Origin of the sequence: Catenulispora sp. GAS73 (assembly GCF_041262085.1) — a bacterium.
Classification (GTDB): domain Bacteria; phylum Actinomycetota; class Actinomycetes; order Streptomycetales; family Catenulisporaceae; genus Catenulispora.
Genome location: NZ_JBGCCM010000023.1, coordinates 57,320 through 172,662, shown reverse-complemented (window position 1 = coordinate 172,662; position 115,343 = coordinate 57,320). Strand labels below are relative to the sequence as shown.

At 70.6% G+C, this 115,343-nt stretch carries 96 protein-coding genes and 1 riboswitch (2 of these 97 running past the window's edge); of the genes, 53 read left to right on the top strand and 43 right to left on the bottom strand.

Annotated elements, in window-relative coordinates:
* Positions 1-973, top strand: partial view of a hypothetical protein gene (locus ABH935_RS31460; RefSeq protein WP_370381570.1) — the 3' portion only. The gene continues 380 nt to the left of window position 1, outside the view; only the last 973 of its 1,353 coding nucleotides appear in the window; its start codon lies beyond the left edge, outside the window; the stop codon is at positions 971-973.
* Positions 974-1,012: 39 nt separating this feature from the next.
* Here ABH935_RS31460 and ABH935_RS31455 read toward each other — a convergent pair whose 3' ends face one another.
* Entirely contained in the window at positions 1,013-4,039 is a 3,027-nt protein-coding gene (locus ABH935_RS31455) for a cell wall-binding repeat-containing protein (RefSeq protein ID WP_370381569.1), read from the bottom strand.
* Positions 4,040-4,230: 191 nt separating this feature from the next.
* Positions 4,231-4,536, bottom strand: coding sequence for a hypothetical protein (locus tag ABH935_RS31450; protein ID WP_370381568.1), 306 nt, complete (start codon positions 4,534-4,536; stop codon positions 4,231-4,233).
* A gap of 160 nt (positions 4,537-4,696) precedes the next feature.
* On the opposite strand from ABH935_RS31450, the gene ABH935_RS31445 reads away from it, so the two are divergent.
* The 4 genes from ABH935_RS31445 to ABH935_RS31430 all read left to right on the top strand — a co-directional run bounded on the left by ABH935_RS31445 (position 4,697) and on the right by ABH935_RS31430 (position 10,952).
* Positions 4,697-6,055, top strand: coding sequence for a DUF3533 domain-containing protein (locus tag ABH935_RS31445; RefSeq protein WP_370381567.1), 1,359 nt, complete (start codon positions 4,697-4,699; stop codon positions 6,053-6,055).
* 76 nt (positions 6,056-6,131) lie between these two features.
* A complete protein-coding gene (locus tag ABH935_RS31440; protein ID WP_370381566.1) occupies positions 6,132-8,021 on the top strand; it encodes an ABC transporter ATP-binding protein in 1,890 nt (629 codons plus the stop codon).
* Positions 8,018-9,928 carry an ABC transporter ATP-binding protein gene (locus ABH935_RS31435; RefSeq protein WP_370381565.1) on the top strand — a complete coding sequence of 637 codons (1,911 nt, stop codon included), beginning with the start codon at positions 8,018-8,020 and terminating at the stop codon, positions 9,926-9,928. The genes ABH935_RS31440 and ABH935_RS31435 overlap by 4 nt, the downstream gene beginning before the upstream one ends.
* A 136-nt stretch (positions 9,929-10,064) precedes the next feature.
* On the top strand, positions 10,065-10,952 hold the full coding sequence (locus ABH935_RS31430) for a hypothetical protein (RefSeq protein WP_370381564.1): 888 nt from the start codon (positions 10,065-10,067) through the stop codon (positions 10,950-10,952).
* 749 nt (positions 10,953-11,701) lie between these two features.
* On the opposite strand, the gene ABH935_RS31425 is transcribed toward ABH935_RS31430, so the two are convergent.
* Positions 11,702-12,697 (bottom strand): NADP-dependent oxidoreductase, encoded by a 996-nt coding sequence (locus tag ABH935_RS31425; protein WP_370381563.1) that lies wholly within the window; start codon positions 12,695-12,697, stop codon positions 11,702-11,704.
* A 206-nt stretch (positions 12,698-12,903) separates the two neighbouring features.
* On the opposite strand from ABH935_RS31425, the gene ABH935_RS31420 reads away from it, so the two are divergent.
* On the top strand, positions 12,904-13,449 hold the full coding sequence (locus ABH935_RS31420) for a TetR/AcrR family transcriptional regulator (RefSeq protein WP_370381596.1): 546 nt from the start codon (positions 12,904-12,906) through the stop codon (positions 13,447-13,449).
* A gap of 76 nt (positions 13,450-13,525) precedes the next feature.
* Here ABH935_RS31420 and ABH935_RS31415 read toward each other — a convergent pair whose 3' ends face one another.
* From ABH935_RS31415 to ABH935_RS31400, 4 genes are all read right to left on the bottom strand, one after another.
* Entirely contained in the window at positions 13,526-14,236 is a 711-nt protein-coding gene (locus ABH935_RS31415) for a maleylpyruvate isomerase family mycothiol-dependent enzyme (RefSeq protein ID WP_370381562.1), read from the bottom strand.
* Positions 14,233-15,030, bottom strand: coding sequence for a thymidylate synthase (locus tag ABH935_RS31410; protein WP_370381561.1), 798 nt, complete (start codon positions 15,028-15,030; stop codon positions 14,233-14,235). Before ABH935_RS31410 ends, ABH935_RS31415 begins: the two co-directional genes overlap by 4 nt.
* A gap of 57 nt (positions 15,031-15,087) precedes the next feature.
* A complete protein-coding gene (locus ABH935_RS31405; protein WP_370381560.1) occupies positions 15,088-15,942 on the bottom strand; it encodes an MIP/aquaporin family protein in 855 nt (284 codons plus the stop codon).
* A gap of 215 nt (positions 15,943-16,157) precedes the next feature.
* Positions 16,158-17,039, bottom strand: a complete 882-nt coding sequence (locus ABH935_RS31400) for a trans-aconitate 2-methyltransferase (protein ID WP_370381559.1) — start codon at positions 17,037-17,039, stop codon at positions 16,158-16,160.
* A 47-nt stretch (positions 17,040-17,086) separates the two neighbouring features.
* Between ABH935_RS31400 and ABH935_RS31395 the strand changes: the two genes are divergently transcribed.
* A complete protein-coding gene (locus ABH935_RS31395; RefSeq protein ID WP_370381558.1) occupies positions 17,087-17,671 on the top strand; it encodes a helix-turn-helix domain-containing protein in 585 nt (194 codons plus the stop codon).
* Positions 17,672-17,930: 259 nt separating this feature from the next.
* On the opposite strand, the gene ABH935_RS31390 is transcribed toward ABH935_RS31395, so the two are convergent.
* Positions 17,931-18,569 (bottom strand): GPP34 family phosphoprotein, encoded by a 639-nt coding sequence (locus ABH935_RS31390; RefSeq protein ID WP_370381557.1) that lies wholly within the window; start codon positions 18,567-18,569, stop codon positions 17,931-17,933.
* Positions 18,570-19,352: 783 nt separating this feature from the next.
* On the opposite strand from ABH935_RS31390, the gene ABH935_RS31385 reads away from it, so the two are divergent.
* From ABH935_RS31385 to ABH935_RS31295, 19 genes are all read left to right on the top strand, one after another.
* Positions 19,353-21,203, top strand: coding sequence for a phage tail sheath family protein (locus tag ABH935_RS31385; protein ID WP_370381556.1), 1,851 nt, complete (start codon positions 19,353-19,355; stop codon positions 21,201-21,203).
* A 10-nt stretch (positions 21,204-21,213) separates the two neighbouring features.
* Complete coding sequence (locus tag ABH935_RS31380) at positions 21,214-21,738, top strand: phage tail protein (RefSeq protein ID WP_370353123.1); 525 nt, start codon at positions 21,214-21,216, stop codon at positions 21,736-21,738.
* Positions 21,739-21,770: 32 nt separating this feature from the next.
* Complete coding sequence (locus ABH935_RS31375; protein ID WP_370381555.1) at positions 21,771-22,544, top strand: hypothetical protein; 774 nt, start codon at positions 21,771-21,773, stop codon at positions 22,542-22,544.
* Positions 22,537-23,292, top strand: a complete 756-nt coding sequence (locus ABH935_RS31370; RefSeq protein WP_370381554.1) for a hypothetical protein — start codon at positions 22,537-22,539, stop codon at positions 23,290-23,292. The genes ABH935_RS31375 and ABH935_RS31370 overlap by 8 nt, the downstream gene beginning before the upstream one ends.
* The gene (locus tag ABH935_RS31365; protein ID WP_370381553.1) at positions 23,289-24,635 is read left to right on the top strand and encodes a Pvc16 family protein; all 1,347 of its coding nucleotides are present in this window, start codon (positions 23,289-23,291) and stop codon (positions 24,633-24,635) included. Before ABH935_RS31370 ends, ABH935_RS31365 begins: the two co-directional genes overlap by 4 nt.
* 1 nt (position 24,636) lies before the next feature.
* Entirely contained in the window at positions 24,637-26,595 is a 1,959-nt protein-coding gene (locus ABH935_RS31360) for an ATP-binding protein (protein ID WP_370381552.1), read from the top strand.
* The gene (locus ABH935_RS31355; RefSeq protein WP_370381551.1) at positions 26,586-26,987 is read left to right on the top strand and encodes a hypothetical protein; all 402 of its coding nucleotides are present in this window, start codon (positions 26,586-26,588) and stop codon (positions 26,985-26,987) included. Before ABH935_RS31360 ends, ABH935_RS31355 begins: the two co-directional genes overlap by 10 nt.
* Positions 26,984-33,073, top strand: a complete 6,090-nt coding sequence (locus ABH935_RS31350) for a DUF4157 domain-containing protein (protein ID WP_370381550.1) — start codon at positions 26,984-26,986, stop codon at positions 33,071-33,073. The genes ABH935_RS31355 and ABH935_RS31350 overlap by 4 nt, the downstream gene beginning before the upstream one ends.
* 60 nt (positions 33,074-33,133) lie before the next feature.
* Positions 33,134-33,688: a hypothetical protein gene (locus tag ABH935_RS31345; RefSeq protein WP_370381549.1), complete on the top strand. Its 555-nt coding sequence runs from the start codon at positions 33,134-33,136 to the stop codon at positions 33,686-33,688.
* Positions 33,685-34,335 (top strand): hypothetical protein, encoded by a 651-nt coding sequence (locus ABH935_RS31340; protein ID WP_370381548.1) that lies wholly within the window; start codon positions 33,685-33,687, stop codon positions 34,333-34,335. The genes ABH935_RS31345 and ABH935_RS31340 overlap by 4 nt, the downstream gene beginning before the upstream one ends.
* Entirely contained in the window at positions 34,332-34,715 is a 384-nt protein-coding gene (locus ABH935_RS31335) for a LysM peptidoglycan-binding domain-containing protein (RefSeq protein WP_370381547.1), read from the top strand. Before ABH935_RS31340 ends, ABH935_RS31335 begins: the two co-directional genes overlap by 4 nt.
* Positions 34,708-35,838 (top strand): hypothetical protein, encoded by a 1,131-nt coding sequence (locus ABH935_RS31330; RefSeq protein ID WP_370381546.1) that lies wholly within the window; start codon positions 34,708-34,710, stop codon positions 35,836-35,838. The genes ABH935_RS31335 and ABH935_RS31330 overlap by 8 nt, the downstream gene beginning before the upstream one ends.
* A 20-nt stretch (positions 35,839-35,858) precedes the next feature.
* Positions 35,859-36,371, top strand: a complete 513-nt coding sequence (locus ABH935_RS31325; RefSeq protein ID WP_370381545.1) for a phage baseplate assembly protein V — start codon at positions 35,859-35,861, stop codon at positions 36,369-36,371.
* Between the two features lie 46 nt (positions 36,372-36,417).
* On the top strand, positions 36,418-36,753 hold the full coding sequence (locus ABH935_RS31320) for a hypothetical protein (RefSeq protein WP_370381544.1): 336 nt from the start codon (positions 36,418-36,420) through the stop codon (positions 36,751-36,753).
* Between the two features lie 65 nt (positions 36,754-36,818).
* Complete coding sequence (locus ABH935_RS31315; RefSeq protein ID WP_370381595.1) at positions 36,819-37,241, top strand: GPW/gp25 family protein; 423 nt, start codon at positions 36,819-36,821, stop codon at positions 37,239-37,241.
* Positions 37,238-40,471 carry a putative baseplate assembly protein gene (locus tag ABH935_RS31310; RefSeq protein WP_370381543.1) on the top strand — a complete coding sequence of 1,078 codons (3,234 nt, stop codon included), beginning with the start codon at positions 37,238-37,240 and terminating at the stop codon, positions 40,469-40,471. The genes ABH935_RS31315 and ABH935_RS31310 overlap by 4 nt, the downstream gene beginning before the upstream one ends.
* Before the next feature lie 13 nt (positions 40,472-40,484).
* Positions 40,485-44,579, top strand: coding sequence for a putative baseplate assembly protein (locus ABH935_RS31305; protein ID WP_370381542.1), 4,095 nt, complete (start codon positions 40,485-40,487; stop codon positions 44,577-44,579).
* Positions 44,576-46,852 (top strand): hypothetical protein, encoded by a 2,277-nt coding sequence (locus tag ABH935_RS31300; protein ID WP_370381541.1) that lies wholly within the window; start codon positions 44,576-44,578, stop codon positions 46,850-46,852. The genes ABH935_RS31305 and ABH935_RS31300 overlap by 4 nt, the downstream gene beginning before the upstream one ends.
* Positions 46,853-46,871: 19 nt before the next feature.
* Positions 46,872-48,335, top strand: a complete 1,464-nt coding sequence (locus ABH935_RS31295; RefSeq protein WP_370381540.1) for a DUF6519 domain-containing protein — start codon at positions 46,872-46,874, stop codon at positions 48,333-48,335.
* A gap of 17 nt (positions 48,336-48,352) precedes the next feature.
* Here the strand turns inward: ABH935_RS31295 and mgtA are convergent, their stop codons facing one another.
* Both mgtA and ABH935_RS31285 read right to left on the bottom strand, forming a co-directional pair.
* Positions 48,353-51,394, bottom strand: coding sequence for a magnesium-translocating P-type ATPase (mgtA, locus tag ABH935_RS31290; protein WP_370381539.1), 3,042 nt, complete (start codon positions 51,392-51,394; stop codon positions 48,353-48,355).
* A 42-nt stretch (positions 51,395-51,436) separates the two neighbouring features.
* Positions 51,437-51,823: an ArsR/SmtB family transcription factor gene (locus ABH935_RS31285; protein ID WP_370381538.1), complete on the bottom strand. Its 387-nt coding sequence runs from the start codon at positions 51,821-51,823 to the stop codon at positions 51,437-51,439.
* Positions 51,824-52,062: 239 nt separating this feature from the next.
* Here ABH935_RS31285 and ABH935_RS31280 point away from each other — a divergent pair, with 239 nt between their 5' ends.
* The gene (locus ABH935_RS31280) at positions 52,063-52,263 is read left to right on the top strand and encodes a hypothetical protein (protein ID WP_370381537.1); all 201 of its coding nucleotides are present in this window, start codon (positions 52,063-52,065) and stop codon (positions 52,261-52,263) included.
* 314 nt (positions 52,264-52,577) lie between these two features.
* Positions 52,578-53,195, top strand: a complete 618-nt coding sequence (locus ABH935_RS31275) for an RraA family protein (RefSeq protein WP_370381536.1) — start codon at positions 52,578-52,580, stop codon at positions 53,193-53,195.
* A 96-nt stretch (positions 53,196-53,291) separates the two neighbouring features.
* Here the strand turns inward: ABH935_RS31275 and ABH935_RS31270 are convergent, their stop codons facing one another.
* The 3 genes from ABH935_RS31270 to ABH935_RS31260 all read right to left on the bottom strand — a co-directional run bounded on the left by ABH935_RS31270 (position 53,292) and on the right by ABH935_RS31260 (position 56,842).
* The gene (locus ABH935_RS31270; protein ID WP_370381535.1) at positions 53,292-54,035 is read right to left on the bottom strand and encodes an MgtC/SapB family protein; all 744 of its coding nucleotides are present in this window, start codon (positions 54,033-54,035) and stop codon (positions 53,292-53,294) included.
* A 28-nt stretch (positions 54,036-54,063) separates the two neighbouring features.
* Positions 54,064-55,710 (bottom strand): NRAMP family divalent metal transporter, encoded by a 1,647-nt coding sequence (locus tag ABH935_RS31265; protein ID WP_370381534.1) that lies wholly within the window; start codon positions 55,708-55,710, stop codon positions 54,064-54,066.
* Positions 55,711-56,009: 299 nt separating this feature from the next.
* Positions 56,010-56,186, bottom strand: a riboswitch (M-box (ykoK) riboswitch).
* Between the two features lie 182 nt (positions 56,187-56,368).
* Positions 56,369-56,842, bottom strand: a complete 474-nt coding sequence (locus tag ABH935_RS31260; RefSeq protein ID WP_370381533.1) for a hypothetical protein — start codon at positions 56,840-56,842, stop codon at positions 56,369-56,371.
* Between the two features lie 90 nt (positions 56,843-56,932).
* Here ABH935_RS31260 and ABH935_RS31255 point away from each other — a divergent pair, with 90 nt between their 5' ends.
* Both ABH935_RS31255 and ligD (ABH935_RS31250) read left to right on the top strand, forming a co-directional pair.
* The gene (locus ABH935_RS31255; protein WP_370381532.1) at positions 56,933-58,048 is read left to right on the top strand and encodes an ATP-dependent DNA ligase; all 1,116 of its coding nucleotides are present in this window, start codon (positions 56,933-56,935) and stop codon (positions 58,046-58,048) included.
* Positions 58,045-59,073 (top strand): non-homologous end-joining DNA ligase, encoded by a 1,029-nt coding sequence (gene ligD / locus ABH935_RS31250; RefSeq protein ID WP_370381531.1) that lies wholly within the window; start codon positions 58,045-58,047, stop codon positions 59,071-59,073. Before ABH935_RS31255 ends, ligD (ABH935_RS31250) begins: the two co-directional genes overlap by 4 nt.
* Here the strand turns inward: ligD (ABH935_RS31250) and ABH935_RS31245 are convergent.
* Entirely contained in the window at positions 59,068-60,198 is a 1,131-nt protein-coding gene (locus ABH935_RS31245; RefSeq protein WP_370381530.1) for a DNA polymerase IV, read from the bottom strand. The genes ligD (ABH935_RS31250) and ABH935_RS31245 overlap by 6 nt on opposite strands.
* Before the next feature lie 72 nt (positions 60,199-60,270).
* Positions 60,271-60,684, bottom strand: a complete 414-nt coding sequence (locus ABH935_RS31240; RefSeq protein WP_370381529.1) for a winged helix-turn-helix transcriptional regulator — start codon at positions 60,682-60,684, stop codon at positions 60,271-60,273.
* Between the two features lie 203 nt (positions 60,685-60,887).
* On the opposite strand from ABH935_RS31240, the gene ABH935_RS31235 reads away from it, so the two are divergent.
* The 3 genes from ABH935_RS31235 (at position 60,888) to ABH935_RS31225 (ending at position 65,276) form a co-directional block, all read left to right on the top strand.
* A complete protein-coding gene (locus tag ABH935_RS31235) occupies positions 60,888-61,760 on the top strand; it encodes an NAD(P)H-binding protein (protein WP_370381528.1) in 873 nt (290 codons plus the stop codon).
* Between the two features lie 288 nt (positions 61,761-62,048).
* The gene (locus ABH935_RS31230; RefSeq protein WP_370381527.1) at positions 62,049-63,350 is read left to right on the top strand and encodes a radical SAM protein; all 1,302 of its coding nucleotides are present in this window, start codon (positions 62,049-62,051) and stop codon (positions 63,348-63,350) included.
* Between the two features lie 207 nt (positions 63,351-63,557).
* Positions 63,558-65,276, top strand: coding sequence for a penicillin-binding transpeptidase domain-containing protein (locus ABH935_RS31225; protein WP_370381526.1), 1,719 nt, complete (start codon positions 63,558-63,560; stop codon positions 65,274-65,276).
* A gap of 33 nt (positions 65,277-65,309) precedes the next feature.
* Here ABH935_RS31225 and ABH935_RS31220 read toward each other — a convergent pair whose 3' ends face one another.
* Genes ABH935_RS31220 through ABH935_RS31210 form a run of 3 tightly spaced genes read right to left on the bottom strand, consistent with a single transcriptional unit; the run spans position 65,310 to position 67,028 of the window.
* Positions 65,310-66,161: a hypothetical protein gene (locus ABH935_RS31220; protein ID WP_370381525.1), complete on the bottom strand. Its 852-nt coding sequence runs from the start codon at positions 66,159-66,161 to the stop codon at positions 65,310-65,312.
* A gap of 43 nt (positions 66,162-66,204) precedes the next feature.
* A complete protein-coding gene (locus ABH935_RS31215; RefSeq protein WP_370381524.1) occupies positions 66,205-66,597 on the bottom strand; it encodes a hypothetical protein in 393 nt (130 codons plus the stop codon).
* A complete protein-coding gene (locus tag ABH935_RS31210; RefSeq protein WP_370381523.1) occupies positions 66,594-67,028 on the bottom strand; it encodes a MarR family winged helix-turn-helix transcriptional regulator in 435 nt (144 codons plus the stop codon). Before ABH935_RS31210 ends, ABH935_RS31215 begins: the two co-directional genes overlap by 4 nt.
* Before the next feature lie 102 nt (positions 67,029-67,130).
* Here ABH935_RS31210 and ABH935_RS31205 point away from each other — a divergent pair, with 102 nt between their 5' ends.
* The 5 genes from ABH935_RS31205 to ABH935_RS31185 all read left to right on the top strand — a co-directional run bounded on the left by ABH935_RS31205 (position 67,131) and on the right by ABH935_RS31185 (position 72,132).
* Positions 67,131-67,538: a GntR family transcriptional regulator gene (locus tag ABH935_RS31205; RefSeq protein ID WP_370381522.1), complete on the top strand. Its 408-nt coding sequence runs from the start codon at positions 67,131-67,133 to the stop codon at positions 67,536-67,538.
* Positions 67,535-68,386 (top strand): ABC transporter ATP-binding protein, encoded by an 852-nt coding sequence (locus ABH935_RS31200; RefSeq protein WP_370381521.1) that lies wholly within the window; start codon positions 67,535-67,537, stop codon positions 68,384-68,386. The genes ABH935_RS31205 and ABH935_RS31200 overlap by 4 nt, the downstream gene beginning before the upstream one ends.
* Positions 68,383-69,393, top strand: coding sequence for a hypothetical protein (locus ABH935_RS31195; protein ID WP_370381520.1), 1,011 nt, complete (start codon positions 68,383-68,385; stop codon positions 69,391-69,393). Before ABH935_RS31200 ends, ABH935_RS31195 begins: the two co-directional genes overlap by 4 nt.
* Before the next feature lie 30 nt (positions 69,394-69,423).
* Positions 69,424-70,212: an alpha/beta fold hydrolase gene (locus tag ABH935_RS31190; protein WP_370381519.1), complete on the top strand. Its 789-nt coding sequence runs from the start codon at positions 69,424-69,426 to the stop codon at positions 70,210-70,212.
* Positions 70,213-70,755: 543 nt separating this feature from the next.
* Positions 70,756-72,132, top strand: coding sequence for a hypothetical protein (locus ABH935_RS31185; RefSeq protein WP_370381518.1), 1,377 nt, complete (start codon positions 70,756-70,758; stop codon positions 72,130-72,132).
* Positions 72,133-72,827: 695 nt separating this feature from the next.
* Here the strand turns inward: ABH935_RS31185 and ABH935_RS31180 are convergent.
* Genes ABH935_RS31180 through ABH935_RS31170 form a run of 3 tightly spaced genes read right to left on the bottom strand, consistent with a single transcriptional unit; the run spans position 72,828 to position 77,367 of the window.
* Positions 72,828-73,820: an acetylxylan esterase gene (locus tag ABH935_RS31180; RefSeq protein WP_370381517.1), complete on the bottom strand. Its 993-nt coding sequence runs from the start codon at positions 73,818-73,820 to the stop codon at positions 72,828-72,830.
* An 8-nt stretch (positions 73,821-73,828) separates the two neighbouring features.
* Complete coding sequence (locus ABH935_RS31175; protein WP_370381516.1) at positions 73,829-76,078, bottom strand: histidine kinase; 2,250 nt, start codon at positions 76,076-76,078, stop codon at positions 73,829-73,831.
* On the bottom strand, positions 76,075-77,367 hold the full coding sequence (locus tag ABH935_RS31170) for a hypothetical protein (protein WP_370381515.1): 1,293 nt from the start codon (positions 77,365-77,367) through the stop codon (positions 76,075-76,077). The genes ABH935_RS31175 and ABH935_RS31170 overlap by 4 nt, the downstream gene beginning before the upstream one ends.
* Positions 77,368-77,417: 50 nt before the next feature.
* On the opposite strand from ABH935_RS31170, the gene ABH935_RS31165 reads away from it, so the two are divergent.
* Positions 77,418-78,089: a response regulator gene (locus tag ABH935_RS31165; RefSeq protein ID WP_370355980.1), complete on the top strand. Its 672-nt coding sequence runs from the start codon at positions 77,418-77,420 to the stop codon at positions 78,087-78,089.
* A gap of 104 nt (positions 78,090-78,193) precedes the next feature.
* Here ABH935_RS31165 and ABH935_RS31160 read toward each other — a convergent pair whose 3' ends face one another.
* The 5 genes from ABH935_RS31160 to ABH935_RS31140 form a co-directional block, all read right to left on the bottom strand.
* Positions 78,194-80,125: a CHRD domain-containing protein gene (locus tag ABH935_RS31160; protein WP_370381514.1), complete on the bottom strand. Its 1,932-nt coding sequence runs from the start codon at positions 80,123-80,125 to the stop codon at positions 78,194-78,196.
* A 176-nt stretch (positions 80,126-80,301) separates the two neighbouring features.
* Entirely contained in the window at positions 80,302-80,736 is a 435-nt protein-coding gene (locus ABH935_RS31155) for an RpiB/LacA/LacB family sugar-phosphate isomerase (protein WP_370381513.1), read from the bottom strand.
* A gap of 117 nt (positions 80,737-80,853) precedes the next feature.
* Entirely contained in the window at positions 80,854-81,501 is a 648-nt protein-coding gene (locus tag ABH935_RS31150; protein ID WP_370381512.1) for a hemerythrin domain-containing protein, read from the bottom strand.
* A 153-nt stretch (positions 81,502-81,654) separates the two neighbouring features.
* Positions 81,655-81,729 (bottom strand): 50S ribosomal protein bL37, encoded by a 75-nt coding sequence (locus tag ABH935_RS31145; protein WP_370343036.1) that lies wholly within the window; start codon positions 81,727-81,729, stop codon positions 81,655-81,657.
* A 147-nt stretch (positions 81,730-81,876) separates the two neighbouring features.
* Positions 81,877-82,053 (bottom strand): hypothetical protein, encoded by a 177-nt coding sequence (locus ABH935_RS31140; RefSeq protein WP_370381511.1) that lies wholly within the window; start codon positions 82,051-82,053, stop codon positions 81,877-81,879.
* A gap of 92 nt (positions 82,054-82,145) precedes the next feature.
* Between ABH935_RS31140 and ABH935_RS31135 the strand changes: the two genes are divergently transcribed.
* Both ABH935_RS31135 and ABH935_RS31130 read left to right on the top strand, forming a co-directional pair.
* Complete coding sequence (locus ABH935_RS31135; RefSeq protein ID WP_370381510.1) at positions 82,146-82,778, top strand: MerR family transcriptional regulator; 633 nt, start codon at positions 82,146-82,148, stop codon at positions 82,776-82,778.
* Between the two features lie 9 nt (positions 82,779-82,787).
* Positions 82,788-83,357: a GNAT family N-acetyltransferase gene (locus ABH935_RS31130; protein ID WP_370381509.1), complete on the top strand. Its 570-nt coding sequence runs from the start codon at positions 82,788-82,790 to the stop codon at positions 83,355-83,357.
* Positions 83,358-83,383: 26 nt separating this feature from the next.
* Here the strand turns inward: ABH935_RS31130 and ABH935_RS31125 are convergent, their stop codons facing one another.
* Positions 83,384-83,956 (bottom strand): TetR/AcrR family transcriptional regulator, encoded by a 573-nt coding sequence (locus ABH935_RS31125; RefSeq protein WP_370381508.1) that lies wholly within the window; start codon positions 83,954-83,956, stop codon positions 83,384-83,386.
* Between the two features lie 161 nt (positions 83,957-84,117).
* On the opposite strand from ABH935_RS31125, the gene ABH935_RS31120 reads away from it, so the two are divergent.
* From ABH935_RS31120 to ABH935_RS31100, 5 genes are all read left to right on the top strand, one after another.
* On the top strand, positions 84,118-84,639 hold the full coding sequence (locus ABH935_RS31120; RefSeq protein WP_370381507.1) for a cyclopropane-fatty-acyl-phospholipid synthase family protein: 522 nt from the start codon (positions 84,118-84,120) through the stop codon (positions 84,637-84,639).
* A 2-nt stretch (positions 84,640-84,641) separates the two neighbouring features.
* Positions 84,642-84,935 carry a DUF2218 domain-containing protein gene (locus tag ABH935_RS31115; RefSeq protein WP_370381506.1) on the top strand — a complete coding sequence of 98 codons (294 nt, stop codon included), beginning with the start codon at positions 84,642-84,644 and terminating at the stop codon, positions 84,933-84,935.
* Between the two features lie 54 nt (positions 84,936-84,989).
* Entirely contained in the window at positions 84,990-87,194 is a 2,205-nt protein-coding gene (locus tag ABH935_RS31110; protein ID WP_370381505.1) for a penicillin acylase family protein, read from the top strand.
* 389 nt (positions 87,195-87,583) lie between these two features.
* Positions 87,584-89,119, top strand: a complete 1,536-nt coding sequence (locus ABH935_RS31105; protein WP_370381504.1) for a condensation domain-containing protein — start codon at positions 87,584-87,586, stop codon at positions 89,117-89,119.
* Positions 89,120-89,205: 86 nt separating this feature from the next.
* Positions 89,206-90,996 carry an alpha/beta hydrolase-fold protein gene (locus tag ABH935_RS31100; protein ID WP_370381503.1) on the top strand — a complete coding sequence of 597 codons (1,791 nt, stop codon included), beginning with the start codon at positions 89,206-89,208 and terminating at the stop codon, positions 90,994-90,996.
* A gap of 93 nt (positions 90,997-91,089) precedes the next feature.
* On the opposite strand, the gene ABH935_RS31095 is transcribed toward ABH935_RS31100, so the two are convergent.
* From ABH935_RS31095 to ABH935_RS31075, 5 genes are all read right to left on the bottom strand, one after another.
* On the bottom strand, positions 91,090-91,563 hold the full coding sequence (locus ABH935_RS31095) for a hypothetical protein (protein WP_370381502.1): 474 nt from the start codon (positions 91,561-91,563) through the stop codon (positions 91,090-91,092).
* Between the two features lie 117 nt (positions 91,564-91,680).
* Entirely contained in the window at positions 91,681-93,909 is a 2,229-nt protein-coding gene (locus ABH935_RS31090; protein WP_370381501.1) for an alpha-amylase family glycosyl hydrolase, read from the bottom strand.
* Positions 93,910-93,937: 28 nt separating this feature from the next.
* Positions 93,938-94,783 (bottom strand): sugar ABC transporter permease, encoded by an 846-nt coding sequence (locus ABH935_RS31085; RefSeq protein ID WP_370381500.1) that lies wholly within the window; start codon positions 94,781-94,783, stop codon positions 93,938-93,940.
* On the bottom strand, positions 94,780-96,336 hold the full coding sequence (locus ABH935_RS31080) for an ABC transporter permease subunit (RefSeq protein ID WP_370381499.1): 1,557 nt from the start codon (positions 96,334-96,336) through the stop codon (positions 94,780-94,782). The genes ABH935_RS31085 and ABH935_RS31080 overlap by 4 nt, the downstream gene beginning before the upstream one ends.
* Positions 96,337-96,456: 120 nt before the next feature.
* The gene (locus tag ABH935_RS31075; protein WP_370381498.1) at positions 96,457-97,587 is read right to left on the bottom strand and encodes an extracellular solute-binding protein; all 1,131 of its coding nucleotides are present in this window, start codon (positions 97,585-97,587) and stop codon (positions 96,457-96,459) included.
* A 7-nt stretch (positions 97,588-97,594) separates the two neighbouring features.
* On the opposite strand from ABH935_RS31075, the gene ABH935_RS31070 reads away from it, so the two are divergent.
* Entirely contained in the window at positions 97,595-97,834 is a 240-nt protein-coding gene (locus tag ABH935_RS31070) for a hypothetical protein (RefSeq protein WP_228563867.1), read from the top strand.
* 178 nt (positions 97,835-98,012) lie between these two features.
* On the opposite strand, the gene ABH935_RS31065 is transcribed toward ABH935_RS31070, so the two are convergent.
* Positions 98,013-99,029 (bottom strand): LacI family DNA-binding transcriptional regulator, encoded by a 1,017-nt coding sequence (locus ABH935_RS31065; RefSeq protein ID WP_370381497.1) that lies wholly within the window; start codon positions 99,027-99,029, stop codon positions 98,013-98,015.
* 250 nt (positions 99,030-99,279) lie between these two features.
* On the opposite strand from ABH935_RS31065, the gene ABH935_RS31060 reads away from it, so the two are divergent.
* The 4 genes from ABH935_RS31060 (at position 99,280) to ABH935_RS31045 (ending at position 103,749) form a co-directional block, all read left to right on the top strand.
* Positions 99,280-100,944 (top strand): glycoside hydrolase family 13 protein, encoded by a 1,665-nt coding sequence (locus ABH935_RS31060; protein ID WP_370381496.1) that lies wholly within the window; start codon positions 99,280-99,282, stop codon positions 100,942-100,944.
* Between the two features lie 34 nt (positions 100,945-100,978).
* Entirely contained in the window at positions 100,979-102,628 is a 1,650-nt protein-coding gene (locus tag ABH935_RS31055) for a glycoside hydrolase family 13 protein (RefSeq protein WP_370381495.1), read from the top strand.
* Positions 102,629-102,814: 186 nt separating this feature from the next.
* Positions 102,815-103,000, top strand: a complete 186-nt coding sequence (locus tag ABH935_RS31050) for a hypothetical protein (RefSeq protein WP_370381494.1) — start codon at positions 102,815-102,817, stop codon at positions 102,998-103,000.
* Positions 103,001-103,557: 557 nt separating this feature from the next.
* The gene (locus tag ABH935_RS31045) at positions 103,558-103,749 is read left to right on the top strand and encodes a hypothetical protein (protein WP_370381493.1); all 192 of its coding nucleotides are present in this window, start codon (positions 103,558-103,560) and stop codon (positions 103,747-103,749) included.
* 6 nt (positions 103,750-103,755) lie between these two features.
* On the opposite strand, the gene ABH935_RS31040 is transcribed toward ABH935_RS31045, so the two are convergent.
* The 5 genes from ABH935_RS31040 to ABH935_RS31020 all read right to left on the bottom strand — a co-directional run bounded on the left by ABH935_RS31040 (position 103,756) and on the right by ABH935_RS31020 (position 108,315).
* A complete protein-coding gene (locus ABH935_RS31040) occupies positions 103,756-104,940 on the bottom strand; it encodes a hypothetical protein (RefSeq protein ID WP_370381492.1) in 1,185 nt (394 codons plus the stop codon).
* A 202-nt stretch (positions 104,941-105,142) separates the two neighbouring features.
* The gene (locus ABH935_RS31035; RefSeq protein ID WP_370381491.1) at positions 105,143-106,024 is read right to left on the bottom strand and encodes a helix-turn-helix transcriptional regulator; all 882 of its coding nucleotides are present in this window, start codon (positions 106,022-106,024) and stop codon (positions 105,143-105,145) included.
* Between the two features lie 217 nt (positions 106,025-106,241).
* A complete protein-coding gene (locus ABH935_RS31030; RefSeq protein ID WP_370381490.1) occupies positions 106,242-107,093 on the bottom strand; it encodes a M55 family metallopeptidase in 852 nt (283 codons plus the stop codon).
* A gap of 23 nt (positions 107,094-107,116) precedes the next feature.
* Complete coding sequence (locus ABH935_RS31025) at positions 107,117-107,311, bottom strand: 4-oxalocrotonate tautomerase family protein (RefSeq protein WP_194916187.1); 195 nt, start codon at positions 107,309-107,311, stop codon at positions 107,117-107,119.
* A gap of 98 nt (positions 107,312-107,409) precedes the next feature.
* Positions 107,410-108,315 (bottom strand): LysR family transcriptional regulator, encoded by a 906-nt coding sequence (locus ABH935_RS31020; protein ID WP_370381489.1) that lies wholly within the window; start codon positions 108,313-108,315, stop codon positions 107,410-107,412.
* A 125-nt stretch (positions 108,316-108,440) separates the two neighbouring features.
* Between ABH935_RS31020 and ABH935_RS31015 the strand changes: the two genes are divergently transcribed.
* The gene (locus tag ABH935_RS31015) at positions 108,441-109,241 is read left to right on the top strand and encodes an alpha/beta fold hydrolase (RefSeq protein ID WP_370381488.1); all 801 of its coding nucleotides are present in this window, start codon (positions 108,441-108,443) and stop codon (positions 109,239-109,241) included.
* Between the two features lie 44 nt (positions 109,242-109,285).
* Here the strand turns inward: ABH935_RS31015 and ABH935_RS31010 are convergent, their stop codons facing one another.
* From ABH935_RS31010 to ligD (ABH935_RS30990), 5 genes are all read right to left on the bottom strand, one after another.
* The gene (locus ABH935_RS31010) at positions 109,286-111,466 is read right to left on the bottom strand and encodes a caspase domain-containing protein (protein WP_370381487.1); all 2,181 of its coding nucleotides are present in this window, start codon (positions 111,464-111,466) and stop codon (positions 109,286-109,288) included.
* Entirely contained in the window at positions 111,463-111,810 is a 348-nt protein-coding gene (locus ABH935_RS31005; RefSeq protein ID WP_370381486.1) for a hypothetical protein, read from the bottom strand. Before ABH935_RS31005 ends, ABH935_RS31010 begins: the two co-directional genes overlap by 4 nt.
* A gap of 68 nt (positions 111,811-111,878) precedes the next feature.
* Positions 111,879-112,721: a metallophosphoesterase gene (locus ABH935_RS31000; protein ID WP_370381485.1), complete on the bottom strand. Its 843-nt coding sequence runs from the start codon at positions 112,719-112,721 to the stop codon at positions 111,879-111,881.
* A 55-nt stretch (positions 112,722-112,776) separates the two neighbouring features.
* Positions 112,777-113,907, bottom strand: coding sequence for an ATP-dependent DNA ligase (locus ABH935_RS30995; RefSeq protein WP_370381484.1), 1,131 nt, complete (start codon positions 113,905-113,907; stop codon positions 112,777-112,779).
* A gap of 1 nt (position 113,908) precedes the next feature.
* Complete coding sequence (gene ligD / locus ABH935_RS30990) at positions 113,909-114,946, bottom strand: non-homologous end-joining DNA ligase (protein ID WP_370381483.1); 1,038 nt, start codon at positions 114,944-114,946, stop codon at positions 113,909-113,911.
* Positions 114,947-115,150: 204 nt separating this feature from the next.
* Here ligD (ABH935_RS30990) and ABH935_RS30985 point away from each other — a divergent pair, with 204 nt between their 5' ends.
* Positions 115,151-115,343, top strand: the start of a protein-coding gene (locus ABH935_RS30985; RefSeq protein WP_370381482.1) for an alpha/beta fold hydrolase. Its footprint extends 653 nt past the window's final position; 193 of the gene's 846 nt are visible here — the first part of the coding sequence; the start codon lies at positions 115,151-115,153; the stop codon falls past the right edge of the window.

Genomic DNA, 115,343 nt, shown 5'->3' with positions numbered 1-115,343 from the left:
CGCCGTCATGGCGACCGGCATCGTGTCCGTCGGGCTGCGGCAGGTCGGCGCGGGTGTCCTGTCCGACGTCGCGCTGGCGCTGGCCGGGGTGCTGTGGCTCGCGCTGGCGGAGGACTTCGGGCGGCGGCTTCTGTGGCAGCGGCAGCGCTGGGCGTCCGAGTCGCGCACTCCGGCGGCGCTGACCGGGGTCGCGGCGACGACCGTGCTGGGCGTGCGCATCAGCCTGGCCGGGTGGCAGCCGGTGGCGGTCGCGCTGCTGATCCTCGCGACGCTCCTGTGGCCGCTGCTGTTGTGGGCGGTGCTGCGCCACCTGACGCCGCACATGCCCGGCGCCGTGTTCCTGATCTGCGTCGCGACGCAGGGGATGGCGACGCTGAGTGCCACTCTGGCCGCCGCGCTTCCGGCGCGCTGGCTGTTCTGGCCCGCGCTGGTCCTGTTCGTCATCGGGCTGGGGCTGTACCTCTACGCGCTCGGCCACTTCGATGGCTCCGCCGTCCGCGACGATGCGGGCGACCACTGGGTCGCCGGCGGGGCGCTGGCCATCTCGGCGTTGGCGTGCGCGAAGCTCACCGAGGCCAAGAGCTGGACCGGCTCGCTACACAGCACGCTGCAGGTGACCGCGCTCGTGCTGATCGCGCTGGCCTGGCTCTGGTACGTCGTACTCGCCGCGGCCGAGGTCCGCTGGCCGCGCCTCCGCTACGACGTACGCCGCTGGGCCACGATCTTCCCGATGGGCATGACCGGTGCGGCGACGTCGGAAGTGGCGAAAGCCACCGGCTGGAGCCACCTCACCGGCGTGGGACACACGTTGGTGTGGATCGCCGCCGCGGCATGGCTTCTCGTCTTCATCGGTCTGGTCAGAGACGTTGCCGGCCAGATGCGCCGTGCCGAACCTGCCGAACCTGCGGAACCTGCCGATCCCGGCAAGCCGAGGAAAGCCTCAGGGGCCGCCCGAATAACGGACGACCCCTGAGCCCACGCACTCACGCACTCAAATCAGGACACGACAGCCCTAAGGCGCCACGCGCCCCCCAACAGCCTGAGCAACCTGCCCCTCAACCACGTCCGAGACAGCGACCGGCCCGCCGAACAGCTCGACCGCCCCGCCGGCCAGCGCCTGGCTGAACCCGTGCAGCGCGGTGGCGGTCCCGTCCGGCAGCTTCACCGGGTCGGTGAGCAGCAGCGGGCTGTGCGCCGCGGCCAGCATCGCGGCGCCGGTCAGGGCGTCGGCGAACTGCGTGCCGGTGGCGACGCCCACGGTCTTCGGGGCCGAGAACGTGCCGGCCACCAGCGCGGCCGTGGCGTAGCGGTCCCAGCCGACGAACTGCGCCGAGGCGTCGCGGTTCGGCAGGTGCGCGGCCGCGGCGACGGCCTGGCCGCCGACCGCCGCCACCGAGTGCGCGCCGGCCACGAAGCCGGCGACGGCCGGGGACAGCGTGCGGTCGTCGGTCAGCAGGATCGCCGCCGGGGTGGCGGCGCCGCCGTAGGTGGCCGAGAACGGGCCGGCCGTCAGGGCGTCGGCGAAGTCGTGGCCGGTGGCCAGGACCACCTTGCCGGACGCGGCGCCGACCTGGTTCGCGATCTGCAGCGAGGTCGCGTACCGGTCGGCGCCGCCGAGCCGGGTGATCTGCCCGGCCGGCAGGCCCAGCGCCGAGACGACCTGGTCCGACACCGCGTTCTGGCCGCCCAGGACGTACACCTTGCCGCCGGGCGCCAGGACCCGGTGGATCTCGGCGACCACGGCCGGGTCGGCCGCGTGCGACGGCGTCAGCAGCAGCGGGCCGCCCTTCTCGGTGGCCAGCGGGACGCCGGACAGCGCGTCGGGGAAGGTCTCGCCGGTGGCCAGGACCACGGCCTTGGCCGAACCCGCCGTCGGGAACGAGGACTGCGACACGGTGATCGCGGTGCCGTAGCGGTCCGAGCCCCAGACCCGCTTCACGACCGGGACGCCCGGCGCCGGGTTGGTGGGCGGCGTCGGCGGCGTGGGCGGAGTCGGCGGCGTCGGCGGCTGCAGCGGCGTGACGGTCGCGATCTTCGACAGGTAGTCGTCGGCCGGGGAACCCAGGCCGGTCGCGTCGTCGTAGCCGGCGGCGGCGGACAGCGAGGTGTCCTGGCCTGCGTGGAACATCGTGCCGCGCGTCGGGTTGGCGGCCGAGGTGTAGATGCCCTCCAGCACCGACGGCTGGCCCGCCGGGGACCCGGTCACGTCGTGGAACGCCGAGGTGCCGTTCAGCGCGTACAGCGCCGGGTTGGCGAAGCCCAGGGCGTGCCCCGCGGCCTGCTTGGCGTCGGCCTGCAACGCCGAGAACTCCGGAGCGGCCACCGAGGTGCCGCCGTAGCCGCCCTCGCTGTACATCTTCGTGGTGCCGTCGGTCATGCCGACCAGCACCGAGCTGGCCAGCGAGCCGTTCATCGCCACGTCCGGCAGGGTCCGCATCGGCTGCGTCGTGCCGTGGCCGCTGGTCGCCAGCGCGGAGGGCACGACGCCGGCCTGGTAGAACGGCTGCGGGATGTCCTCGGACGTACCGCCGCCGCCCCCGAAGTAGAACGAGAACGGCACGGTCTGGTTCGGCCCCGGGCCCGCCGCCCACGCGGCGTCACCCTGCGTGGCCACGGCCGTGTGGTCGCCCATGGTGGCCTCCCACGCGTACTTCCCCGCGGAGTCGGTGGCCAGCGTGGTACCGCCGACCGCGGTGACCCAGGCGTCGCTGGTCGGCCACTCGGTCTGCTTGCGCGCCGAGTTCGAGACGCAGTTCACGCCGCCGCCGGTGAAGTTCGCCGGGTCGTCGTCGCCGCAGTCGCCGGTGGAGAAGTCGAAGCCGATGCCCTCGGCCGCGCCCTTCTGGAATATCCGGTCGTAGGCGGCTATCAGCGACGGGTCCAGGTCCTGGCCGTCGGTGGTGTGCATGATCTCGCCCCAGGAGTTGGAGACCACGTCCGCCAGGTGGTTGTCGACGATCTTCTCCTCGGCGGCCATCAGGTCCGCGTCGGTGCAGGAGTTCGCGCCGACGTAGACGATGTTGGCGTCGGGGGCCAGACCGTGCGTCATCTCGACGTCCAGCGCCTCCTCGCCGGCCACGCCCGCGGTCCCGCCGCAGGCCTGCTGGTTCGTCCACTGCGACGGGTCGACCACTTCGGTGTACTGGCCCTGGGCGAAGGGCTTGTCACCGTGCGCGGTCGCGAACTTGTCCGCGTCCCCCTCCATGGTCGTGGAGCCGTACCAGTCGACGACCGCGATGGTCGCGCCCTTGCCGGTCATGCCGGACTTGGTCACGCCGTAGGCGTCGCGCAGCTGCTGCGGCGTGTACGAGCACGGCAGCAGCGCCGTCGGGCCGGGGTTCACACCGGCCGGCCACGCGCTGCTGGTGGTCGCGCCCCAGTAGGGCGAGCAGGTCTGGTTCGCGGCGTTGCTCGCGTTGACCTTCGCGGAGTCCGCGTGCACCCGCACCGAGGCCTGCGACAGGCCCGAGACGCCGTTGACGTAGTCGGCGACGTCGGCCGGGATGACCGCGGCGGAGGAGGCCGCGTACTTCACCGAGCCGTCAGTGCCCTGGTAGTCCTTGATCTGCGTGCCGAACGCACGCTGCACGGCGGCGGCGTCACCGACCGCGTCGATCCAGTCGCTCTGCACCCCCGAGACCTTCAGCCCCGCGCCGGTCAGCCACTTCTGCACCGCGGCGACCTGCGCCGGCGTCGCCCCGAAGCGGGCCTGCACCTGCGCCGGGGTCAGGTAGTGCTGGAAGGACGGGCTGTTCGGGTCGGACGCGGCGCGCGCCGCGGCCGCCAGCCCCGCCGGGTCCTGTCCGGTCAGGTACACCCGGGTGCTGATCTGCTGTGCGGCCGGCAGGGCCCCCCGGTCCTTGTCGGCCGTCGCCCACGTCGGGTGCGCGTCCGTCAGGATCTTGTTGGTGGTGCTGTGGTGCTGCGTGTCGGCCTGAGCGGGCGAGGCGGACGCGGACGCGGCGACAAGCGCGATGGCGACGGGGAAGACCCCCGCCATCACGGCCTGCGCACGCCGCCGCTGAGCGGCGTTCGGCATTGATGGATTCCCTTTCCCCTGTGGTGACATCCGCCCTGCGTGGAGTGCTGCCATAGCAGCCACTTCATGAAATATTCAGGAACGGCGACTGATGTCTATCCACTGGGAACCCGCAGGACAAGATACGGTCCGAGACCGTGACCGGTTCGTGTCCTGCAGACTCCGGAATCACGCGTGAGCTGTGGGGTTTCTCACTCCCCGAGGAAGCCGTATGAGCCCACCAAAGTCGCGGCGCCGCGCCGTGTCGGGGCGATGATGCGGTCCCCGGCGTTCTGCTGGAAAGCCTGGAAGGCGGCCAGCGGGCGCAGCAGATCGGCGTCATCGTCGTCGTACGCGACGAAGTGGACGAAGCTTACGCCGTCCTCCATACGGAACGTCGCGTAATGCAGGCCTTCGGGCTTCTCGGCTTTGAGTTGCGCGAAGACGGCCTCGACGAGGCGCTGGTTCTCATCGGCCTGGTCCGGCTTGACTTCGTACTGGATGATATGGGTGCTCATATCCGTTCTGTCTCCTCTGGGAGTTTCAGAGCCCTCGCAGCGCACGTTCTGCGCCCGATACCAATACAGACACTCGCGCCGGGGAAAACTGGTCGCGGGCCGGCGAGGTCTTCGCCTGCGAGCGTGTCGCACACCGTCCCACCTGCGACGCCGTACTACGGTGACCACCGTGACCTCGCCGACAGCGCAGCCCGAGCAGCCTGAGCAACCCGAGCAGCCCAAGCAATCAGTACAGCCCGAGCCGCCGCAGCACCGTGCCACCGCGCGCATGCTGCTCCGCCGCCCCAAGCTGTGGCTGATCCCGGCCGTCCTCGCGGCGCTGGTGGCGCTCCTGCTCTCGCTCCTCTATATGGGCGGCATCCTCGACCCGAACGGCAACCTGCACCGCCTCCCGATCGCGCTGGTCGACGCGGACACCGGCGCCCCGCTGCCGGGCCAGCAGCAGAACCTCGGCGCGCAGGTGGCGCAGGCGGTGCTCGCCGGGTCGCCGAAGGGGCAGTTCGACTGGAAGCAGGTCGGGCCGGCCGAAGCGCAGGACATGCTGGCCTCGGGCAAGGTCTACGGCGCGCTGGAGATCCCCGCCGACTTCACGGCCTCGATCGGCGCGCTTGTCACCGGCGGCGCGACCGTCCGCCCGACGATCACCGTGCTCACCAACCCGGGCCTGGGCAGCCTGGGCTCCTCGCTGGCCTCCCAGGTCACCCAGAACGCGGCCCACCAGTCCTCGCTGAGCATCGGCAAGCAGCTCACCGCCGCCCCCGCGGCCTCCGGCCAGGACGGCACCGCCCGGCTGCTGCTGGCCGACCCGGTCTCGGTCACCGTCCAGGTCGGCCACGCCATCGGCCGGCACAGCGGCCTGGGCCTGAGCGCCTTCTACTACGCGCTGCTGCTGGTCCTGGCCGGCTTCATCAGCGGCAACCTGATCCACTCCGGCGTGGACACCGCGCTGGGCTACGCCGACAGCGAGATGGGTCCCTGGCACACCCGGCGTCCGACCGTCCCGATCACCCGGACCCAGACCCTGGTGCTGAAGATGGTGATGACCGCCGGCATCTCGCTGCTCACCACCAGCATGGTGATGCTGGCCTGCATCGCCGTCCTCGGCATGGACGCGAGCCACATCCCGCTGCTGTGGATCTTCTCCTACTGCGCCTGCCTGGCGATCGGCCTGGGCGTGCAGGCCATCAACGCGGCCTTCGGCGGCATCGGCCAGCTGGTCTCCATGTTCGTCTTCATCGCCCTGGCCCTGCCCTCCTCCGGGGCGACCGTCCCGCTCCAGGCGGCGCCGACCATCTACCGCTTCCTCGGCGCGTTCGAGCCGATGCGCCAGCTCGCCGGGGGCGTCCGCGCCATCCTGTACTTCGACGCCCGGGGCGACGCCGGCCTGATGCGCGCCTGGCTGATGATCGCCGTGGGCGTCGCCGGAGCCCTGGTCTTCGGCTTCGCGATGACGCAGTACTACGACCGCAAGGGCCTGCGGCGACTGACTCCGCAGCCGATGCCGCCGCCGGCGGACTAGCTGACGACCGACCCTCCCGTTCGCCGTCGGAAAACATGGTTGCCCCGCCGCGGGCCGCTCCGTCACGGTGGACCCCGTGCCGAAGCCACCGTCACCGATCCGGCGAGTCACGTCCCGCTTGTCGCATCCCCTGTCCACGCTGAAATCCTCGCGGCGGGTCCGGGCCGTGCGCCTGCTGACCTCCGTCAGCCCGGCGCTGACCTGGACCGTCGCCGCGTTCGTCGTCGCCGAAGCGGTGCTGCCGAACCTCACACTGATCGCGATGGGCCGCGCCACCGGCCGCATCCCGGCCGCCGCCCGCGGCGGCCTGAGCTCCGGCGCGGGCCACTCGCTGCTGATCGCGCTGGCCGTCGCAGGGGCCTGCTACGGCTTGTCGCTGCTGCGCGGCCCGGCGCAGGACGCGCTGTCCTCGGTCGTGCGGGCCCGCATGGTCGTCGCGCTCCAGCGGCGGCTGGTGACTGCGGTCAGCGCCCCGGCGGGCATCGCGCACCTGGAGGACGCCGACACCCTGGACCGGCTGGCCAACGCGCAGGGACAGCTGATGAACGCCGCCCCGGCCGACGCCCCGATGACCATCGCCTCGCAGCTCGGCGGCTGGCTGTCCGGCACGATGGCCTGCGTCGTGCTGTCCACCTTCCGCTGGTGGCTGGGCCTGGCGATGTTCGCGGCGTGGATCGCGGTCCGCCACCCGCTGGGCACGCTGATCCGCACCCGGGTCGGCAGCTTCCGGGCCGCCGGGGTGCCGCTGCGGCGCGCCTGGTACCTGTTCGCGCTGGCGACCCGGCCGGGCGCGGCGAAGGAGGCGCGGGTCTTCGGCCTCGGCGGCTGGCTCGCCGCCGAGCACCGCACCCACTACGTCAGTGGCCTGACTCCCACCTGGGAGGAGATCCGACGCCAGGGCCGGCGCGTGGCGACCGTCTCGATCGGGGTCTTCGCGGTCTTCGCCCTCGGCGCCGGAACGCTCGGCTGGGCCGCGTACCACCGCGAGATCGGCCTGGGGACGCTGGCGGTGATGCTGACGATGCTGCCGTCCTCGATGTCGGTCGGCACGGTCTCGATGACCGACTTCCAACTGGAGATGATGCTCACCGCACTGCCCGACCTCGACGCCCTCACCGAGTCGCTGGTGCCGACCGCCGACCCGGCCGACAGCGACGCCGGGTCGGTCGACCCGACGGGCATGCCGGCCCGGGACGTGGTCTTCGAAAACGTCGGCTTCCGCTACCCCGGCGGTGAATCAGAGGTCTACAGCGACCTGAATCTGACGCTGCACGCCGGGGAATCGACCGCGTTGGTGGGTATCAACGGCGCCGGCAAGACCACGCTGGTCACCCTGCTGGCCCGGCTGCGCGACCCGGGGCACGGCCGGATCCTGGTGGACGGCGTACCGCTGAACAATCTGAGAGTCCGCGACTGGCAGAAGCAGATCGCCGTGGTCTACCAGGACTACACGCGCTACCCCCTCACCGCTGAAGCCAACATCACGCTGAACCTTCTAGGGGGTCCGGTCGACGAAGCGGCCTTCGCGCAGGCCGTCGAGCGCGCCGGTGCGACAGACCTGATCGAGGGCCTGTCGAACGGCCGGCACACGATCCTGTCTCCGCAGTACGAAGGCGGGACCGACTTGTCCGGCGGCCAATGGCAGCGCATCGCCTTGGCGCGCGCGCTGTACGCGATCTCGCGCGGCGCGACGGTCCTGATCCTGGACGAGCCGACGGCGCAGCTCGACGTGCGCGCCGAAGCAGCGTTCTACGACCGGTTCCTGGAGATCACGCACGGCGTGACCAGCATCGTGATCTCGCACCGGTTCTCCACGGTCCGCCGCGCCGACCGCATCGCGGTGCTGGACGGCGGCCGGATCACCGAGCTCGGCAGCCACACCGAACTCCTGGCCCGCGCGGGTACCTACGCGGACCTGTTCACCAAGCAAGCGGCGGCATTCACCGGGGGACGGAAGAGGGCATGAGCGGTACGGCACCAGACAGGGGCAACGGCGCGGCCCCGGACGCGGCTCCCACCACAACTCCCGCCCCCACCGACGAAAAGCCGCCCCGCAGCTTCGAACCAGCCCGCCGCCGCCAGCGCCGCCGCCTGTTCGGCGTCCTGGTCGGCTCCGGCTTCCGCGCCGCCCCGGGCATGATGACCGCCGCGACGCTTATGAGCCTGCTGGGCACCGCGGCCTCGGTCAGCTACCCCGTCGGCTACCGCATCCTCGTCGACGCCGCGCTGCGCCACGACGGCGCGCGCGTCGTGGTCGGCGTGGTGGTCGTGGCGGTCCTGTTCGGCACCGGCTGGCTGCTGCAGAACCTCGCAGTCGCGCAGGGCTCGCCGCTGACCGACGTCGTGAACGTCTACCACGCCGAGCGCCTCGCCGGGATGGTCAACGACATCCCGGGCCTGGAGCACTTCGAGGACCCCGAAGTCCTGCGCGAGGTGGAGCAGCTGCGGGACGGACGCCGCGGCCTGGCCGCCGCGCCGCGCCAGATCACCGGCATGGTCTCCAACGCCATCCGGATCGGCACCATCGCCGTCCTGCTGGCCACGGTCTACCTGCCGGTCCTGCTGGTCCCGATCGCCGCCGTGGCCCCGGCGCTGGCCAGCCGCCGAGCCTCGAAGATCGCCAAGAAGAGCGAGACCGACCTGGCCGACGACCGCCGGCTGCTCGGCGACCTGTTCGTGATCACCACCTCCGCGGACACCGCGAAGGAGCTGCGCACCTACGGCATCACTGACGACCTGGCGACCCGCCACCACCAGCTCGGCGACGCGGTGCGCAAGTCCGCGGTCGGCGCCGCGCTGCGCGGTGCGGCGTGGGAGGCCGCGGGCTGGCTGTTCTACGCGGCGTTCTTCATCGCGGCGATCGTCGTGCTGGTCCTGCGCGCCACCCACGGCCAGGTCTCGCCGGGGCAGATCGTCATGGTCGTCAGCCTACTGCGAAGGGTGCAGAGCCAGCTGTCCACGGCCTCCGACACCGCCGGCAGCCTGGCGAACTCCATCCGCAACGCCAAGCGCATGCTCTGGCTCCAGGACTACGCCAAAACCCAGATCCCGACCGGCACGCTGGAGGCGCCGCGAACCCTGGCCGAGGGCATCCGCCTGGACCACACCGCCTTCGCCTACCCGAACTCCGACAAGCAGGTCCTGCACGACGTCCTGCTGGACCTGCCGGCCGGCTCCACGGTCGCACTGGTCGGCGAGAACGGCGCCGGCAAGACCACCCTGGTCAAGCTGCTGACCGGCATGTACGCACCGAGCGAAGGCCGGGTCCTGATCGACGGCACCGACCTGGCCGACCTGGACCTGGCCTCCTGGCGCGGCCGCCTCACCGCGACCTTCCAGGACTTCGTCCGCTACCAGACACCGGCCCGCCAAGCCGTCGGCGTCGGCGACCTGCCCCGCATCGACGACGACGCCGCACTGGCCTCAGCCGTGGAACGCGCAGAGGCCACCACAGTCCTGACGCAACTGCCCGACGGCCTCGACACCCAACTCGGCCGCTACTTCCCCGGCGGCCGCGAACTGTCCGGCGGCCAGTGGCAGCGCGTGGCCCTGGCCCGCGGCCAGATGCGCGAGCAGCCGGTACTGACCGTACTGGACGAACCCACGGCAGCCCTGGACGCGATCACCGAGGCGGCAGTGTTCGACCGGCACGTCCGCATCGCCGCCGAACGCCGCGAGCAGGGAGCGATCACCCTGTTCGTGTCGCACCGGTTCTCCACGGTGCGCGCGGCGGACCTGATCGTGGTCCTCGACGGCGGCCGAGTCGTGGAGACAGGCAGCCACGAGGAGCTCATGGCCGCCGACGGACACTACGCGCAGCTGTATACGTTGCAGGCGCGCGCCTACCTGGATGATGCCGATTCGGGCAAGTAGCAGAACCTTGCTTACCCGCCCCAGCGATCGCAGTACACTTCCACGCGGTCACGGCCATGTCTGCCGTTTCGAGGTTCGGGGGGTCCGAAACATGAGCGGGGGCACCAGATTGATACGCGGGGCGGGATCAGCGGCGGTGGTCTTCGTGACCGCGCTGGCAACGGGATGCACGAGCTCGGCCGGCAGCAAGCCGCATACCCCGGCCGAATCTCAGGACGGCGGGAAAGCAAACGCCGCGACAGCCCTGGCCGCAGCTCCCGGAGCCCTGAAGGCGGCGAAGACCATGACGCTCGACGAAACCGGAGCATCCAACGGCCAGACAACCCACCTCACCGCCGAGTTCGACTACAGCGGAACCTTCAAAGGCCAGATGATCATGACGGTGACCGGCGGCACACCAACCGATCCCACCCAAGAACTTCCCTCCAAGATCGGCGCACTCGCAAACGCCGGCCAATGCTACGAACCGGTCGACGGAGGCGTGGCGACCACCGTCGGCGCCGCATTGCTGAAGGCGCTAGGCAAGCACTGGGTCCAGGTCCCGGGGATGGACACTTCTCTGGCCGCAATGAGCATGCGGACCTACCTCATGGCCGGCACGGCGGCCCGCTCCGACGACTACCTGCACAACGCGCTGGCCGCACTGCTGTCGTCAGGGGTGCTGATCCCCGACCCGGCCGCCCAGACCGGCGGAACGTTCCACTACACCGGGACACTGGACGACCCGGCGCTTAAAACCGCGAAGTTCACCGACGCACAACGCCAAGGCATGACGGACGACATGAACACCCGCAACGTCATGACCGAAAAGCTCGACGTCTGGCTCGCACCGAACGGGTTGCCAACCGAGCTCAAGTTCAGCGAAACGAGCAGCAACAGCACATACGGCGACCCACCCCTCAGCGGCGACGCACACTTCACCTGGGGCCAACCGGTGACGGTGCCCATGCCGGCAGCTTCGGACGTGACCAGCGAGTCCGAAGTCAGCAAGGCCCTCATGACGCTCGGTGGGCAGCCGAGCTAGGCCGCAGCGGGACCGGATGAAGATCCCGGTGGGGCTGCGGGTGGTGACCGGTCAGCGGCGGCCGGCCCCGTGGTGAGGGGGTCCGAAGGACCATGGGGGGTGTTGGTTCTGGGTCCCTCGCCGCGTCGGCGGGCTCTGCCAACCTGGCCGGGCCGGTGGTGTCAAGCCGGACGAAACAGCACCACAGCAACAGTGATCCGGCTTTACACCACCGGACCGGGCTGGTTCCGTTTACGGCGACGACGCGGCGAGGGACCCAGAACCTCGGCGACCACAAGCAGCGACCGCCGCCGACCAGCGCGACGCAGGCAACAGCGGATAGGAAGCCGAGCGGTCGCGGACCGGCGCCGAAGCGCCGGACGCGCGGGTCGCCCCCTCGCTGTAGAGCGCCCGCCGGAGGCCTCAAGGCGCCCACCACGCACGACGATTGCCGCCTACGACATGCGCAGTGACTCGGACCGGCGCGTGGTCTTGCACGCGCAAACCGCCACCCGCCAGCGCACTGCCGCAGAAGCCTGAACCGCCGCGCGGTCGTGCCAGCGAAAACCGGCGGCCGCCAGCGCGACCTGCGCGACACAACCGAACTGCGTCCCCCAGCGAGGCCATAAAACCTGCGCGAAGCCGTAAATATCGCCTGTAAAACCACAGAACTCCGCACACCCGGCAGCGCTCAAGCACCCAGCAGGAGCACCGAAGAAGCACACGAGACGGCCTAGACGACCTAGAACGCCCTAATCACCCCAAGACCCCTAAACAACCACAACCCGCTTCCCCAACGTATGCCGCCGCAAAAAGTCAACGCACGCCTGCGGACCCTCGTCAAGGCCATAGCGCCGCGCGACCGTGGCGCGCAGCTCGCCGCGCACTCCAGCCTCGGCGACATCGCGCATGGAGGCGAGCTCGCCGTCCATGTCAAGAATGAAGCGAAGCTCGATGTCATCGCGGCCGAGCAGATCCAGAGTAGTGACCGGGAACGTGATCGTCAGAAGTCTGCCCCCAGGGCGCAGGGCTTCCGCCACGGCGGACAGGCGATCACCCGGCAGCGCCACGTTAATCGCCACATCGACATCAGCCGGATACTCAGAGTCCTGGTACCCAATGACCTCGTCAGCGCCAAGTCCCCGCACCACCTCCGCCTCGCCATCCCCGTCAGACGCCGTAGCGATCACGTACGCCCCGGCGCCAGCAAGCAGCGGGAGCAGCGCGGTCCCCACCCCACCGGTCGCCCCGATCAGCAGAACCCGCTCCCCCGGCCGCACGTCCCCAGCCCGCGCCGTCGCCAACGCCGCCTGTCCAGCAGTAGCAAGCGCCGCAGCCTCCGGCGCAGCGAGGCCCGCCGGGCGGTGCGCAATGAGCGGCGTGTCCGCTTCGACGACCGCGTACTCCGCCATCGCGCCAGTGCCGAGCGAGGGCCGCGTGCCGGCCATGGCGCGCAGCACTCGGGGAACGGCCGTGCCGAACACCTCGTCGCCGACGGCGTAGGCCCTCACGCCCTCACCGATCTCGGCGACGGTTCCGGCGAAGTCGACGCCGGGGATATAAGGGAACTGAGCCTCCACCACGTCACGAAACTCCCCGCCGGGCAACTTCACGTCCGCCGGGTTGACAGAGGCGGCGGCGATCCGCACCCGCATCTGCCCGGGCCCGGGTCGCGGTACGGGGACTTCAGCGACCGTGTACTGCTCGGGCGGGCCGTAGCCGGTGGCGACGACGGCTTTCATCACCTTCGAATCCTGCTTGTCCACTACCCCTCCAGAAACGGACCGGGCGGTCAGTTTCCGCCCGCGAAGAGGCTAGCGATAAGCGGACCGGCCGGTCAACTTGTTAGGCTGCGGCAGTGAGCACCCCTCCGACCACGCCCGAAGCCTCCCGCCCTGCCCGCCCCCTCCGCGCCGAAGCCTCCCGCCCCTCCCGCCCCCTCCGCGCCGACGCCGCCCGCAACCGTGCACTCCTGCTCACCGCCGCCGCCGACGAGTTCGCCGAGCACGGCCTGGACGCCTCGGTCGCGGACATCGCACGCCGCGCCGGCGTCGGCAAGGGCACGGTCTTCCGCCACTTCCCGACCAAGGACGACCTGATCGCCGCGATCGTGCTCGACCGCGTCGAAGACCTGCGCACCGTCGGCGAACGCCTCCTGACGGCCGACGATCCCGGCGCGGCACTGCTGGAGTTCCTCATCGCCGCCGGCCACCAGCGCCAACAACGCGATCTGTCGTTCCTGATGGCCGCCGGAGAACTGAAACCCGAAGTGAAACAAGCCCAAGCCGCACTGTTCCAAGCCATCGAGGACTTGGTCGCCCGAGCCCGCACCGCCGGCGCAGTCCGCACCGACGTCACCGGCACCGACGTCTTCCTCCTGATGTGCGCCCCGAACTACGTCAGCGGCTACGTCCCCGACGCCCCACCGGACCTGTGGCGCCGCTACCTCGCGATCATCTTCGACGGGCTGCGACCCGAAGGCGCGCACACCCTGCCGCAACCCGCCCCCACGCTCTGAACCGCCCGCTCAATCCCAGCTCATCCCGAGCTCAATCCCGAGCTCAATCCCAGCTCAATCCCAGCCCATCCCGAGCTCAGCCCCATCCAGGCAACGGCGCCAACGGCCAAGCCGGCGGCTCCGGCAGCTCTCCGCCACTCAGCCCCGCGGCATCGCACCGACCGCTGAGCCATCCCAACACCAGGTGGCCCGCGCCAGTCACCACCGGACCCTCGCCGGCCACCTCCCACGACTCCCCGAGATCCACGGCCTCCACGCGACCGATCGGGAACCCACGCACAGCCAGCGTGCCGAGCGTGTCGTCGAGCGCCCAGGCGACGTAAGCCGGCGGCCAGTCCTCAACGCGGTAGCCGACGGCAAGATCGACGTGGTGAGTCTCCAGTTCCCGCACACACCGCCTCAGCGTGTACCAGACCGGATGCTTCCAGCCCGCCAGCGCGGTGACGAGCGTGTCCCAGCGGTCCCGCGGCATCGATTCAGCAGCGTCGAGCAACCGGTCCAAACCGCCGGCGAGTTCCCCAGCGAGCTCGCCGATCGGACGCGCCGCAAGCCCCTCCAACTCGCGCACCATCGCAGCACGGTCCGCGCGAGGTCCGGGCTCAACCCCGTCGCGAGCCAGTTTGGTCATCCACAGATACGCATCAGCACTCTGCATCAGGTGCCCGACGACGTGAGCCCGGGTCCACCCCGGCAGCGCGGACGGCTCGCGGCCCTCCGCGTCGCCGATCCCGCTGAGCGAGGCGGCTATTCGCACGCCCGAGTCGCGGATCTCCTCGATCAGCTTCACACCGCCACCGGCGCCTTGATCGCCGGATGCGGGTCGTATCCGAGCACTGCGATGTCCGCGTATACGTAGTCGAACAACGAGTCCACCGGCTTCAACTCCAGCGTCGGGAACGCCCGCGCCTCACGCGTGAGCTGCAACCGCGCCTGCTCGACGTGGTTGTCGTAGACGTGCACGTCGCCGCCGGTCCAGACGAGGTCGCCGACAGCCAGGCCGGTCTGCGCCGCGATCATGTGGGTCAGCAGCGCATAGGAGGCGATGTTGAACGGCACGCCCAGGAACATGTCCGCGCTGCGCTGGTAGAGCTGGCAGGACAGTTCGCCGTCGGCGACGTAGAACTGGAAGAAGGCGTGGCACGGCGGCAGGGCCATGTTCGCCAGCTCCGCGACATTCCAGGCGGAGACGATGATGCGGCGCGAGTCAGGGTTCGTACGCAGCTGGTTCAGGACCTCGGTGATCTGGTCGATGTGACGGCCGTCCGGCGTCGGCCAGGAGCGCCACTGCACGCCGTAGACCGGGCCGAGGTCGCCGTCGGGGGCGGCCCACTCGTCCCAGATCGTGACGCCGTGCTCCTGCAGCCAGCGGACGTTGCCCTCGCCGCGCAGGAACCACAGCAGTTGGTAGGCGACGGACTTGAAGTGGACCTTCTTCGTCGTGATGAGCGGGAAGCCGTCGTGGAGGCGGTACCGGAGCTGGTGTCCGAACAGCGATCGCGTGCCGACACCGGTGCGGTCGGACTTGACCGCACCGGTGGTCAGCACGTGCTGGAGCAGGTCTTCGTACTGGGTGTCGGGCATGCGTGCACGGTACCGCCTACGGCGTCGCGGGAGCGTCCACGACGCGGCGGGACCCGATCACGGCGCCGCCGGGGCGCCGACCGGTTCGGGCTCCGCGCGGCCGGGCCTGGCAGCCGGCATTTCCGGCTCGCCGTGCACCAGCCAGTGGATCGCCACCGCGGCGATCGCCCCGACCAGCGGTGCGACGATGAACAGCCAGCTCTGCGACAGCGCGTTGTTGTCCGCGAACAGCGCCGGGCCCAGCGCTCGGGCCGGGTTCACCGACGTACCGGTCAGCGGGATGCCGACCAGGTGGATCGCGGTCAGCGCGGCGCCGATCGCGATGCCGGCCACCGGCTTGTCCCCGGGGCCGCGGGTGGTGCCCAGGACCACCAGGACCAGCACCGCGGTGAGGATGATCTCGACCAGGAACGCGCCGGACGCGGAGATGAACAGGTCGGAGTTCTTGCCCCAGCCCGGCGAGCCGAACGACTTGCGGGAGAACGGGCCGCCGCCGAGCGGTTCGCGCACGGCGCTGGCGATCCAGTGCAGCAGCACCGCGCCGATGATGCCGCCGGCGAACTGCGCCACCCAGTACAGGACGCCGGCGATCGGGGACATCCGCCGCGCCAGCACCACGCCGAGGGTGACGGCCGGGTTCACGTGGCACCCGGACACCGTCCCGATCATGTAGACCAGCGCCAGCAGCGTGAAGCCGAACGCCAAAGCGATGCCGATGTCCCCGACGAACTTGCCAGCGAAGATAGCCGTCCCGACCGCCAGCACGACCAGCAGCATGGTGCCGACGAACTCCGCCATCAGCGCCCGCCAGCCGCCCTCGACCTGGTCGAGCACTGATGCGCCGGCTCTGGGTGTATTAGGAGCGTTGGGCGCATCAGCGGCGTGGGGTGCGTGCACCGGTTCCGAGCTCATAAGGCCTCCTCAAGATCAGCCCAGGACCCCACGGTAGGCGCCGCTCCCGGCCGGTGCCCCGGTACGGCAGGGCCGTCCGGGTGGTCGGCGCGGGCCGAAACCCGGCCGGGGCTTGGCGACGCGCCGCTGGTGGGAGGTCCCCCGAAGGTCCCCCGAACGGAAGCCCTGAGCGACAGAGGCCTTGTACTCACAGAGCGCAGGGCGTTTCCGAGGGCTCAGGCCCGGCGCGCCGCCCACGCCGTGCGCGCGCCGCGCACCACCAGATCGCCGCGCCGCAGCAGGAACTCCTCGCCGTCGGGATCGAGCAGGCGGTCCAAATTGGCACGGTCTTCGGCGGACAGCTGGTCGGCCAGGCGTTCGCGCAAGCGGCTGGTGATGCGCTGCGCCAGGCGGTTGGCGGCCGGCGGGGCGGGATGGATGGCGAGGTCGAAGACGCGCTTCTCGGCGACTGTGAAACCGGCCCGCTCCAGATGGCCGGTCCAGTCCGGCCAGGAGTTCCAGCCGTTGTCCGCCGAGGCTCGCCGGCAACGTTCTTCCAAGCCTGGAAAGACACCGTCAGGCAGGAAGCGCGGCATCCCGTCCATCTCAACGACCACGAGCAGCCCGCCGGGGTTCAGCGCCGCGTGGATGTCGGCGAGGACCCGGTCGGGGTCGGCGACGTGGTGTAGCGAGGAGCTGGCCCAGGCCAGGTCGGCGGTGCCGACCGGCGGCCAGGCGGTGTCGAGGTCGGCCTCGACCGGGCGCACGCGGTCGGCGATGCCCTGCGCGGCGGCCGCGGCCTGGAGGCGGTCGAGCATGGTCGTCGAGCGGTCGATCACGATCAGCTCGGCGTTCGCAAAGCGGCGCGCGAGCGCCAGGGTGCCGGTGCCGGTGCCCGCGCCGACGTCGAGGACGGTGTGCGGCTCGGCTTCGGTGTGGGTGGCGGCCCAGGAGGTCAGCTCGTCGAGGTAAGGGCCGACCACCTCCGCGTCGAGGTCCAGGATGTCCGCCATGGAGGCGTCGGCGGCAGCGTCGGCAGCCGCGTCCGCGCCATGCTGGTGATGGCCGTGCCCTTGCTGGTGACCGTGCCCTTGGTGGCCGATGTGATCGTGTTCCATGCCTCCAGCCTAGGCACGATCTGCGCGAGCGGCATACCATCTTGCCTATGACGCAAGAACCCGACGTCGACGCCATCGTCCGCCAACGCATCCGCAGCCTGCGCCTGGCCCGGGGCTGGACGCTGGACTCGCTGGCCGCACGCTGCGCCCTGAGCCCGTCCAACCTCAGCCGCATCGAGACCGGCCAGCGCCGCATCGCCCTGGACCAGCTGGTGCCGATCGCCCGCGCCCTGGGCACGACGATCGACCAGCTGGTCGAGCCGCCGGACGAGGCCGGGGTGGTGATCCGGCCCGAACCGGTCTGCGGGAACCCGGGCATGACCAGCTGGCTGCTGTCCCGCGAGCGCTTCCTGAACGGAGTGAGCGTCGCCAAGGTACGTATCACCGACGAGCGCCCCACCGGCCCGGACCAGCTACGGATCCACTCCGGGCACGAGTGGTTCACGGTCCTGTCCGGGACCGCCGAACTCCGGCTCGGCGAGCGCACCATCCTGGTCCAGGAAGGCGACGCCGCGGAGTTCAGCACGATGACGCCGCACCTGATCACCGCGCACGGCGCCGCGGTGGAGATCCTGTCGATCCTGGACCACGAGGGCGAGCGCGCTCACCGGCACGACACCGACCCGCGCTAACCGCGCCAGCCACCACTGGCCCGCGCTGGCCGACACGACCCGCGCTGAGCCACCGGCCCGCACCGGCCCGCACCGAGCCGCACTAAGCCGCGCTGGCCTGCGCTGAGCCGTACTGAGCCGTACTGGCCTGCGCCGAACCGCACTTAGCCGCACCGGCCCGCACTGACCTGCACCGAACCGCACTAACCCGCACCAGCCCACGCTGACCCGCACCGAACCGCTGAGACCGCCAGGCAGCCGGCCGTCCCGCGTCCGCCCGCTAACGGTTCGCAGCGCCGCCGGTCTGGTCCCGCGCGAGCACGTCGGCCACCGCGTCGACCACCGCCTCGATCGAGTCCCGCACCCCGGGCGACAGCTGCTCGTCCTCGGTCAGCCGCGACAGCCGGCGCCGCGCCGATCGGCCGCGCAGACCCGGATACAGCTCCTCGTCCAAGCCGCAGGCGTGCACGATGCTGCCCAGCGCGCGGTCGCCGGGCGAGGAGACGTTCTCGACTCGCGTCCTGACATACGCGCACCGCTCCAGATCCACGAGCACCAGCCGCGACCGCGTCCGGCCGCCGTCCCCCCGACGCTCGATCCGGATCACCCCCCGGTCGGCGAGCAGGGTCACGTACTGGTGTAGCGCCGCCGGCTCCGTGGGCCGCTCGCTGAACCAGGACTGCAACCGCGGCGCCCCGCCCTCGGCGTGCAGCGTGGCCAGCGACCGGTCCACCAGCGGGTGGCCGATCGGCCGCGGATCGGCGACCGCGATCCGGCCCTCGGCCACCGCCACGCGCCCGGCCAGACTCAGGTCCAGCGCCTCGGCCCCCCGCAGCGCCGGGCCCATCGCCTCGGCCGCCTGCACGCGTCCGTCGCGCGGGCTGATCGCGAGTAGGAGTAGATCATCCCCGATTGTCACAGGGCCGAGCATAAGGGTGCTTACTACACTGGTGAAAGACGCGAGCGACGACGAACCCTTACATCAGGGCCCGGACGCCGTACGCCGATGTGCGGGCGGCGCGCGAGATCGCGCTGGCGGCACCCCGCCGTTCGCGAACCGCGGCGCCGGGGAAGCGCCGTAAGTGGCGCCTTGAGACAGGCTTGAGACGCGCCGACGATCGCCCCCGGACGCCGAGCGACCGCCTCGGCCGACTCCAGGACTTACACGCTCAAGGTAACCCCCGCCCAGTCCGCCGAAACCGGCGCGAGCCAGGCGAATGATTCGCCACCGAGCAGGCCATGTCCGCAGATGAGCCGCTTTCGAGTGAATCCTTAGGTGACAACCCCTAACCGTCGAATAGCGCTTTACCGATCCCTTGCGACGGTCCGTCTGGTGTCATGGTACTGATCCCCAATAGATCCACTACAGATCCACTACGGCGCCGATCTGCACGGCGGCCGAACCGGGGCCCGGCCGCGCCGCATCAGAGCCTTTATAAAGACACTGAAAAGCTGTCAAGATCTACTTTTCAGGCAAATCCAAAGGCTTCGTCAAATGTCTTGACTTCGCATCGCGGCGAATGAAACCTTCGAAGACGTAGCAGTCCAAGCGAGGACAAGAGTGCCGGAAAAAGACAGGACACAGCTGCCTGCCTGCCGTGGGGGTCCGGTTAGTACGCCGCCGTCGCAACGCACTGATGTGCGCCGCGCGCGCCCTCCTTCGAACCCGGTCGTCTTGCCGCGTTGACGGAACGGAGGGGGAATGCCGGTCCAAACCACTTACCCCGGCGTCTACATCGAGGAACTCCCGAGTAGCGTCCGGACCATCATCGGGGTCACCACCTCGGTGACCGCTTTCGTCGGGCAGACCCGCCGGGGCCCGCTCAACCAGCCGGTCACGCTGACCAGCTTCGCCGACTTCGAGCGCCAGTTCGGCGGGATCAGCGCCGACAGTCCGGTCAGCTACGCGGTCTCCCAGTTCTTCGCCAACGGCGGGAACGTCGCCATCGTGGTCCGCGCGGCCGCGGCGGGCACCGGGGCTTCCGCGAGCGAGGCCCTGGCCTCCACCGACAGCCAAGCCACCGCGACGGCGCTGACGCTGACCGCGACCGAGCCCGGTGCCTGGGGCGACGCGCTGCGCGTCACCGTCGACTACGGCACCGCCGCGCCGGCCGGCACCTTCAACCTCACCGTCTTCGACACCGGCGGCACGATCAGAGAGTCGTACAGCAACCTGTCGATGAGCTCGGCCGACCCGCAGTACGTGACCTCGGTGGTGAACGCCGGCTCGGCGGTGGTCTCGGCCACCGCGACCGGCAGCGGCCGCCCGGACCCGTCCGGCACGGTCTCCAAGGACTTCCCGACCACGCTGCCCGACCTCACCCAGAGCTTCCAGGTGGCGATCGGCTCGGCCCAGCATGACGTCACCATCTATCAGAGCCCTGCGGACGGCGCCTCGCCGCCGGCCACCGTCGCGGAACTGGCGACGCTGTTCGAACGCAAGCTGCGCGCGCTGCCGGACGCGCCGGGCAAGCGGGCCTTCGGGGGCCTGCGGGTCTACGCGGTCGGCCAGAAGATCCAGGTCGTCGCCGGCTCCTCGGACCCGGCGGACACCGTGCGCTTCTCCGGCACCGAGGCGAACAACCTCGGCCTGGAGGGCACGGTCAACCCGCCGGCGTTCGCGCTGACCGGCGGCACCGACGCCGGCAAACCGTCGCCGACCGACCTGATCGGCAGCGAGGCGGCCAAGACCGGGATCCAGGCGCTGCGCGACGTGCTCGACGTCAACCTGCTGTGCCTGCCGGAACTGGCCGCGTACAGCGACCCGGTCCAGGCCACCACGGTGATCTCGGCCGCCGAATCGCTGTGCCAGGACAAGCGGATGTTCCTGATCGTGGACGCCCCGGCGTCCTGGACGACGCTGGACACCGCGCGGGCGCACCTGTCCGACTTCGACCCGGTCCGCAACGACCACGCCGCGCTGTACTTCCCGGCGCTGGAGGCGGTCGACCCGCTGACCGGCCGCCTGCGGGAGTTCCCGCCGTGCGGCGTCGTGGCCGGCATCATGGCGCGCACCGACAGCCAGCGCGGGGTGTGGAAGGCCCCGGCCGGCACCGACGCGCAGCTGATGGGCGCCTCGGCGCTCACCGTGACGATGACCGACCCGGAGAACGGACTGCTCAACCCGCTGGGTGTCAACTGTCTGCGAAACTTCCCGGTGGTGGGTCCGGTGGTCTGGGGCGCCCGGACGCTGGCCGGCGCCGACATCCTGGCCTCGCAGTGGAAGTACGTGCCGGTGCGCCGGACCGCGCTGTTCCTGGAGGAGAGCCTTTACCGGGGAACGCAGTGGGTGGTCTTCGAGCCCAACGACGAGCGGCTGTGGTCGCAGATCCGGCTCAACGTCGGCGCGTTCCTGCGGACCCTGTTCCAGCAGGGCGCGTTCCAGGGCACGTCGGCGAAGGACGCGTACTTCGTCAAGTGCGACAAGGACACCACCACGCAGAACGACATCGACAGCGGCGTGGTGAACATCGTGGTCGGCTTCGCACCGCTGAAACCGGCGGAGTTCGTGGTCGTGCAGATCCAGCAGATGGCCGGACAGCTGCAGGTGTGAGGGGGACCCAATGGCGGAATTCACAGTCAACGCACAGCGCTTCGATCCCTACAAGAACTTCAAGTTCCTGGTGGTGTGGGACGGCCGCACGGTCGCCGGGGTCAGCAAGGTCAGCGCCATCAAGCGGACCACCGAGGTGGTCAAGCACCGCAGCGGCGGCGACCCCTCCACGCCGCGCAAGTCGGCCGGGCGCACCGAGTTCGACGGGATCACGCTGGAGCGCGGCATCACCCACGACATGGAGTTCGACCAGTGGGCCAACAAGGTCTGGATGGTCGGCGCGGGCCGCGGGGTGGAGTCCTCGCTGCGCGACTTCCGCAAGGACATCGTGATCGAACTGCTCAACGAGGCCGGCCAGGTCGCGGTGGCGTTCAAGGTGTACCGGGCCTGGGTGAGCGAGTACCAGATCACCTCCGAGCTCGACGGCAACGCCAACGCCGTCGCGATCCAGCACATCAAGCTGGAGTGCGAGGGCATCGAGCGCGACCCGGAGGTCGCGGAGCCCGAGGAGCCCTCGTTCACGTTCCCGTCCTGACCGGTTGAGCCTTTCCACAGGACGGGGCCGAGATGCCGGGGGCGGTGGAGGTGCTGGCGACCTGGGAGGCCGGGACGACGGCCGGCGCGGCCGAGCGGACGCTGCTGTTGCACGCGCTCGCACGGCCGCGGGCCGCCGTCGCGGAGCTCAAGGCGACGGCTGTGGGGCGGCGGGACGCGGAGCTGTTCGCGTTGCGCGGCGCGCTGTTCGGGGACCGGATGGAGGTCGTGGTCGGGTGCCCGGACTGCGGGGAGAAGCTGGAGTTCGAGCTCGGGGTGCGGGCGCTGCTCGGGGATCGGGCGCGTCAGACCCCTGATGAGCAGAGCTCCATCGAGCAGAACAGCTCCTCCGAACCACAGATGCTGCACGTCGACGAAGGCTCGTGGTCGGTCGACTTCCACTCACCGACCGCGGCCGACCTCGAAGCGGTGTCCGGCATCAGCGATGCCGACGCCGCCCGCAAGGCGCTGCTGACCCGGATCGTGATCCGGGCCGAGCGTTCCGGCCGCAAGCTCGACGCGTCCCGGATCCCGGCGTCAGTGCAGCAGACCATCGCTTCGGCCGCCGCCGAGGCCGACCCGACAGCCGACGTCCGGCTGGCGATGCAGTGCCCTGAGTGCTCCCAGAAGATCAGCGCGGAACTCGACATCTCCGAATACCTGTGGCGCGAGCTGGACGTCTGGGCCCGCGCCGTCCTCTCCGACATCCACCTCCTCGCCTCCTGCTACGGCTGGAGCGAGGACCAGATCCTGGCGCTGAGTCCTCAGCGACGCCGCTACTACGTGGAACGGTGCGTCGATGGCTGACTTCTTCGACCGACTGCTCGCGAAGTCCGCGTCCGCGCCGGTTCCGCGGGCCGCGGACGGCGACGGCGTCAGAAGCGCCGCCGCACAGCCTCGGCTGCCGCATCCGTTCGAACGCCCCAGCACGGCCGGGGACCTCGAATGGACCGAGCAGCCGCCATCAGAATCCGAATACTCAAGGCGGGGGAACGCGATGGAGCATCGGAGCGAGCCGACGTTCGGCACTCGGGCCGCCGGGCCCGCGCTGCCGCGCTCCGAGGACCGCGCCGTGACCCGGTCCCGGCCGGACACTCGATCCTCGACAGACCATGCTGTCAGTCCCCTGCTTGTCCTACCGGCAGTGGCTGAGCAACCACCGCCCCGATCGAATCCGCCGACACCGACGGTCGCCGCGTCGCAGAGTTCTTCCAGACTCACCGGCGCTTCCGCATCGACCGATTCCTCCGCCACCGCCTCGATCCTCGGCTCGCCGACGGACCGCCCCTCCGCCACCGCGATGCCCGCCTCGCGCCAACCCTCGGCCCAACCCGCGCCGACGCCGCGGCCCCGCCTCGCCGAACGCGGCGCGCCGCCGACCCAGCGCGCGGCCACCGCACCGCAACCGCCGTCGGTCACCGTCCGGATCGGCCGGCTGGAAGTCCGCGCCGCGACCCCGGCGCCCGCAGGTCCCGCGTCCCGGCCCGACCGCCGGACGCGCGAACCCGCGCTCAAGCTCGACGAGTACCTGGCCCGTGAAGGGGGGCGCCGGTGAGCAACTTCCTGGCGGTGGCCACGGCCACCGAGGCGCTGCGGCTGTTCATCGTCCGGGCGCTGACGCCCGACATCCCGTTCGCCGTCAACGTGACCTCCGGCCGGCCGCCGGCCGAACCGCCGGCCGAGCCGACCATCACCGTGTTCCTGTATCAGGTGACGCCGGACCCGTACCTGCGCAATCTGGACGAGCCGATGCGCGCCTCGGACGGCACGCTGCTCAGCCGACCGGTCGCGGCGCTGGATCTCAGTTACCTGATCACCTTCTTCGGCGACGAGACGCAGCTGGTCCCGCAACGCATGCTCGGCTGCGTCGTGCGCAGCCTGTACGAGCTGCCGATGCTCACCGACGACCTGATCGCCGAGGCCGCGCAGATGCCGTTCCTGGCGGGCACCGACCTGCCGGCGGCGCCGCAGCGGATCCGCTTCACCCCGACGCACATGGACACCGAGGAGCTCTCGAAGCTCTGGTCGTTCCTGCTCCAGACCAGCTACACGCTGTCGGTGACGTATCAGGCCGCCGCGGTGCTGCTCGACGGCCGCGAGACGCCCACCGCCGGCAAGCCGGTCCTGAGCCGCACGCTGACCGCCGTGCCCAGCACCGGCCCGCAGATCAGCGAGATCCTGTCCCGGCCGACCTCCGACCCCGGCGCGGTGCCGCAGCCCGGCCCGGTCCCGTCCGGCAACACGCTGGTCGTCCGCGGCAGCGGCCTGAAGTCCGACGAGGTGCTGGTGCGCTTCGACGCGCTGGAGGTGCCGGTGCCCGCGAACCAGGTGCGGGACACCGAGCTGACCATCGCGGTGCCGGCGACGTTGCAGCCCGGGACGTACACCGTGTCGGTGGTGCACAACCTGCTGCTCGGGGTGCCGCCGACGCCGCACCGCGGGTTCGAGTCCAACGGCGTGCCCATCGTGCGCCAGCCGACGATCACCGGCGCGGTGACGGTGACCGGCAAGACCGGCACGGACCCGGTGTCCGCGCAGCTGGGCGTCACGCTGGACATGCCGGTCGGCGACACCCAGCGAGTCAGCATGCTGCTGGACGAGATCACGCCGGCCGCCGGGACGCAGCCGCGCAGCTACCAGTTCGACGCGCCGTATCCGGTCGGCACCCGCACTAATCCGCAGACGGTGACGGTGCAGGCGACGAACGTCGCGGCCACGTCGTATCTGGTGCGCGTGCAAGTGGACGGCGCCCAGAGCCCGCTCGCCATCGGCGCGTCAGGGCACTTCGACTCGCCGTCAGTGGACCTCGGCGCGGCTGCGGCCACGCCGGCTCCCGCGAAGAAGGCCGCGGCACGCAAGACCACGCAGGCTCCGTCGACGAAGCAGCAGGGGAGCTGAGATGAGCGGGGCGCGCCCGGACGGCCGGGGTGAGGAGCACCTGCGGGCGCTGGCCGCCGCGATCTCGGACGTGCTCCGGCGGCTGGACGCGCATGCGGAGAGCAAGCAGGGGTCTGATAAGGAAGCCGACGGCGGCCGCCCCTCCGCCGAGGCAGCCGGCACCAGTGGTGCCACCGCTTTGGACACTGTCACCGCCTGCTTCGGTCTCACCCCCTTCGAGCGCGACCTCCTCGTCCTGGCCGCCGCCGCCGAGATCGACCCGCGCACTCCGGCCGCGTGCGCCGCCGCCTCGGGACCGGAGCTCGGGTATCCCACCTTCGGCCTCGGGCTGGCCGCGCTGAGCGACCCGCATTGGAGTGCCCTGACACCGGTCGCTCCCCTGCGCCGCTGGATGCTGCTGTCCATCGACGAGTCCAACGCGCTGACCAGCGCCCGCATCCACATCGACGAGCGCGTCCTGCACTTCCTGCTCGGCGCCCCCTACCTCGACCCGCGTCTGCACGGCCTCATCGAGGCCACGCCGCGCCCCGACGCGCTGCCCACCTCTCAGCACGTCGCGGCGGAGCGGATCGCAGCGGTCTGGCAGCGTCCTGACAGCGAGCCGCGGGTCGAGATCGTCGGCGCCGACCGGCAGACCCGGATCGAGATCGCCGCCCACGCCGCCGCGACCTGCGGCCTGCGGCTCTACGCCGTCCGCGCCGGCGAGCTCCCCGCCGACCCGACCGACCGCGACGCTCTGGCGCGTCTGTGGGAACGCGAAGCCGTCCTGCTGCCCGCCGCGCTGCTGGTCGACGTCGACGGCCCTGAAGACGCGGCCCGCGCGGAGGCCGTGCTCGCGGCCGGCACCACCCCGTTCGCGTTGTCGAGCCCTGATCCGCTGCCGACCCTACGCGTCCACCGCGAACGTGTCGGCGCGACAATGCCGACTACCGAAGAGCAGCACGTGCTCTGGGCGTCCACGCTCAACGGCACTGCTGCGCTCGCCGAGCCGAAGCTGCGTGAGCTCGTCGCGCAGTTCTCGTTGCCCGCGCACGTGATCCGCGCCGCCGGTGTCGCCGTCCGGCACGCCGCCGAAGGCCAGGACGCGGCTGCTGATCAGGACCCCGGCGAACTCCTGTGGCGCGCCGGTCTCGCCGAGGCCCGCATGGGCCTGGCCGACCTCGGCCGCCGGGTGGAGCCGCGCGCGTCCTGGGACGACCTGGTCCTGCCGACCGCGCAGCGCACGATCCTGCGCGAGATCGTCGCGCACGTCCGGCAACGCGCGACCGTCTACCGCGACTGGGGCTTCGACGCCGTGCTGCGCCGCGGCCTCGGGGTCACCGCCCTGTTCGCCGGCGGCTCGGGCACCGGCAAGACCCTCGCCGCCGAGGTCGTGGCGCGCGAGCTCGGCCTGGACCTGTTCGTCATCGACCTGTCCCAGGTGGTCAGCAAGTTCATCGGCGAGACCGAGAAGAACCTGCGCAAGGTCTTCGACGGTGCCGAGCGCGGCGGCGCGCTGCTGCTGTTCGACGAGGCCGACGCGCTGTTCGGCAAGCGCAGCGAGGTCAAGGACAGCCACGACCGGTACGCGAACCTGGAAGTCAGCTATCTGCTGATGCGCATGGAGGAATACCGCGGGCTGGCGATCCTCACCACCAACATGAAGAAGGCGCTCGACAGCGCGTTCATGCGGCGGATCCGGTTCGTCGTCGATTTCCCGTTCCCCGACATCCCCGAACGCGCCGAGATCTGGCGCCGCGTCATCCCGGAGCAGACCCCCGCGCGCGGCCTGGACCCGGCGCTGCTGGCCCGGCTGACCGTGGCCGGCGGCTCGATCCGCAACATCGCGCTGGCCGCCGCGTTCCTCGCCGCCGACGAGGGCGAGGAGCTGCAGATGCGGCACATGCTGGCCGCCGCCAGGACGGAGTACCTGAAGCAGGAGCGCTCCCTGCCGCCTGGCGAGGTGGCCGGATGGATCTGATCCGCGAGGTGCACCTGGAGATCGACGAGCTGGTCTTCACCGGGCTCGGGGCACTGGACGCCGCGGGCGTGGCGAGCGTGTTCGAACGCGAACTCGGTCGGTTGGTGCGCTGGAAGGGGCTGCCGATGGAGGCGCTGCGGCCGGAGCGCGTCGCCGAAGCCGTCGCGGCACTGGCGCCGTTGCCGGCGACCGGTTCGGCGCGGCGATTCGGGCTGGCGCTGGCGAACGCGCTGTTCGCCGGGCTTTCTGGTGGCGCGACGGCGCAGGCTTCTCCTATATCTACTGCGCCGTCTCCGCAACGCCGCTCCGCAAGGCCTGGTCCATCTGGTCCATCTGGTCCATCTGGTCCATCTGGTCCATCGGGGCCTGAGTCGGCCAGGAGCGCGGCATGAGCGCCCCGGCGGCGATGGCGCCGCAGGCGAAACAGGACTCGAACAAGGACAGCAGCAAGGGCGGCAAGCGTCGCGAGCGTCAGCCCAAGCAGCGGCAGCCGCTGACCCGGCCGCGTCCGGCCGCGCCGCGTCCCGTCGAGCCGGGCAAGATCCTCGCCTCGGCGGGCCGCCCGCTGGACTGGGGACTGCGCCGGGACTTCGAGGTGCAGCTCGGCCACGACCTGTCGCGCGTCCGTGTGCACACCGACCGCGACGCCGCCGGTCTGGCCGAGCTGATCGGCGCCGACGCCGTCACCGTCGGGCCGGAGATCTTCTTCGCCGCCGGAGCGTACCGCCCGGAAACGGCGGAGGGTCGCAGGCTCCTGGCTCACGAGATCCTGCACACCGTCCAGAGCCCGCAGCCGCGCGGATCGCTCGGCGGCCGGCGCGACGGCGACGGCGGACTCGGCCGGGTCAGCGTCGCCTCCGAGCCGATCGAGCAGGAGGCCGAGCGCGCGGCGCGCGGGCTGGCCGCCGGCCGGGCCACGAACCAGGCGCGGCAGGTGCGCGAGCATCTGGAGCCGGCGCCGGGGCTGCTTCGCTACGCCACGGTCAGCGCCGACAATCAGCGTACTGAGCAACTCGACCCGGCGACCGTCGTCGACCGGCTCGTCGCCGGGCTGCTGCGCTCGCTGCGCGGCGACCCGGACGACCGGTCGGGCCGCGTCCAGTTGCAGCTGGCGAAACTCGCGCCCGAGCTGCGCGAGAACGTGCTCGACACGATGCGGCAGCGCATCCCGTCCTCGGACTTCGCCAAGGTCATGGCGCTGGTCGGCAAGCTCGACGACCAGGCCAGCGATCCGCCGATCGACTCGCACGAGACGCCGGGGCCGGTGTCGGAGCCCGATCCGGAGGGCGAGCAGGACGACCGGGAGACAGAGCGGCAGTCGCACGGCGAGGTCGTCGAGGTCGAGAGTCGGGATAAGAAGGCTGAGAAGGCTGAGAAGGCCGAGACGGACCGGGACCAGCACGAGGCCAAGGACAACGACCAGGACAAGGACAAGGACAAGGCACAGCAGACCGCTGACAAGGACAGCGAGAAGCACGACAAGGAACCGCACGAGAAGGTCGCCAAGAAGGACCAGCACGACAAGGCCGAGGTCGCCAAGGACTCTGAGCAAAGCAAGGACAGCGCCGAGAAGGCGCAGAACGCCGCGGCCGGTGAGAAGAAGGTGCCGGGTGCGCCGGGAGCCCAACCGGCGGCGGGGGCGCTCGGGGCGGCCGGAATCGGGGCCGTGGTCAGCGCTTCGGCTGGCGACGGCGGGTTCGGCAACGTCGCGGCCGGAGCTGTCGACGACGCCGCGTTCGCGCTCGACAGCCCTCTGCTTCAGCACGGGCTGCTGCGGCGTAAGGGACAACAGAAGCACGACACCGTGCCGCCCGGCGAGGAGCCGATCGGGCTGCCCGCAGACGCCACCGCCGAGGTGGCGGCGCCGGCTGAGGTGACGCCGGAGGCTGAGCCGACCGCGGGGGCTGCGGGTCCAGCAGCTTCCCGAAGTGCCGGCGGGGCGGGTGCCGGCGGCGGAACGGCTGCCGGTGCTACCGGTGCTGCGGGCACCGCCGGGCCGGTGTCCGACGGCCTCCCCACGTCAGACCTCGATGTCAGTGCGGTCCCGACCGCGGACCAGATCAAGCTGTCCTCCGACGGCTCGGTGGTCGAGCCGAGCGTGCCGAGCTTCCCGGCGCCGCCGAAGGACGACGCCGTCAACCCCGACGTGCCGCCGGAGCAGGAGGCGCGGGAGCGTACCGCCGACTACCGCGCTGATCAGGCGCAGGAGCAGCACGAGGGGACGCAGGCGCAGACCGATCCCGGGCAGGTCGGCCCGGATGCGATCGAGACCGAGCCGGAGACCGAGCCCGCGGCCGAGAGCGCGGCGCCGTCGCAAACCGACGTTCGTGGCGGTGCGCCGTCCGGAGCGGACGAGCCGGGTCTGGACGACCAGTCCGCGCCGTCCGGCCCGGAAGCCCACGCCGGTCCCGACGGCGGGGAGTTGGCACAGGCCGCCGAGCACGGCCAGCCCGAGGGCGGCCCGCAGGTCGACGAGGCGTCCGGGGTTCCGGAGAACGGTGCGCCGGGTGCGGCCGAGCCGGATCAGCAGTCTGATGCTTCGGGCCCTGATTCCGCGCAGCAGCCGGACCAGCAGGCCGATAGCGCTCCCCCGGCCGACGGCTCGCTGGAGGCCGGCGGCGGAAGCTGCGGCGGTGCGGCGAACACGGCGCCGGACACGGACGACGCGAGCAAGGGATGTGGCGGCGGAGGCGGAGGCGGGGGTGCCGACGCGGCTCCGCCAGCTCCGGCGCCGCCGCAGGTCGCGACGCAGGAGCCGCAGGCCGCGCTGGCGACCATCAGTACCCTGCCACCGGACCAGATGCAGGCCACGATCGGCGGCGTCGACCAGTCCGTGCAGACCTCGGTCGGCAAGGACCGGACCGCTCTGGCGGCCGCGCCGCCGTCGATCCAGCGGCCGTCCGGGGCGCCACAGGTGCTCAACGGGCCGCCGACCTCCGCGCCGCCGGTGGCGACTCAGGTCCCGAAGATGGAGGCGCCGCCGCCACAGCAGAAGGGCGTGGAGCAGAAGCCGCAGGAGAAGCAGGTCGCGAAGGGCCCGGCGCCGGCGGCGAACGTGCAGCCGCCCAGCGTCGCCGGCGACACCGAGGGCAAGGTCACGCAGGAGGAGGCGGACCGCGTCCAGGGGTCGATCAACAACATCCCGACCACCGACCCCTCGCTGCACACCACGGTCGGTCCGGCACCGACGGTCCAGCTGACCGGGGACAAGGACCCGGCGCAGACCGACCAGCAGATGGACACGCTGCACGACCGGTCGGGGCAGGTCGCGGCGGTCGGGCGTCAGGATGCTGCGTTGCCATTGGGCGAGACCCAGATCTATCCGAATGTGCATCCTGAGACGCTCAAGGGCGCGGTGCCGGGCCCCGCCGGCGCGCAGGGCGGGCCCGCTGCGGCCGGGGCCGGCGCGGGCGCCGGGGCCGGCGGCGCGGGTGCGGGCGCCGCGAACAGCATGGCGCAGGCCACGTCGGTGGTAGCCCAGCAGGAGCGCGGGCCGCAGTTCAAGGCCGCGTTCGACCAGGGCTCGACGCAGATGGGCACCAAGCAGCAGAAGAAGGACACTGACACCACCCAGGCGCACGAGCAGAACCAGCAGCAGATCGACGCCGCCGTCAAGGAGGCGAGCAGCCAGCAGACCGACGAGCGCGGGAACGTCAAGCAGCAGGCGGACCAGGGGCGTCAGCAGTGGCGGGCCGAGCAGGACCAGAAGATCGCGGACGCGAACAAGGACGCCGACACCCGGCACGGCAAGGCCCGCTCGGACATCGACACCCAGGCCAAGAGCACCGACAAGCAGATCACGGACCGTCAGGACACTGACAACAAGAACATCGACGACCAGCGCGCCAAGGCCGAGGACGACGCGCGTAAGGAGAAGGCCAAGAAGCGCAGCCGCGGAGGCGGCTTCTTCGGCTGGGTGAAGTCGAAGATCAGTGCGGCGTTCAACGCCATCTGCCACGCCATCAACGACATCTTCGACGCCGCCCGCAAGCTGGTGCAGGGCATCATCAGCACCTTCACGAAGTTCGTGACCGGCCTGATCGACCTGGCCGCCAAGGCCATCGTCGGCTTCATCAAGGCCTTCGCCGCCGGCCTGATCGCCCTCGGCGACGTGCTCCTGGCGGCGTTCCCCGGCATCCGCGACAAGTTCCGCAAGCTGATCGAGGGCTGGCGCGACAAGGCGATCGCCAAGGTCAACGCGATCGCCGACGGCCTGAAGGCCGCCGTCACCAAGCTCCTGTCCGCCCTGGGCAGCATCCTGTCGAGCATCCTCGACGCCCTGCAGGCCGGGCTGATCGCCGCGGTGAACTACGTCCGCAACCAGATCAACAACCTGATCACCTGGGCCCAGCAAGCCCTGGCCATCTTCGGCGAGTTCGCCTCCATCATCGTCGACATCGCCCAGAACCCCGGCCGCTGGATCAGCAACCTGGCCACCGCCGTGAAGGACGGCGTACGCCTCTACCTGTTCGGCGCGATCGTCAGCGCCGTCAAGAACTGGTTCACGCAGAAGATCGAGAGCATCATCGGCCTCGGCAAGGCCATCTTCGACATCCTGGTCAAGGGCTGCATCAGCATCGGCCAGATCGTGAAGATGGCCTGGAAAGCACTGATAACCGCCCTCCCCCAGATGATCATCCAACTGGTCATCGAGAACGTGATAGCGGCCCTGATCCCCGCAGCCGGAGCCGTCCTCAAAATCATCCAGGGCCTGGTCGCCGCCTACAACACCATCAGCCGCATCATCGCCGCCATCAGCACCTTCATCAAGTTCCTGAAGGCGGTGAAGTACGGCCAAGCAGCCTGCCTCTTCGCCCAGACAGTGGCATCAGGCGCGGTAGCCCTCATCGACTTCATCGCCAACTGGCTCCTGTCCAAACTGAAGGGCGCCGCCAGCGGCATCACGAGCAAACTCAAGGGCATCGCCCAGAAAATCATGGCCGCCCTCAGCCGCGGCGCGAAGACCCTCCGCAAGGCAGCCGGCAAGGCCTTCACCGCCGCCAAGAAGGGCGCCAGCAAGGCCATGGCCGCACTGAAGCGCGGCGCCAAAAAACTCGGCAGCCTGACCAAGAACGGCCTCAAACGCGCCGGCGCCCTAGCCAAACGCGGCTGGAACGCCCTCAAGCGCGGCGCCAAAGCCCTCGGCCACCGCCTGGCGCACACGAAGCTGGGCAAGGCGCTGCTCAACGGCGCGAAGAAGGTCAAGCAGACGTTCCAGAAGTGGAAGCAAAAGGCTTCGGACTGGTGGAAGAAGAAGCATCCACAGAAGAGCCCTGAGGAGCGGTTGGCGGCCGCGGTCGCGCGGATCAAGCCGAAGGTCGAGTTCATGCTCAGGCGGGGTGTGCCTCGGGCTGTCCTGCGGGCCGCCCTGTTCGGGATGCGGACGTGGTACCGCCTGAGCAAGCTGTCGATGAGCGACGGCGATACCTCACAGATCGTGGCCGCGATCAATCCGGAGCAGACCGTATCCGACGCCGAGCTGCTGAAAATGGTGCAGATCGTCGGACATGCCCAGCATCGCATGGAACAGGTCATCAAGAACCGCCAGGAACGGCGGGCGCAGGAACTCGCCGCGGATGCCGCGAAGAACCAGGCAGAGCGGGACGCGGCAGACGCCAACCGGGTCCCGTTGGAGACCAACACGACAGCAGCGCCGCGAGACGCCCTGGACGCGGCGGCTCGGCTCGAATCCCGGGTCGCGAAGAAAGAACAGGTCAAGAAATTCGAGTACGGCGACTCAGGGCTCTACAGCACGATGAACTGGGCAGGATATGGGATGCGGCCCGGCGAATTGCACCCCATCGACCCGGACACCGCCGCAGAGCTGACGCATCTCGACAAGTACACCAACTTCATCGACCACGCGATCAAGGATCTCGAACCCGCGGACATCCAGAAGTACGCGAAACTGTTTTCCGAAGCCGGTTATGACAAACTGCCGACCGACGCCAAGGGACGAAAAGTGGCATCGCTCATCGGCTACTTCGTCACGCTTCGGACCGCGATCGAGACCTCTCGCCTGAAGGCCGCGGGTCTGGCGACCATGGGTGAGGTCAAGGAGATAGTCGCGGCGGCACCTGCCGACGTCAAGGGCATCCTGGAGAAGATCAAGGACGGCCCCATGGTCGCGTTCCGATCGGTCAAGTCGGCCAACGCCCTGGTGAAGGTGGCACGCGAGGTGCAAGCCACTGACCCGGAGAACCAGCTGAGTCTCATCGGCAAGCGCAGGGCCAGGCTGTTGGCTCCGGCGGCCCAGCCCAAGCGCGATCTGACGAAGAATCCCCTCGCGGCGGGGGGCGAGGAGAGCCCAGCGGGTCTCGCGCAGAAGTTGATGTCCAGCATCGAGCGCATCCTGGAGTTGGAGAAGCTGCAAGTACTTCCGGGTGAGGATCAAGCCGCCATCGACGACATGAAGAAACAGATTGATACTCTGCTGGTCCGATGGAAGTGGCTGACCCAGCAAGACCTAAGCAAATGACGCGCCGGGCATGAGCGAAGAGAGAAGAAATTGAGCTCCTGGAAGTACACAAGCAGGCGGATGATCCTTCGTGGCGTTCTGGACGAAGGCGTGGTTCAGACGTTCGCCGAACGTGTCGGCCTTCAGGATCTCGGCGAGCCGGAGAACCGCGACGCCACCACCAGCCGCGGCTGGAAGGTCGACGACGGACTCGAACTGCACTACGGCTGGGATGCCCGAAGCGGTCGCGGTTTCCTCCAAGTCCTCGGCGACAACCAGGCCGACGCGGAGGAGATCGCGCGGGCCATTGAGGAGCACTTCCTCCCTCTGTCCTACGACCAGCTCCTGAGCATGTTCCGCAATGCGGATTCGCCGCAGAACCGTGCCCAGGCGACGCTGTTGGTCGGGTTGGGGCAGCCCCCGAGCTTCGACCAGGATTTCTTTGACTGCATCCTTGACGCCCTCGGGGACTTCAACCGGGATATCCGGGAGGCCGGCCTGTTCGCGGCCTCACATCGCGTCACGACCGGCATGGTCCCCATCATCAAAGTGATGGCCGCCGGGGACCCTGACGACGACGTCCGCGATATCGCCGAAATGCTCCTCGAAATCTGTCAGGAAGAAGGCATGGCATGACCATCACCTACGCCGACCTCCCCAAACCCATCCGCTCCGGCATAGTCGTCGTCGACCCCGTCACCGGCACGCCCACCGTGGCCATCGTCATGCAGTTCAACCCCGACAGCCTGCAGCGCACGCTCGTGCCGCAGGCCGCCACCGACGGGCAGCAGGGCGACCGGCTGGAGGCGCTGCGACTGGTGGGGCCGGCTAAGGAGGACTGGAAGATCGAGGTGGAGATCGATGCCACCGATCAGCCTCAGATCGAGGCGCCGGACGGGATCATGCCGCAGCTCGCTCTGCTGGAGATGTTGGTGCAGCCGAGCTCCGCCACCATTCGGTTGAATCAGGCTCTTGCTGATGTCGGCACCATTGAGATCACGCCGGTGGAGACCCCGCTCACGCTCTTCACCTGGGGCCCCAGTCGGGTCATGCCGGTGCGGATCACCGAGTTCTCGGTGACCGAGCAGCTCTTCGACGTCGATCTGAATCCGGTGCGGGCCACGCTCAATCTGACGTTGCACATCCTCACCACCAGCGATCTGCCGACGCATCACCGCGGTGCGGAGCTCTATCTGGCGCATCTGGCGCAGAAGGAGGCCTTGGCGCGGAAGGTGCCGCGGGGGGTGCAGCTCGGGGTGCTCGGGATCGGAGGGATCGGATGACCATCGACAACACTCAGGCCGCCTTGGCCGCGGCGGCGACGCCTTCGTCGTATCCGCGGACCAGTCGCTACTACGCCGTGCCGACCGCCGTCCACACCACCGCGGACGGCACGCAGATCCCCTACCTCACCCGGCGGTTCCTGCCGGATCCGAACATGCTCACCGCGGTGGACTCCTACACGGTCAAGGCCGGGGATCGGATCGATCAGATCGCCTACCGCTACCTCGGTGATCCGACGCAGTGGTGGCAGCTCGCCGATGCCAATCCGGAGCTGGATCCGCGGGAGCTCACCGTGACGCCCGGGGCCAAGCTGCGGATCACGCTGCCCGGCGGGATGCCCAGCGCGACGCCGGGGACCGGGGGTTTCGTCAGTGGCTGAGGTCTCGCTGATCCGGCTGCACCTGCTGATGGGCCCGCAGATCGCGGTGCCGGTCCCGCAGCCGGTCACCGACGCGCTGCTCACCGCGCAGGTGACGGTCACCGCCGGCCAGCGCAGCGGGTTCCAGCTGGCCTTCGACCTGACCAGGAACTCGCCGCTGAACCAGGTGCTGCTGCCCGCCGGGTTCTTCGACCCCAAGACGCGCGTGGTCATCGCGGTCACGGTCAACGGCACCATGTCGGTGCTGATGGACGGGGTCATCATCCGGCAGGAGGTCGGCATCAGCGGCAAGGCCGGGGCCTCGACGCTCACCGTCACCGGCGAGGATCTCACGGTCCTGATGGACCTGGAGGAGAAGCCCGCGACCGCCTTCGCCGCCATGCCGCACTTCGCCCGCTGCGCCGAGATCATCGGCAACTACGCGCAGTACGGCATCATCCCGCTGGTCATTCCGGAGATCTTCCCGCAGACGCCCTCGCCGACGCAGCGGATCGACTTCCAGAAGGGCACCGACCTGGCCTACCTCAACCAGCTCGCGCAGGCCAACGGCTTCGTCTTCTACCTCGACCCCGGCCCGATCCCCAACCAGAGCAAGGCCTACTGGGGCCCGGAGGTACGCCTGGGCGTCCCGCAGCACGCGATCAGCGTCAACATGGACGACCTGTCCAACGTCGACTCCCTCACCTTCGCCTTCGACGGCACGGCGCGCGAGCAGCCGCAGGCCCGCATCCAGATCCCGTTCACCCGCACCTCCACGGTCCTGCCGGTGCCGGAGGTCAGCATCCTGCGACCCCCGCTCGCCCTGCGGCCCGCCCCGGCGCTGAAGAAGACCGTCATCGACGACACCGCCAAGAAGGACGCCAGCCAGACCCTGGCCGAGACGCTGGCCGCCGCCGCGCAGTCCGCCGACGCCGTCAGCGGCTCCGGTCAGCTCGACGTCACCCGCTACGGCTACGTCCTGCGCCCCCGCGAGCTCGTCGGCGTCCGCGGCGCCGGCATCACCTACGACGGCCTCTACTACGTCAAAAGCGTCACCCACAACCTCAAGCCCGGCGAGTACACGCAGAACTTCACCCTCGTCCGCGAGGGACTCATATCCCTGACACCCGTCGTGGTGCCGTAAGCAGCAGCAAGGAGCCAACGGTGACCGAGCCGACCAAGTACATCGGCAAATACCGGGGCAGCGTCGTGAACAACATCGACCCGATGAGCATGGCACGCCTGCAGGTCCAGGTGCCGGACGTGCTGGGCGCCGAGATGTCCTCCTGGGCCCTGCCGTCCTTCCCGGTGGCCGGCAACGGCATGGGCATGCACGTCATCCCGCCGGTCGGGGCCGGCGTGTGGGTCGAGTTCGAGCAGGGCGACCCGAGCTACCCGATGTGGACCGGCTGCTGGTACGGCGGCGCCACCGAGCTGCCCTCCGACGCGCAGGCCGCGGTGCCGGGGCAAGCGCCGATGGTCCTGCAGACGCAGGGCAAGCACACCCTCGTCATGTCCGACACCCCGGGCGGGCCCGGCATCACGCTGAAGTCCCCCTCGGGCGCCTCGATCGTCATCGACGACACCGGCATCCACATCAGCAACGGCCAGGGCGCGAGCATCGACCTGGTCGGACCCAGCGTGACGATCAACGGGGAGGCGTTCAAGGTCACATGACCGGGCGCCAAGAAGCATCAGCAGGAAACACGGAGGGGAACAGCTCGTGTCCGGAAATCTGCTCCACACCCAGGCGACCATCACCTGCCCGCACGGCGGCCGCGCGAACCCGGTCCCGGCCCAGTCCCGGGTCCTGCTCGGCGGCGATCCGCTCGACGGGTTCTCAGACGTCTACACCGTGACCGGCTGTCCGTTCACGCTGCCGGGCGGCAAACCGCAGCCCTGCGTGACGATCCGCTGGGTCACGCCGTCGTCCCGGGTCGCGGTCGGCGGCGCGCCGACCCTGGATCAGGGCTCTGTCGGCATCTGCCAGAGCGTCGAGCAGATCCCGCAGGGCGCGCCGCTGGTCTCCACGGTGCAGCAGCGAGTGAGGGGTCTGTGATGGCCACGACGCCCGCGACCCCGAGGACGCCGGCGACCCCGCCACCGCCGCAGCCACTCCCGCCGATGATCTCCCTGCCCTCGCCGCCGACCACCGTGCCGCGCCTGGACATCGCCTTCCCCTTCCAGGTGGACCGCCGCGGCCGCACCGCCGAGTCCGGCTACGACGACCACGTCCGGGAGATGATCGAGCAACTGCTGTTCACCTCCCCCGGCGAGCGCGTGATGCGCCCGGACTACGGCTGCGGCCTGTTGGATCTGGTCTTCTCGCCGAACAGCCCGGAGCTGGCCTCGGCCCTGACGCTGTCGGTCCAGGCCGCGCTGCAGCGCTGGCTCGGCGACGTCATCGAGATCTTCTCCCTGACCGTGACCAGCTCCGACAGCACGGTCGAGGTCGATCTCAGCTATCTGATCCGCCCGACCGGCACGGTGGCCACGGAGGTGTTCGTCGCCAGCCCGACCGGCAGCAGCACGGGGAGCACGCCATGACCGCCATGTTCGGGACCGGCACCGGCACCGCGGCGCCGGACCAGCAGTGCCTGACCGACACCCGCCGGGCCAAGGTCCGCCGGGAGCGCCGGATGGGCCTGGACGGCGTCGAGGTCGACGACACCGGCCGCGTCCTCAGCGTCCTGATGCTGGGCAAGGCGCCGGCCGAGCTGGACGCGAGCAACATCCGCATCGATGGCGGCCGCCGCGTCACCGGCATCCGGGTGCTGGACGTGCAGATCGAGCGAGCCGACGACCCGGAGGTGGACGACGAGCTCGTGGTCGAGGTGGACCGCCCCGGCGACGGCTCGACCTACACGCTGTCGATCGTCCAGACCGACCCCTACGGCCGCCCCGGCACCGTTGCCTACCCGGGCTTCGACCCGCGCTACAACTCCGCGGACTTCAGCTTCCGGCAGTCCTGCCCGACCGATTTCGACTGCGCCGAGACCGACGCCTGCCCGGCGCCGGTGCACCCGCAGCCGGCCATCGACTACACCACCCGCGACTACAACTCGATCCGGCAGCAGCTGCTGGACCGGATGTCGCTGACCGTCCCGGACTGGATCGAGCGGCACGCCCCGGACCTCGGCGTCACCCTGGTCGAGGTGCTGGCCTACGTCGGCGACCAGCTCAGCTACGAGCAGGACGCGGTGGCCACCGAAGCCTACCTGGCCACCGCCCGGCTGCGCACCTCGGTGCGCCGCCACGTCCGGCTCATCGATTACGCGATGCACGACGGTTGCAACTCCCGCACCTTCGTCGTGGTCGAGGCCGCCGCCGCGACCGAGCTGCCGCCGGGCACGTTCCGCTTCGCCGCGATCGACACCAGCCGCCTGCAGGTCCAGGACCGGCCGGATCTGCCGGTGGTGCTCACCGACGACCAACTCAATGCTCTGCCACCGAACGTCGGCATCGAGGTCTTCGAGCCGCTGGCGCCGCACCACCTGACGCTGCACCCGGCGCGCAACACCATCTCGTTCTGGACCTGGGGCGAGGAGCAGTGCTTGCTGCCGACCGGCACCACCTCGGCGACCCTGGTCGACACCTGGGCCGGCGGCAAGGACGGCGAGGAGAACCGGCCGCGCGCCCTGAACCTCACGCCGGGCCACATCCTGCTGCTGGAGGAGGTGCTGGGCCCGCAGACCGGGTCCCCGGCCGACGCCGACCCGACGCACCGCCAGGCGGTCCGGCTGACCTCGGTGACGCCGGGGATCGATCCGCTGTATCAGCAGCCTGTCGTCGAGGTGACCTGGGACGACCAGGACGCCCTGGCCTTCCCGCTGTGCCTGTCGGCGATCGGCGGCCCGGACTGCGCGCTGCTCACCGACGTCAGCGTCGCGCGCGGGAACGTCATGCTGGTCGACCACGGTCGCTCGATCACGTTCTGCGGCGGCGGCCCCGAGCAGTTCGCGATCCCGCCGGACCAAGCGGTCGCCTCCGGATGTCAGCCTCCTGTGTTCGGCTGCGCCGATCCCGAGAGCGGCAACGCGCCGGTGCAGGCCATCCACGACCTGCTGGATGCCGCACGCAAGGGCGTCCAGCTCTCCCCCGACCAGGTTCGCGACCTGCGCGTGGCGGTCGGGCCGGACGAGGTGCTGCGCGCCGGGCTGACCATCATCCTGGCCCCGGACCTGAGCACCGAGCAGGTCGAGCCGCCGGACGCGGCGTCGCAGGCCGCGGTGTTGGAGACGCTGCTGGCGCAGGTCACCTACCCGGCGATAGCGGTGAAGTTCACCCCGACGCTGCGCTACGCGCCAGTGACCCAGGCGGTCGCGTATCCGACCTCTGACACGATCGCCGAAAGCCAGGCGGCGCTGCTGGCCGCGCTGCCGGGCCGCGTTCAGGACTCCATCCAGCAGCTGTGGCTCAACGCCCGCGCCGGAGAGGGCCCGACCCGCGACCAGATCAATGAGCTGATCGTGCTGTTCGGCGCCGAGGTGATCGAGAAGCTGCACATCCAGCACCATCCGGCCCGGGCCTTGCAGGAGCTGCTCGCACGCAGCCGGCACCTGCTGGCCGACAAGGTCTCCCGCCTGGAGATCCTGATCCACCGCGCCGACGGCGGCACCGTCCTGGGCCCGGACGTCGAATACGAGATCACCCACAGCTGGGGCGGCGTCTACGCCGAAGGGCTCGACGTCCACGACCCGCGGCTGTTCGGCCCGGCCTCGATCGCCACGGTCCAGAACCCGCGCGCCGCGCTCCCGGAGGCCTCGGCGACCGCCGCGACCGCCGGCGAAACCCCGTGGCTGCCCAAGCGGGACCTGCTCTCCTCCGGTCCCACCGACCGCGACTATGTCGGCGAGACCGGCGACGACGGACGTCTCACGCTGCGCTTCGGCGACGGCGTGCACGGCGCGCCGCCTCCGGCCGGAGACACGCTGCTGGTGGCGTACCGCGTGGGCAACGGCCGCGAGGGCAACGTCGGCGCCGAGGCGATCAACCATCTGATCGTCTGCCCGCCTCAGCCCCCTGATGCCGCTAAGACCGCCTCGGCGCGCTCGAAGCGCAACCAGCCGGATCCGGAAGCCGTGCTCGCGGTGCGCAACCCGCTGCCCGCGGTCGGCGGCACCGATCCGGAACCCCTGGACCAGGTCCGTCAGCAGGCTCCGCTGGCCCCGCGCGACGTGCGGCTGCGCGCGGTCACCGCCGCGGACTACGCCGAGCTGGCCGCCGCGGTGCCGGGGGTGGAGCGCGCCGCCGCCGAGATCCGCTGGACCGGCGCCGGTCAGGAGGCGCACGTCGCGATCGAGCCGGCCGTCGGCGAGACGCCGTCGCAGCGGCTGCTGGCCACCGTGGAGCGCACGTTGCGGGACTACCGCAGGATCGGCCACGACCTGAGCGTCGGCGGCGCGGACCTGGTCCCGCTGGACATCGCGATCTCGGTGTGCGTGGCCACGGGCTACCAGAAGGGCCATCTGCTGGCTCTGATCCGCCGCGTGCTGGGCACCGGCACGCGTCCCGACGGCTCGCCGGCGTTCTTCAGCTCCGCCGCTCTGGCCTTCGGCGACCCGGTGCGAGTCAGCAGCCTGACGGCGGTCGTCGCCGGGCTGCCGGGTGTGGTGAGCGCGCAGGTGACACAGCTCAAACGGATGTTCGCGTCCGATCAGGGCGCGCTGGCGACGGGGGTGCTGCCGATGGGGCCGCTGGAGATCGCGCAGTGCGACAACGACGCCGACCGGCCCGAGAACGGCCGGCTGCGGCTGACGCTCACCGGCGGAAAGTGAAGGAGGGGACACCATGACGTCGTCGTCCGGCTGTCCGACGAACTGCGGCTGCGCCGGCTGCCGCACCGGAACCGCGCTGGAGACTCCGGCCGCGGTCTTCAACCCGCCGGGGCAGAACGCGCTGACCTTCCGGGTCGGCACGCACGGGCAGTTCCTGTCCTCGCTGCGGGCCCGGCTGTCCAGCCCGGCGTATCCGGCGCTGTCCAAGCTGACCGTCCGCAGCACCGACGACCCGGCGATCGCCCTGCTCGACGCCTGGGCCGTACTCGGGGACCTGCTCAGCTTCTACTCCGAGCGGATCGCGGACGAGGGATATCTGCGTACTGCGACGCAGGACGCCTCGATCCAGATGCTCGGCGGCCTGGTCGGTTACCGGCCGCGGCCCGGCGTGGCCGGCGGGACGGCGCTCGCGTTCACCATCGACCCGCCGCAGAACCCCGGCGGCGACACGGTGGCACTGCTGCCGGCCGGCACGCGCGCGCAGAGCGTCCCGACCCCGGGGAACGACTCGCAGTACTTCGAGATCGGCGACGATCTGACGGCCCGGTCGTCGCTGAACCAACTCAGCGTGCTGACCAGGCTGCCGTACCAGCTCACAGCCGCCGAGGCGCAGGCGCGCGCGCAGATCTACCTGGCCGGCACCGCCAACAACGTCAAGGCCGGCGACCAGTTGCTGTTCGTCTTCAGCTCCGACAAGGCCGCGCAGGGTCAACGGATACTGCTGCAGGTGCCCGGCGTCACGATCGACCAGGCGAACGCGATCACGGTCGTCGGGCTGCCGGGCCCGGCGCAGCCGAACCTCAAAGATCTGACATACGATCTGCAGAACTGCCTGGGGCTGGTGAGCGAGCCGACGAGTCCGGCCCCCGTCCCGAAGGTCCCGGAGCTCAGCGCGCTGGCGGCCCGCTTCGACACCGAGGTGCTGCAGGCGAAGCTGAACCCGGCGGGCGGCTTCACCTCGCCCGCGGCGCTGGCGGCGGCCTGCGAGCAGGCCCGGCAGCTTGCGGTGGAGACGCTGGTCCTGGCGCAGCGGTATCAGACGGTCGCCTACTGGCTCCGCGCCTGGATCGTCGAGCTGGCCAGCCTGCGCGACCGGGGCCTGGCACTGGAGCCGCCGCAGCCCGCGAACAGCGGGACGGGGCAGGGCACCGGCGACCCGGCGCTCGCAGGTCTGGCCGGCATCTTCTCCGCGCTGCACACCACCCCGAACCCGCCGCCGCCGTCGGCCCGCGACCTGCCGCTGGACCCGGTCTCGCTGTACGCGATCGGCTCCGACCTCGGCCCGCAGCTGCTGGCCGCGCTGGATCCGCAGGTGAGCTCAGGGCTCTACCAAGCCTGGCAGCACACGGCGGTGAGCGCGCCGTCGGCATTGCAGGAGTTGCAGGCGATGCGCGTCGTGGCGACGCCCTTCGGGGCGACCGCGCCGCTGGTCGCGAACCTCGACCCGCACACCGGGCAGGTCAACGGCTACACGGACTGGCCGCTGGCCGGGACCAAGGAAATCAGCCTCCTGCTGAACTACGACGTCGACACCGGCACGGTCCAGAAGCAGGCCGGCTTCACCTACCTGGAGGGCGGGCCCAACACCGCCACCCTCGACCTGCCGACCGCGACCACCACCAGGCAGGTGGGGCCGATGTCGGTCACGGTGACCAGTTATCCGACGCCGGGGCAGACGCCGCCACAGGCGCCGCACGCGCCGACCGCACCCACCGCGCCGACCTCGGCCCCGGCGATCGCGGCGGCCTCGACTCCGGCCGCCGCCCCCGAATCAGGGGCCTGGCATCTGCACCTGCCCGGCCACCACGAGGCCGCCGCGGCGCAGCCCGGACCCCAGCCCTCACCCCAGCCCGCACCCCAGACAGCCGCCCCGGCCCCGGACGCCGCCCCCGCGCCGACGCACGAGCCGGGCCTGCTGGTCGCGTACCAGGACCAGTTCGACGGCTGGACCGTGTTCATCGGGCTGCCGGTCGACGCCGACGGCACGACGGTCGACGTCGACGGCAAGGTGCACGTCCTCGTCACCAGCGGCCAGAGCAGCGGCACCAAGGAGTTCCACCTCGCCCAGGGCGACAAGCCGGACACCTCGCTGCTCGACGGCATCTCGGTCGCGGTCTCGCGCGCCGCGAGCGGTTCCAGCGCGCCGACCGTCAGCGTCGCCCTGACCACGCCGTCCTCGACGCCGTCGAAGAACCGGATCTGGCTGGACTCGACGTACGACGGCATCGCGGTCGGCAGCTGGGTGGTGATCGACCGGCCGAGCAAGCAGACCGCGGCGGCGCTGGCCGCCGGCCGGGTGAGCGCGGGCGGCCCGGCCGGGCAGGTGTCGCGCGCGGTGGCCGCGATGGCGGCGGCGGCGATGCGGCCGGACCCGGCCGGCGCCTCGCTGGCCCGGGTGATCACCCGGGTCACGGCGGTCCGGGTGCAGGCCCGCGCGGACTTCGGGATCGCCGGCAAGGTCACCCAGCTGGACCTGGACGACGACTGGCTGGACGACACCGACGTCAACCTGGCCCAGATCCGCGACACCACCGTCTACGCCCGCGGCGAGACGCTGGCGCTGGCCACCGAGCCGGTGCCGGACGACGTCCAGGGCGCCGAGATCGAGCTCGCGCAGCTCTACACCGGCATCACGCCGGGCCGGCTGATAGCCGTCTCCGGCGAGCGCACCGACATCCCGAACACGCCCGGCGTCACCGGCGCGGAGCTGGCCATGGTGGCCGGCGTCAACCAGAGCGTCGATCCGAGCCGGCCCGGCGACACCGTTCGCACGACCCTGACACTGGCCTCCGCGCTGGCGTACACCTACAAGCGCGCCACGGTGCAGATCCACGGCAACGTGGCCGCCGCGACCCAGGGCGCCAGCCGGGACGACCCGATCGGCAGCGGCGACGCCGGCACCCCGAACCAGACCTTCAAGCTCTGGCAGGCGCCGCTGACCTGGCTGCCGGCCGGCACCACGCCGTCCGGCGCGGCCAGCACGCTCCAGGTGCGGGTGAACGGGGTGCTGTGGACGGAGGTGGACAGCTTCGCCGGACACGGTCCCGCGGAACGGATCTACACCACTTCCACGGCCAGTGACGGCAAGACGGTCGTGACCTTCGGCGACGGCGTGACCGGCGCGCGCCTGCCCACCGGCACCGAGAATGTCAGGGCCCGCTATCGCGTGGGCCTCGGCCGTTCCGGCGACGTGGCGGCCGGTCAGGTCACACAGCTGACGACCCGGCCGCTGGGCGTCAGCGCGGTGACGAACCCGGTGGCCGGTACCGGCGGCGCGGACCCGGATCCGCCGGAGCTGGCCCGGTCCAACATCCCGTTGGCGCTGACCGCGCTGGACCGGCTGGTGTCGGTGCCGGACTACGAGGACTTCGCGCGGTCCTACGCGGGCATCGGCCGGGCCAGCGCGCAGCGGCTGTCGGACGGGTCACGGCAGGTGGTGCACGTGACGGTCGCAGGGGTCGATGACAGCCCGCTGCTTCCGGACAACGGCCTGCTGGCCTCGCTGCACGCGGCGCTGAGCGAGTTCGGCGACCCGCAGCTGCCGGTGGCCGTGGCGGTGCGCGAGCTGGTGCTGCTGATCGTGGCGCTGTCGGTGAAGCTGACCCCGGACGCGGCGTGGGACCTGGTCGAGCCGGTGTTGCGCAGCACCCTGACGAACCTGTTGTCGGTGTCGAACCGGCAGCTGGGGCAGCCGGCGTACGCCTCGGAGGTGATCGCGGCGGCGCAGGCGGTGCCGGGCGTGGACCACGTGGACCTGCAGGCGTTCACCGGGGTTCCGGGAAGCACGACGCCGCTGGGCCTGACCTCGCTGTTCACCAACCTGGCCGATCCGTCGACCTCGGTGCCCTCGGCGCTGGCCGCCTTCGACGAGGCGCGGCACACGGTGGTCACCGATCCGGCCACCGGCGCGGCCGAGACGCTCAGCCACATCGCCGCCGAGTACGCGATCTCCGTCGAGGCTCTGCTGGCGCTGAACCCGGGCCTGCGCGACGTGGTGCTCTCGATCGGCGACTCGATCGTGGTGTTCCGCGGCATCCGGCCGGCGCAGCTCGTGGTGCTCTCCGATTCCGTGCCCGACACGCTGATCCTGAGGGAGATCACGTCATGAGCCGCAGCCCCGACCAGCTGTACGATCTGCTGCCGCGCTGGGACAAGCTGCGCGACGCGCAGGTCGGCGAACCGCTGCGGGCGCTGCTCGCGGTGATCGCCGAGCAGGTGGACCTGACCCGGACGAACATCGAGCAGCTGTACGCGAACTGGTTCATCGAGACCTGCGACGACTGGGTGGTGCCGTATCTCGGCGACCTGGTCGGCTACCAGATCCTGCCCGGGTACGCCGAGGCGTTGTCCGGCGGGGACGGCACCGGCGTGGCCGAGGCGCTGGCCGGGCGGCTGGCGCCGCGCCGGGACGTCGCCGACACCGTGCACGACCGGCGGCGCAAGGGCACGCTGGCGCTGCTGGCCGAGGTGGCCGGTTCGGTGGCGGACTGGCCGGCCAAGGCCGTGGAGTTCGCGCGGATCACCGCGACCACGGCGCCGATCCGCTGCTATGGGGACCCTGCGACACTCGCCCCGGCGCTGCCGGGGACCGGTTTGTCGGCGGTCGCGGTGCGCGAGCGGCGGGGGCGGCTGGTGGACCTGCGCGAGGGTCTGGCGCTGGATCTGCTGGACTCGCCGTTCGACACCATCGCGCACCGCGGCGAGGTGCGGCGCGTGGACTCCGCCTCGCGGGCGCCTGGTGCGGGCCGGTACGCACCGCCGGAGGTCGGCGTGTTCGTCTGGCGCCTGGCGCCGTTCCACCTGACGCACGCCCCGGCGCACTGCGTCGACCGGGCCCGCAACGAGTACACGTTCTCGATTCTGGGCAACGACACGCAGCTGGTCGTGAACCCGGTGGGTGAGCCGTCGGCGGAGCACAGCGCGGCGATCGACAACGTGCCGACCCGGATCAGCCGCCGGCTGCTGGCCGAGCGCTTGGCCGACCTGTACGGGCCGGGTAAGTCGTTCGCCATCTGGCGCGACGGCGACACCGACCCGTTCCCGCCGGCCAACATCGTGGTCGCGGACCTGTCGCAGTGGACGTACAAGCCCAAGCGCGGGCAGGTGGTGGTGGATCCGGAGACCGGCCGCATGGTGTTCAACGCGCGCAGCGCTCCGCGGCAGGGCGTGTGGGTGACCTACCACTACGCGGGCGTCGAGGCGCTCGGCGGCGGGGAGTATCCGCGCGAGGTGACGACGCCGCAGGACGTCGCGCCGTACCGGGTCGGGCCCGGCGAGCGCTTCGAGCGCATCACCGACGCCTTCGAGCAGTGGCGCGCGGACCAGGCGGCCGGGACCGCCGGATCCGACGGCATCATCGAGCTGACGGCCAGCAGCGCCTTCCAGGAGCAGTTGGAGTTCGTACTCGAATACGGCGAGCGGTTCACGTTGCGGGCCGCCGACGGCGCGCGGCCGGTGATCCGGCTGCTGGACTGGTACAGCAACCGGCCCGACGCGCTGGTGATCCGGGGCCCGGGGTTGGACGCCCCGGAGGCCTCCGACCCGAACCGCGGGACCGACGCGCCGCACGTCGTGCTGGACGGCCTGCTGATCACTGGACGCGGCGTGCAGGTCAACGGCGACATCGCGACGCTGTCGATCACCGACAGCACGCTGGTCCCGGGCTGGACGCTGGCGCACCACTGCGGGCCGCTGTTCCCGGAGGAGCCGAGCCTGATACTGGAGGCGACGACGGCGTGCACGCAGATCCGAAAGAGCGTCATCGGCTCGATCCTGGTCATCACCGACGAGGTCCGGCACGATCCGCTGCCGATCCACATCGCGGACTCGGTGCTGGACGCGACCGCGCCGGACCTCCCGGCGCTGTCCGGGCCGGACTGCTGCATCGCGTTCGCGGAGCTGCACCTGTATCGGTCCACGGTGATCGGGGAGGTGCACACACACGCGATTCAGATCGCTGAGAACTCGATCCTGAACGGGAACGTGAACGTCGCGCGGCGCGGCGTGGGGTGCGTGCGGTTCTGCTACGTACCTCAGGGTTCGAGGACGCCGCGACGCTATGACAGCCAGCCGGATCTGGTGCTGGCGGCGGTCGCCGAGCGGTTGGCGGACGGGCTGCTGACCGCTGATCAGGCTGCGGGGTGGCAGCGGACCGAGCCGCTTCGGGTACGTCCGCTGTTCACATCGCAGCGTTACGGGACGGCTGCGTACGCGCAGCTTTCGTCCGGGTGCGCGCGCGAGATCGTCCGGGGCGCGGAGGACGGCTCCGAGCTCGGCGTGTACCACGACCTCTACCAGCCCCAGCGCGAGGACAACCTGACCGCCAGGCTCACCGAGTCGACCCCGGCGGGTTTCGACGCCGGCATCATCTACGTTTCGTGACCTCCAGGGGGATGTGACCATGCACGGAGATTTCTCGCGTCTGACGTTCGACGCGGACAAGCACTACTCGGCGGTCTACGCCCAGCAGGGCCGGGTCCAGCTGGACTCGGACGCCAACGAGCAGCTGCAGATCGACCTGGACACGGCGCGGCGGCTGGCCGTCGCGCTGATCGGCCAGCACGGCGGGCCCAGGGACCACTTCGGGTTCCAGATCGGGTTCGAGATCGACGACAGCGACCACCTGCCGGACCTGACGATCGGGCGCGGCGAGTACTACGTGGACGGGATCCGGAACGACGCCACCCGGCCGACCCCGGCCACGGCCGTGGTCGACACCACGGTCCGGACCGGCAGCGACCTCCCGGCGTGGAGCTACTACGACCAGCCGGACGCCTTCCGGGATCCGGAGAACGCGGACGACCGGCTGCCGGACTTCCCGTTCGTGGTGTACCTGAAGATGTACGAGCGGCTGGTGGCGGCGGTCGAGGATCCGTCGATGCGGGAGGTCGCGCTGGGGGCCGCGATGCCGGACACCGCGGCCCGGACGAAGGTGTCGTGGCAGGTGCTGGCGGCCTCGGCGGCGGAGGTCGGGGTGGACGCGACCGATGCGAAGTCGGTGCGTGCGACGTTCACGACGTGGGCGGAGAATCAGGCCACTGCCGGAGACGCGCTGGCGGCGCGGGCGAAGGTGCCGGCTCGGGTGGAGAACGATCCGTGCCTGTCCTCCCCCGACGCCGCCTACCGGGGCCGGGAGAACCAGTTGTACCGCGTGGAGATCCACGACGGCGGGCAGCTGCCGGAGACGAACACCGGCAGCAGCGTGGCGATGCGCTCGGCGTTGTCGGCGCCGACGTTCGTGTGGTCGCGGGAGAACGGGTCGGTGGTGTTCGGCATCACCGCGCTGGCCGACCAGTGGGTGACGCTGGACTCGCTGGGGCGCGACGACAAGCTGGCGCTGGACGTCGGAGACTGGGTCGAGGTCGTCGACGACTCCTATGTCGCGCACGGCAGGGCGTTGCCGCTGTTGCAGGTCGACGAGATCGACATCCCCGGGCGGCGGGTGCTGCTGTCGGGGACGCCGGCCGGCGACGTCGGCACCGACCCGACGCGGCACCCGTACCTGCGGCGCTGGGACCAGACGGCGCCGACGGGGCGTGGGGCGCCGCGGCTGATCGGCGGGGCGATCGAGATCAAGGAGGGGGTGTGGCTGGACCTGGAGAACGGGGTCCAGGTGTACTTCAAGCCCGGCGGGAGCTACCGGACCGGGGACTACTGGACGGTGCCGGCGCGGATCGCCACCGGTGACGTGGTGTGGCCGACGGACGCGACGGGGAATCCGTTGCTGGAGGCGCCGGACGGGCCTGTTTGGCACTACGCGCCGCTGGCTTACCTGAGCGGGCGGGAGCAGGGTCAGAACACTGATCTGCGGATGGTGTTCGCGCCGTTGGCGGTCGGGCCGGAGACGTTGGCTTCTGGGAGTTAGAGCTCTATTCAGCCCCCTCATTCAGCGCCGCTGAACTTGAGTTTCGCGGCCTGGAGCAGGGTGCAGTAGCCGAGCAGGATCAGCGCCAGGAAGGCGAAGTACCGGGCCGGCAGCGTGGTCATCCCCATGCTGCCGGCCAGCATGCTGAACGGCAGGACGAGGCCGACGAGCATCGCCGCGCCGGTCGCGTACAGCACCGGGCGGCTGGCGCGCGAGGACACGAACGGGAGTCTTCGGGTCCTGATGATGTGGACCGCGAGCACCTGGGACAGCAGGCCCTCGACGAACCAGCCGGTCTGGAACAGGGACACGCGGGAGTCGCCGGCGGCTAGCACCCACCACAAGACCGCCCAGGTGGCGAGGTCGAACAGCGAGCTGAGCGGACCGACGCGGACGACGAAGCGTCGCAGGGCTCTGCTGTCCCAGCGGCGGGGGCGGGCGAGTTCGGCGTCGTCGACGGCGTCCCAGGGCAGGGCCAGCTGGGACAGGTCGTAGAGCAGGTTCTGGACCAGGAGCTGGATCGGGAGCATCGGCAGGAACGGCAGGAAGGCCGCGGCGGCCGTCACCGACAGGACGTTGCCGAAGTTGGAGCTGGTCGCGGCGCGGATGTACTTCAGGGAGTTGGCCAAGGTGCGGCGGCCCTCCTCGACGCCGGCGGCCAGGACGGTGAGGTCCTTGTCCAGGAGGATGACGTCGGCGGTCTCGCGGGCCAGGTCGGTGGCGTCCGGGGCGGTGAGGCCGACGTCGGCGGCGTGTAGGGCCGGGGCGTCGTTGACGCCGTCGCCGAGGTAGCCGACGGTGTGGCCGGCGCGGCGCAGGGCCTCGACGACGCGGGCCTTGGCGAGGGGGTCGGTCTTGGCGAAGACGGTGGTCTGGGCCGCGAGGGCGGTCAGGGCGGCGTCGTCGAGGGCTGCCAGGGTGCGGCCGTCGACGACAGTGCCGGGGGCTATGCCGACCTCGCGGCAGACGCGGGCCGCGGCGGAGGGTTCGTCGCCGGTGATGACCTTGACTTCGACGCCGCGATCGGCGAGTTCTTGGAGTGCGGCGACTGCCGAGTCCTTGGCGGGGTCGGTGAAGCCGAGCAGGCCCACGAGGGTCAGGCCGGCTTCGTCGGCGACGGTGTACGACCCGCGCCGGCCGACCGATGTCCGGACGGCGACCGCGAGCAGCCGCAGTCCGGCGTCGCGGTCGGCGGCGGCGACCTTGTCGACGCGTGCGCGCAGGTCGGGGTCGAGGGGGACGGCGCGGCCGTCATCGAGCACTGAGGTGCAGCAGTCAACGACTTCCTCGACGGAGCCCTTGGTGACGATGAGGTGGCCGGACTCGAAGCCGCCGTCCGTCGCGGCGACGACCACGCTCATGCGACGGCGACTGAAGTCGAAGGGGACCTCGTCGACCTTCTCCCACGCGGGGCCGGGCAGCGCGAGGGCTTCGGCGTGCGCGACGACGGCCTCGTCGAGGGGATTACGCCAGCCGGCCTGGAAGAGGCTGTTGAGGGCGGCGTAGTCGAGGACGGCGACGGCGGCACGACCCCAGGCGTCGGTGTAGCGGTCGAGGCTGGGCGTGCCCTCGGTGAGGGTGCCGGTCTTGTCGACGCAGAGCACGTCCATCGCCCCGAGGTCCTGGATCGCGGGGAGCCGCTTGACGACGACGCGGCGCCGAGCCATCGCGACGGCACCGCGCGCCAGGGTGGTGGTCACGACGACCGGCAGCATCTCGGGCGTGATGCCGACGGCGACGGCGACCGAGAACAGGAAGGCCCGATGCCAGCTGCCGGAGGCCACACCGCTGACCACGAAGACCAGCGGCGCCAGCACAAGCATGAAGCGCAGCAGCATCCAGCTGACCGAGGCGACGCCACGGTCGAAGGCGCTGGCGGGGCGCTCACGCTCCAGCTCGCGCCCCAGGTCGGCGAGGTAGGTGCGGGCGCCGGTGCCGATGACGACGGCGGTGGCGGTGCCGGAGAGGACGTGGGTGCCGGCCAGGCAGAGGGCTGGGTGGTCGGAGGCTGCGGTCGCGATATCGGGCGAGGCATGCGGGCCGGTCGGGCGATCGGAAACGAGGCCGCTGGCAAGCGCGCGAATGCCAGCCGAAGCGCCAGGTGCAGCGCCGGGCAACGTATGGGAACCCGCTAGGCCATCGGAAACGAGGCCGCCGGAAAGCGCCCGAGTGCTGGCTGAAGCGTCGGGCGAGGCATGCGGGCCGGTCGGGCGGTCAGAAACTTGGTCCTCGGCAAGGGCACGAGATCCGGCTGAGTCGGCGGGCAGGGCGTGCGGGCCGGCCAGGCGCAAGGCGGGTTGGTCACTGGCGCGGGCGGCATCGGTCAAGTTGTCGGGCTCGGCGTGCGTGTCAACCAGGCGCAGAGTCGCGCGGCCGAAGGTCTGCCCGGCCGCCGCGCCGGCAGCGCCGGCCGTCCCCGACAACTCCGCGTGCTTCTCCACCGGCATCGACTCGCCGGACAGCAGCCCCTGGTCCAGGAACAGGTCCTTCGAGCGCAGCAGCCGCAGGTCCGCCGGGATCAGGTCCCCCGCGCCGAGGCGGACCACGTCGCCGACCACCAGTTGGTCGAAGGGGAGTTCGCGCGCGATCGGCTCGCTGGCGTCGTCGGCGCGGCGGACCACGGTCGCGGTCGTCAGGACCAGCGCGCGTAGTGCGTCGACCGTGCGGCGCGACCGTTGCTCCTGCCAGAAGCGCATCAGCGCCGCGATGGCGATCATCGCCGTGATGGCCAGGACGCCGCCGAGGTCGCCGCTGAGCGCGAACACCGTGTCCAGGACCGCCAGGACCAGGAGGAACGGGGCGCGGAAGGCCGTTGCCAGGCCGTGTGCGGGGGAGCGTTCGGGGCGGCTGAGGTCGTTCTCGCCGTCGCGCTCCAGGCGCGTGGCGGCCTCGGCTTCTGTCAGGCCGCTCAGTCCGGTGTCGAGGCCGCGCAGGACCTGCAGGACCGGCTTTCCGCCGCACGCTGCCAGCTCAGCGCTACGGTCCGCCAAGGTGTCCGTCAGCGCGGGGGTCAGGCCGGGGGCCGCGGTGGGGCTGCGGAACGGGGACAGGAGCGTCATGGCGGTTCGCTTCCGGTCGTGCGGCGGGGAACCGCGCGGTGGCTAGGCCGTCTTCGCGGACCTCCGGATCCCGGGCGCCGCCTCGTCGGCCAGTTCGGCGTGGTGGTCCAGCATCTGCCGGACGATCGCGACGACGTGCGGGTCGTCCACGACGTAGACCTGGCGCCGGCCCTCGCGGCGCGCGCTGACCAGGCCGGCCAGCTTCAGCTTGGCCAGGTGTTGGCTCACCGCGGCGACGTTGCTGCCGGTCGCTTCGGCCAGCGCCGTCACGTCCTGCTCGGCCCGGGCCAGCAGCCACACGATGTGCAGCCGGGTGGTCGCGGCCAGCATGCCGAAGGTGGCGGCCGCGTCCTGAAGGAGCCTGGGACTCGGCGCCCCGTCGTCGGGGACGGCGTCGTCCTCGGTGCGCGACTCCTGTCTGCGGCGCATGTCACCTCCTCGCGTCTGTGCTCTGTACCGGGCCGGGGCCCGGATCGGTAGCGTCCATTGTGCCCGACGGCCGGAGATCCACTCAAACGTTTGCGCAATCGCTTGACTATTTGAGCGCCCCGGGTGTCTACTTCGAAGCGGCACCCCACCGCCGCGCACCGACGCCTAGCGCTCCCCACGCCGCCTCCGCGGGTCGGTCATCCATGCCCTGATACGGACACCCCGACGGAGGTACCGCCATGTCCTTGACCCTGACCATCTCCGGCCTCCCCGACGGCGTCGCCGCGGACGTCGACCTGGCCGCCGTGGCCCGCGCCCTGCGTCCGCTGCTGGCCCCGGCGCTGATCGGCGCCGCCGAACTGGCCGAACTGGCCGGCCTGGCGCCGGTCGTTCCGGTGCTGGTGTCCATCGTGGTGGTGACCAGGCGGAGCGCACGCTGATCGCTGTGATTCTCGCGTGCCACGCGGTGTTCCCGCACCACAGCCACTCCGGATCGGGCGTGTAGTCCGGTCCGGAGCGGCTATCGGCGTACGTGCCCAGCGAGGAAGAGGACCCTGATGCTCACCGCACTGCCCCACACCGCCGATGGGCACCCTGCCGTAGGCGCCGTCATATATCTGGTGATCGTTGTCGTGCTGGTCGGCTCTGCGGTGGTCGCCGGGCGGCGGGGCCGGAGTCGGCGTCGTCGGCCGCCGCGGTGAGCCGGCCGGCGAGCGACTCGGCGAACCGCCGCATCCTTTACGATCACAGGATCATGGACACCTTCGCCGACGTACCCACCACCACCCTGGCCGACGTGCTGAGCCGCGAGCACATCATGGACCTCGGCATCCGGTCGCTGACCGGGACGCCCGGGCGCCTGGCCGGACCGGCGTTCACCGTCCGGTGCCCGCCCGGGGACAACCTGATGGTGCACGCGGCCGTCTACCGGGCCGCGCCGGGCTCGGTCATCGTCGTGGACACCGGCGGCGACGTGGAGTACGCGGTGGCCGGCGGGAACGTGCTGGCGGTGGCGCAGCGGCACGGGGTGGCCGGGCTGGTCGTGGACGGCGTGATCCGCGACGTGGCCGAGGCGCGCGAGGCGGCGTTCCCGGTGTTCGGGCGTGGCGTGGTGCCGATCCCGGGGGCCAAGGCGGTCGTCGGGGAGCACAACGTGGCGGTGCGGTGCGGCGGCGTGACGGTCGGCGCCGGGGACATCGTGGTCGCGGACGAGGACGGCGTGGTCGTGGTGCCGGCCGGGCGGCGGTACGAGGTGTTCGCGGCGGCGCGCGCCAAGCTGGCCAAGGACGAGGCCGAGACGCTGGACGCGTGGGAGCGTGCGCACCGGGCTCGGATCGACGCGATTCTGGCCGAGGGCGGGTTCGGGGGCTGATCGCTCCGCTGAAACTGCTGAAGACAACGGCCCGTCTCACTGATCGATGGATCAGTGAGACGGGCCGCTCTCCTCAGCGAGTCGCCGTCGCCGTCCTCACTCGTCCGGATCCGGCCCGGGACCCCGCGTCAGCGCGTCGAAGTCCGCGTCGTCCTTGTGCCAGTGCACCGCGTGGATCCCCGGCTCCAGCGACAGCCGCCCCACCAGCTGCTCCAGCCGGCTGGCGGCGTCGCCGTCCAGCAGCAGGTGCGCGGTGAGCCGGGTGGCGTCGGCGCCGTCGTCCCGGGTGGTGTCCAGGCCGCGCAGGATCACGTGGCCGCCGGTGGTGTCCGCCACCAGCAGTGCCCTGATGTGCGCCTCGGACTTCGCTTTGCAGGTCAGGTGCAGGCGGAAGGGCTGCAGGTCCTCGTCCTCCTCGACCGCGTTGTCCCGGTCGAACAGCCGCCCGGCCGGGCGGCCGAGCAGGTGGACCAGCAGGACCGTGGCCGTGCCGATGGCCGCGAAGGCCAGGTGGCCGGAGGCCGCCATGACCCCGACGGCGGCCGAGCACCACAGCGTCGCGGCGGTGTTCAGGCCGCGGACGTTGAACCCGTCGCGCAGGATCACGCCACCGCCGAGGAACCCGATGCCGGAGACCACGTACGCGGCGACCTGCGTGCTGTTCGCCGAGCCGTTGATGTCCGAGTACAGCACGAACAGGGTCGCGCCCACGGCCACCAGCGCGTTGGTGCGCAGACCGGCCATCCGGGCCCGCAGTTGCCGCTCCACGCCGATCGCGGCGCCGCATCCGAGCCCGACCGCCAGCCGCGCGATGAACTCCCAAGTGGTCAGGTTCTGCATGTTCGCCTCCTTATGGTGCGAAGGACGGTCAGCGGCCGAGCATCATCTCGACGAGCTTCCACACGCACATGACCATCGAGAGCAGCAGGTACAGCCGCAGCGCGCCCATGGAGTAGCGGCGGGTCCTGGAGAAGGTCAGCCGGCCGAGCCGGTCCAGCGGCGGCGTCCGCCACTCGTCGCGGCCGGAGCGGTCGATGACCTCGGCGACGTAGTCCGGCGCGCGCCGTGCCCGCAGGGCCTTGACGCCCATGAACGTGGCGGCGGCCAGGCCGCCGGCCGCGCAGCCGACGAGGATCTCATCGATCTGTCCGGCGCTGATGTTCGGCCAGATCACCGAGGCGGTGAGGACCATGGACAGCGCGATCAGGATGCCGATGACGGTCGAGGTGAACAGGGTGGTCTTCTTGGAGTTGACCCAGGGCCCGAGGACTTCCTTGTCGACGCACAGCAGGAGCAGGAAGACTGTGGCGCTGGGCAGCAGGACGCCGGCCAGGGCCTGGACGCCGGTCGTGAGCACGCCGAGGACGTGGGCCGAGGCGGTCAGGACGATGGTCGCGGCCAGGCCGATGACCCCGGCGTAGACCGCGTAGAAGCCCTTGGCCTGCTTCACACCGCGGTGCAGCGAGTGGTTGATCTTGAAGACGTCGCCGATCGCGTAGGCCGTGGACAGCGAGACGGCGAAGGCGCCGATGACGGAGGCGTCCAGGAGCGCGACCGCGAACATGTCGCCGAGCGCGCGGCCGCCGTAGTTCTGCAGCGCCGTGGCCAGCGAGCCGGCGTCGGTGAAGTCCGGGGAGCCCTTGGCCGCGAAGGCGACGGCGCCCAGGCCCATGATCGCCGCCGCGCCGACCACCACGACCACGATGCCGAGCCACAGGTCGGCCTTCTCGTACTTCATGAAGCGCGGGGTGATGCGCTTGTCGATGACGTAGCTCTGCTGGAAGAACAGCTGCCAGGGCGCGACGGTGGTACCGACGATGCCGATGATCAGCAGCATCAGCGGGGCCATGCCGCCCGCGCCGCCGGGGAAGGAGGGGCGGACGAAGTCGTGCGCCATGGTGCCGACGGCCGGGTGCGCCATCAGCGAGATCGGGATCAGGAGCAGGGAACCGAGGCAGAAGATCAGCGCCAGGCGCTCGAACCGGCGAAACGAGCCGGTCGAGGCCGCGGCGACGATGACCAGCGCGGCCAGGACCACCGAGGGGACTTTCGGCAGGCCGAGGTAGCCGGTGGCCAGGGTGATGCCGATGAATTCGGTGACCAGCGTCAGGGCATTGAGCAGGAACAGGTCGATGACGGAGAAGGCGCCCCAGAACTTGCCGAAGCGCTCGAAGATGAGGCGCGCGTGGCCGACGCCGGTGACGGCGCCGAGGCGGAGGACCATCTCCTGGTTGACGTACAGGACGGGCACGAGCAGCAGGAGCGTCCACAGGAGCTTCGTGCCGTAGTCGTGGCCGGCCTGGCCGTAGGTGGCGAAGGCGCCGGCGTCGTTGTCCCCGATCATCACGATCAGACCGGGCCCGACGATCGCGAGCAGCGTCTTCATCTTCGTCGACAGCCCGCGGCGGGCCCCGTGGTCGCCGAGCTTGATGGTGCCGAACGCACCCTTGATGTCGCCGACGTGCGCGTCGTCGAGGACTGCGGTGTTCGAGCGCTCCAGCAGTGCGGTGGTCATGTGGTTCACCCCTCCCAGCCCGCTCGGCGGGCGTGCAGGAGACGGCAGCAGACAGGAGCCCGCGACGGTGGCGGGCGGTCAAGTGATTAAGAGGTCAGAGCTGCTGCGCGTCAGACGGATCGAAGAGCAACGTGGAGCACAGTCGGCCAGCCGTCACCGGCAGCCGGTGGGTGCTACTACTCGGACTATCCACGCCACTCACCTCCACCCGACGGGGCCCCAGGAATCCACCTGGACCGCGATCACCGTGGGAGCACGCGCCGACTTCCGAGCACGAAAGAGCCCGAAACGAAACGGCGGAGGCACTCCCTCTCGTAAGAGCTTTGACACTGCCCGGCGTATCCCGACCATTGGCCGGTAGCCACTTCGGGTCACCCCTTAAGCCGAGGAGACCTGTCCTGACCTTGGGCGTCTCTCGACGTCGTGAGATCAGTGGCTTGTGTCCGGTGCAGACGCCTCACCTAACGAGGTGCCTTCTTGACGGACGTAATGTTATCGGACCATTGCTCATTTGCCTAATCGAGCGAATGTGGCGCGAACGCCGGGCGAGCGTGGCACGGGGGCGGGCCGGGGCGCAGCGGGCGGGGCGGGGCAGTGTTGGTGGGCAGTCGTGGCGAGCAGCGCACTCCTGGTCTTGCCGCCCAGACAGTGGGCGCTGTTATCCCCGCCGAGACCCCGGCGGATCGCTGAACACACTCACCGTTGCGAACGAGTCGACCACCAGTCGCAGCAGCGCCAGGGCCGCTGCGCCGTCGCCGGGGGCGGGTGGGGGTTCGAGGGCGACCAGGGGGATCGCGGTGCCGGCGTGCACGACCAGGGCTTCGGCGGCGGTCGGCCAGAAGCCGAAGCCCTCCTCTGTTGTCATCTCGGTGCGGGAGTCGCGGTGGGAGTAGGCGCCGGCTATGCGGCCCGGTTCTGGTTTGTGGATCACGCCCGCCGCGTCTGCCAGCTCGACCAGGGCTGAGCCGCCGTACTGCCAGCGGTTGCTGTCGGCGTGCGCCTGGGCCCACTGGTGTGCCTCCGGGGCGAGGGCGAAGTGCCAGCCGTGGGTGCGCTCCTGGAACTCGCGCTTGGCGACCTCCCAGCGGTGTGCACTCTCGGCGTAAAAGTCCTGCAGCTTGTCGCTGTCCATCGGCTGATCGTAGGCCGCGCCGCCCGTTCGCCGCCGCCCGTTCGCCACGGTCGGAGTGCCGGGGGCAGATCTTCGCTTTACGGTCGGAACGTGGATCTCCCGGTCATGCCGCCGGTGCGGCCGATGCTCGCCACCGCTGCGAGGGATGTGCCGCGCGCGGCGGGGTTGGCGTACGAGCCGAAGTGGGACGGGTTCCGGTGCGTCGTGTTCCGTGACGGTGCCGAGGTGGAGCTGGGCTCCCGCAACGATCGGCCGCTGACCAGGTACTTCCCGGAGCTGGTCGAGCTGCTGCTCGCGGCCTTGCCCGAGCGCTGCGTGGTGGACGGCGAGATCGTCGTGGTCACCGGCGACGGCCTGGACTTCGACACGCTCCAGAACCGCCTGCATCCCGCCGCCTCCCGGGTCCGCAAACTCGCGGCGGAGACGCCAGCCAGCTTCGTCGCGTTCGATCTGCTGGCACTCGGGGACCGCGACCTGAGCGGCGAGCCGTTCAGCGAGCGCCGGCGGGCGCTGGTCGACACGCTCGACGCCTTCCGGAACACAGGAGAACAGCCGAGCAACAGCCGCGTGATCCTGACGCCGCTCACCGAAGACCCCGACGTCGCGCAGGACTGGTTCACGCGCTTCGAGGGCGCCGGATTCGACGGTGTCATGGTCAAGCCCCTGGACCTGCCGTACGAGCAGAACAAGCGCGTCATGGTCAAGGTGAAGCACGAGCGCACCGCGGACTGCGTCGTCGCGGGCTTCCGCTGGCACAAGGACGGCGAAGGCGTCGGCTCCCTGCTCCTGGGCCTGTTCGACGACGAAGGCGTCCTGCACCACGTCGGCGTCGCCAGCAGCTTCACCGCGGCCCGCCGCCGCGAGTTGGTCGGCGAGCTGGCGCCGCTGCGCGAGAACGCCCTGGACGGCCACCCCTGGCGCGGCTGGGCCGAGGCCGAACAGCAGTCCGGCAGCCGCATGCCGGGCGCCCGCAGCCGCTGGTCCGCCGACAAGGACCTGGCCTGGGAGCCGCTGCGGCCGGAGCTGGTCGCCGAGGTCCGCTACGAGCACCTGCTCTCCGGACGCTTCCGGCACGGCGGCCGCCTGGTCCGCTTCCGCCCGGACCGCACGCCGGAGTCGTGCACGTACGCCCAGCTCGAACAGGTCGCGCCGGCCGAACTGGCCGAGGTGTTCGGCGATCGGGCAGCCGCGGAGGCCGCGGAATGAGCAAGGAGACCGTCCTCGACATCGACGACACCGAGGTCACGGTGTCCCATCCGGAGAAGGTCTACTTCAGCAAGCGCGGCGAGACCAAGATGGATCTCGTCCAGTACTACCTGGCCGTCTCCGGCCCCATCATGAACACGCTGAAGGACCGACCCCTGCTCCTGGAGCGCTACCCGGACGGCGCCGGCGGCAAGTCGTGGTTCCAGAAGCGGGTCCCGAAGACCGCGCCGCCGTGGCTGACCACCATGGAGGTCTCCACGCCCAACGGCACCACCAGCGACGCGCTGGTCGCGGCGAACATGGCGCACATCGTGTGGGGCGTGAATCTGGGCTGTCTGGGCTTCCACGTCTGGCCGATCCGCGCCTCCGACCCCGACGTCACCGACGAGCTGCGCATCGACCTGGACCCCTCCCCCGGCGTCGGCTACCCCGAGGTCCGGCACGCCGCGGTGCTGACCCGGGAGCTGCTGGCCGAGCTGGGCATCGAGGCGTACGTGAAGACCTCCGGCTCGCGCGGCCTGCACATCTACGTCAGCCTCCAGCACCGCTGGGACGGCTACGAGGTCCGCGCGGCCGCCGTCGCCCTGGCCCGCGAGATGGAGCGCCGGTATCCGGAGCAGATCACGGCCCAGTGGTGGAAGGAGGAGCGGGGTGCGCGGGTGTTTGTGGACTTCAACCAGAACGCGCCGCACAAGACGGTGTTCGGCGCGTGGTGTGTCCGGCCGCGCGTCGGTGCGCAGGTGTCGACGCCGATCTTCTGGGACGAGCTGATGACGGTCGTCCCCGACGAGCTGACCATCGCCACGGTACCGGCCCGGGTCGCCGAGCGCGGCGATCCGTGGGCCGAGTACAACGCGCGGCCGCAGTCGTTGGAGCCACTGCTGGACATGTCGCGGCAGGACATGGCGAACGGGCTGATGGACGCGCCGTGGCCGCCGGTGTATCCGAAGCAGCCGAACGAGCCGCCGCGGGTGGCGCCGAGCCGGGCCAAGCACACGGAACCGGACCCTGACGACGCCTCATGAGGGCGAAGACTGTGTATCCGTAACGGTTTCAGCTTCTGTGTTTAACTCCGGTCTTAACTCCGGCTCTGGCTCTGGCTTTGGCTCCGGCTCCGGCTCGACATCCGGGAACTCCACCCGCACCCCGAGCAGCCGCACCGGCCGATCCAGTTCCAGCAGCGCGAACACCTCCAGCGCGGCACGCTCGATCTCCTCCGCGTCCGCCGTCGGAGCGGGCAGGGTGATGCTCCGCGTCTTGGTGATGAACGGCGCGTACCTGATCTTCAGCCCGACGCGCGCCGCCGGCCGCTCCTCCGCCACGACGTCCTCGGCGACGTGCCGGGCCAGCTGCCGCACCTGCCCGGCCAGCTCCCCCGCGTCGGCGATGTTCTGCTGGAACGTGACCTCGCGGCTGCGGCCCTTGGCGACGTGCGGCGTGCCGGTCACCTCGGTGTCGCCGGCGCCCTGCGCCAGCAGCCAGAAGTAGGGCCCCATCTTCGGCCCGAAGTGGTCGGCGAGCGTGGCGCGATCGGCCCGGGCCAGGTCGGCGACGGTGTGCAGGCCCATCTCGGCGAGCTTCTTGGCGGTGCGCGAGCCGATGCCCCACAGTGCGTCGGTGGCGCGCTCGCTCATGACCGCGGCCCAGTTCTCCCTGGTCAGCCGGTAGACGCCGGCCGGTTTGGCGAAGCCGGTGGCGGTCTTGGCGCGCAGCTTGTTGTCGCCGATGCCCACCGAGCAGGACAGTCCGGTCTCGCCGAGCACGGCCTCGCGGATGTCGGCGGCCAGCGCCTCGGGGTCGTCGGTGCGCGCGCCGACGAACGCCTCGTCCCAGCCCATCACCTCGACCACGACCGGGAACTCGCGCAGCGTGGCCATCACGCGCTCGGAGACCTTCTCGTAGGCGGCGCGGTCGGCGGGCAGGAAGACGCAGTCGGGGCACTTCTTCGCGGCGGTGCGCATCGGCATCCCGGAGTGGACGCCGAACTCGCGCGCCTCGTAGGAGGCGGTGGCCACCACGCCGCGGCGCGTCGGGTCGCCGTGGCCGCCGACCACGACGGGCCGGCCGCGCAGTTCCGGGCGCCGGGCCACTTCGACCGCGGCGATGAACTGGTCGAGGTCGACGTGCAGCACCCAGTCGCTGGCGGACACAGGTCCAGTATGGCCGGGTATGCCCGACTACGGCTTGTCGGCGAGTGCGCTGGTGAAGGCGCCCGCCGGCCCCTACAACTCGCCGGGGTGGTCCAGGTCGAAGCGCAGCCGCGCCACCGCGACCGCCTCCTTGTGCTGCCGCGACCAGTCGGCCAGCGCCGCGACCGCCTGCGCGAAGCTCTCCCCCATCGGGGTGAGGCGGTAGTCGGTCTGGGGCGGGATCGTGGGGTACACGGTCCGCTCGACCAGGCCGTCGCGGATCAGGCGCTTGGTGGTGACGGTCAGCATGCGCTGGGAGATGCCGGGGATCGCGGATTTCAGAGCGCCGAAACGGCGGACGCCCTTGGCCAGTTCCACGATCACCAGGACCGACCAGCGGTCGCCGAGGCGGTCCTGGACGTCGCGGATGCCGCAGTCGTCGTCACCGCAGGGGCCGTGCTCGTCGGTGTCGGTCGCGGGCAGCGCCCAGCTGTTCGCATGCGTCACGAAGGGGACGACGCCGCGAAGCCCTCGGGCTATTCCGAATGAGACCTGGGTCACATCGGTGACGAGTCGCGGCGGCCCGACCCGGATGGTTACCGCCGTGTGCCCGGGTGATTCGAATGTGCCTCCTTACGCAGGTCCGTCGGCACGTCGGAGTCTGGACAGCGTCCGCTTCGCGCTTGATCAGTTCTCTGTGGAGGTTTGTGATGATTCTGGTGACGGGGGTTTCCGGCGGTCTCGGCGGCTTGGTGTTCAAGGGACTGTCAGAGCTCGATGACGTACAGGTCGTGGGCGGCACGCGCACCGGCGACGGCGTCAAGGCACGGCGCGTGGACTTCGACGACCCGCAGTCGCTGCCGGCGGCGTTCGAGGACGTGGACGTCCTGGTCGTGGTCTCCGCCGGCTACGCCGAGGACGACGTCGTGTTCGCGCGCCACGGAGCCGTGGCCGATGCCGCAGGCCGGGCCGGTGTCAGGCACCTGATCTACACCAGCCTGGCGAGCTCCGGCGAGTCGATGACGATCGCGCTGCCGCACCGCTGGAGCGAGGAGCGGTTCGCGGCGGGGCCGTTCACGACCACCATCCTGCGCAACGGGCTCTACCCCGACGTCCCGGTCGCGCTCGCCACAGCCGGAACGTCGGGGGACGGCATGGTCGCCGCGCCGTTCGGTACCGGACGGCTGTCGGCGGTGGTCCGGCAGGACCTCGCCGACGTCGCCGTGCGGGTGGCCGCGGAGTCGGAGCGGGATCTGGCGGCCGGAAAGCCGAGCCGTCATGCCGACCGCGTATACGAACTCGAAGGCGATACGGCTCTGGGCGGGGAGGAGATCGCGCAGATTCTCACCGAAGTGCTCGGGCGTCCGATCGCGTACCGCCCCACATCGCTGACCGAGACCCGGGCGGCGCTGGCAGGAAGCAGCTTGGAGCCGTATCAGATCACGCATGCCCTGTCGCTGTACTCGAACGTCATCGCCGGTCGCGCCGAGGCCACGCGCTCGGATCTGCCGCAGCTTCTGGAAACTGCGCCGCGTTCGGTACGAGCCGCCGTCGCGGAGGCCGTCGCCCGCAATCGTGGTTGAGCTAGCTCAACCAACGGCCGGGCCCGGAAATCCGGGCTGCCTGGTAGACGCCCCTGTCGGCGATCGACACGGAATACTCACAACTATCGCTCACCGTACCCGGCAATCCGACGGTGTTCATGCCTCGTCAATCACTGGAAACCCCGGCTTGCCAGGACTTTCGCGATCCGATGCGGCCTTTGCCGGTATCGGCGCCGCCAGCCAGCTGAGACCCCCACTCTCAGTGCCCACTTGTAACCCATGAGATATTCAAGACCTTATCCGGAATAGGCGGAAGCGAGGTCCAACATGGTCGCTGTCACAGCGGACGGGGCGACGACACGCGAGCTGGAACGCATGATGGCGGAGTTCCCGGATCTGCCGGTCGAGGCCGTGATCAAGCAGGACATACTGCGGCAGGGCCTGGCCTTCAGTCCCGACGCCTTGCGCGTGGCCAGCGGGTACAAACCCAAGGACTACTTCATCTTCACCTTCGACCTGGTGCCGGTGGCGGAGATGGCCGAGCACGCGCAGTTCCGGGCCCCGGAGGAGATCCGGATGACCGGCGGCCCCTATGACCTGCGCCGGACCGTGGTCTCCACGCGGGTCGCGCCGGACAGCCCCTATGTGGTCGAGCTGCGGGACGGCAGGCTCACGCTGAGCTGCGAGGGCGCGTTCCTGGCGGACCTGGAGTTCCCGCCGATCCCCGGCTACTACGAGCACACGCTGTCCTCCGGCAAGAAGATCAGCGAGATCGCCCCGGCCATCGAGTGGGGCTACCTGGTGTACCTCACGGTGTACCGGCTGTGCCAGTACTGGGGCCGGGACGAGGAGTGCCGCTTCTGCGACCTCAACGAGAACTTCCGGCAGCAGCGCGCGAACGGCCGCGAGTACACGGCGGTGAAGGAGATCGAGGACATCGTCGAGGCGATGTCGCTGATCAACAAGTACGACGACGTCACCAAGGCCTACACGGTCACCGGCGGCTCGATCACCAAGAAGCTGGACGGCATGCGCGAGGGCGAGTTCTACGCGCGCTTCGCCGAGGCCATCGAGTCCCGGTACGCCGGCCGCTGGATCCCCAAGGCCGTGGTGCAGGCGCTGCCGGTGGACGAGGTCCAGATGCTCTTCGACGCCGGCTACCGCGTCTACCACCCGAACTACGAGGTGTGGGACGCCGAGATGTTCAGCTGGATCTGCCCGGGCAAGGACCGCTATGTCGGCCGTGACCAGTGGGTCAAGCGGATCCTGGACTCGGCCGAGATCTTCGGGGCGACCAACGTCATCCCGAACTTCGTCGGCGGCGTGGAGATGGCCGAGCCGCACGGCTTCACCGACGTCGACAAGGCGATCGCCTCCACGACCGAGGGCCTGGACTTCTTCATGAGCCACGGCGTGATGCCGCGCTTCACCACCTGGTGCCCGGAGCCGACCAGCAACCTGGGCCGGCAGAAGGGCCCGTCGCTGGAGTACTTCGTGAAGCTGCTGCTGGCCTGGCGCGACACCTTCGAGAAGTACAACCTCCCGGTCCCGCCCGGCTACGGCCGCCCCGGCGCCGGGAACGCCGAGTTCTCGGTGAGCGCCTTCATGGACGTCATCCGCACGCCTTGAGGTTCAACGGTCCGGCGGCGCGCCGCCCAGCCGCCGCCGGACCATTCATACCTTGACAAATCGAACAAAGTAACGCCCTGACGGCACCGCGGAAGCCCCGACAGTGTAATTTGGCCGCTACCGCCTTCGACGGCGGCGATGACGCAACTGGGGAGTGGGACTATGACGGGGCGGCGAATAAAAGCGGCACGGATGACGGCTTGCGGCATGGTAGCCGCGGCCCTGCTGACCACCAGCGGCTGCGGCCTGTTCGGCAGCAGCTCGTCGAAGTCGTCCTCGTCCGATTCCAAGAACTCCGGCGCGGGGGCCGCCACCACCAGTTCGTCGCCGCAGGCCACGCCGCAGACCGTGGCGCAGGCGTTCCTGGACGCCTGGTCCAAAGGCGATTTCGACGGCGCCGGCAAGCTGACCGACGACGCCACCAACGCCACGGCCCGGCTGAAGGCCGTCATGGGCTCGCTGAGCCCGCAGAAGCTCACGCTGACCCTCGGTTCGCAGGAGAACGTCGCGGCCGGGGCGACCTCGGACTCGCCGACCGGTTCGACCCCGGCCTCGGGCACGCCGAGCGCCCCGGCGTCCTCGACCTCCAGCTCGGCCGCCACGCTGGCCCGGTTCTCCTTCACCGTCTCCGCCGACTTCGGCAACAACCTGGTCTGGGACTACTCCTCCGCGCTGAACCTGGCGCAGGGCCCGGCCGGCACGCCGGTCGTGAAATGGACCTCGGGCGTCATCCAGCCCCAGCTCGGCGCGACCGCGCTGATCAAGGCCGTGCCGCCGAAGCAGAGCGTGGTCGACGCCACCGGCAACCCGGTCGACGTGACGAAGCACCCGAGCCTGACCTCGGCGGTGAACGCGCTGGCCACGCACGTCCCGACGAACGCCACGCCGACCCAGCTCACCGTCGAGTTCGTGGACCCCAAGACCGGCAACCCGGTCGCCCCCGGGACGATCAAGCAACTCGGCACCGGCACGGGCACCGCGCCGACGGTGAAGACCTCGATCGACCCGAAGGTGCAGACCGCGGTCGAGGCCGGGCTGAACGGGCACGCCAACGCGGGCATGGTCGCCATCCAGCCGTCCACCGGCGACATCCTCGGCATGGCCAGCAACGACGCCGCCGTCCCGTCCCTGGCCTACAAGGCCACCCGCGCCCCGGGCTCCACGTTCAAGGTGGTCACCACCGCACTCGCGCTCCAGCAGGGCCTGAAGCCCACCGACCCGGTGACCTGCAGCCCCAACGCCACCGTCGAGGGCTTGACGATCAACAACGACAAGAGCCTGCGCGGCGGCCTCTCGCCCGCCACGCTCAAGGACGCCTTCCTGGTCTCCTGCAACACCGCGTACGTCCACCTGGCCCTGGACGGCAAGCTCGGCAGCGACTACGGCGCGCTGACCAACGAGGCCCAGACCTACTTCGGCATGAACCAGAAGTGGGACCTGGGCATGGGCCCGGCCACCTACGGCACCGCCGGCGACCAGCAGGTCCCCAAGGCCGACGGCCAGGGCCTGTTCGCCCGCGAGACCTTCGGCCAGGGCAACATCACGATGTCCCCGCTGACCATGGCCTCCGTCGCCGCCACCGTGGCCACCGGCCAGTTCAAGCAGCCGATCCTGGTGCCCGGCACTCCGCAGATCAGCGCCACCCCGCTCCCGTCGGCGGTGGACAGCGAACTCATCTCCCTGATGCAGGGCGTGGTCAACTCCCCGGAGGGCACCGCCTCCACGGTCTTCCCGCACAACGTGGGCCTCGGCGCGAAGACCGGCTCCGCCGAGGCCGACGACACCAAGACGACCGACAGCTGGATGATCGTCTTCGACAAGACACACGACATCGCCTTCTGCGCCCTGGTCCTCAACGGCGGCATGGGCTACCAGGCAGCGGGCCCGGCGATCAAGATGGCGCTGCAGAATCTGGGGTACATCTAGGTCTGCGGTACATCTGGATCTGGGTCGCCGCGCTCACCGACGCCACACCCCGAGTCGACAAGGCACTCCGCTGTACGTGACGTGATCCGCGCTCGCGCCGGTGTGCTCCCAGCCGTCGGCGAGCAGCTCGAAGAAGCGATCGTCGGCGGTGGAGCCTCCGGCCTCCCGCCCGGCGTAGATCAGCATGTCGCCGCGGTAGGCGGTGACCGCGCGGGCGGCCCAGGGGTCGTCGTTGTTGGGCCAGCACAGGAAGAGCGCGCGGTCGGCGTGCAGGGCCGCGACGCTGTCGTCGCCGGGCTCGACGGCCGTGTAGGCGCGCTTGGCGTAGCCGTTGGCGGTGGAGGCCGGGAACGGGTCGTAGGCGAGGGTGTCGATGCCGGCGGCGCGCATCAGCCAGGCCCAGTACCCGCCGCCGGCACCGGGTTCGACGACGCCGCGCGCGCCGACGGTGGCGCGGATCCACGCGATGTCGCCGGGACTGGGGATCGACCAGCTGTAGCGACGGCTCAACGCGGCGCGGTCCAACCCGGCGACGACAGCGCGCTCGCGGACCTCGGCCGGGGCGGACAGCCACATGGTGGTGGGGCCGGTGATGCCGCCGCGGGTCTCGGTCGGGAGGTTGCGGATGATCTGCCAGTAGGGGTTGGCGGGGGCGTCGGGAGCGTCGGGAGCGTCGGCCGGGTCGGCTGCGGCGGTCGCGGACAGCGGCGGGAAGGCCAGCGCGGGGCCGAAGGGGCGCGGGGTGGCGAGGGTGACGGCGGTCAGGTCGGCGGCCAGGGTCGCCAGCTGGGCGTCGGAGAGGATGCCGTCGGGCGGCGCGGTGTCCGGATCGGCGACACTGGTCGGTCCAGCGCTCCCGGGACGTGTGTTCTCAGCCTTCAGCATGTGTTCCCCCGCGTCGTCCAACCCTGTGCTCCGGTAACAAAAGCTACCGGGCCACCCAAGGAAACGGCGCCCGGTCCGGCTCCACCCACCCGCTCCGCGCCGCAGCCGAGGCCAGCGCCGTCGAGGAGTAGAACCGCATCAGCAGCCGCTTGTCCAGCAAAGCGTCGTTGGCCTCGATGAACGTTCCGAAGTCATCCGTCGGATGCTCGGCGGCGTGATACCCGACCGCCTGCACCCACGCGCGGCTGACCGTGGCGTTGTACTTCTGCGGCACTCCGGCGTATCGCGCCGTCTCCTGGATCCCGTCGCTCACCACGTCTATCGCCTCCTCGACGCCGTGCTGCCGCACCGCCAGCCAGGTGACGTGGATGTGCTGCCGGTGCCCGAAGCCGGTGCCGTCGGCCGTTACCTGCTCGAACAGTTCCTGAAAGCTCATCGCGAAACCTCCGTCAACGCGCGCAGCACTTCGTAGAAGGCTGCGACCTTCTCCCGATCCAGATCCGCCAGCGCGCGCTCCTCCAGCTCCCTGATCGTCCGCGAGATGGCGTCCGCGGTCGCCCGCCCCGACTCCGTCAGCTCGATCAGCACCGACCGCCGGTCGCCGGCCAGGCTGCCGCGCGTGATGTGCCCGCGCCGTTCCAGCCGGTCCAGGACCCCGGTCAGGGTCGTCGGCTTGCTTCCGATCGCGGCGCCGAGTTCGGACACCGTGCGGGCGCGGCCGTCGGCGAGGTTCGCCAAGGCGTTGGTCTCCGACGGTGTGAGGTCCAGGTCGACCAGTTCTGTCGCCAGTGTCTGGAGCGTGGCGTGGGTGGCGCGCTGAAGGGCCAGCAGGGCTGACCCCTCCGATGATACGGATCCGTTCTTCACGGAACCGAATAATACTGTTCCGTAGTACATGGGCGCCACCCTTGACAGTGCGCGACCCCAGAACCTCTAATGTGCTAGGAACCTAGTTGAATAGAGGAATCGGTGATCGAGTTCCACCTGGACCCGCACTCCGGCGTCGCCCCCTACCTGCAGATCGTGCAGCAGGTCCGCCGGGCGCTGCTGCTGGGACTGCTGGCCGAGGGGGACCGGCTCCCCACCGTCAAACAAGTGGTCGCCAAGATCGCGATCAACCCCAACACCGTCCTGAAGGCCTACCGCGACCTGGAACGCCAGGGCCTGGTGGCCCCGCGCCCGGGCCTGGGCACGTTCGTCACCAAGACCCTCGCGCCGGGCCCGCCGCCCGAGCACGAGCCGCTGCGCCGGGAGCTGCACGCCTGGCTGGAGCGCGCGCGCACCGCCGGCCTCACCCCGGCCGATGTCGAAGCCCTTTTCCACACCGTCTTCCACGACTTCCGCGACTTCACCGAAGAGGCCGAAGAGGAACCATGACCGCGATCATCGAGGCGCAGGGCCTGAGCAAGCGCTACGGCGCGCGCCCGGCGCTGACCGACTGCACGCTGCACATCCCGCCGGGGCACGTGGTCGGGCTGGTCGGCCCGAACGGCGCGGGCAAGTCCACGCTACTCAAGCTCGCCTGCGGCCTGCTGACTCCGACCTCGGGGAGCCTCGCGGTGCTGGGCGGGCGGCCCGGGGCGGGTCCTGAGCAGATAGCGAAGGTGGCGTTCGTCGCGCAGGACGCGCCGGTGTACGCGCACCTGTCGGTCGCCGACCACCTGCGGCTCGGGGCGCACCTGAATCCGCGCTGGGACCGGGCGTTCGCCGAGGCCCGCGTCGACGCGCTGGGTCTGGACCGTAAGCAGAAGGCCGGGAAGCTCTCCGGCGGGCAGCGCGCGCAGTTGGCGCTGACGCTGGCCACCGGCAAGCGTCCGGATCTGCTGCTGCTGGACGAGCCGGTGGCCAGTCTGGATCCGCTGGCACGGCGGGACTTTCTCAGGCATCTGATGGAGACGGTCGCCGAGGAGGGCACCAGCGTGGTCCTGTCCTCGCACCTGATATCGGATCTGGAGCGGGTCTGCGACTACCTGATCGTGCTGGCCGGCTCTCGGGTGCGGCTGGCCGGCGAGGTGGACGAGCTGACGGCGAGCCATCACCGGATCATCACGGCGCGCCGCGAGGCGGACTCGCTGCCGTCAGGGCTCGAAGTCATCTCCGCCGCGCACGCCGAGCGGCAGTCCACGTTCGTGGTGCACGGGGCGCCGGGGCCGGCCGACGACTGGGCCGTCGAGCCGCTGGGGATGGAAGACCTCGCGTTGACCTACATGGAGGCCGCACGATGATCTGGCTGACTTGGCGCCAGCTGCGTCCCACGCTGATCACGGCGGCGGTGCTGCTCGGTGCGGCCGCCGTGTACTTCGTCATCACCGGGGAGCACATTCGGCATACCTATTCCTCCGATCTGAGCACGTGCCAGTCCGACTGCAAGCACGTGCTCGACGACTTCGCCGGCTCGTACCAGAACCTCCGGGCCCTGATTCAGCTCGTCGTGCAGGCCATGCCGGCCCTGATCGGGATCTTCTGGGGTGCGCCGCTGATCGCCGTGGAGTTCGAGCGCGGGACGCACCGGATGGCGTGGAACCAGTCGGTCACGCCTGCTCGGTGGCTGGCGTTCAAGCTGGCCGGCGGGGCGCTGGCGTCTGCTGTCACGGCGGGGATTCTCAGTCTGCTGTTCACGTGGTGGGCCAGGCCGCAGGACAAGATCGACGCCAGTCCTTTCGACTGGAACGTCTTCGGGACGCGCGACATCACGCCGGTCGGGTACGCACTGTTCGCGTTCATGCTCGGCGCTCTGCTCGGCTTGGTGACCCGCAAGGGTGTGCTGACCGCGATGGCGTTGACGGTCGCGGTGTATGTCGGGGTGCAGGTCGTCGTGGCCACGCAAATCCGGCCGAACATCATGCCGGCGCACACGACGTCGGTGTCCGTGGACGCGCAGTTGCTGAGCCACCCGGTCGAGACGACGATCACCGGCTCGCCGTCGGGGCCGACGGTCACGTTCAAGGTCTCGGCGCCGGCCGGCTCGTGGAAGCTGTCGCAGACTCCTGTCGTGGACGGCTCGGGGGCCAAGCTGCCGATGAGCGCGGTTCAGAACTGCATCGAGGGTCCCGTGCAGAGCCAGAGCGATCTCGCGAACTGCCTGGCGCCGTACAACCCGCACGTGGGCGTCCGATACGAGCCCGCCTCGGACTTCTGGCCGCTGCAGTGGTATGAAACAGGGATCTATATCGCCCTGGCCGGGGTGCTCGCGGGGCTCTGCTTCTGGCGGATCCGGCGGCACCGCGACTGAGGCGCGGGGCGGGGATTCCAGGAGGCCGCGATGGCGCTGATCGAGACGAGTGACGGCTACACCTTGTGGTACGAGGCGACCGGGCCGCGGGATGCGGCCGGGATCGTCTTCCCGGTGCGGTACCGTGCCGAGTTCGCGACGCTGGGGGCGGCGCTGGCGGAGACGTACCGGGTGGTGCGCTACAAGCCGCGGCGGGTCGTCGGCGAGATCGAGGAGGAGCCGGGCGCGGGCGGCGCGTGGCAGGGCCCTGACTGCACGGTGTACCCGACGCAGATGGAGGTCGCGGACCTGCACGCGGTCGCCGACGCGGCGGGCCTGGACGGCTTCGTCCTGGCGGGCTACTCGGGCATGGCGGCCCTGGCCGGATTCCTGGCCCCGCTCAGCGACCGCACGCGCGGCCTCCTGGTCGGCGGCTTCCCCCTGCTGGCGGACTTCGACTACTGGCTCGGCTTCGAGGAAGGCGCCCGCGCCGCGCTGATGCAGGCAGGCCTGCCGGACCAAGCCGGCGATCACCACCTGGGGCGCCTCATGTTCCGCCAGTGGGCCGCCCGCGACGACCGCGCGGCGCTGGCGGCCCTGCCGGGCCCGAAGATCCTCTGGTACGGCAGCCAGGACTGCGAACCGGAATGCCGCATGGTCGACCTCGCGGGCGGCGCGGCGATCGCGCGGCACAACCATGCCGACGAACCGGAGCTGCGCGACCTCGGCTTCGAGGTGGTCGAGGTGGCCGGGCACGACCACATCGGGGCGCTGGCGGAGGTGGATGTGGTGCTGCCTCGGCTGGCGGCGGCGCTGGCGGGGACCGGGAGTCGGTGGTGAGGGTGCGTGCCGGGCGCGCGGCTCGGGGCGAGGCAGGCTGAGCGCGAGCTGTGTGCGGGGGGTGTGCGGGGTGGCCAACGCTGGCTCGGCGTGAGAATCAGCGCGCGGAGGCGAGGCAGAGCGATCAGGCAGGCGGCTCGGGCTGAGCGCGGGGCATGCGTGTGTACGAGGCGGGCGGCGCAGACTCGGCGGGAGCATCGGGCGCGCGGCTCGACGGGAGGCAGGCCGAGCACGGAGCAGGCGTGCGTGCGAGGCGGCCGGCGCAGGCTCGGCGGGAGCATCGGGCGCGCGGCTCGGCGGGAGGCAGGCTGAGCGCGGGGCATGCATGCGTGCGAGTCGGCCGGCGCAGACTCGGCGGGAGCATCGGGTGCGGCGCGTGCTGGTATGCCAGGCCGCCTGCAAACCGCGTTGCCGCGTCGAGCTGCCGCAAGGTATAGATCGAGCATGGAGCTAGATGAGCGTGAATCGGCTACCGGGGTACTGCACCGGCTGACTTCGTACATTCCCGAGCGGCCCTGGGATGTGCCTGTGGATGATCCGCGGGTGCGACAGGATGTCGTCTCGTGTGATCCGGCGCGGCGGACGCCGACGGTGAAGTCCTATGGGAGTGAGCTGGAGCGGACCGCGCTTCCGCGGGAGTTGCCGGTTAGCGGTGCGGCGGCGCTTGCGGTGCTCGGCGGGGTGTCGGCGGCGGCTACGCCGGTGGATCTGGCGGGGCTGAGTCGCCTGCTCTTCTTGTCGGCCGGGGTCGTGCGGACCGCGGAGCGCGAAGAGGGGACCATGCTCTACCGCGCCGCCGGTTCGGCTGGGAATCGGTTCCCGCTCGACCTCTACGTGGCGATTCCCGAGGGCGCGGGGGCGGATCTGCCGGCCGGCGTGCATTGGTACGACGCCGTCGAGCACGCGCTGGTGCGCATCGCGCCGGCGCCGGCGGAGACGGGTGGGGCGCTGACCGTCGTCGTGACCGGCATTCCGTGGCGCACGGGATGGCGTTACGCCGAGCGCGGCTACCGCCACATCTACTGGGACGCCGGCACGATGCTCTCCCAGCTCCTGACGCTCGCCGACTCCGCCGGTCACGCGCCGCGCCTGTTCAGCCGGTTCCCGGACGTCGCCGTGTCAGAGCTCGTAGGCGCGGACCGCGTTCACGAGTGGCCGGTCGCGATCGTCTGCCTCGGGGAAGGTGCGCCGTCGATCACCGCGACCGGGGCGGCTGTCGCAGGGGTCATCGACGCCAACGCGGTGGAGTTCCCGCTGCTCACCGCTGCTCAACACGCCGGTGACATGGACAGCCTCGGCCAGCCGTGGGATTTCGGCGCCGCCGCACCGGCAGGCGAGACAGTCCTCGAATCGCCGACCGTCGACCAAGTCATCACCAAGCGCAGCTCCCAGCGCCGCATGGACCCCACCCGCGGCCTCCCGCTGGAGACGCTGCGCACCTCCCTGACCCTCGCCCTGCGCGGCATCGACCTCCCGCACTGGATCGCCGTCCACGACGTCGCCGGCCTGCCCGCCGGCCTCTACCGCTGGCCGCACCTGGACCACCCGCTCCGCGAGGCGAAGCCCGAAGAGCTCCGCGCCGAGACCTACCGCGTCTGCCTCGACCAGGACCTCGGCCGCGACGCCGCGTTCGTCGTCATCGCCGCGACCGACGTCGCGAAGCTCTCCGACCGCGAATACCGCGAAGCCCAACTCGCCTCCGGCCTCGTCGAGGGCCGCCTGCACCTCGCGGCCTACGCCCTCGGCGCCAGCGCCACCGGCATGACCTTCCTGGACTCCGACCTCCCCGCGTTCCTCGGCGACCCGGACGGCCCGCACGGCCTGATCTTCACCTGCGTCGGGGTGCCCGGCAACACTTCCAAGCCCGCCGGACGCCCGGGCGCGCCGACGCTGATCCATCCGGTCCGACCGCGCGGGTAAGGGTCCTTGAAAAGGCGCTGCTGACCAGGGTGCGGGTGTTGGTGGTGGGTGCGGTTTGTTTGTGGGTTGATAGTCAAGGGCGTTTTTTGACGGCTTCGCGCGGGTTTAAGAAGGATCCGCTGGGTGGCGCAGTTCGGTGGTGTGCCGCAGGTTGCGTTGGCGGCTGGCGGTGATGCTGGGCACGACCGCGCACCGGTCCGGGTCACTGCGCACGCGTCAGGCGGGCGGCTGGCGGCCGCGTGTGGTGGGTGCCTGAAAGTCAAAAGCAGGGCCTCCGGCGGCGCCTGCGCGGCGAGCGGCACTCGCTCCGGGGAGGGGGGTCGCGCTGTTTGCCGGCGGACGCTGCTTGTGGTCGCCTCTGTCCCGGGTTCCCCGTCACGTCGTCGCCTCACGGAAGCAGACCGGCCAGCCGGTATCAAGCCGGATCACACGCTGCTGTGGTGCGGCTTCGTCCGGCTTGACACCGGCTGTCCGGTCAGCTTGGCTACGCCCGCCGACGCGACGGGGAACCCGGGACAACCCCGCCTGTGGGAAGAATTCCCGCGTCTTAGGCACGCCACGTCACTACCCGCACATGTACGCACCCGCCACCCACACCCACACCCACACATCAAGCAGCAGCGCCCGAAAAAGACAGCTGCTGCGAAGCGCGGCGGATCACGTCACCGGCGGCGCGCCATCTCGCATCCGGCTGGCTACTCGGCGAAGAACTCCCGCATCGCGCGCCCCGCCGCCAGCATCTCCTGCTCGTACTCGGGATAGTCCGCGAAGTGCCCCGCGGTCGCCACCCGCAGGTCGACCGGCCCGGCCAGGGCGTTCAGCACCGCGAACTGGCCGGGCGGCGGCACCGAGGGGTCGAATAGCGCGGGTACCGCCTGCACCGGGATCCGTGCGTGGCGCGCGGCGGTCGCGGCGTCGAAGTACGCCAGCACCTTCAGTACCCGCGGGTCCGCCAGATACCGCTCGCGCACCGCCGCGCCGCTGCCGACGCACTCCAGCGTCACCCGCAGCGGATGGTTGCCGAACGTCGGGACCATCAGGTGCGCCGAGGCGAACCGCTCGTCCCACGGCAGCGCCAGCGCTCCCGTGCCGCCGCCGAAGCTGACGCCGGTGTAGTCCAGCCGGCGCGCGGCGGTCGGGAACAGCTCCGTCAGCGCCGTCGCCGCGCACCAGACGTCCGCGACGCAGCCCCCGATGATGTAGTCCTCCCGCGACTCGACGCCGTACAGCACGTGCCCGGGCGCCTCCGACGGCACGCCGGGCAGCAAACTCTCCGTCGGCAGCCCCCGCGCCACGAAGTAGATCCCGGCGGCACGCGCAGCCGGCAGCCACGCATCGGGCTCCCCGCGTCCGCCGTAGCCGTGCCCGACGACGAACCCGCGCTCGACGACACCGTCCGCCGGAGCGACGACCCACCCGCCGATCCGTACGCCCCCGAGCGAAGTAAAGGAGACCTCGAACACGTCGAGCCCGTCAGCAGTGGTCCCGACCTTGCCACCGAGCCGCGGCTCGACCGGGGTCGCCAGCGCGCGCCGATACATCCGTTGCCAGAACTCTGCGAAGTCTCCGGGTGCGTTGTCCGGTGCGGAGACCTTCAGCAGGTCGTCGAGGTCCATCCCGTAGGCCGGGTCGAACGGGAAAGGGTGCTTGGAGACGCCCGCGCTCTCGGACAGCCGGTTGATCTTCATGCTTCATGCTAGGCCACGACAGGCACCCACCCCATGACGGTCGTCCCCGACTCCGGCACCGACGAGATCCGCACCTCGCCGCCGGCGGCCGCGATCCGGTCGGCCATGTTCACCAGGCCGCCGGGCTCCTGCTCGTAGGCGGCGGCCACGTCGAAGCCGGGGCCGGAGTCCGCGACGGCGAACGTCAGCCGGCCCGCGTCGCCTTGGCGCGCACCGGGCTGGAAGCTGAGCGAGACCACGACCTCGGTCCCCGGGCAGTGTTTGGCAGCGTTCTGCATCGCCTCGGAGCAGCAGTAGTACACGGCGGCCTCGACCGACTGCTCGAACCGTGCGCCGGCCACGGCTTCCGGCAGCTCGAACCGGGTCGTGCAGTTCAGGTATTCGGCACGCTCCCGCAGCGCCGCGACCAGGCCGTCCTGTCCGAGCACCTGCGGGTCCAGGCCGCGCATCGTCCGACGCAGCCCGGCCAGCGCCGCCTCGGTCTGGGTGACGGCCCGGTCCGCCGCCGCACGAACCGCGTCGGGATCGGCGTCGCCACCGCGCCGTGCGGCGTGAGCGAGCAGCCCGAGGGCCAGGCGCACGGCCGTGAGCTCGGGCTGCGCACCGTCGTGCAGATCACGCTCCAGCTCGCGCCGTTCGCCGTCCTGCGCGGCGACGATGCGCCGGCGCGAAGCCCGCACCTCGACCGACAGCGCCTCGATGCGGCGCAGCCGGTGTTCGAGGTCGATGGTGAGCCGGGCGTTGCGAACGATAACCCCGGAAGCCTGCGCCACGTCGGCGAGGACGCGGCGGCGGTCCGGCGCCAGGGATCGGTGCGCGTCCCGCGGAATCCCGATCCCGCCGACGACCTCGCCCTGGTATTCCAGCGGCGTCCAGTGCTGTTCTCCGGGTTCTGCGATGTCGTCCGGCCAGCCGTAGTACACCCGCTCGGTAGAAGTCACGGCGACCGAGACGCCGGCCGAGGGCACCGACAGCCCTTCGGCGACGGTCCGGGCCAGCATCCGCAGCGTCTCCTCAGCCGGCCCGCTGACCTGGGACATCGCCGACACCGCAGCCAGCACCTGGTAGGGCGGCGTTCTCTGGCCGTAGACGAGGCGGTCGGCCAGCCTCTGCACCCCCAGCCACACCGGTTGCACCGCGAGCGCGAGCAGCCCCATCCCGACCAGCTGCGGCGGCGCGGTCCAGTCGTTCGACAGTCCGAAGAGCGCATCGACGCGCACCACGCCGAAGACCCAGCCGGCGCCGCTCAACGCGACCAAGGACCCATATATCAGGGTCTTGTTGAAGAATCGTTCGGCATCCCACAGCCGGAACCGCAGCACGCCGACCACCACCGCGATCGGCAGCGCCGTGAACACCGCACGAAAGATCCAGAACGTTGTGTTCCGCGAGGCGATGCCCGCCAACCCCGGCGCGTCGACGTACCGCCCGGCGATCGCCGCTCCCGCCAGCACCGCGGCGACGGCGAACGACATCCCCAGTGCCCACAACAGCACCCGCGACTGCTGCCGCTGCTCGGCATCGGCGGCGTGGAGCATCCGCCAGCGCTGCGCGGCGATCCCGGCCACCGGCGTCAGCACGCCGAAGAACAGCACGAAGCTGACCGTGTGCGGGTAGTCCGCCGTGGAGACGGCCAACAGCGCGAGCGCGCCGACAACCGCGACGCCGACCACAGCCTTGATCGGCCTGCTCCCTCGCCAGGGCAGCTGCCCGTCAGGAAAGATCAGCAGGGCCAGCACGTACGCCACTCCCCCGACGCCGTGCAGCAGCGCCGAGTGCCACCAGCCGATCCGCACCCCGTAAGACGAAGCCACGGCCTCGATCGCGGCGTGCGCCTGGAGGTTGAACGCCCCGGACGCCCCGACCATCTCGATCGCGAACAGCCGCACCGTCCGGTCGCGCCGCCCCAGCACCACCAGCAGCCCGGCCGTGACCAGGTTCACGACGCTGAACGTGTAGTCCAGGACGGTGTCCACCAGCGACGTGCTGTGCTCGATCCCGGCGACCAGCCCGCGCCCGACGTCGATCCCGGTGTGCCCGTGTTGTCCGGCCGCGGCCGTGACAGCCCACTGATGCAGCCCCGCGTCATGCGCGGCGACCGAGCACACCAAGCCGACGCCCAGCCAGCCGAGCACGAATAGCACATAGGCCGTGGCCAGCACATACCACGCGGCTTCGGCCAACGGCCGACGAGAAGGACGCGCGGCGCCCGCAACCGGCGCCGACTCCATGGCCCGAACCTCACTCGCCGTCGTCATGCCGGCTCCGTCGCGGGAACGTCGATCTCGATGTGGAGCCCGTCCGAATCAGTGCTCGACGTCAGTGTCCCATCGAGGGCGGCGATCCGGTCGCCGGCCGCTTCCAACACCGCCGGCGTGGCGATGTGAGACATCTCAGAGGCCTGCGGATCAACCATCGTGACGCGCAGCCGGTCGTCCACCGCCGTCACCGCGATCCGCAACCGGGCCTCGCCGTCGGGCCACCCGCGCACCATGGTCGCGAGGCAGAAGTAGACACAGGCCTCGATCCGCGCCGGGCACCTGGGCACCTCGCCGACCTCCAGCGTCGTCGGACGTTCGACGGTCTCCAGCAGGTTGCCCAGCGCCGCCTCCAAACCGTGGTCCACCAGCACCGACGGATACACGCCCCGCACCACCCGCCGGAACCGCGTGATCACGCCCTCGACCTCGCCGGTCATCGCCGGGAGCGCGTCCTGCATCCCGGCGATCTCCGCGCGCAGGCCCGACATCCGGCCGATCAGCGCCTCCAGCGGATCGCAGACCTCTGTCTGGATCTGCTGGCCGATCTGCTCGCGCGCGGTGTCCCGGGCCGCGACCACCCGGCGCCGGGACTCCCGCAGGATCTCGGCCTGCGCCGATTCGGCCTGAACCCGCTCAACCAGCCGCGCTTCGAGATCGGCCGTGCGCAGCAGCAGGCCGGCGGCGTTGGCGACGTTGCCGACCAGCAGGAGGTCGCGCGGAGTGAAGTAGCCGCCGTCGAAACCGGCCACGGTGAACGCCCCGAGCACCTCACCGCCGTCGCTGACCGGCACCACCTCGGAGGCCTGCGGCAGCTCGGCGAGGGCGGCGAAGCTGGCGACCGTGGCCGGCTCGGTGGCCCCGGGCCAGCTCGAAGCCCGCCGGAAACCGCCGTCCGGGTCCGCCAGCCACACCTCGGTCTGCCGGGCCCCGGTCCCCTGCGCCACCAGCTCGGCCAGCCGGGGCAGCGTCTCCTCCATCGGTGCGGCCGCCACCCCGGAGGCGAAAGCCACCAGCGTCGCGTACGGCCCCGCCGCGGCGGGCCGGATCCGCACGAAAGCCCTGCGCACGGCGCCGCGCACCGTCGTCATCCCGGACGCGCTGATCGCCGCCGCGGCCACCCACAGCGCCAGGATCCAGGCGTCGTCGGCGTGCGGCCACAGCGCCACGCCGCCGGCCACGATGACCTCGTATACTGCGATGACGAAGACCGCGACCGCGGCCCACTCCGCGAGGCGCAGGGCCGTCGGCTGCCGGTCCAGGCGGGTCGGCATCGTTCGACCGGACATCACAGCTCACCCCCTCGCGACATGTAAGCACGAGCCCCCAAGGGGAGGCCATGGCGATCCGGGTCGTCCTTGCGGAGGACAACTACCTGTTGCGCGCCGGGACGGCGGCGTTGCTCGACGCGCTGGACGGCGTGGAGCTGGTGGCGGCGGTCGGCGACGCCGACGAACTGCTCGCGGCGGTCGCCGAACACCGGCCGGACGTGGTGCTCACCGACATCCGGATGCCTCCGGAGAACGGCACCGACGGTCTGAAAGCCGCGGCCGTGATCCGGTCGCGCTACCCCGGGACCGGCGTGGTCCTGCTGACCCAGTACGCCGATCCGCAGTACGCGTACGAGCTGCTGCGCGACGGCGCCTCCGGAGCCGGCTACCTGCTCAAGGAACGGATCGGCGACGTCGCGGAACTGGAGCGTTCCCTGCAACAGGTCGCCTCCGGCGGCTCGGCGCTGGACCCGGTCCTGGTGGAGGCGCTGGTCAACCGCAAGCGCCGGTCCGACGACGGCTCGCCGCTGGCCGAGCTGACGAACCGGGAGCGGGAGGTGCTGGAGCAGATGGCGCAGGGCAAGAGCAACGCCGCGATCGCCGAGGCGCTGTTCCTGACCGAGCGCGCGGTGCAGAAGCACATCAATGCCCTGTTCTCCAAGCTCGGGCTCGGCGCGGATCAGGGCCTCGACCGGCGCGTGGCCGCGGTCCTGCAGCTGCTCGACGCGCGAACCGCCTGACCGGCACGACTGCCCTGACTGGCCTGACCGACACCACCGGCCGGAGCTGCGGGAACGCCGGCGGGACGCCGCGATGCGGCGTCCCGGTACAGCGGTCGGACTCATCAGATGTTCCCGCACAGCAGCGGTCGGAAGGCCGGGGTCGGCTGGCCGCCGGCCAGAATCGAGTTCATGTCGCCGAGGTGGACGTTGAGGTAGGCGGTGCCCGGCGCCGGCATCGCGGCGACGTTGGCGATGGTCTGGCTCTGGTGCACGACCCGGCCCTGCAAGTCGGCCCGCAGGTCGGTCAGCATGTACTGGACGCCGCCCTGGCTGCCGCAGCTGCCCAGGTGGATGTGCACGGCGTGGGCGCCGGGGGTCAGGCCGGTCGCGTCCACGGTGACCGTCAGCTGGTGCGTGGCGGAGTTGAAGACCAGCGTGGCGTCGCCGTCGAGCCGGGTGTCGGACTTCACGTCCACACCCTTGAGCGGCATCGGGTCGTCGCCGAAGGGCCGCTGCGGCAGGTTCCAGCTCTGCGCGATCGGCTGCACGGACAGCGAGTCACTGCCGGTGCCAAGCAGGATCTCGAAGTGGCTCCCGGAGGGCAGACGGCTGACGCTGCCGGCGGTCATCACGCTCTGGTCGATCTTGCCGGTGCCGTCGGCGGTCAGCGGGGCGGTGAAGGTCGCGACCGGCTTGTCCCGGCCCGGGACGACGATCCGCGCGACGTGGCTCGACCCCGGGGTGAATCCGAAGGCTGACACGTGCGCGGTCAGCATGCCGGAGCTGTCCTTGCCGAACGTGACCGAGCCCTGCGGCATCGGGTTCAGCGACAGGTGGCGCGTGGTCGTCACCTTCTGCGGCGTGGCCAGCATGCCGTGTGTGTTGCCGTCCGCGTCGACGTAGAAACCGACCAGCGCGCCGGCGTCGTTCAGGCCGTTGACGGTGGTGCCGCCGGCACCGTTCGGGTCGTCCACGGTCAGGTAGGCCTGCTTGGGGGTCCAGGTGAAGCCGTGCGTCTGCGCGGTGGTGCCGGAGCCGGTCTGGTACAGGCCGACGACCTCGTCCTTGTTGTTGACGCCGAGCGCCTGGGTCATGGTCGCGCCGGGGAAGTTCAGCGGGGTCAGCTTGCCGCCGGCGGTGAGCAGGAAGCCGCTCTGGTTGCCGTTGGCGCCGGTGTAGAACCCTGCGACGTCACCCCGGCCGTTGATGGCGGTCGCGGCGGTGCTGGTGGCGCCGGACACGGCGACGTCGTGGAAGGAGTGGCGGTCGATGTCGTAGCGGAAGCCGTGGCTGTTGCCGGCGGCGTCGTTGTAGAAGCCCACCGCGATGTCGGAGTCGTTGACGCCGAGCAGCTGGTCCACCGGCGGCGAGGCGTTGCTGGAAGCCGGGAAGACGACCTGGTGGAACCGGCCGTCGAGGGAGTACCAGCCCTCGTTGTCGTTCATCTGGTTGCCGTTGTTCGCGTGCGAGAGGAAGCCGACGGTCACGCCGCGGTCGTTGAGGCCGGTCACCTGGGTCTGCACCGAGCCGGGGAAGTTCTCGTTCACGAAGGACGTGGCGTTCTTGTGGACGGTGTAGCCCTGGTTCGGGTGGCCGGCCGCGCCGGAGCCGAAGTAGCCGGCGATGACGCCCTGGCCGTTGATGCCGAGCAGCTGGTTGAAGGTCGGGTCGGCGCTGTCGTCGACGGTCTTGAAGGCGTAGGTGTCCGGCTGCACGTAGCCGGCGGCCTCGGTGGTGACGGCCTGCGTGTCGGCGCCCGAGGCGCCGGACTGGCCGGTCATGCCACTCATACCACTCATACCGGACTTGCCGGAGGCGGCGGCGCCCCCGGCCTTGCCGCCGTTCAGGCCAAGGCCGATGACGGTGCCGGTGACGGCGACGACCGCGAGGGTCGCCGCACCGACGCCCTTGGCCCGGACGGAGCTCCGGCTCCTGACGGCCGGCAGTGTGGCGATCGGCGTGACCGGCGTGTAGCCGGTCTGCGTCTCGGCCAGTTGCATCGCGGAGTTCTGTGCCGCGGAGTTCTGTGCCTTGGTGGTGATCCTGGCCCGCATGATGTTCCCCCTGGGACTGGCCCCCGGCGATTGTCGTACGCCGGTTCTAAGGCTGGTTCCAGCATCCGCGAAGGGCGGTCAGGGTTCGATCATGCAGGCATGCGGATGGCCGAGGGGTGCCTGCACCCCTGCCGTGGTTCGGGGTCAGGCCTCGGGCGGATCAAAACTCGACTCGGTCAGATCTCCGCGACGTGCGCCACGTTCGCGGCGTCGGCCGGATCGGGGCTCGGCGCGCCGACGAACCAGGCGTCCAGCATCTCGACCAGCAACGGCCCGGAGGTCAGGCGCAGGCTGAGCGCGAGGGCGTTGGCGTCGGCCCACTTGCGGGCCCCGTCGGCCATCACAGCGTCCGTACACAGGGCGGCGCGCACGCCGTCCACCTTGTTGGCCGCGATCGACGCCCCGGCGCCGGTCCAGCAGGCCACCACCGCCTGGTCGGCGCGGCCGTCGGCGACGGCCCGGGCGGCGGCCTCCGAGCACCACGCCCAATCGGTGCGCTCCCCCGGCACCAGCGCGCCGAAGAGCAGGACCGTGTGGCCGCGCCGTTCCAGCTCCGGGCCGATCTCCGCGGCCACCCCGGCCACCTCGTCCGCCGACACCGCGATGCGCATGGTCCCACTCCTCGTCCCGTTTCGGTCCTTTCGAGCTCCGTGTCCATTGGACCATGCGGCCGGGCCGACCAGGCCGACCAGCCCGACCAGCCCGACCAGCGCGCGCCGCGCGGCGCCTCAGGCCCAGGGGTGCCGCTTGTGGTAGCGCCGACTGAAGAGCAGCTGATTCAGGACCTTGACAGGCGGCGGCAGGGCTTTGAAGAACGCCGTGCGCTGGTCGGCGTCGGCCCCGTCGATGGCCCACGGGATGTACGCGGCGCCGCCGGAGAAGCCCTGCTTGCGCTGGATCACCCGGCCGAACGCGGCCCAGTCCTTGGGCGTCAGAACTTCCTGGATCAGCGGGAGCGCGGCTTCTTCCTCGTGCTTCATGTGGCCGCCGAGCGCGGTCTCCAGGTCCGTGACGACTCCGGTCAGCTCCGCGGGAGCGGCCGAGGGCCGGCGCATCGCGGCGTCCACGGCTTCGAGCAGTGGATCCAGACGCGCGTGCTCGGCGGCCATGGCCGCCAGGATCTCGGCGGCGTCGGTGCGGCCGGCGGAGGCGGCCTCGACGCGGGGCCACAGCGCCTCGTCCTCCGAGGTGTGGTGGACGTGCAGTTGCAGCTTGAAGTTGGCCCAGCCGGCCTGGACGCCGGCGCTGCCGGTGCGGCCTTCGGCGGCGGCCTCGCGCAACCGGGACAGGTCGCGGCGGAAGGCGTCGTGGGTGACGTACATCAAGGTGAAGTCGATGTGACCGGGATCTGTGCTCATGATGGGCTCTGTGCTCACGATGGGGCCTCCGTCAGTCGGATCACACTCATTGATACGGAACTCATAATAACCGAGAGATGTAAGTTATGAGATGTGTACTAACAGGCTCGCGCCGGAAACGACAAGGTCCCGCTCTGAGCAGCAGCTCGGAGCGGGACCTGGGGCGCCTGGTCAGGCGTTGGGGCGCTTGCCGTGGTTCGCGCCCTTCTTCTTGCGTCCCCGCCTCTTGTTGCCACGCTTAGCCATATGAGTCCTCCTTATCCGCCCGGAGCACCCGGGCGAGAACGCAAGTCTATGGTCCCGATCAGGCTCTGATCGCCTCCTTGCGCGCCCGGTCCCGGACGCGGCGTGCGATCAGCTGCGTCGCCGACAGGTTCCGCCCGGCACTCACGGTCAGGACCGGCGGCACCGGGCCGCCACGACCGCACACAGAACAGCCAACTCCTCGGCGGCGACGGTCGCAACCGGACGCGGGTCGTAGGGGCGGTCGGCGCGGAACGGGAGCGACTGGAACGTGTCGGCGACGCGGCCGGCCGAATCGGCCACGGTCTTCAGGAATTCGGGGGTCATCGTGCGGCGACACCTGCCTGGTCGGCCGTGGCTGTCTGGTCGACCGTGACAGCCTGTTCGGCCGCGACCGCGCGCCGCAGGTACTCCCCGGTATGCGATCCCTCGGCGCCGAGGCGGAGCGAAGCAAGTCGGGCTACCGGCGTTACGACGAGCGGCACCTGGCCGCGCTGGTGGCGTACACGGCTCTCGCTCCGGGGGTGGGGGCGCCGGGCGCGCGGGCGATCGTGGCGGCGGCCGGCGAGGGCCGGACCAGCGAGGCGCTGGAGCTTTTGGACGCGGCGCACGCGGCGCTGCATCAGGGCCGTGCGTCGCTGGTGGAGATCGAGCGGACGCTGGCGGCGGCCGTGGCCCAGGAGCCGGCGGCCGACGCGCCGGGCGGGCTGCGGGTGGGCGAGTTGGCGCGGCTGCTCGGCGTGCGCACGTCGGCGTTGCGCGTGTGGGAGGCGGCGGGGCTGCTCGAACCGGCGCGCGAATCAGGGACCGGATACCGCGTGTACGGCGCGCTGGACGTCCGCGACGCCCGCATCATCCAGACGCTGCGCGAGAGCTACTACCTGTTCGACCGCATCCGGCCGATCATCGAGGGTCTGCGCCGTACCGGTGGTTCGGAGGCGCTGGCGGAGGCGCTGGCCGACCGGCGGCTTTCGTTGAACGAGCGGTCGGCGGCTTTGTTGGCGGGGGCTGCGCGGTTGTGGGCGTACGTGGAACTGCTGCGGGCCTGTTGAATGGTCGGCATGACGGCGCCTTTCACCTTGGCAGTGGAGCCCGCGACGACGACGCCTGCTTTGCTGCTGCGTCCGTGGCAGGACTCGGATATCGCGGTGCTCGTCGCGGCCCATCGCGATGAGGTGATGCGTCGCTGGTTGACGAGTGCCGTCGCCGACGAGGACGCCGCCCGCGCGTGGCTCGCCGACCGCGACGCGGGTTGGGTGAAGGGCACCGCGCTGAGCTGGGCTGTCGCAGTCATGGAGGCTGTCGGGACCGAGGGTGCGGTCGTCGGCCATGTCGGGATCATGGCTGCCGACCCGCCGAAGTCGCTCGCGACCGGCGTCGGTTACTGGACGACGCCTGCGGCTCGGGGCAAGGGCATTGCGTCGCGGTGTGTCGAGACGGTGACGGATTGGCTGTTCGGCGGGCAGGACATCTTGCCGGCCGACGAGATCGAGCTGCTGCACACGGTCGGCAACGAAGGGTCGTGCCGCGTTGCGCAGAAGTGCGGGTACGTTCTGGACTCGGTGCTCGCGCCGATGCCGCCGCAGTTCCCTGACGCGGGGCACCGGCATGTGCGGAGGCGGCCGGCTTGACCGAGCGTGGGTCGTAGGCGCTTGCCCTAGCCGCGCAGCCCCGCGAGCGTGACTCCCACCAGCCGATCGACCGCCGCCTTCGACGGCAGGCTCCCGGCGCCGTTCAGCGCGTTCACGCAGTACACGGCGAGCTCGGCGGGCGGCACGTCGGAGCGGACCGCGCCGCGTTCGGCGGCGTCGGCGAGCAGTTGGCCGACGAAGTTTTCCAGGTGCTGGTGGGCTTGGTGCACCTGGACTGAGCTGTGCAGGGACGCGGCGACGTCGGCGCCGCCGTGGCCCTCGCGGTCGCGGCGGTTGCGGTGCGCGTAGGCGCGGAGCACCGCTTCGAGCCGGTCGTCGGCGTCCGCCTTCGCCGCCGCCGCCATCAGCTCGGCCATGTGCTGCACCACCTGGCGGTCGTGCCAGGCGGCGAGGATCGAGGCGACGTCCGGGAAGTACTTGTAGAGCGTGGCGCGGCCGATGCCGCTGGCCTGGGCGATGCCCGACATGGTGACGGCCGTCAGGCCGTGCTCGGCGACCAGGGCCGCGGTGGCGTCGAGGATGGCCTCGCGGACGGAGTCGCGGTGGTCGGCGAGGCTGTCGCTCCAGATCTTGGGCACGGCTCCATGTTATACAGCCTGTCCACGATCGAGACACTACGTCATTGACAGAGACAGTGTGTATTGAAAAACTGGAGCGGTGACAGAACATCGAACCCCGAAATGGGACCCCTACGGCTCGCCGCGCGCCCCCTGGGACGTCCGGCGGGTTCAGCGGCCGGGTGTTGGACGTGGGGTGCGGATACGGGGAGAACGCACTGTGTATAGCGGCGTCGGGGCTGCACGTGACCGGCTACGACCTGGACCGGGCGGCCCTGGACTGGGCCGAGGGGCAGGCCGCGAAACGCGGGCTCGGGAACCGGACCCGATTTCTTCACTTCGACGCCCGGAAGCTGATCGACCTCGGCGGCGGCACGACGTACGACACCGTCCTGGACTCGCTGGTGTTCCACGCCTACCAGAGCCCGGCGCGTCGGGCTCGGCACGTCGCGGGCCTGGGGACCGTGCTGGCGCCGGGCGGACGGCTGCATCTGTTGTGCTACAGCGACCAGCACGTCGGGCCGCCGGATCCGCCGCACACGGTTTCGCTCGCCGCCATCCGGGAGGCGTTCACCGACGGCTGGACCGTGGACGAGGTCCGCGAGACAACGAGCATCTCGAATCTGGCTCCTGACGGAGTCGCCTCTTGGCTCGTCACCTGCAGCCGTTCCACTAGTTCTACCCGTGATCGAGAGGAATCCTGACTATGCCCACGGTTGAAGCCCGCGTACCCACCGACCGCGCGTCCCGCTATCTCCAACAGTTGTGTTCGCACGCCGCACGCATGCACCACGGCGGCCCAAAGGCCGAGGCCACCTCCGACACCACCGGCCGGATAACGCGCGGGACCGCGGTGTGCGAGCTGACCGCCGGTCCGGCCGCGCTCGTGCTGCGCATCGCCGCGGACGACGAGGAGCAGCTCAAAGCCTTGCAGCAGGCCGTGACCCGGACGCTGGAGCGGGTCGGGCGGCGTGACGGGTTGACAGTGTTCTGGGGGTAGATCGGGGTAGGCCCTGCTGCCGATCGCAAGGGCGGCCATGCAGAATGGCTGACCATGGAGGCTTTTCGCGATCAATACGGCATCCCCCACGCCCGCGCGGCGTCCGTCGAGGCGGCGTTCCGGGCCCAGGGGCATCTGGCGGTCCTGGACCGGGGCCTGCAGATGGAGTACGTCCGGCGCAAAGCCTTGGGGACGTGGGCTGAGGTCGTCGGATCGCGGGCGCTTTCCGACGACACGTTCTCCCGGCGGGTCGGCCTCGCGGCGGCGGCCCGCCGTTCGTATGAGGTGTTGGCCGACGAGACCAAGGCGGTGTTCGTCGCGTACGCCGAGGGGGTGAACGCGGCGCTGCCCGGGAGTCTGGCCGGCTGCGACCTGCCGGAGGCGCCGGCGACGTGGGAGCCCTGGCACAGCGTCGCGGTGTATCTCGGCCGGCACGTCGGCATGGGGAGCATGGCGCACAAGCTGTTCCGGACCGCGTTGCTGCCGGTCGTGCCGGCCGACGTGGTGTGGCGGGTACGAGCCAACGCCAGGGACGAGCTGGTCGTGGTGCCGACCGGGGCGGTGCACCGGGTCGACGTCGAGGGGCCGCCGGAGGACCACGGCGAGAAGGTCCGCGAGTGGCTGAACGGTCTCGCCGAGGTGCAGACGGTCGCCGCGTCCGCGGACCCGGCAGCAGGGAGCAACAACTGGGTGGTGTCCGGGGCGCACACCGTTTCGGGGCGTCCGCTGCTGGCCGGGGATCCGCACCGGCCGTTCGAGACGCCGGGGCCGTACTGGCAGAACCACGTGTCCTGCGACGCTTTCGACGCGATCGGGCTGTCCTTTCCGGGCGTCCCCGGCTTCCCGCATTTCGGGCACAACGCGCAGGTGGCGTGGGGTATCACGCATGGGATGGCCGACGACCAGGACCTGTTCGTGGAGAACCTGGACCGGGTGTCCACGAGGACCGAGGTGATCCGGGTGCGGGACGCCGAGCCGGTCGAGATCACGGTGTACACCAGCGAGCGCGGCGGCGTGGTGGTGCAGGACGACGCGGCGAACACCGGGCTGGCGCTGCGCTGGACCGGGACCGCGGAGGCCGACCGGACGCTGGACTGCCTGCTGCCGATGCTGACGACCACATCGGTCGCCGAGCTCGACGAGGTGATGCGCGGCTGGGCGGTGCCGGTGGACCATCTGATGATGGCGGACGTGCACGGGGCGATCGGGTATCGGTTGCGGGGGCGCGTGCCGACCCGGGATGTGGCGAATTCGTGGGCCGCGGTGCCGGGGTGGGATGCGGAGTACGCGTGGACGGGCTGGGTGCCGTTCGATCGGATGCCGGCGGCGCGTGATCCTGAGGAGGGGTTGCTGGTTTCGGCGAACAACCGGCCCAGTGCGGACACCACGCCGTATGTGGCGCACGACTTCGCCGGGCCGGCGCGGGCTACGCGGATCCTGCAGCTGCTGCGCGAGGGCGTGGCGGCGGGCGGCGCTGACGGCGACGGCGGCACGCCGGGCGGGACCCTGGACCGGGCGGCGATGGAGCGGATCCACGGCGACGTGGCGTCGCTGACGGCGCGCGAGTTCGTGGCGTCGCTGGAGCACGTGAAGGCCGCCGAGGGCAGCCGCCGATCGCAGCTCCTTGAGATCCTGCGCGGCTGGGACGGCACGATGGGCCTGGGCTCCATCGCCGCGACGGTGTACACCGAGGCGCGCCGCGAACTGCTGTCGCTGGTCCCGCTCCCGGACGCGGCGAACTCGCACGCGCAGCTCCTGTCACCGCAACAACGCACCGGCACGCTCTGGCTGTCGTTCCAGTCACTGCTGGCCGGAGCGCGAGCCGGCGACGTGACGATGTTCGGCACCTGGTCCGACGCGGTCGGCCAGGCACTGGACCAGACGGCGGAGCGCCTGGAGCAGGAGATCGGCCCGGACCTGGAGGACTGGACCTGGGGCCGCCTGCACCAGTGCCGCTTCACCGCGCTACTGCCGGGAGTACCGGCGGTGGCCGGGCGCCCGGTGCCCGGCGACAACGAGACGGTGCGCGCCGCAGGCCTGCACGGGATAGAGACCACGGCCGCGAGCTCCGGCTCGGTCGCGCGGTACGCATTCGACCTGGGCGACTGGGAGAACAGCGGCTGGGTCGTGCCCGAGCAGACGGACGAGTGGTACGCGGCCCGGCTGGTGCCGATGCACTACGACTGGGAGGTGATCGAGCGAATCGGGACGCCGATCGCGCTCGGGGCCGCTGCGGATTTGGAGGAGGCGGCGCGGTAGGGAGAACTGGTGCGGCGACGGATCTGGCGGTGGTCGCGTGGGCGGCACGCCGGGCTGCGGCTCAGCACACAACTGGCGGCGCGACAGGTCTGGCATAGTCGCGCCGCCGTGGTGTGTGAAGGTGGTACCAGAGCTTCAGCGCGCGAGCCGATCCGGCGAGGGCGATGCGGCAGGCGCGGCGCCAGCCGACCTTCGAGCTACGGCCGTCGAGCAACCTGGCGAGAATCGCACGGCAGGCGCGGCGTCAAGGCGGGGCTCGGCGCGTGGCTGGTGCGCGGCGCCGGATTTGGTGAGCACGGTGCGGTGGGCGCATGGCTGGAGCTGCCTCTAGGTCACAGAACCCTCATATCTCTATCCTGGCCCTTTCGGCGACGCGACGAGGGGGCCAGGTGCGGGCTGATGCTGATCCGGATGCCGCCGATGTCGAACTTGGCGGGACGCGGCAGCGGTATCGCGACTTCCTCGCCGGTGCGTGGCTGCCGGGTTTGGGGCCGGGGGCGCAGCCGGAGCCGTTGCCGGCGCAGCGGATCCGGGTGACGTTCCGCGGGGCGGAGGCTGGTCGTGCCGCTCTGACGTGGGGGCAGCGTGACATCTGGGCCACGATGCGGCGGCAGCGCAACTGGTTGCCGCAGGGCGGGCGGCGGCCGCTGGCGCCTGGGACGCGGGTCGAGGATGTCGCGGCGGAGTTGGCGTATCTGCACAGCCGGTACCAGTCGATGCGTACGCGGCTTGTGTTCGGTGACCTGGCCGATGGTGCCGTTCGGCAGTGGGTGGCGGCGGCGGGTGAGACGTTCCTGGAGGTCTACGACACGCCGCCGAGTCAGGAGCCTGATGCTCTGGCCGCCAGGGTTGAGGCGGTGTATCGGCAGCGGCCCTACGACCTGCGTGCGGAGTGGCCGGTGCGGATGGCCGTCGTGCGGAGTGGCGGCGTGTGCACGCATCTGGTCGTCCTCATGCATCACCTGGCGCTCGACGCGGGTGGCGCGGCGGTGATGATGCGCGAGGTGGCCGGACGCGAGCAGACCGCGCCGACGGGGATGCAGCCGCTGGAGCAGGCGGCCTGGCAGGCGTCGGAGGCCGGACGTCGGCATGATGCCAGGACCCTGCGATACTTCGCCAAGGCCCTGGACCGGTTGGCGGACGGACTTCCGCCGGTGCTCAAACCCGGTCCCCGCCGGCCTCGTCACTGGGCCGGATGCCTCGTGTCCCCCGCGCTCGCCGGCGCGGTGGCGACAGTCGGGGCCCGGCGGACGGTGGATGACGCGGCGGTGCTCACCGCCGTGACCGCGATCGCGTTCGCGCGGGTGACCGGCGCCGATCGCGTGCTGATGCGGCCGAGGGTCGGGAACCGGTTCCGGCCGGCGCTGGCCGACGTCGTGTGCTTCGTGGCGCAGAGCGGGCTGCTGGTGCTGGAGCTGGGCGACACGACGTTCGACGAGGCCGTGGATCGGGCGCGGGGTGCGACGCTGGCCGCGCTGAAGAACGCCTACTTCGATCCCGACGCGCTGGAGGCGATGCTCGGCCGGTTCGCCGCCGAGTATGAGAACACGTACAACGGCGCGCCGGCCTTCGCGATGTTCTTCAACGACCGGCACGCCGCCGAGCCCGCCCTCGACCACGCCAGCACCGGCTCGTCGACGTTCGCGTGGCTGCACCGCGGGCCGGAGCCGGCCGAGACGTTGTCGGTCACGATCGACGATGCCGTCGGTGCGCTGGCTGTTTCAGTGCACGTCGACACGCATGTCATCGCACCGGAGACGGCTGAGGAACTGGTGTGGGGAATCGAGCGGGCCGCCGTTGAGGCCGCGGCGGACGGTGACTCACCGACCGGAATCCGGCGGACAACCCCGCCGGCGCCCCGACCCGATACAGCCGCCGACCCCGCCGCACCGCCCCGGCGTTCCCGGAATCGTCAGGCACCGTAAAGCTCCTATCAGGATTCTGCCAGCAAACCCCCGGGTAAGGATCGCAGCGTCCCTCTCCCCCCGACAGCGTGCCCCGGAGGTGCCGCATGTCTCGTCGGCTGTCCCCGCGCAAACGTACCGCCGTCCTCCTCGCCCTGCTGCTGGCCCTGGTCGGCGCCACCGCCGCGGCCGCCCGGCCGCGGCACGAGCTGAAGTTCGACGTCTCCTTCCCCGCCGCCACCCGGACCACGCCCGCCGACGGCCGGGCGTTCGTGATCGTGTCGACCACCGCGAGCTCCGAGCCCCGGGAGCAGATCAACATCGTCAACGGCGCGCCGTACTGGGGCCGCGACGTCGAGGGGCTCCGCCCCGGGCGCTCGGTGAGCCTGGACTCCGGCGCCGCGACCTACGGCTACCCGCTGGCCACGCTCAAGCAGCTGCCGCCGGGCCGCTACTACGTGCAGGCCTTCTTCACCGTCTACGACACCTTCCACCGCGGCGACGGCTCGACCGTCCAGCTGCACCTGCCCTGCGGCGACGGCCAGGACATCTTCAACTCGCCGCGCAACATGTACAGCACGCCGCAGTGGATCACCATCACCGGCGACGAGGACAAGCCGCTCAAGCTGTCGCTGGACCACGTCATCACGCCGTCCGACCCGATCCCGGCCGGCGGCACCTGCCAGCAGGGCAACCCCACCGACACCCAGCACGTGAAGCACATCAAGATCCTGAGTCCGGCGCTGACGAAGTTCTGGGGCACGCCGATCTACATCGGCGCCAACGTGCTGCTGCCGCAGGGGTACGACGACCCGAAGAACGCGAACGTGCGCTACCCGGTCGAGTACCACTTCGCACACTTCACCGAGAACGCACCGCACGGCTTCAAGGAGGACGGCAGCAACTCCTTCTCCCAGTTCTGGCTCAATCCGAACTCTCCGAAGTTCATCAGCATCGAGGTCCGCGAGGAGAACCCCTTCTACGACTCCTCCTACGTGGTCGACTCCCCCAACGTCGGCCCCTACGGCACCGCGACCACCCAGGAGCTGATCCCGGCCCTGGACGCGCGGTTCCGCACGATCGCCGCGCCCTGGGCCCGCGTCACCTCCGGCGGCTCGACAGGCGGCTGGGAAGCGCTGGCCTCGCTGGTGTTCAACCCGAACGTCTACGGCGGCACCTTCGCCGGCTACCCCGACCCGGTGGACTTCCACCGCCACCAGATCGTCGACATCTACGACGACGCCAACGCCTACAACACCCTGCGCCAGTTCGACTACCCGACCCAGCGCCCCGACGACCGCAACACCGCCGGCGACTCCATCTACGACATGGCGCAGGAGAACCTGTGGGAGCTAGCGATCGGCGACCACGACCGCAGCGGCGGCGCCTGGGCGATCTGGGAGGCGGTGTACGGCCCGCAGGGCAAGGACGGCTACCCGGCGCTGGTGTGGGACAAGCGCACCGGCGCGATCGACCACACCGTGGCCGCGCAGTGGAAGCCGAAGGACCTGGACGCGAAGCTGGCGGCCGAGTGGTCCACCCTGGGCCCGCAGCTCCAGGGCGAGATCCACATGTACGTCGGCGACATGGACACGTATTTCCTGAACGACGCGGTGGAGCTGCTGCAGAAGAACCTCGACGCGCAGACCTCGCCGCCGGCCGACGCGACGTTCACCTACGGCCGCGAGAAGCCGCACGGCTGGTCGCCGTACACGGACGCGCAGTGGTTCGGCGTGTACGCGGCCTATGTGGCGTCGAAGGCGCCGACCGGGACGGACGTCTCGGGGTGGCACGGGAGCGGGAGTGCGACCCCGAACACAGTCCGCGCGATGCTGCCGGCGTCGATGGACGGCGGCGTGATCGATCAGACCGATGTGAAGCTCGGACCCTCGCGGTGAGCAGCGAGGGCTGAGCATCGCGCGCAGCCGCTGGTCGTTACCCGAATCAGGTGACGTTGCCCGAATCAGGTGACGACCAGCGGCGAAGCACGCCTACCCGGCAGCCGACAGCCAGCGCTCCGTGTCCCGGTGCCGGCCGAGCCCCACCGCGTCGAACTCGTCGAAGAAGTCGCCCTTGGTAGCACCGAGCAGCCGCAAGGCTTGCGAGATCGGACTTCCCTCGGGTGCGAAGGGCTCGCCTTCAACGCTGCTCAACGGGCCGAACACCACATGCCCGCTCGCCCAGACCTGTGCACGTTGTGTCCCGGCCCCGCCCCAGTAGTCGGCCTCGACGTAGGCGACGGCGCCGAGCCTCGAACAATTGCTCAGCGCGCGGCTGAACCCGGCAGGCACCTCGGCGACATCGTCCGCGACGCCGTCCGAGTCCAAGAACGTGTCGAGGAACGCGTCGGTGATCGGGAGCAGCGTCAAGCCCTGGTCGAGCGGGGCCAGCAGCGCGGGCTCGACGCCGTCGGCCAGCGCGCGGAGCACGGGCTCGGCGGCGATGACGGCCTGGAGGCGATACATGTGCGTATTCTCGTCGATCCCGGGCAGCCGCCCGGCACCGTCCACGTGAACAGCAAACGGCGGCGACCGGGCCCTCACCCCGGTCGCCGCCTGTTCATCAGGACTCAGAGATACGCCTCACCACGCGACGGTCACGTTCCCCGTCCCTGACGACGGCACGGTGTACGTGTGGTTGGAGCCGCCTTCCCAGGTGACGGTCCCGTCCGAATGCTTGATGAAGAACTTGAACTGGATGTTCGCCCCGGCTGGCACACTGGCCAGGCTGAACCACGTCGGATAGTTCGGATCCAGCAGCGGACCGATCGCGACCGAGGTGTCGGTGCTCCAGTTCCCCAGCTCGTCCTGGTCGCCGGCCAGGTAGATCTCGTCGCCCGGCGAGGTCGAGGTACCGGTGACGGTGAACGTCACCGGGACCTGCGTCCCGGTCTCCACGTGGTACGAGATGGCGTTGCTCGCCGTCCCGCCGGACGACTTCAGCACCACCGGGGCCAGCCCCGGCGTGACCCCCGAGGGGATCGTGATGTCCGCCTCGCCGTCCGACCAGTAGTCCACGGTCGCCGGGACGCCGCCGACCGTGGCGGTGCCGGCGGACGACCCGAAGTTGACGCCGGTCACGGCCACCTTGTCACCGCTGTGGCCGATCGTCGGGCCGATGTTGCCGACCTGCGGCGTGGACTGCGCCGGCGCGACGTAGGACCACACCGCGGCCTGGCCCGGGTTCAGGGTGTACGGACCGACCGGGTTGTTGCCCCCGGTGCCGGCGTTGACCGTCAACGTCCCGCCGCCGAGGGAGCCGCCCAGGACGTCGTTGTAGCTGCCGGCGGGCAGCGCGGTGTTCAGGTTGGACAACGCGTAGCCGGTCGACGTGCTCTTGTTCACCGCGACCAGGACCGTGTCGTTGTAGAACTTGCGCTCGTAGACGTACACGTCGTTGTTGATCCAGCGCTGGGTCGAGCTGCCGTAGCGCAGGGCGGGGTTGCTCTTGCGCAGGGCCGCCAGCTTCTGGGTGATACCGAAGTTGCGGCTGTTCTCGGCGAACGAACTCACCATCGGCCGGTTGTAGGGGTCGCCTCCGACCTGACCGAAGGAGTTCGTGGTGTCGTTGTGCAGGTAGTTCTCGTCGCCGTAGTACACCGACGGGATGCCCGGCACGGTCATGTTCACCACAGTCGCCTGGTCCAGCAGCGTGGTGTTGTTATTGATGGACAGGAACCGGTTCTCGTCCTGGCTGTCGACGAAGTCCACCAGGTCGTTGGACCAGTTGAACGAGCTCTGCTGGCGGCTGAGCTCGGAGTCCAGCTCCGACATGTTCGCGTTGTTGGCGAACACGTCGCGCACCGCGGTGTTCAGGTCGAAGTTCTGCAGCGACTGACCGTCGGTGTTGGCGAACTTCACCTCGTTCGGCCACAGCGCCGCGCTGCTCGGATCGGCCCACTCGCCGTACATGAACACGCTGTGCGAGTTCTCGATGTGGTCGACGTAGCCCTTCAGCCAGCCGCCGGGCATGTGCTTGACGGCGTCCATGCGGATGCCGTCCACGCCGTGCCCGAGCCAGGTGTCGACGGCGCCCTGCACGTAGTTCGTGACGGCCGGGTTCTCCTGCGCCAGGTCGGCGAGGTTGAACAGGTTCTGGTACTCGACGTCGTACAGGTTGTTGTAGTCCGCGACGCCGCCGTTGTGGTGGAAGTAGCCGTTCGGGTCGTTGTCGTACGTCGACAGCGTGGTCCCGTTCTGCTTCAGCGCGCCGCCGGCGCCGTAGTTCGGGTTGCTGGTGTCCTCGGGGTTGGTGTGGTTGACGGCCCAGTCCATGATCACCTTGATGCCCTTGGCGTGCGCCGCGGCGACCATGGCGTCGAAGTCGGCCCACTGCCCGAAGTGCGGCTCAGGGGTGTAGAAGTCCATGCCCCAGTAGCCGTGGTACCCGGCGGTGGTGTTGCCGCTGCTGTCGGGGACCGGCACGTTGACGTTCTGCACCGGCGGCGAGATCCAGATGGCGCCGACGCCGAGGTCGGACAGGTACTGCATCTTGGCGGTGACGCCGGCGAAGTCGCCGCCCCAGTACTCCTGCCAGTTGTTGTGCGTGGGGTCGTTCAGGTTCGGCGCGGACGACGGGTTGTCGTTGCTGGTGTCGCCGTTGGAGAAGCGGTCGGTCAGCAACTGATAGATCACATCGGACGTCATATCGCCGGTGCTGACCGGCGTGGAGCTCAAGGCGGCGGTCGAGTTCGAGACGGCGGCGGACCGGATCGGGGCGGCCGAACTGGGGGCCGCGACGGCGGTCACCGCGGTGGCCGCAGCCAGGCTCACGGCCGTGCCGACAAACGTGAGTCTGCGGCGTCTGTGCATGGTGCCTCTCCTATCCCAATGGTGCGGATCAGCCCTTGACGGCGCCCGCCGTCAAGCCCTTGACGAGATACTTCTGGAGGTAGAGGTAGATCAGGACGACAGGAATGCCGGCGAGCAGCGACCCGGCGGCGAATTCGCCGTAGTCGGTGTTGTGGTTGCCGGAGACCAGGCCGTACAGGCCGACGGCCAGCGTCTTGTGCGTGGTGTCGGTGAGGAACACCCCGGCCAGCAGGATCTCGTTCAGGAAGGACACGAACGAGAACAGCCCCACGACCACCAGCATCGGGACGGCCAGCGGCAGGATGACGCGGAAGAACACCTGGTTCTCGCTCGCGCCGTCGATCCGCGCGGCCTCGTCCAGCTCCTTCGGGATGGTGTCGAGATATCCCTTGAGCAGCCAGGTGTTCACCCCCATCGCGCCGCCGAGGTACACCAGGATCAGGCCGAGCGAGGTGTTCAGTCCGAGCGCCGGAAGCACGCTGCCGATGCTGATGAACGTCAGGTACAGCGCGGTCAGCGAGATGAAGTTCGGGAACATCTGCACCAGCAGGATGCCGGTCAGGCCCGGCCTGCGGCCCCGGAAACTGAGCCGGGAGAACGCATACGCGCCGCCGACGCCGATCAGGACGTTGAGAACCGCCGAGACGCCGCAGATCACCAGAGTGTTGACATACCAGCGGACGTAGGGCGAGTTCGGGTCATGGAACAGCTTGGTGAAGTTGGAGAAGCTGGCGCCGCTCGGGATCAGCGAGGTCGAGGACAGCGTGCCGACCGGGTTCAGCGCGGCCGAAATCAGGAAGATGATCGGGACGAGCGCGAACACCAGGGCCGCCAGTCCTACCAGGTGGCGCCACCACATCCGGTCCTTCATCATCGCGCGTACACCTCCTCCAACTGCCGGGTCTGCCGGAATCCGGCGTAGGAGATCAGGCCGACCAGGACGAAGATCAGGAATGAGATCGCGGAGGCCAGGCCGTACTGCGCGCCCTGGCCGCCGAACGCCAGCCGGTAGGTGTAGCTGATCAGGATGTCCGTGTCACCGGCCGTGGAACTGCCGGAGGGGTACGGACCGCCGTCGGTCAGCAGCCGGATCACGTTGAAGTTGTTGAAGTTGTAGCTGAAAGAGGCGATCAGCAGCGGCATCGCGCCGATCAGTACCGTGGGCATGGTCACCGAGCGGAACACCCGGAACGGCGAGGCGCCGTCGACCTTCGCGACCTCCTTGAGTTCCTGCGGTACGGCCTGCAACAGGCCCGCGCAGACCAGGAACATGTAGGGGAAGCCGAGCCACAGGTTGGTCAGCAGCACCGAGCCGCGCGCGGCCCAGGGGCTGCCGAGCCAGTCGATGTGCGTGCCGAACAGCTTGTTCAGCAGGCCGAAGTCCTTGTTGTACATGCTCGACCAGACGAGCGTGGAGATGAACGCCGGCATCGCATAAGGAAGGAGAAGCAGGGAACTGTAAAGCCTTCGGCCGCGCATCCGTGGATGGTCCATGACCACCGCGAGCAGCAGTCCCAGGCCGAAGGTCGTCAGGACCGACAGGATCGCGAAGGCGATCGTCCAGACGAGGACGCGCAGGAAGGGTCCGCGAATGGCCGCGTCGGTGAGCACTGACGTGAAGTTCTTGAACCCGACGTTGATCTTCCAGCCGATCGGCAGTGTCTTGCCGGAGCCGTCGACCGCCTTGAAAGCACCGTTGGAGGCCTTGTAGACGGTGTTGGTCCGGGTGTCGGTCATGGTCTGCGTGGCGGCGTCGTACTTCATCGTGAACTGGCCGACGTACGCCTCGGACAGCCCGACGGACTTGATGAAGCCGCCGGAGGTCGGCACCTCGAACGCGGCCAGCCGCTGGCCCAGGCCGTTGACCTGGATGCCGGTCAGGATGTGCCAGCCCTGCGCGGTGATCACCTTGCCGGTGAACGGGTCCTTGGTCACCTGCGCGTCCGGCACCGGCGTGAGCCCGGTGGCGTCGCCGCGTTCGACCTTGCCGTTCGGATCGGTGAGGAAGAAGACGAACGGACCGGAGGTGTCGGCGGTCCTGGTCGCCACCGACAGCTCGTAACGCTGGGCGCCGGGCTGTTCCAGCACCGAGTCGGCCTCCAGCTGGGTCACGGCCTGGGACTGGGTCAGCCGGTGCCCGTCGCCGTAGTTGGTGAACGCGGTGCTGATCGTGTAGCCGATCGGGTAGACCTGGAACGCCAGCAACAAGATCGTGCCGGGCACCAGGAACCGCGCGGCGATCCGCTTCGGGCTCAAGTAGACGTAGGCGAGGATCGCCGTCACCGCGACGGAGATCGTCACGCCGGTCCACGAGTGCTTGTCGACCAGGGTCGGGATCGTGAGGACGGCGAACGCCGCGACGAGCCCGACGAAGACGACCCGCGGCCACGACAAGCGCGCCAGACGCTCAGCGGGCGAGGCGGTCATGGCCGCTCCCTCTTTCTCTCGGCTCCGCACGGTGCGACGGCCCGGGGGCAAATCGGGACGCCGCACCGCCGGAGGTTCGGGGGGGGTAGGACTGATCCGGACGAGGAGGTACCGGCCCGGTCAGCCCTTGGCGATGGCGGCCTTGATCTGCGTGGCCGCGTTCGTCATCGCCGTGTTCGGGTCGGCGCCGCCGACGATCGCCGCTTCGGCAATGCCAAGCGGGCCCCACACGGCGGACATCGCCGGGATCTGGGGGAGGACGACGCCGTGGGCGGCCGCGGCCTGGAAGGCCGCGATGTCCGGGTCGGTCTTGGACACGTCGTTGTAGGCCTCGGTCAGGGCCGGCGCGCGCGGGTCGACCTTGTACAGCGCCTCCTCGACGTCCTTCTTCGTCAGGTAGTTCAACGTGAACTCCTGCGCCAGGGCGGTGTTCTTGGCCTTGGCCGAGACGTAGAAGGCCTGCACGCCGACGAACGGGGCCGACGGGCCCATGCCGGCGAAGCCGGGGACCGGGCTGATCGCGTACTTCAGGCCGGCCTTGCGGACCTGCTCCAGCGCCCACGGGCCGGAGATCAGGTACGGGGTCTTGCCGGAGGTGAACAGCGACACGGCGTTGTTGGCGTCGATGGAGCGCTTGAAGACGTTCTGGCCCTTCTCGCCGTACTTGGCCAGCTGCGCGGCGAACGCCTTGGAGCCGGCGTTGTCGACGCCGACCTGCGCGGGGTCGTAGCTGCCGTCGGCCTTGGTGCCGAAGATGAAGCCGCCGGCCGAACCCAGCAGCGGCTGCGCCGTGTACGGGTCGCCCTGCTGGCCGATCTGCATCGCCAGCGCCTCGGAAGCCTTGCCGGCCTTCACGGCCGCCTGGCCGTCGGCCACCATCGCCTCGAAAGTCGCCGGGTTCGACGCGGCCTCGCCGGTGTTGGTGATCAGCGCGAGGTTCTCGGTCGCGTAGGGGACGCCGTAGACCTGGCCGTTGTAGGTGACGGCGTTCAGCGCGGTGGTCTCGAAGGCGCTCTTCTGCGACGCGGCCAGCGGCAGCGGCGAGATGGCGCCGTTCTGCACCAGGTTTCCGATCCAGTCGGTGGCGCCGACGACGATGTCCGGGCCCTTGCCCGCGGCGGTCGCGGTGACGTACGCGGACTGCAGGTCGGTGGCCACCGGCTGCACGCTCACCGAGATGCCGTTGGCGCTGGCGAAGCTCTGCGCGAACTGCTGGAGCACCGGCGCCCGCTGCGCGTCGGTCCAGATCACCAGGTCCGTGTTGGGGTCGCGGACCGGCGGGGCGCTGGAGGAGGACGAGGGCGCCGACGCGGCGGAGCTGGAACTCGTCGCCGACGGCGAGGAGGCCGAGCTCGTCGAGGACGACGAGCCCGCGGCGGCGGACTTCGAGGACGAGCTGGAGCAGCCGGTCAGGGAAAGAGCTGCCGCTACGACCGCGACAGCCGCGGTCGTCAAGGAGGGACGGTATCTCACCATGACCCCTTTGGTCAGTTGTTGAGGGAAGGAAGGGAAGGGAGGCACCTGCGCCCGACCTCCGCGCCACAGGTCAGAGCATTGACGGCGGTGGGGTCCGGCTGTGACTCGCTGTTAACACGGCAGACCCTAACCGGAAACTCGCGCCAGACAATCCGTTGCAGCTTCTTGCGTCGCCGTTGCAGCTACGCGCACTTCTGTTTCTACGTTTCTGCAAGAGGCCCCGTGGAGGCCCGCACGACCAACTCGGGGAAGAACAGCGACTCGGTCTTACGGATCGTCACCCCGCGGATCTGGTCGATCAGCGTCCGGGCTGCGGCGACGCCCATCGAGAGCACCGGCTGGCGCACCGTGGTCAGCGGCGGGTCGGTATAGCCCATGAGGACTGAATCGTCGTAACCGATCACGGAAACGTCCTCGGGGACGCGCTTGTGGTGTTGCTTCAGGGCCCGGATCGCGCCGAGCGCCATCATGTCCGAGCCGCAGACGATGGCTGTGACGTTGCGCTGCAACAGTCTGGAAGCTCCCGCGTAGCCGCCCTCGACACCGGGGAAGGAGATGTCGACCAGGTCCGGGTCGAAGCCTCCGGCGCCGAAGCCGGTCTCCATCGCGGTGCGGTAGCCGGCCAGCTGCCGGCGGGCCGGGACGTGCCGGTCGGAGGACAGCAGCAGCCCGATCCGGCGGTGCCCGAGCTCGGCCAGGTGCGCCACGGCCAGCTCCCCGGCGGCGCGGTCGTCGCAGGAGATGAACGGCGCCTCCAGGTTCGGGATGAAGCCGTTGACGAACACCAGCGGCAGCCGCTGCGCCACCAGGTCCCGGTAGCGGGAGTGGTCCTGGCCGGTGTCGGCGTGCATGCCGGAGACGAAGATGACGCCGGAGACGCCGCGGTCCAGCAGCATGCCGACGTACTCGTCCTCCCCCGCGCCCTCCGGCGTCTGGGAACACAGCACCGGCGTGAACCCCTGGCGGGACAGGTTGGTCTCGATGACCTGCGCGCACAGCGGATAGATCGGGCTCTCCAGCTCCGGCAGCAACAGGCCGACCAGGCCGGCGCTGCGGGGCCGCAGACGCGAGGGACGTTCGTAGCCGAGCACGTCCAGCGCGGTCAGCACCGCCTTGCGCAGCTGCGGGCTGACGCCGGGGCGTTCGTTGAGGACGCGGGAGACCGTCGCCTTGCTGACGCCGGCCTGCCGGGCTATGTCGTCGAGTCGAGAAGACATGCGCCGCACTATAGGTGTTGCGTTGCGAAACACGGAAGCAAAAGAGTGAAACACCACGGCAAACATCGGCAACCCCTTACGGATCACGACTCGTTTGCTTAGCGTCTGGCTCGTGAATCCCCCTGCTCTCGGTCCCTCAGCCCACCACGACGGTTCCCCTTTGTATGTCAGCGATCCCGCGCCCCGCGTCGGAGACAAAGCGGATGTATTCGTCCGCACTTCCAAGGCGCTGGCGGCGAAGCGGGTACACGTGCGGTCCACACCGGACGGCGAACCGGCCTACGTCGAGGCACAGGTGGATCGGGAAGAGGGCGAGGAGGTCTGGTGGCGTGCGAGCGTGCCAGTCGTCAACGCGGAGCTCGGATATCGCTTCCTGCTGGAGACGCCGGGGCGGAGGACCTGGCTCAACGGACTCGGGCTCAGCACGATCGACGTCACCGACAGCGCGGATTTCCGGCTTCCGACCTACGATCCGCCACCGACCTGGGCCGAAGGCGCGGTGCTGTATGAGATCTTCCCCGACCGGTTCGCGCGGTCGGCGGCGCATCCGGTCGGGGAGCTGCCGGATTGGGCCGTTCCGGCCGAATGGGACGATCCGGTCGCCTACGGCACGCCGGCCGGGACGAAGCAGGTCTACGGCGGCACGTTGTGGGGCGCCGCGGAAAAGCTCGACTACCTCCGCGGGCTCGGGATCGACGCGCTGTACCTGACGCCGTTCTTCCCCTCGCGGTCCAACCACCGGTACGACGCCTCGTCGTTCGACGTCGTCGACCCGCTGCTCGGCGGCGATGAAGCGCTCAAGGAACTGACCGCGCAGGCGCACCTACGCGGGATCCGGGTCATCGGCGACATCACGCTGAACCACACCGGGGACACGCATCCCTGGTTCCGACGCGGGCAGGCCGATCCGGCCAGCCCCGAAGCAGGGTTCTACTACTTCGGCGCGGATCGCAGCCAGTACGCGTCGTTCTTCGGCGTGCCGTCGCTGCCCAAGCTCGACCACCGGTCCGCGGAGATGCGGCGGCGGCTGTATGAGGGGCCTGACTCGGTGATCGCCCGCTACCCCACTGAGTTCGGGCTGGACGGCTGGCGCGTGGACGTGGCGCAGTCGGCGGGGCGGTACGGGGCGATCGATCTCAACGCGCGGATGGCGCGGGCGGTGCGCGAGACGTTGCTCAAGACGGCGCCGGATTCCCTCGTCCTGGCTGAGCACCAGTTCGACGCCTCCGCGACGCTGCGCGGCGACGGCTGGCACGGGACGATGGCGTACGCCGGGTTCACACGCCCGGTGCTGGGCTGGCTGGGCCAGGCCGACACGCCGGAGCTGTGGGGCGCGCCAGGCCGGCCGCCGGCCCTCGGCGGAGGCGAGATGGCCGCGGTGATGCGGGAGTTCGCGGCGCTGATCCCATGGCGCGCGGTCACGCACAACATGACGCTGCTGGATTCGCACGACATGCCGCGGTTCCGATCGTTGGTCGGCGGCGTGGAACGGCAGGCCCTGGGCGTGGCGCTGCTGATGACGCTGCCGGGGCTGCCGATGGTGTTCGCCGGCGACGAGGTCGGGGTGCACGGGGCCCTGCACAACGAGGACGGACGGCGGGCTTTCCCCTGGGATGAGAGCACGTGGGATCAGGGTACGTATGAGGTGTACCGCTCGCTGATCGCGCTGCGGCGTTCGCATCCGGCCCTGCGCTCCGGCGGGTTGCGCTGGCTGCACACCGCGGACGACGTCGTGCTGTTCGAACGGGCGCTGCCCGGGGAGAGGCTGGTGGTCCAGGTCAGCCGGGCGGCGCACCCGCCCCTGACCGCCCCGTTCGCCGCTTCACACCTGCTCGGCGGACCCGACCTGAGCCCCGGCGTTCAGCTGCCGTCCGACGGACCGGCGTTCCATGTCTGGCGTGTCGAGAGCGCCTGAGCCTTCTCCCGTTTCGAGCCTCGGAGTGAAATCGATGAGCAGTTGGTGGCGCGAAGCCGTCATTTACCAGGTCTACATACGCAGCTTCGCCGACGGGAACGGCGACGGGGTCGGTGACGTCGCCGGACTGCGCTCGCGGCTGCCGTACTTGGCGGCGCTCGGAGTGGACGCGTTGTGGCTGAACCCCTGGTACGCCTCGCCGCAGGTGGACGCCGGCTACGACGTGAGCGACTACCGGCGGCTGGATCCCCTGTTCGGCGACCTGGACGATGCCAAGGCACTGATTCAGGAGGCGCACGAGCACGGGCTGCGGCTGATCCTGGACATCGTGCCGAACCACACTTCGGATCAGCACGCGTGGTTCCAGCAGGCGTTGGCCTCGGCGCCGGGTTCCGAGGCGCGGGCGCGCTACCACTTCCGGCCGGGTCGCGGCGCGGACGGCTCGGAGCCACCGACGGACTGGCCGTCGATCTTCGGCGGCCCGGCGTGGACCCGGACCGTGAACGCGGACGGCAAACCCGGGGACTGGTACCTGCACCTGTTCGCGCCAGAACAGCCGGACCTGAACTGGACGAATCCGCAGGTCCGGCGGGAGTTCGAGGACATCCTGCGCTTCTGGCTGGATCTGGGGGTGGACGGCTTCCGGATCGACGTCGCGCACGGACTGACGAAGGACCCTGCGTTCCCCGACCTGGCCTCGCGCGAAGCCGGCGGGATGCTCGACGCCGCCACGGAGGACCACCCGTACTTCGACCGCGACGAGACCCTGGCGATCTACGAGGACTGGCGCCGGGTCGCGGACTCGTACGAGGGCGAGCGGGTGTTCGTCGCCGAGGCCTGGGTCGCGGACGCCTCGCGCGTGGCGCGGTACCTGACCCCCACGCGGCTGCACACGGCGTTCAACTTCGGCCTGCTGAGCTGCCCCTGGGACGCGACGGCGCTGCGGACGGAGATCGACGCGACGCTGGACGTGCTGGCGGCCGTCGGCGCCCCACCGACGTGGGTGTTGTCGAACCACGACGTGATCCGCCACGCCACGCGCTACGGCCGCGCGCACACGTCGCTGGCCAACGCACGTCGGCTGTACGGGACGCCGGTGGACCACGCCCTCGGCGAGCGCCGGGCGCGCGCGGCGGTGCAACTGATCAACGCGCTACCCGGCGGAACGTACGTGTACCAGGGCGAGGAACTGGGCCTACCGGAGGTGGAAGACCTACCGCCATCGGTGTGGCAGGACCCGAACCGCCGTTACAAGGACCACGACGGCCCGGTCCGCGACGGCTGCCGCGTGCCACTGCCCTGGTCGGGCGACGCGCCACCGTTCGGCTTCTCCCCTGAGGGGGCGACGGCTCCGCCATGGCTGCCGCAGCCCGCGGAGTGGAAGGAACGCACCGCAGCGACGCAGGAGCAGGACGCTGACTCGACGCTGTCGCACTACCGCACGCTGCTGCGGATCCGCCGCGAGTGGCTAGGGCGCGGGCTCGGGGACGGAGCAGCGCTGGAGTGGCTGCCGCAGGCGGCGGAGGACGTGCTCGCGTTCCGCCGCGGAGAGGTGCTCTGCTACGCGAACCTGTCAGCGGCGGCGGTGCAGCTGCCGGCGGGATACCGGGTGCTGATCGCTTCGGAGCCGGTGGCGGGGGCGGCGCTGCCGGTGGATGCGGCGGCTTGGCTGGTAGCCGAGTAGGCGCCAGGGACTCGGTGCGCTGCACGGGCGCGGTCGGGCTGCCAGCCCGACCCGCCACGCGGTTCGTCGTGTCCGACCGGACCATGCGGGGTGTTGGTTCTGGGTCCCTCGCCGCGTCGGCGGGCGAAGCCAACCTGGCCGGTTTGGCGGTGTCCAGCCGGACCGAGCCGGACCACAGCAGGTGTGATGCGGCTTGACGCCGCCGAACCGGGCTGGTTCCGTAAGGCGACGACGTGGCGAGGGACCCAGAACCCGGCGACCACAAGCAACACCGCCACCGAACAACGCAACGCAGGCAACAGCGTGAAGGAAGCCGACCAGTTGCGGGCCGCCGCCAAGCAGCCGGACGCGCGGGTCGCCCCCTCGCTGTAGAGCGCCCGCCGGAGGCCTCAAGGCGCCCACCACGCCCAACGATTGCCGCCTACGACATGCGCAGTGACTCGGACCGGCGCGTGGTCTTGCACGCGCAAACCGCCAGCCGCCAGCGCAGCCCGGTGTGCGGGTCGGGCGTGGCGGCATTTTGTTAGGGAATTATCGCCCCTTATACACAGGTATAGCACGCGCCACCGACACCGCCGGTCGCCAGCGCACTGCCGCAGACACCCGAACCCACCACGCGGCCTGCTCACAAACACCGCCAGCCGCCGACGCACCGCCGCAGACACCTGAACCACCGCGTGGTCGTGCCAGCGAAAACCGGCGGCCGCCAGCGCAACGTGCTCCGCTCAACCGAACTGCGTCCCCCTGCGAGGCCATCAAGCCCTGCGCGAAGCCGTAAAAATCGCCTGTAAAACCACAGACCCCCCGCCGCCCGCCAACCACCGTCACCCGCACATCCACCCCTACACACCATTGACGCCCACCACCCTTCTCAGGATGCTGACCTCGTGGAACCCTTCAAACCACGAGGCTGGCTGTGGGACCGCCCAATGCCCCGCTTCCTGGCCTACGGCGCACTCTGGATCGCCTTCTGGGGCGCAGCCGGAGCGGCGCTGGACGCGCTGCAAAAGCAGCACCGGCCACTGCTCGTGGCCGGTGCGTTGTCGGTCGCGTGGTTCAGCGCCGCCTTCCTCGTCTATGACGCGGTGCGCTACCTACTATGGCGCCGTCGCGGAGACTGACTTCGGCTACTGAGCGTCGCCGTTGCCGCTGCCGTCCCAGCCCCAGCCCTCATGCCCCCGCACAAACAGCAGCCCCTTCGGACTCTGCAGCTTCACATCCGTCGCCACCGCAGTCGCGACGCCAGTCTTCTCATCGACCAGCTTCAACCCAGGCGTGTTCGCCAGATCCCCCGACCCCGGAGCAGGCTGCGCCGCAAACAGCTCACCGCGCCCATACCCCTCCTCGGTGTCCAGCGTATAAATGCTGCCGCCCTTCTGATCAACGATAAACAGCCGCCCCTCGCCCCCCGCCGGCGTGACATCGTCCAGCTGCGGCGTCGCCGACGCCGGCCCGGTCGCGTTCGTCAGATCCAGCTCGTGCAGCGTCGGGTGCTTGGCGTCCAAGTCCGTGGCGAAGATCAGCTTGCTGTCCGCCTGCGCGTCCTGGATCAGCGTGCCGCCGTCGGGCCCGGGGACCCACTTGTTGGAGTCCGGGTCGGTCAGACCCATCGACACGGTCTTCGCGGCCCCGGGGGCCGGATTCACCACCGTGGCCTTGTCGTTCACGCCGAACAGCGGGGTCAGGGCCGCCGTCGTGCCGGTCAGCTTGATCGTGTAGACCGCCGGGGCGTTGTTCGGGGCGGGGAGCGAGACGTCGGGGTTGGAGTGCGCGACGTAGATGGTGCCGTCGCGGCCGATCGCGACCGAGTCCGTGCCGCCGTTGGCGCCGTCCGAGCCGGTCTGCGCCGGGTTCGGGAAGTAGGTGTAGTGCTTGAGGCCGCCGGTGCCCTCGCCGGGGGTGATCGTGTAGAGCGTGGAGTTCAGGTCCTCGTTCACGGTGGCGATCACGCGGTGGTGCCGCGGGTCGCCGGTGAGGCCGTCGACGCGGCCGGCGATCGTCCAGTGCCCCTCGACGCAGCCGGTGTGCAGGTCGTAGGCGACGACGTCGCTCTTGCTGCCGGCCGGGTCGCCGGTCGGGCCGGCGTTGTTCTGGTACGTGACGAAGACCAGGTCGCCCAGGCGGGTGATGTCGTCCGGGTTGGTCATGCCGGCCGGGGCCTTCGCGAACAGCTTCAGGTGCGCGACGGAGGCGTGCGCGGCGGACGCCTCCGAGGTCGCGGCCTGCGCCGAGACCGCGGGGACCAGGGCGGAGGCGACACCGGTCAGAGCCAGGACGCTGAGTCGCGCGCGGCGCGTGGCGGAAGAGGTCATGTGGGGACTCCCGGAAGGTTCACAGCAGGACGGCGGTGGCCCTGCTACACCACGTAGCAGGCCACCGCCAGCCTGGGCTCCGGGACCGCCGATGATCAAGATCGATGTCCGGTTCGGGCCCGAAGTTCAGCCACTGTTCGCACGCCGTCGCACCGCCGGATTCTTACATCCGCCCAACCTCCGCGAACCACGTCACAGCAGGTCAGACGGCCGGGTGCGGGTCCGCCCGCTCCCGCTCCACGGTCGCGGCCCAACTGGCCAGCAGCGCCATCTTCTCCTGCGACGGCGACCCGGGCTCGGCGCTGTAGACGCTCATCGCCAGACCGGTGCCGTCGGTCAGCTCCAGCGACTCGTACGCCAGCCGCAGCTCCCCGACCACCGGGTGATGGAACACCTTCACCCCGGTGTTGTGGAACCGCACGTTGTGCGCGGCCCACCGGGTCCGGAAGAACTCGCTGCGCGTCGACAGCTCCCCGATCAGATCTGTCAGAGCCTTGTCATACGGGTTGCGCCCGGCCTCCGACCGCAGGGCCGCGACCATGTCGTTGGCCGTCCGCTCCCAGTCGCCGTAGAACTCCTCGGCCCGCGGATCCAGGAACACGAACCTCGCGAAGCTCACCGGCAACTGGCGCCCCTCGTACACCGGCGCCAACAACGCACGACCCATCCGGTTGACCGCCAGCGACTCGAAGCGGCCGTTGCGCACGTGCGCGGGGATGCCCTCCATCCCGTCCAGGATGCGCTGCACGATCGGGCGCACCTGCTGCTTGGCCGAGCGGCGCACCGGGGAACCGCCGGCACTGGCGGCGCGCGCCAGGTCGAACAGGTGGGCCCGCTCGGCGTCGTCCAGCTGGAGGGCGCGCGCCAGGTTGTCCAGCACGCTCTCCGAGACGCCGCGCGCGTTGCCGCGCTCCAGCCGGGTGTAGTACTCCACGCTGACCCCGGCCAGCAGCGCCACCTCCTCGCGCCGCAGGCCCGGGACCCGCCGGTGGCTGCCGCCGTACGCGGGCAGGCCGGCCTGGTCGGGGGTGATCCGCGCGCGCCGGGAGGTGAGGAAGTCACGGAACTCGTCTCGGCCGTCCATGATCTCCAGGCTAGGGCCGAAGGGAGCGGACAGACAGGTCCTGCTGGTACCTGTCTCGCCGGGAACTGCTCCCAGCCCGGGTCAGAGTGCCCCGTGGGTCAGAGGGGGCCCGGTGGGTCACGGCGAACAGAGGGCCGACGGCGGCGATCAGGCCGCCGGGCCGTACTACCCGGTCGTCGGCTGAGGCCGGGCCGCGTAACGCGGGGCCAACGGGATTTCAGCAGTAAGGAGGCTGATTCGTCAGCGCGGTGGCGACGCGCATCCATACCCCGAGCTGGCGGAAGAGGTCCGGCGGCGTGCCGACCGCCTGCACCGTGCGCGGGTCCACCGCGGTCACTCCGGGGATGCCGAGCAGCGTCTCGGCCACCGTCGAGGACTGCCAGCGCACGACCAGGGTCGACGTGGCGTCGCTGGGCGTTCCGGTTCCGGTTCCGATTCCGGCCCCGTCGCGCTTGTCGATGAGGGCCCTGGCGACGCTCTCCTCGATGGCGATGTGGGCTTCGTTCTGCGGGCGCAGTTCGGCGGCGAAGCGGCTGCGGACGTACTTCACCGGGGTGGTGGCGACGGTGGCGTCCCAGTCGGTGGCCTCGGCGCAGGCGGCGTCGTCGCCGGCGAGGGCGACGAGCGGGACGCCGAGGGCCGCGGCGGCGGCGTGGACCAGGCCGATCTCGCCGGTGGCGCGCTCGTCGAGCCACATGTCCTCGATCTCGTGGCCCATGAAGCTGTGGCTCAGGACGCCGTGCGCGCCGGCGCGGGCGTGGTAGCCGACGCAGACCAGGGCGTCGTGGGCGCCGGTGAGGCCTTCGATCATGCCCATGGTCTTGGGCTTGCCGCGGATCAGGCGGGCGGCCGGATGCAGGGTGTCGACCATCAGGTTGCGCATGGGGCCGTGGGCGTCGTTCACCACGATCTCGGTCGCGCCACCTCGGACGGCGCCGCGGACGGCGGCGTTGACGTCCTCGGTCATCGCCAGCCGCCCGCGCTCGTAGTCACGGCCGCCGGGCTGGACGTCTTCGGCGTCGACGAGCCCGGTGATCCCCTCCATGTCCGCGCTGATGTAGATCCGCATAGGGACCGTTCTAGCAGCCAGGGCTACTTCTTCGCGAGCTTGTCCGCGATCAGCTGGCCGCCGGCGGCGTAGTCCTCGGTGGTGACTTCCTGGAACCAGACGTGGACGGTCTCGGCCGGGGCCTTGTAGACGTCGACCATGACGTCGGTGATGCGGGCGGCCAGTTCGCGCTTCTGCTCGGCGGTCTTGGGCATCTGCTGGATGGTGATGTTCGGCATGGTGGTCTCCTTCGCGGTCTTTCTCGATCCTTCGCTTGCGAGATCAATTCCACCGCAGGTCAGGACTGCGAACCAGACGCGACCGGAACTGGCTGCGATCACGATTCCTGATCGTCGGCCGCGGTGTCGCAGGCCTGCATCAGAAGGCTGAAATGCGGCGTGGGCCGCGAACGGCTGACCACCAAATGCGTCATCAGCCCCAACCCCGGCGGCTCGAACGGCAGGAAGGCGACGCGGCGGTTGCGGATCTGGTCGGCGCGGGCAGCGTACATGACGGTGTAACTGCTGCCGTCGGCGCCGATCGCGGCCAACGTGTCGCCCAGGCGCGTATAAGGCTTCGACGATGTCGGTTCGCACCCAGCCGCGTGGAACGCACCGACGATCAGGTCGACCAGCGCGGGATTGTTCCGACGCTCGGTCAGCCGCAGGCCCAGCGGGGCGAGGGCGGCGAAGGTGGCGTGCGGGGCGTCCGCGATCGGGTGCCGGGCCGGCACCGCGGCGACCACCTCGTCCCGCCACAACGGCACCACCCGCAGGCCGCGGCCCTCGTCGGGCACCGCGCCGCGGACGAACGCGGCGTCCAGGCTGCCGTCGGCGACCCGGTCCAGGCGCTCGGGCGTCGGGCCGGCCATCACCAGCTCGACCGGCAGGTCCGGGGCCAGGCGCAGCAGTTCGTCCAGCACCAGTTCCAGCCGCTCCCCCAGACCGGAGCTGGTGCCGATGCGCAGCGGCGCGGGGCGGGAGCCGGACGCCTCGGCCACTGCGGCGCGGGCCCGGGCCACCGCCGCCAGCACGTCCCGGGCCTGCGGCAGGAGCGCTTCGCCGGCCGGCGTGAGCCGGACGTGGCGCGGGGAACGGTCGAACAGCTCCGCGGCGAGCTCGCGTTCCAGGCGCCGCAGCTGCTGGCTGACGGCTGGCTGACCGATGTGGAGCCGGTCGGCGGCGCGGCCGAAGTGCAGCTCCTCGGCGACGGCGACGAAGTATTCGAGCTGGCGCAGTTCCATGGCGATCAAGGTAGCGTCAGAACAATCCGCGCGGCAGCGATGAGTTCGGCGGGCGGGCGTCGTCCTATCTGGCGAAGACACCGGACGGACCCGGGTCGACACCGGGCCACGAGAGGGCAACCATCATGAGCTACGCCGACGTCAACGGCATCTCGATGTACTACCAGGAGCACGGGGACGCCCCGGTCACCGAGGACAACCCGGCACTGGTGCTGCTGCACGGCGGCCTGCAGAGCTCCGACGACTTCGTCACGATCCTGCCGGCGCTGTCGGCGAACCGCCGCGTCATCACCGCCGACCTGCAGGGCCACGCGCGTACCGCGGACGTGGACCGTCCGATCCGCGTGGAGACGCTCGGCGACGACGTGGCCGCCCTGATCAAGCACCTGGGTCTGGGCCGCGCGGACGTGATGGGCTACTCCTTCGGCGCCGGCACAGCGCTCCGCTGCGCGATCCAGCACCCGGACGCGGTGCGCAGGCTGGTCGTGGTGTCGTTCCCGTTCCGCCAGGACGGCTTCTTCGAGGAGGTCCGCGTCCAGCAGCGCCAGATGTCGCCGCAGTCGGCGGAGTTCATGAAGCAGACCCCGATATGGGACCTCTACCAGCGCACCGCGCCGCGCCCGCAGGACTTCGGGCAGCTGGTCGGCAAGATGGGCGACTGGCTGAAGCAGCCCTTCGACTACTCCGACGAGATCCGCGCGATCCAGGTCCCGACGCAGCTGGTGTTCGCCGACGCCGACATGTACTCGATGCAGCACATCGCCGACTTCTGGGCCCTGCTCGGCGGCGGCCTGCACGACGCGGGCTGGGACGGCGCGGGGCGGCCGGCGGGGCACCGGCTGGCGGTGCTGCCGAACGCTACGCACTACGACGTGTTGGCTTCGCCGGGACTGGTAGGCGTGGTCGAGGGGTTCTTGGCCGGGTGATCCGCGACGCCGAGGGCTTGGCGCCGACTGGGACAGCCGAACGCTCAGGAACCCAACCGCAGCCGCACCATGGCGATCTCGATCAACGCCCACGCCTTCGCCAAACTGTCGGTGATGGCGTGTCCGATCGTCTCCGCGTCGCCGATCAGGCGCGCGGCGCGGTCGGGGTCGCCCGGGAACGCGGCTTCGGCGACCATCGCGAGCGCTCGCGCCTTCCAAGAGTCGTCGGCGATGGTGTGGGCGAGTGTCTCAGCCTCGTCGGGATCGCTCGCTGTCAGTGCTTTCGCGGAGGTGGCGAGGGCCCGGGCCTTCAACCGCGCGTCGGAGATGCTGTGCGCGATCGTCCTGGCCCGCTGCGGATCGCTCGCCTCCACCGCCTCCACGATCATGGTCAACGCCCACGCCTGCGGCCGTGAGGCGGCGATGGAGTGGGCGATCGCCTCGGCGCGTTCGGGGTCGCTCGCGGCCGCCGCCTGCGCGACCTCGGCCAGCGCGAACCCTTTGGACTCGTCGTCGGACAAGGCACCGGCGATCGTCTCGGCTGTCCCGATCAGTGTCGAGGCCCGTTCCGGGTCGCTCGCGGCCAGCGCTGTCGCGATCGTGGTCAGCGCCTGCACGTGCGCCGACGCCTCGATCGACTCGTGGGCGATCGCCTCGGCCTCGCCGAGCAGTTTCCAAGCCCGGCCCGGGTTGTTCGCGGCGATCACCGACGCGACCCTGACCAGGGCGGAGATCTTCGCCGACGCGTCAGCCACGGTGCGGGTGATCGCCACTGCCCGGTTCGGCTCCCTCGCGGCCACCGCTTCGGCGATCGCGGCCAGGGCCCAGCCCTTCGACGATTCGTCGAGGATGGCGCTGGCGATCGCCTGGGCTTCGCCGACCAGTTCCGAGCCCCGGGCGGGATCGCTGACGCAGACCGCTTCGGCGATCATGACCAGGAGCTCGGCCCGCGTCGACTCGTACTTGACCGTGCGAGCGATCATCGTGGCTTCGTCGACCAGCCTGGCGGCCCGGGGGCGGTCGTTCGCGGCCACCGCTTTCGCGATCGCGGCCAGGGTCTCAGCCCTCGACGATGGCGCCACGATCTGGCGGGCCAGGAGCTCGGCGGTGTCCATGGTGCGGTCGGATACTTCAGAGATCCGTCGTTCCGGGAGTTCGACGGTATCCGCGGCGGGGACAGGTACCGAAAGTACTGCCGCCGAGGCGCGTCGAGGACTCAACGCAACACGTGCGGCATCCGCGACTTCCGGGCGGTCGTTCTCCACGACCTTCAGCAGCTCCTCCCGCGCCGCCCGAACCCGGCGGGCGTCGGAGTCGTCCAGCCACTCGGCGAGCACCTCCACGGCAGCCACCCGGATCTTCGGGTACCGGTTCTCCATCGCCGCCCGGAGGTCCTTCGGCAGCGAGGCGGGCTGGACATTGCGCCGCACCACCCTTCGGGACGCGGGGCTACGCAACGGAACGGCCTTGCCCTTGACGTAGGCGGGGTTCGGCGTCAGCGCGAGCCGGTCGCCGGTCGCGGTGCCGCGCTGTTGCGGATCGGGCAGACCGTCGGCGCGCAGCCGGGTCCGCAGGTGCCGGTAGATGTCGCCGAGGCTCAGGTCCGGCCCGGCCTCCGGGCTGCCGGTCCGCAGCAGCTCGATCAGCCGCCCGGTGAACGCGGTGTGGCGCTCGCCGGGCAGGGCCGCGCTCGCCGGCCGGGTGGCCGGGGACGCGGTGAGCGTGTACGTCCCGGCGATGTCCAGCGGCTCCAGCACGTCGGCGTCGCCGAGGATCCGGCCGATCGCCTTGCCGCTGTAGCAGCAGTCCAGGATGACGACCCGGCTGCGGGCCCGCGACTCCAGGAAGACGTCCCGCACCGCGTCGAACGGCAGAGCCGTGAACGCCAGCCGGTCGATGCCGGTGCCGGCCAGGCTCAGGTGCAGCTCGGCCCGGCTCGTCGTGGGGAACCCGTGGCCGGCGTAGTAGAACAGCAGCAGGTCCTCGGCTTCGGCGGCGGCGGTGAGCAGCAGGCTCCCGACCTCCTCGACCCCGGCGCCGTCGGGTGCGACCAGCAGGTGCTCGGGGTCGAAGGCGCCCAAGGCCGGATCGGTCAGCACCTCGGCGAGATCGGCGACGTTGTCGGCGATCGCCGGCTCGTCGGGGATGAGCGCATCGGTATACGACTCGACGCCGACCAGGACGATCCGGGAGCGAGCCGGGTCCACGCGGCGCACGTCGTTCATTCCACCTCGCCGCAGACCTGGCGCACCAGCGCCTCGACGTCGCGGACGCGCTTGGCGTCGATCTCCACCCGGCGTCCGTCCGGGGCGGTCAGCACTATCGTCACGTCGGACCGGCGCGGCTGGGCCAGGAACGCTTTCAGGGACGCGGCCAGCACACTGACCGCACCGCCGCTGCCGACAGCGGCCACCAGCACGTCCGAGGACACCCCCAGCTCACGGGCGACGGGGACCGCCGGGGCCGGCTTCACCAAACCACGGAGCTCATCCTCCTGAGCGAGCCAGTCCGCCAGCTCAGCCAGTTCCTCGGTCGGCTCGCCACCCTGTACCGACAGGTCGATCCGCACGCCACACCCTCCCCGCAAAGGCCTTCTTGTGTGAGTTAAGTATGGTTCGGGTGCTGAGTCCACGTCAGCTACTTGCCCACAGACCGGAAGACTTCCTTCAAAATCACCGGTTCCCCGCCCCGCTTGCCCCACTCGCGCGGATACCCCAACGAGGCCTCCAAGAACGGCACGCCGTCGTAGACCGTCTCGCGCGGGATGTGCAGGTGGCCGTAGACGACCGCCGCCGTGGGGAAGCGGATGTGCCAGTCTGCTGTCAGGTCGGTGCCGCACCACTGCGCGAACACCGGATACCGGAGCACGTCGGTCGGGGTGCGCACCAGCGGGAAGTGGTTCACGAGCACCAGGGGCGCGTCCGGGTCGCACTCCGCGAGCCGCTTCTCCGTCAGGGCCACGCGTTCGCGGCACCAGGCGGCGCGGTCGGTGTGCGGATGCGGGTCGAGCAGGAACTCGTCCGTGCACACCACGCCGGATTCGTACGCCGCGTTCAGGGCTTCCTCGCGGGTCGCCGCCCCCGGCGGGCGCCAGCTGTAGTCGTAGAGCACGAACAGCGGGGCGATGGTCAGGGGCCCGTTCTCGCCTTCCCAGCGCAGGTACGGGTCCTCCGGGGTGGCCACTCCCAGGCCGCGGCACATCTCGACGAGGTAGTCGTAGCGCCGTTGGCCGCGGGCCTGGACCGGGTCCTGCTTCGGCGTCCACAGCTCGTGGTTGCCCGGAGCCCAGATCACCTGCTCGAAGCGGTCGGCGAGATGCCGCAGCGCCCACTCGACGTCGGCGAAGAACTCGCCGACGTCGCCGGCGACGAGCAGCCAGTCCCCCGGTGTGCGGGGCCGCAGCTCCTCCACCAGACGACGGTTCTGCCCATGACCGACATGCAGGTCGCTTGCTGCTAACAGAAGGGGGCCATCGCGCACTGGGCCATGCTCGCAGAGTTCTGCGAACTGCGTCGAGTCCGGGTTGTCGTGCGCGCTACCCGAAGACGTCCGCGAGGTCGTAGGCGGCCGGCACGTCGAGCTGGTCGTACGAGCACGACTTCGGGTCGCGGTCCGGCCGCCAGCGCACGAAGCGGCCGTTGTGCCGGAACCGGTCGCCCTGCAGCTGGTCGTAGTGCACCTCGCACACCAACTCCGGGCGCAGCGCGATGAACGAGACGTCCTTGCCCGCGTTCCAGCGGTTCAAGGTGCCGGGGCGGCGGTGCGCGTCGTCGCCGTCGGCGCCCGACGCTTCGCCTTCGCCTTCGCCTTGGCCTTCGCCGACGGCGTCGAGCCACGGATGCGGCTCACCCTCGGCCGCCACGTACGGCGCGAGCTCGTCGATCAGCTCCTTGCGGCGGGCCATGGTGAAGGCGCTGGAGCCGCCGACGTAGTTCAGCACGCCGTCCTCGCCGTAGAGCCCGAGCATCAGGGATCCGACGATCGGGCCGGTCTTGTGCAGCCGGTAGCCGGCGACGACCACGTCCGCGGTGCGCTCGTGCTTGATCTTCACCATGCTGCGCTCGCCGGGCGTGTAAGGACCCTGCGCCGGCTTGGCGACCACACCGTCCAGCCCCGCGCCCTCGAAGCGCTGGAACCAGGTCGTGGCCAGCAACGGGTCGTCGGTGGCGCGGGTGACGTGCACGTGTTCGTGCTCTGCCACCGACTCCAGCAGCGCGGAGCGGCGGGCGCTGAACGGCTCGCCGGTCAGGTCGCGATCGCCCAGCGCCAGCAGGTCGAAGCCGATGAACGAGGCCGGGGTGCGCTCGGCGAGCAGCTTCACGCGGGAGGCCGCCGGGTGGATGCGGTCGCTGAGGCGGTCGAAGTCCAGCCGGTGGTCCACGACCACCACGATCTCGCCGTCCACGACGCACTTGGCGGGCAGCGCCGCCTTCAGCGACTCGACCAGTTCCGGGAAGTACCGGCTCAGTTCTTTGCCGCCGCGACTGCCGAGGACCACGTGGTCGCCGTCGCGGAAGACGACGCAGCGGTAGCCGTCCCACTTCGGCTCGTAGAGGTAGTCGCCGGTGGGGACCTTGGCCGCGGACTTGGCCAGCATCGGTTCGACCGGGGGCATCACCGGCAGGTCGAGGGCGGGCTGGGCGGCGTCGTCGGTCTTGCCGGCCATATCAGCTCCCTTCTTCCTGGTCGTCGCGGTCGTCGTTGCGGGCCTTGGAGGGCTGCACCCGCTTGGGCTCGCCGGGCATCTTCGAGAAGTCCGGCGGATACGGCAGGTCGCCCAGGCCCCGGTCCTTCTCGTCGCGGTCGGCCATCTCCAGCAGCGCGTCCAGGCTGTGCGCGACGTCGTCGATCTCGGCGTCTGCGTCGCCGTTCTTCGCCAGCAGGTCCGGGACCGTCTTCACCGTGAAGTCGCCGGGTGCCACGTCGCCGAGGTCGGCCCAGCGCACCGGCATCGACACCGGCGCGTCCGGCCGGGCCCGCGTGGAGTAGGGGGCGACGGTCATCCGGTCGCGGGCCATCTGGTTGAAGTCGATGAAGATGCGCTCGCCGCGCTCCTCCTTCCACCAGGACGTGGTCACCAGTTCCGGGCGGCGCCGCTCCAGCTCGCGGGCCAGGGCGATGACGGCGCGGCGGGCCTCGACGAACGTCCAGCGCGGCTCGATGCGGACCAGCAGGTGCAGGCCCCGGCCGCCGGAGGTCTTCACGAAGGGCCGGATGCCGAGCTCCTCGAACAGCGCCTGCGCCTGGCGCGCGACCTCCACCGCCTCGGCGAAGTCGGTGCCGGGCTGCGGGTCCAGGTCGATGCGCAGCTCGTCGGGGTGGTCGGTGTCGTCGTCGCGGACCGGCCAGGCGTGCAGCTCCAGCGTGCCCATCTGCACCGTCCACAGCACGGTGGCCGGTTCGGTGACGCACACCTCGTCACCGGTGCGGCCGCTGGGGAAGGTGACGCGGGCGGTCGAGGCCCAGTCCGGGAAGCCCTTCGGCGCGGACTTGGTGAAGAACGACTTGCCGCCCAGGCCGTCGGGGAAGCGGTTCAGCGCGACGGGGCGCCTGGCCAAGCCGCGGAACAGGCCGTCGGCCACGGTCGCGTAGTAGGTGGCGAGGTCGAGTTTGGTGACGCCGGCGTCGGGGAAAAGAAGTTTGTCCGGTGAGGAGATCCGGACGCTGCGACCCCCGGCTTCCACGTGCGCTTCGGCAGAACCCATAGTCGGCAGGCTACGGCCCGGCGCTGACATGCGCACCCCGGGCGCGTGCGGTGGGGCGTCCGCCCCTCCTTATCCCCGGCCACAACCGCGGGCCTCCAGTCATGTGCATCAGAACAGTGACCCAAGCGCCACTTTCCGCGACCATTTTCAGTAGTGGGACGGGACGCTCCCGGCCCTGGCAACTGGAAACAAAGGTGCGGAAACATGGCGCGGGTGACGGTCGACAAGGAGAACCACCTTCCCGTCGACATCCACTACGAGGACCGGGGCTCCGGCCGGCCGGTCGTGCTCATCCACGGCTGGCCGCTGTCGGCCGGCCAGTGGGAGTTCCAGATCCCCGAGCTGCTGGCGGCCGGGCACCGGGTGGTGGCCTACGACGTCCGCGGGTTCGGGGCCT

Coding starts and splice junctions, on each gene's coding strand:
- ABH935_RS31130 (WP_370381509.1), top strand. CDS start 82,788: ATGACGGCGCCTTTCACCTTGGCAGTGGAGCCCGCGACGACGACGCCT.
- ABH935_RS31235 (WP_370381528.1), top strand. CDS start 60,888: ATGATTCTGGTGACGGGGGTTTCCGGCGGTCTCGGCGGCTTGGTGTTC.
- ABH935_RS31175 (WP_370381516.1), bottom strand. CDS start 76,078: ATGACGACGGCGAGTGAGGTTCGGGCCATGGAGTCGGCGCCGGTTGCG.
- ABH935_RS30995 (WP_370381484.1), bottom strand. CDS start 113,907: ATGGCCGGCAAGACCGACGACGCCGCCCAGCCCGCCCTCGACCTGCCG.
- ABH935_RS31340 (WP_370381548.1), top strand. CDS start 33,685: ATGACCATCACCTACGCCGACCTCCCCAAACCCATCCGCTCCGGCATA.
- ABH935_RS31110 (WP_370381505.1), top strand. CDS start 84,990: ATGGAGGCTTTTCGCGATCAATACGGCATCCCCCACGCCCGCGCGGCG.
- ABH935_RS31180 (WP_370381517.1), bottom strand. CDS start 73,820: ATGAAGATCAACCGGCTGTCCGAGAGCGCGGGCGTCTCCAAGCACCCT.
- ABH935_RS31155 (WP_370381513.1), bottom strand. CDS start 80,736: ATGCGCATCGCGGTGTCGGCGGACGAGGTGGCCGGGGTGGCCGCGGAG.
- ABH935_RS31265 (WP_370381534.1), bottom strand. CDS start 55,710: ATGACCACCGCACTGCTGGAGCGCTCGAACACCGCAGTCCTCGACGAC.
- ABH935_RS31030 (WP_370381490.1), bottom strand. CDS start 107,093: ATGCGGATCTACATCAGCGCGGACATGGAGGGGATCACCGGGCTCGTC.
- ABH935_RS31300 (WP_370381541.1), top strand. CDS start 44,576: ATGAGCCGCAGCCCCGACCAGCTGTACGATCTGCTGCCGCGCTGGGAC.
- ABH935_RS31370 (WP_370381554.1), top strand. CDS start 22,537: ATGGCTGACTTCTTCGACCGACTGCTCGCGAAGTCCGCGTCCGCGCCG.
- ABH935_RS31220 (WP_370381525.1), bottom strand. CDS start 66,161: ATGCTGAAGGCTGAGAACACACGTCCCGGGAGCGCTGGACCGACCAGT.
- ligD (WP_370381483.1), bottom strand. CDS start 114,946: ATGGGTTCTGCCGAAGCGCACGTGGAAGCCGGGGGTCGCAGCGTCCGG.
- ABH935_RS31225 (WP_370381526.1), top strand. CDS start 63,558: ATGGTAGCCGCGGCCCTGCTGACCACCAGCGGCTGCGGCCTGTTCGGC.
- ABH935_RS31015 (WP_370381488.1), top strand. CDS start 108,441: ATGAGCTACGCCGACGTCAACGGCATCTCGATGTACTACCAGGAGCAC.
- ABH935_RS31315 (WP_370381595.1), top strand. CDS start 36,819: ATGATCTCCCTGCCCTCGCCGCCGACCACCGTGCCGCGCCTGGACATC.
- ABH935_RS31080 (WP_370381499.1), bottom strand. CDS start 96,336: ATGACCGCCTCGCCCGCTGAGCGTCTGGCGCGCTTGTCGTGGCCGCGG.
- ABH935_RS31260 (WP_370381533.1), bottom strand. CDS start 56,842: ATGGACAGCGACAAGCTGCAGGACTTTTACGCCGAGAGTGCACACCGC.
- ABH935_RS31065 (WP_370381497.1), bottom strand. CDS start 99,029: ATGTCTTCTCGACTCGACGACATAGCCCGGCAGGCCGGCGTCAGCAAG.
- ABH935_RS31115 (WP_370381506.1), top strand. CDS start 84,642: ATGCCCACGGTTGAAGCCCGCGTACCCACCGACCGCGCGTCCCGCTAT.
- ABH935_RS31295 (WP_370381540.1), top strand. CDS start 46,872: ATGCACGGAGATTTCTCGCGTCTGACGTTCGACGCGGACAAGCACTAC.
- ABH935_RS31215 (WP_370381524.1), bottom strand. CDS start 66,597: ATGAGCTTTCAGGAACTGTTCGAGCAGGTAACGGCCGACGGCACCGGC.
- ABH935_RS31035 (WP_370381491.1), bottom strand. CDS start 106,024: ATGGACGGCCGAGACGAGTTCCGTGACTTCCTCACCTCCCGGCGCGCG.
- ABH935_RS31050 (WP_370381494.1), top strand. CDS start 102,815: ATGCGGCTTGACGCCGCCGAACCGGGCTGGTTCCGTAAGGCGACGACG.
- ABH935_RS31305 (WP_370381542.1), top strand. CDS start 40,485: ATGACGTCGTCGTCCGGCTGTCCGACGAACTGCGGCTGCGCCGGCTGC.
- ABH935_RS31055 (WP_370381495.1), top strand. CDS start 100,979: ATGAGCAGTTGGTGGCGCGAAGCCGTCATTTACCAGGTCTACATACGC.
- ABH935_RS31345 (WP_370381549.1), top strand. CDS start 33,134: ATGATCCTTCGTGGCGTTCTGGACGAAGGCGTGGTTCAGACGTTCGCC.
- ABH935_RS31285 (WP_370381538.1), bottom strand. CDS start 51,823: ATGCGCCGCAGACAGGAGTCGCGCACCGAGGACGACGCCGTCCCCGAC.
- ABH935_RS31195 (WP_370381520.1), top strand. CDS start 68,383: ATGATCTGGCTGACTTGGCGCCAGCTGCGTCCCACGCTGATCACGGCG.
- ABH935_RS31140 (WP_370381511.1), bottom strand. CDS start 82,053: ATGACCCCCGAATTCCTGAAGACCGTGGCCGATTCGGCCGGCCGCGTC.
- ABH935_RS31025 (WP_194916187.1), bottom strand. CDS start 107,311: ATGCCGAACATCACCATCCAGCAGATGCCCAAGACCGCCGAGCAGAAG.
- ABH935_RS31335 (WP_370381547.1), top strand. CDS start 34,332: ATGACCATCGACAACACTCAGGCCGCCTTGGCCGCGGCGGCGACGCCT.
- ABH935_RS31310 (WP_370381543.1), top strand. CDS start 37,238: ATGACCGCCATGTTCGGGACCGGCACCGGCACCGCGGCGCCGGACCAG.
- ABH935_RS31020 (WP_370381489.1), bottom strand. CDS start 108,315: ATGGAACTGCGCCAGCTCGAATACTTCGTCGCCGTCGCCGAGGAGCTG.
- ABH935_RS31400 (WP_370381559.1), bottom strand. CDS start 17,039: ATGGAACACGATCACATCGGCCACCAAGGGCACGGTCACCAGCAAGGG.
- ABH935_RS31230 (WP_370381527.1), top strand. CDS start 62,049: ATGGTCGCTGTCACAGCGGACGGGGCGACGACACGCGAGCTGGAACGC.
- ABH935_RS31270 (WP_370381535.1), bottom strand. CDS start 54,035: ATGCAGAACCTGACCACTTGGGAGTTCATCGCGCGGCTGGCGGTCGGG.
- ABH935_RS31410 (WP_370381561.1), bottom strand. CDS start 15,030: ATGCCCGACACCCAGTACGAAGACCTGCTCCAGCACGTGCTGACCACC.
- ABH935_RS31455 (WP_370381569.1), bottom strand. CDS start 4,039: ATGCCGAACGCCGCTCAGCGGCGGCGTGCGCAGGCCGTGATGGCGGGG.
- ABH935_RS31160 (WP_370381514.1), bottom strand. CDS start 80,125: ATGCGGGCCAGGATCACCACCAAGGCACAGAACTCCGCGGCACAGAAC.
- ABH935_RS31010 (WP_370381487.1), bottom strand. CDS start 111,466: ATGAACGACGTGCGCCGCGTGGACCCGGCTCGCTCCCGGATCGTCCTG.
- ABH935_RS31045 (WP_370381493.1), top strand. CDS start 103,558: ATGCCCCGCTTCCTGGCCTACGGCGCACTCTGGATCGCCTTCTGGGGC.
- mgtA (WP_370381539.1), bottom strand. CDS start 51,394: ATGACGCTCCTGTCCCCGTTCCGCAGCCCCACCGCGGCCCCCGGCCTG.
- ABH935_RS31275 (WP_370381536.1), top strand. CDS start 52,578: ATGGACACCTTCGCCGACGTACCCACCACCACCCTGGCCGACGTGCTG.
- ABH935_RS31375 (WP_370381555.1), top strand. CDS start 21,771: ATGCCGGGGGCGGTGGAGGTGCTGGCGACCTGGGAGGCCGGGACGACG.
- ABH935_RS31435 (WP_370381565.1), top strand. CDS start 8,018: ATGAGCGGTACGGCACCAGACAGGGGCAACGGCGCGGCCCCGGACGCG.
- ABH935_RS31200 (WP_370381521.1), top strand. CDS start 67,535: ATGACCGCGATCATCGAGGCGCAGGGCCTGAGCAAGCGCTACGGCGCG.
- ABH935_RS31350 (WP_370381550.1), top strand. CDS start 26,984: ATGAGCGCCCCGGCGGCGATGGCGCCGCAGGCGAAACAGGACTCGAAC.
- ABH935_RS31190 (WP_370381519.1), top strand. CDS start 69,424: ATGGCGCTGATCGAGACGAGTGACGGCTACACCTTGTGGTACGAGGCG.
- ABH935_RS31170 (WP_370381515.1), bottom strand. CDS start 77,367: ATGTCCGGTCGAACGATGCCGACCCGCCTGGACCGGCAGCCGACGGCC.
- ABH935_RS31355 (WP_370381551.1), top strand. CDS start 26,586: ATGGATCTGATCCGCGAGGTGCACCTGGAGATCGACGAGCTGGTCTTC.
- ABH935_RS31135 (WP_370381510.1), top strand. CDS start 82,146: ATGCGATCCCTCGGCGCCGAGGCGGAGCGAAGCAAGTCGGGCTACCGG.
- ABH935_RS31360 (WP_370381552.1), top strand. CDS start 24,637: ATGAGCGGGGCGCGCCCGGACGGCCGGGGTGAGGAGCACCTGCGGGCG.
- ABH935_RS31090 (WP_370381501.1), bottom strand. CDS start 93,909: ATGCACAGACGCCGCAGACTCACGTTTGTCGGCACGGCCGTGAGCCTG.
- ABH935_RS31040 (WP_370381492.1), bottom strand. CDS start 104,940: ATGACCTCTTCCGCCACGCGCCGCGCGCGACTCAGCGTCCTGGCTCTG.
- ABH935_RS31280 (WP_370381537.1), top strand. CDS start 52,063: ATGTCCTTGACCCTGACCATCTCCGGCCTCCCCGACGGCGTCGCCGCG.
- ABH935_RS31100 (WP_370381503.1), top strand. CDS start 89,206: ATGTCTCGTCGGCTGTCCCCGCGCAAACGTACCGCCGTCCTCCTCGCC.
- ligD (WP_370381531.1), top strand. CDS start 58,045: ATGAGCAAGGAGACCGTCCTCGACATCGACGACACCGAGGTCACGGTG.
- ABH935_RS31380 (WP_370353123.1), top strand. CDS start 21,214: ATGGCGGAATTCACAGTCAACGCACAGCGCTTCGATCCCTACAAGAAC.
- ABH935_RS31405 (WP_370381560.1), bottom strand. CDS start 15,942: ATGAGCTCGGAACCGGTGCACGCACCCCACGCCGCTGATGCGCCCAAC.
- ABH935_RS31085 (WP_370381500.1), bottom strand. CDS start 94,783: ATGATGAAGGACCGGATGTGGTGGCGCCACCTGGTAGGACTGGCGGCC.
- ABH935_RS31450 (WP_370381568.1), bottom strand. CDS start 4,536: ATGAGCACCCATATCATCCAGTACGAAGTCAAGCCGGACCAGGCCGAT.
- ABH935_RS31095 (WP_370381502.1), bottom strand. CDS start 91,563: ATGTATCGCCTCCAGGCCGTCATCGCCGCCGAGCCCGTGCTCCGCGCG.
- ABH935_RS31165 (WP_370355980.1), top strand. CDS start 77,418: ATGGCGATCCGGGTCGTCCTTGCGGAGGACAACTACCTGTTGCGCGCC.
- ABH935_RS31395 (WP_370381558.1), top strand. CDS start 17,087: ATGACGCAAGAACCCGACGTCGACGCCATCGTCCGCCAACGCATCCGC.
- ABH935_RS31385 (WP_370381556.1), top strand. CDS start 19,353: ATGCCGGTCCAAACCACTTACCCCGGCGTCTACATCGAGGAACTCCCG.